This is a genomic window from Amycolatopsis albidoflavus (assembly GCF_039525725.1).
Classification (GTDB): Bacteria; Actinomycetota; Actinomycetes; order Mycobacteriales; family Pseudonocardiaceae; genus Amycolatopsis; species Amycolatopsis albidoflava.
In genome coordinates, this window is record NZ_BAAAHV010000012.1 from 255,153 (window position 1) to 341,265 (window position 86,113).

An 86,113-nucleotide genomic window follows, 5' to 3' on the forward strand; every position below is an offset into this window, starting at 1 on the left:
GCCCGCCCCACTCGACCGCGGCGTTCTCGCCGGGGAACCGGAGGACGTCTTGGCACCGCACGACGACCCGTACTTCGAGCCGCTCGACCCGCGTGTGCTCGCCGACCCGCACCCGTATTACCGCAGGCTGCGCGAGGCGCATCCGGTGTACTGGCACGGAATGCTGGGCTCCTGGGTCGTCACCGAACACGCCGCCGGACGCCAGGTGCTCGCCGACACCGCCCGCTACGCCGCGGACTTCCGCCGGGCCGGGATCGACGTTCCCGCCGCGTCGGTGAACCTGCAGCAGCTCGACCCGCCGGAGCACACCGGGATCCGCCGCCTGCTGGTCTGCGCGCTGCACCAGGTGCCGCAACGCGCGATGGCCGACCACCTGCGCACGACCATGACTTCCCGGCTGCTCGCGCTGGGAGAAGCCTGCCCGGCCGACCTGGTGTGGGGCTTCGCCCGCCCGGTCGCGCTCGACGCGATCAGCCGCTATCTCGGCGTGCAACCGCCGGACGGCGAGGAGTTCGAGCGTTACTCCAACGCCATCGTGCGCAGCATGGATTCCGGTCTCGACCCGTCCCGCGCGGAGGCCGGGGACCAGGCTCGGGCGCGGCTGAGCGAACTCGTCGCCGGTTGGCTGGCCGACGACAATCAGATCGGTTTCGTCGCCGCCGCCCGCCGCGCGCGGTACGTCCGCCCCGGCATCTCCGCGGACCTGCTGGCGAACTCGCTCCGCGCGGTTCTCCACGCGGGTTACGAATCGTCCAGCCGCCTGCTCGGCGCGGCTTTGCTGCGTCTGGCGCGCCGGCCGGGCCTGCTGGATCAGCTGTCCGCTTTGGACGGCGCGGACGATCTCGCCGACGAACTGGTCCGCCTCGACGGTTCCGTGCAAGCCGACGGCCGGATCTGCGTCGCCGACGGCGAACTGGGCGGCCAGCGCATCCGGCGCGGCGACGTCGTGATCGTGCTGCTGGCCGCCGCGAACCGCGATCCCGCGGTATTTCCTTGCCCGGACGAGGTGAATCCGCGGCCCCGGCGCGGCCTGCACCTCGGATTCGGCCGCGGCGCGCATTCCTGCCTCGGCGCCGCGCTGGTCAACCTGCAGCTGCGCACGCTCTTCGACTGCTTGCGGGACAACGGAATCACGCTCACGCTGGCCGGCTGTCCGGCCTGGGAGGACACCGCGACCCTGCGCGGGCTGACTTCGCTGCCGGTCCAGGTGTCGGTTCGGCGGAAAACCTCGCTGCACTGGCGGTAGGTTGCCGGAACGGGGCCGGTTTTCGAGCGAGGCGACGGCGCTGGACGTGCGGCTTTTCGACGTCGACCGCAGGCGCCGGGAGGCCGAGGGCAGCTCACCGCCAGGAGGGGAAGGGCGGGGCGTCGGCCAGCGGTGAGGCCGCTGTACGCAGCGAACTGCTGAACGCGGACAGCAGGTCGAGGATCATCTCCCCGAGACGGTCGCGGGCGATGAACTCGACTTCGGGGCGCGGGGTCCAGGAAGTCCTCGACGTGCAGGCGATCCGCACGTCTTCGCCTTCGCTGGACAGGCGGAAATGCAGCGTTCGCTCGATGCCCTGGCCGTAGAAGTCGATCTCGCAGTCGGGCGCGGGCTCGACGACCTCGGGCGGCCGCGTTGCGGGTTGGAGGCAGAAGGAGAAGGTCCGCTGCCCGCTCTCGGTCACCCCGTGTCCCCCTTGTCTCCGGCGTCATGGTCGGCGTCCGACCAGGGTAGCCAGGCGCTGACGTCTAACTATATGAATAATCTAAGTTATCCATATAGTCGAGCACTCTCGCATGTCGTCACAGGTTTTAGTTTCGTTTTCGATACCTAGTGTTTTAATATCGATACGCAAACTGTAGGGTGAGTCTCACCTGCGGAAAGGGGCATCGATGCAGACGGGTGGGTCGCCGATCCGGCGTGGGAGCCGGGAGGAGCGGCGGGAGGCGACCGTGCGTGCGTTGGCCGCCGGGGACGAGGCGGGGTGTGCCTACTGCGGTCGGCCGCTGCCGCCTATCCCCCGTCAGGGCGGGCGGCCGACGCCGTACTGCCCGGCCGATCCTGAGCGGTACGGAAAGTGGGGCGCGAAGGTCGTCACGTGCGCGATGCTCGACGAGCAGCGCGAGATCTGGGTGACCGTCTACGGCCCCGACCAGCCGATGACCCTCCTCGACACCCAGTCGCTCGACGAGCAGCTCGGCTCGGCGTTGTCAGCGTTGGACCCGCTGCACGCGGAGCTGTCCGCGCTGCGAACGCACGTCACCGACCAGACCGCAGCGGCGCTCAAAGCGCGCGAAGAGGCTGAGGCTGCCCGTGACGAGGCGGTGGAGCAGGCCAGGGTGGCGAACGCGGAGCGAGCACACGCGGTGGCCGCCGCGGAGGAGGCGCGCGAGGCTGAGGCGGAGGCCAAAAAGCAGTCCGAAGTGGACCGTGCCGAGCGCGACAGTGCGCTCTCGAATGCTTCTGCGGCAAGGAAAGCGCAGGAAGCGGCGTTGGCCGTTCGCGATGAGGCGGAGAACAACCGGCAGCGCGCGCTCGAACAGGCGGCAGCGGCGCATGACCGGGTCACTGGCCTGCAGCGCGAGATCTCGGCCTTGCGCGCGACGGCGGTCGAGGATCTCGAACAGGCCCGTCGCGACGCAGCGGAGGCACAGCAGGAACTGCGGACGTCGTTGGCCGCTGAGCACGAAAGCCGGTTGCGCGAACAGGAACTGCGGATGCGCGAGCACACGGCGGAGGCGGACGAGCGGGTGCGCGGGGTCCAGCTCGCGGCGGATCAGCGGGTCGCCGAGTCAGCGGCGCAGTTGAGCCAGGCGACCAAGGGGTACGCCGAAACGCTGGCGCCGCTGCACGCTGAGCTCGGGGAACTGCGCGCTCGCGTCAGTGCGCAGCAGGCTGAGCTGGACGAGCTGAAACGCCTGCGGGAAGCAGAGAAGGCCGAGGAGGAGGCGGCTGCGGACTGACGCAGCGGCCCGCCCGGCTGGGTTGTGGTTCAATGACCTCAGTCGCCGGATCTTCCCGGCGGACTGTTCTTGCCCGCGGTGCTTTTCCTGGCCCGCCTCGGCGCACTTCATCGATCCCGGCCTCGTCAGGCCGTCCCCAGCCATGCCCACGAAACGGAGCACAACCATGCCCACCGAACGCCTCACCAACGGCACCGAACGAGCACTTCTCGAGAACACGCTCGACCGCAACCGCGAAGCCCTCGTCGACACCCTTCGCGGACTGTCCGAAACCGACGCCCGACGACGGCTCGTCGCGTCGCTGTCCACGCCGATCTCCGTGGTCAAGCACGCCGCCGCGGCGGAACGGATTTGGTTCCAGCGGTTCTGGGCCGGGCTCGAGGAGTCCGAATGCGACGGCTACTCGAAGCGCGACGTCGGCACGTTCACCGTCACCGACGACGAGACCGTGGCCGACGTGATCGCCGAATACGAGCGCGCCAGCCAGCGGTCGCGGGAGATCGCCGCGCGCTTCGAACTGGACGACACCAAGGAATTCCCCGGCGAGGGAACCATCAGCATGCGCTGGACGCTGCTCGGGATGATCCAGGAATTCGCCCGGCACGCGGGACACGGCGACATCCTGCGCGAGCAGATCGACCAGCCCCTGCCCTGACTCCCCCGGCCCTGGCGGTGCCGTGCGGAGACCCGGCGGCACCGGCAGGAGTGCGTCGGCTCTGGATCGAGCGCTCAAGAAACTTCCTGGCGACTGACTGCTGCCGGGCGCTGCACAGGGAGCGGCCTTCTCGCTGCGGCCGCCAGCATCCCGGCAGCGACGGCCGCGGAGCCGACCCCGAACAGCGGCGCGTGCGACAACGGCAGCACGGCCACTGCCAGCGAACCGAGCCCGAACCCGCACGCCTGCACGGTGAACGACAGCGAGAACCCTGCTGACCTGCGGTTCTTCGGGAGCAACCGCTGGAGGTTGACCGAGGTCGCGGCCACCAGCGGCCCGGTGCACCCGCCGATCAGCGTCAGCGAGCCCACCAGGCCAGCCCAGCCGAGGTCCGCCGCGAGAGCGAGCCCGCCGGCGACCAGACCGGCGAGGAACAGCCGCGGGTCGCCCGTTTTTCCCCGCCACGCACAGAGCAGGCTGCCCGCGATGCTTGCCCCGCTCAGCACGACGATCACGACTGGCGCGGCCGCATCGGGCGCACCCAGACGATGGACCAGCGGCAACGACGCGACCTCGATGGTGGACAGGAGCAGCCCGACGGTGAACGCGCAGCACAGCCACGGCAGGTAGATGATCGGCGATGGCGGCGGGCCGTCATCGCCGGCACCGGCCCCTTGGTGCGCACTCACGCGGCGCGGGACCAGGACCGCGGCAAGCAGGCACACGGCGGTCATGGCGGCCAGCGGCAGCAGCGGTCCGGCCAAAGCGAGCAGAGCAACCAACCCCGGCCCGCCGACCAGAACGCATTCGAGGATGACCGCGTCGACCGAGACGGCCCTTGGCAGCTGCTCGTCGTCGACCACGTCGGCCAACAGCGTCCGAAAGCCGCCGGACGACGCACCCGCCGCGGCGCCAGGCAACACGACGAGCGCGAGCAGCGCGGCGTTCGGCACGTGCACCGCTGCGGCAGCGGTGAGCAGGGCGAATCCGGCTGCGGCGAGCAGAAGCAAGGCGGACAGGCCACGGGAGACGCCGACGCGGTCAAGCCACCTCGAGAGCGGCACCGCGCCGGCCATCTCGGCGACGACATAGACCGACATCAGGACGCTGCCGAGCCGATACGACCCCGTGGTGGCCGTGGTCAGCAGAGTGAACGCGAGCGGCGCCATGGTCGCGGGGAGCCGGGCGAACTGGACGCCCGCCGACCAGCGCCAATACGCCCGATGAGGGAACAACGACATGCGAGTACGCTCGCCCGGCCCGGCAGTGCGGAATAGTGATTCGGGTGGAACCGAATGTTGCGGGCTTGCCGTGATCGAACTGGCCATGACCGCCGCTGGTAGCCAACGCGTCCGGTTCGCGATCTCCCCGCTGGAGGAAGCGCTAGGCGCGGTGCAGACACTGCTGGGGGTCCGCGGTCATCCGGTGCACCTGCCGTGGGTGTCCGGCGCGCCCGCTCTCGACGATCTCGGTGTCCCCGAGCTGGCAGCGGTGCTGAGCGCGCGGCACTACATCACGGAGTTCTTGAGCCCGCCGCCCGGCGGCCCGGAAACGACCGCGGCAGCACAGCTGGACGCCGTTCGCGCCACGCCGCCCGGGCAGGTCGCGCTGGAGCTGGCGATGGTCGATGCCGACCTGAGCGGCCTGCCCGACGACCCGGCGACCACACGGGATCTGCTTGCCGACCAGCTCGAGACCGTCTGGAACGCACTGCTCGCGCCGACCTGGCCCACGCTGCGCGAGCTGCTCACCGCTGACCTCGCACACCGGACGCGCCTGCTCGGCGAGGGCGGGCTCGCCAAGGCGCTGGCCGAACTGCACCCGCAGGTGCGGCTGGCGGGCACGTCCATCCTCGTCGACGTCCAAGCCCGGGAACGGCTGGACATCGACACACGCGGCCTGCTGCTCGTCCCCGCCGTGTTCGCGTGGCCGAACGTCGGGGTGGTGACCGTGCCGCCGTGGCAGCCGACGCTGCTGTATCCCGCCCGCGGCGTCGCATCGCTGTGGGCTTCGCGCACGGAACCGCCGGAACCGCTGGTCGGCCTGATCGGCCGCACCCGCGCGCTTCTGCTCGCCTGCTTGGACCAGCCCTCGGCAACCGTCTGCCTCGCCCAGCAGCTGCGCCTCGCGCCCGCGACAGTGTCCGCGCACCTGACCACACTGCGCGCAGCCGGGCTGCTGGCCAGCGACCGCAGCCGGCATCGCGTGCTCTACCGGCGCACCTCCCTGGGCGACGCGTTGCTCCAGGCCAGCCCACTCCGGTGAAGGCTCTGCTCGCGGTCACCCCAGCCAGGTAGCGAAGTCCAACAGGCCGGGATGTTCCTTGCGCAGCGCGGGAATGTCCGCCTGCCAACCGCCGTTGTTGGCGAAGTCGTAGCCCGCCACGGCATCAGGATCGCGGCCGGTCAGTGCCTCGCGCGGGATCGGCCGGTAGGTGACCGGCTCCCCCGTCGCCCGCGCCATGGCGTCGGCGATCTGCGGCATCGTCAGCTCGTCGCCGGCCAGCTCGATCGTCCGCCCGGCGTACTCGGCCGGGCGGGTGAAGGCCAGTGCGGCGAACGCGCCGATGTCGGCTGCCGCGATGAGCTGCACCGGCGATTCCGGCAGGAAGACGTCCGTCAGCACGCCGTCGCGGACGCCCAGCTGCGGGTGGATCTGGTTCTCCATGAACCGGACCGGACGCAGCGCGGTCACCGGAAGGCCCAGGTCGCGGGCGTAACGCTCCAAAGTGGACTTGGTCTGCCAGCGCGTGATGCCGTGCGGGGCATCGGCCGAGCCGACCGAGGCGTACACGAAAGTCCGGACACCGGCTGCCGCGGCGGCGTCTGCGACGTTGCGGCCGTAGCGGAGTTCGTCGTCGATGGTGAAATCGGGCGGCGTGCCGGGATAGCCAAGGGTCGGCTGGACGCTGAAAACGCCGTCGGAACCTTTGACGGCGATGTCGAGCGAAGCGCGGTCGCCCAGGTCGCCGCGGACGAGTTCGGCGCCGGCGGCGTCGAGTGCTTGGGCGGCGGGAGTGTCCGGGTCGCGGACCAGCGCGCGGACTCGTTGTCCGGCGGCCAGCAGTGCGCGGGCGGTCGCGCCGCCCTGGGTGCCGGTGGCTCCGGTGACGAGAACGGTGGTCATTTTTCCTCCTGCTGCCTGGATTCCCCTTAATCGGGGATACTCCCCGCTTTTCTTCGGCTACGATACGGGGACACTCCCCGATTAGGCAACCAGGAGGCGGCGATGCGGGCCGACGCCCAGCGCAACTACGACCGGCTCGTGGCGGCCGCGCGGAATGTCTTCGCCGAGCAGGGGGCGGACGCGCCGCTGGACGACATCGCGCAGCACGCGGGTGTCGGGAACGCCACGCTCTACCGCCACTTCCCCACCCGGCAGGCGTTGCTGGAGGCCGTTTTCCGCGACCACATCGACGCTCTGTGCCGGCATGCGGACGAGCTGAGGTCGGCAGCGTCGCCGGGCGCCGCGTTGAAGGGATGGCTGGGCGAGGTCATCGCGTACGGGAGCGCGAAGCGCGGGCTTGCGGCGTCGCTGCTGGCGGCGTTGGGCGAGGAAAGCTCAGAGTGTCGCGCGGCGATTTTCGAGGCGGCGCAAGGGCTTCTGACCCGGGCGCAGGATGCCGGCGAAGTCCGGGCAGGCGTCTCGGTCGGGCAGGTCTTCAAGCTGGTCAACGCCGTCGCGCTGGTTACCGAGACGGAGCCGGACGCGGCCGCGCAGGCGGTCAGCTTGCTCGACCTGATCTTTCACGGCCTCGCCACGCCCTAGCCGCTACAGCCATCCGCTGGTCTCGGCGACCCGGACCGCCTCCGCGCGGGTGCGGGCTTGGGTCTTCCCGATCGCCGAAGACAGGTGGTTGCGCACAGTCCCCGCCGACAGGCCCAGCGCCGTCGCCATGTCCGCGACGGTCCCGCCCTCCGCCGCTGCGCGCAGGACGTCCGCCTCGCGGTCGGTGAGCGGGCTCGCGCCGCTGGCCAGCGATTCGGCGGCGAGCGCCGGGTCCACGAACCGCAGACCGGCGTGCACCCGACGGATCGCGTTGATCAGCTGTTCCGGGCGCGAATCCTTCACCACGAACCCGGCCGCGCCCGCGGACATCGCGCGCGACAGGTACCCAGGACGGCTGAAGGTCGTGCAGATCAGCACGCGGCACTCCGGCAGCGCGCGGCGCAGGTCGGCGGTCACGGCGAGCCCGTCGCGGCCGGGCATCTGGACGTCGACGAGCGCGATGTCGGGCGCGGTCCGCTGCGCGGCGGGCAGGACTTCGAGGCCGGAGCCGACCTCGGCGACCACCTCGAGGTCGGATTCCATCCGCAGCAGGGAAGCCAGCGCGCCGCGCACGAGCGCCTGGTCGTCGGCCAGCAGGACCCGGATCACGCCGCACCCGCCGGTCCGCGGGCCAGCACCCGGAATCCGCCGTGCGGGCCGCGGCCGTGTTCGAGCGTGCCGGACACCGCGGCCATCCGCTCGGCGAGGCCGGTGAGGCCGTGCCCGGGGACGACGTCGGCCGGGACAGTGCCGTCGTCGGCGACTTCCAGCCAGTCGCGGCCGACGCGGACGGTGCAGCGCTGGGCGTCGGAATGGCGGAGCACGTTGGTCACGGCTTCCCTTACCACGTAACCGAAAACGCCCTGCAGATCAGCCGTCGCGGCATCGGTCTCGGCGGGCAGGTCGGCATGGACTCCGGCGGCGCGCAGCGCCATCCGGGCGCCGGCGACTTCGGTCGCGAGCGACACGGTGCGGTAGTCGGACACGGTGGCGCGGACGTCGGAAAGGGCTTCCCGGCACAGTTCGTCCAGGTCCCGGATCTCGGCGAGCGCCGCTGCGGTGTTGTCCGTCGTTTCCAGGATCCGCCGGGTCAGGCCGAGTTTCAGCGTCATCGTGGAAAGGCTGTGGCCGAGGACGTCGTGCAGGTCCCGGGCGACGCGCTGCCGTTCCTGGTCGACGGCCATCCGCCGGATCTGCTCGCGGGCGAGCCTGAGGTGGCCGATGGTGAACGTCAGCGCGTAGACGACGCCGAGGATCGCGGTGACGGCGACGAGCGTGAGCACCTGACCCCAGGCGACGCGGCCGTCCCGCACGAGCATCCACGCGATCTGGGCGGCGGCCGTCCCGAAGCCGAGCGGCAGGGAGAACCGCAGCGGCAACAGCATGAGCCCGGCGGCGATGGCGTAGGTGAGGCTGGTCAGGTACGCCGGGGAGCCGAGGATCAGCGCGGGGGTGATGCCGAGCGCGAACAACGCGGCCACCATCGCGATCCGCTGCCGCCGCAACGCGAGCGGGCCGAACCACAGCACCAGCAGGTACGCGACGGCGTAACAACCGAGGAATCCGAAGACGAGCCCGGTGCGCACCGGGCCGTATCGCCCGTCCGCGAGCGCGATGACCCAGGTGACCAGGAATGCCATCATGACGCCGTTGACGACCACAGACCGGACGCGGCCGCGGTGCGGAGGGGCTGCTCCGCTCCGCGCGTCCGTCCAGAAGCTCCAGTCCGGCCACTGGCGGGCCGAGAAGCGGTCCGGATCAGGTTCGCGCACGTCGATCATGGTACGACTGCTTCGCCGATGATCACCCATGACAAACGGCACGGGATCTTCCGGCGGGGCGATGGTGGGGTGGTTCCATGTTGCGCATAGCGAAATCCGGCCTGGCGAAGTACCAGATCACCAGCGACGGCCGCCCGCTCACCGTCGTCGAGGGCCGGTCCGGAGGGCAGTTCCAGCTCGACGGAGCCAGCTACCGGATCCGTCGTCGCCTCGGCACGTACCAGTTGCTGGCCGCCGACGGGTCGGTGCTCGCGAGCACCCGCCGGCCGGGCGCGCGAAGCTGGAGCGTCGAGAGCGGCAACGAGGTGCTTCGGTTCCGGCGGACCGGCCGCCGCGACCACGCTCGGGTCGATGAGGCCGGCAGCGTCTCCGTCAGCGCCGCTGACCTGCCGGGCGTCGAACCGAAGCTTCAGGTGTTCGTGCTCGCGGCCCTGGCGATGCGCACGCGCCGCCGACGCGTCGTGGTCGTCGCCGGGAGTTGAGCGGCGACTACGCTGGACAGGTTCGCCCGCCTTCGCTGGAGAGACCTTGTCCGACCGCCGTACCCTGACCGCCGACTGCGCGAGCTGTTTCGCGCTCTGCTGCGTCGCGCTCACCTTCACCAAATCAGCTGATTTCGCCATCGACAAGCGCGCCGGCGACCCGTGCCCGAACCTGCAGCACGACTTCCGCTGCGGCATCCACGATCAGTTGCGTCCCAAGGGTTTCGCGGGCTGTACCGCGTACGACTGTTTCGGCGCGGGACAGCAGGTGTCACAGGTGACCTTCGCCGGCCGCAGCTGGCGCGAGGCTCCGGAAACCCGCGGGCTGATGTTCGCCGCACTGCCGGTGATGCGGCACCTGCACGAGCTGCTCTGGTATCTCGCCGAGGCCCGCTCGCTGACCGCGACCCGCGAGATCCACGCGGAGCTGGACGCCGCGATCGCCGAGATCGAGCAGGCGACGGCCGGCGACGCGGACGCGGTGCTGGCGATCGACGTCGACTCGCGCCGGGCCCAGGTGAACCCGCTGCTGGTCCGCACCAGCGAACTGGTCCGCGCCGGAGCCGGGCGCAAGAAGGACCGCCGCGGCGCCGACCTGATCGGCGCGAAACTGGCCGGAGCGGACTTGCGCAGCACGAACTTGCGCGGCGCGTACCTGATCGCGGCCAACCTCCGGGGCGCGGACCTGCGCCGCGCCGACCTGATCGGCGCGGATCTGCGCGACGCCGACATCCGCGGCGCCGACTTCACCGACAGCCTTTTCCTTACCCAGTCCCAGGTCAACGCCGCCCGCGGCGACACCGCGACCAAACTGCCCGCACGGCTGACGCGCCCCGACCACTGGTAGTCAGCGCGGCCGGGTGGACCCGACGACCACTCCGCCGAGCCGGGCGATCCAGCTGCCGCACACACAACGCACGTACTCGGTCCGGCTGGCCGCCGACGCGGGAACGACAGCGGAGGCGGGCAGCTCGGCCAGGGGCCAGCCGCAACGGGGGCAACGGTTTTCTTCCATGCCACCATGGTGCGGTAATGGTTCAGTGCAGTTCAACCCTTACGGATTCCGGCGCGGCGGAGCGGGACGTCGAGGGGACTTGCCGGGGAGTTCACGACCTTGCCAGCCTTGCCGCGACCGTCGTGAAGCGGGCCTGAGTCGCGCGCCGTGGTGCCGACCGACGTCGGCGGGCACTATGAGTGCGGGGACGGTCCACGCGACATCCCCGTGTCGGGTCGCCGGGAGCGGCTTGCCGGTCGGAATCGTCGATCCGGAGAAAACGAGTTTAGCGGATGAATGACCCCGAAGCTTTTTCCTGGCGTTAACAAATAGCAAGCAGGTTGGGCGCGACGGGCGACAGTACGCGACCACACGGCGCAACGATTTGATAAGGTCAGATAATCTTTCTGTGCATGTACATCGGATGCCGCAGGCCGATATCATTCGCGAGTGTCGCATTTCCTGTTCGATTCGGGGAATGCGTTCAGGCGGCGGGGTTTATCGCGTCCCGGGGGCGCGCATGCGCAGTCGATCGCCGGCATCGGCCGTCTCCGCGACGGCTGGAACTGTCCTCGTCGCAAGACCACGCACACCACAGAGAAGGGAATGTCATGAAACGCTCACTGTGGGCCAGAATCGGTGCGATCGTGGCTGCCGGAGCCGCCGTCCTGGGGATGACTCCGGCAGCCGCCGCCAGCACGGCCACGTCAGCGCTGTCGCCGCGCACTGTCGGCCCGACTCGGCTCCGGAACGATTCCAGCGGGATGTGCCTCGCGATCTGGCACACCAGCGAGGAAGGCGCCCTGGTGTTCCAGTCCCCTTGCCATGCGGAGTTCAGCGACCAGTACTGGACCTACCAGAACGACCTGACGCTCGTGAACAAGTTCAGCGGCAAGTGCCTCGCGATCCGGCACGCCGTTGACGAGGACCCCAGAACGTTCCAAGCCTCCTGTCATCCGGAGTCAGCCGACCAACGCTGGTTCGCGCCGGGAGACGGGACGCTTCGCAACCAGCTCAGCGGCAAGTGCCTCGCACTCCGGCACCCTGACGAGGACGGCGATGCCGCGGTGCAGGCCTCCTGCCGTCCGCGAGCCGCCGAACAGCGATGGGCGGTCATCGGCTAGCTGACCGGTGTCCGGGTCGCGAAGAAATCAGGTGTGCCGGAACGCGGCGCACCCGCCGGTTGTCCCGGCATGCCTGCCCGGCGAAATGGATACTGGCGAACGAGCGAGCGAAATCGCCCCTATTCCGGAGACAGCGGATTTTTCCGGAGTGGAATTGACAGTGGCTGAAGTCGGCAATGCGGCGACCCAGGCGAACGGCGATGACGCCGCCTAACCTGTTCGCTGGGAACAGCAGCCGGACATTGATCACGAGAAATCACTCCAGTGATGCGCCCGAAACGCGACCAGAGCGGAATTTCGGCGGAGCAGCCGGCGCCGTCGTCGCCCCGGCACCGGCTGCGGCACCGGACCGCCGCCCGACCACGAGTCATTGCCGCGGATCAGCCGCGCCCTCACTGCGGCGGTGCATCGCGCGATAGCGACCAGGAGCATGACCCACGACCCGCTTGAAAGCGCGTGCGAACGCGAATTCCGAGTCGTACCCGACCTTCCGGGCGATCTGCCGCAGGGGTGCTTGGCCCTCGCGCAGCAGGCGGGCGGCCACGGTCATCCGCCAGATGCCGAGGTACTCCATGGGGGTGTGGCCGGTCGTCGACGTGAATCGGCGGCTGAACCGGGCACGCGGGAAACCGACGGCCTGCGCGAGCGCCTCCACGGTCCAGGGTTTGCCGGGGTCGTCGTGCAAGAGCGCGAGTGCGGGGCCGACCGCGGGGTCGTGGAGTGCGTGGGCCCATCCGACCAACTGGTCGGGCTGGCCGAGAAACCAGGACCTCAGGGTGTAGGTGAACAGCAGGTCGAGCAGCGAGGCCACCACGGCGGGCGTGCCGCGGCCGGCCTGGTCGACCTCGGTGGTGAGCAGGTGGACGGCGGCGGCGAGGCAGCTGCCGCGCATCTGGCTCGCCGTCACGTGCACGACGTCGGGCAACGAGGCGATGAACGGGTGCTGCGGCGCCGGTTCGAGCAGGTACGCGCCGCAGACCAGGACGGTCTCGGGGCCGTCGCCCTCGATGACGAGGTCGGTGGCCGACAGCTCCTCCAGGTCGGCGCCGAACAGCTCTCGCACGGTGGGAGCCGGCCGACCTGGGGTGTCGGCGGCAATGTGCCCGGCGCCGGACGGGAGCAACGCGACGTCCCCTTGGGCGAGATGCAGCGCCTGGCCGCCGTCGGGGACGAGCACGCAGGAACCGGCGATCACGACGTAGATGGTGGCGATCGATCGCGACTCGAACGCGATGCCCCAGGGCGCACGCAGCAGCGCCCTGCCGTAGACGACGCCGCCGCGCCGGAGGGCGGCGACGATGTCGCCCACGACCTCGGCCACATGGTCGCGCTCACGGCCGACCGCCTTCACCGTCATACCCGATTCGCTCCGGCACGGTGCCAATCGGATATGAATCTGGCGAGAACTGTCATGGCGTGCGTCGATGACCCATTCATACGGTGATGTGGTTGCCGATTCGACCTTACCTTGCGAGGAGCGCGTGCCAACCACAGTTCTTGTTCTCGGCGCGACCGGCCGCACCGGGCGCCGGGTGGTGTCCTTGCTGGCCGAACGGGGACACGCGATCCGGGCGGCGAGCCGGACGCCGGGGAGACCGGAGGGTTCGGTGACGCCGGTCCGCTTCGACTGGAGCGACCCGGCGACCTACCAACCCGCCCTGGAAGGCGTGGACGCGATCTACCAGTGGTTCCCGATCCGCCCCGACACCACGGCAGAGGTCGCGGCGCTGCTGGACGACGCCAAGAGCGCCGGGGTTCGCCGCGTGGTTCACCTGTCGAACATGACGGCGCATCTGTCCGGAGAATGCTTCCCGACGCACGGGGTCGAGCGCTTCCTCGAGACCGGGCCGGTGCCCGCGACGATCCTGCGTCCCAACGTCTTCGCCGAGAACTTCTCCGAACACCCCGCGATCCTGCAGGGCATCCGCACCGGCGTCGTCTCGGTTCCCGCGGGCGAGGGCCGGGTGGCGCCGATCTCCGTCGAGGACATCGCCGCCGTCGCCGCGGCCGCGCTGACCCAGGGCGGACATCAGCACCAGACCTACTCCCTGACCGGACCCCATTCGCTGTCCTTTTCGGACATGGCCGCGATCGTGGCCGAGGCCGCGGGAAAACCGGTGCGGTACCAGGCGATGGACCCGGCCGAGTTCCGCGAAGCCCTGCTCGGCGGAGGCACTCCCGGTCAGGTCGCCGACTTCTACGCCGCCATGTACGAAGGCATCCGCAACGACTGGGCCGCCGACGTGACCGACGACGTCCAGCGGATCACCGGCCGACCGCCGGTCTCCTTCGCCGACTATGCCCGCGCCGCGGCAGCCCTGTGGCGCTGACCAGCCGTTCTCTAGCCCGCCCGCTATTCCACAGTGGACACTCCGAAGCGGACAACGAGCCCGCCGGCAGCGTCAGAGACGTCCGAACGCGGGCGGGCGTTTCTGGATGAACGCGTCGATGCCCTCCCTCGCGTCCGGCGTGTCGAACAACCTGCCCAGCGCTGATTGGTCTTCGGCGAGCGCCGTCTCCAGATCCTGCTCCGCCCCCTCGTCGATGCGTTGTTTCGCCGCGCGGGCGGCCTCGGCAGGCAGGAGCGCAAGCGTCGTGGCCAGCTCCAGCGCCGCGGCGGGCAGGTGGTCTGCGGCGACGACCTTCGCGACGACCCCGCGCGCGAGCGCCTCGTCCGGGTAGACGGTGCGTCCGGTCAGCACCAGTTCCTTCGTCCACCTCGGGCCGACCTGGCGGGCCAGCCGTTGCGGACCGCCTCCGCCGGGGATGAGGCCGAGTTTGATTTCCGGCAGGCCGAAGCGGGCGGTCTCCGCGCACAGGATGACGTCGCAGCAGAGGGCGATCTCGAAGCCGCCGCCGAAGGCGTAGCCGTTGACTGCCGCGACGGTCGGTTGCGGCAGCGCGCTCAGTGCGTCGAACACCACCCGCGAGCGACGTTGGTATGCCTCGAATTCGGCACGCGAGGAAGTGCCGTACTCGCCGATGTCCGCGCCCGCCACGAAGCCCTTGCCCGTGCCGGTCAGGATGACGGCGCGCACGGCTGGGGCGTCGCGCAGGGCCGCGATCTCGTTCCCCAGAGCCGCGATCAGCGAGCCGGAGAAGGCGCCGAGCTTGTCCTCGCGCTCGATCCGCAGGATCCGGACCGCGCCCTCGTCGCGCACGATCAGGTTGGGGTGGACGTCAGTCATGGGCGGCACTCCTCGCAGCCGGGGTCGTGAAGTGGGCGACCTCTTCGTCGGTCAGCACCTCGCGCAGCACCTCCGCGGTGTGCTCGCCGGCCCGTGGCGGGGCCGAGCGGAGCTGCCACGGCGTCTCGCTGAGGGTGACCGGACATCCGATCAGCGAGATCGGGGATCCGTCCGGACCTTCGGTCGTGATCAGGAGGTCCGAATCCTGTTCCCGCAACTCGGCGACGGCCTCCGCGGTCGTCCGCACGCGCGCCGCCCAGAGTCCTGCGGCGCCCAGAGTTTGGACCCAATACGCGGCGGGTTCCTGGCGCACGAGCGACTCCAGGCGACGTTTGACCTCGTCCCGGTCCGCCCAGGCGTCGAGGTCGGCGAGCGACGGGTCGCCCACTACGTCCGCGACGACGTCCAGCGGGGCCATCGCCAGCGCGATCCAGCCGTCCTGTGCCGCGTAGACGCCGAACGGCGCCGACAGCCACGCCTGGCCGATGCCTTCCGCGGACCGCTCGTAGCCGCCGCTCTGGTTGAGGAATGCCGAGATTTCCTGGCACTGCATGGCGATGGCGGTCGAGTAGAGGTCCACCTCGACGCGCTGCCCGATCCCGTGCCGCTCCCGCGCGACGAGCGCCGCGAGGATCCCGTTCGCGAGGGTGAGCGCGGTGGCGTGGTCGACGATCGCCGTCCCCGCGGGCGTCGGCGGGTCGCCGCGCCGGCCGGTGGCCGCTGCCAGTCCCGACATCGCCTGGATGAGGAGGTCCTGCCCGGGACGGCGTTCGCGGGCGAACGGCGTGTCCTGCCCCCATCCCGACCCGGAGCAGTAGACGACGTCGGGCCGCACCGCGCGGATGTCGTCGTAGCCCAGTCCCAGTTTGTCCATGACCCCGGGGCGGAAGTTCTCCACCACGACATCGCACGTCGCCGCGAGGCGCAGCAGCGCGTCCCGCGCGGCGGGGTCCTTCAGATCCAGTGCGAGCGACCGTTTGTTGCGGTTCATCGCGAGATACGCGGCCGATTCCCCGGCGACCAGGCCGCCCATCATCTCCAGCGAGCGTTCCCACTCCCCCTCGGGACGCTCCACCTTGATGACGTCCGCGCCGAGGTCGGCGAGCATCTGCGTCCCGTACGGGCCGAGCATCATCTGCGTGAAGTCGAGGATGCGGATCCCTTCGAGCGCCTGGGTCATGCGTCTGTCTCCTTCGTCGGCGGCTCGGACGCGACGGAGTCCCGCAGGGCCCGCCGGTCGACTTTGCCGTAGTGGTTGCGCGGCAAGCTGTTCCGCATATGGATGTGCCGCGGCTTCTTGTACGAGGCGATGGCGCCCGCGCACGCCTCGCGCAGGGTCGTTGCCAGGGTTTCCGGGTCCCGCAGCGCGTCGTCGGCGACGACCACGAACGCGTGCACCGCCTCGCCCCACTCGGGGTCTGGTACGCCTGCCACGGCGACTTCGGCCACCCCGGGGACCCGCTCGATGACCTGTTCCACTTCGCGCGGCTGGATGTTGTACCCGCCGGAGGCGATGACGTCGGAGCTGCGCCCGATCACGTGCAGATAGCCGTCGTCGTCGACCCGGGCCAGGTCGCCGGTGGAGAACCATCCGTCGGACAGCACCTTCGCGTCGAGGTCGGGCCGGCGCCAGTAGCCCGGCATGACGACAGAGCCCCGCACCGCGAGGACCCCGTCGTCCACACGATGCTCGACGCCGCCGAGGAACCTGCCCGCCGATGTAAGGCGGCTCGAGTCCGGCCCAGCGGCGGATTCGTCGTGATCAGCCGGTGTCAGCACGGAAAGCGGTGCGAGGGCTTCGGCGAGCCCGTAGAACTGGGTGAGCACGCCCGGGAACCGGCGGGACGCGCGGATCAGTACGTCGGTGCTCACGGCGGAGCCGCCGTACGGGAGGCAGCGGAGGTGCCGTCCGCTCGCGGGCCGTGCGGCCGCCGCTTCGACGAGGCGCGCCAGCAGGACCGGCACCAGCGGCACGATCGTTCCGTCGTATCGGTCGACCAGGTCGAGGACGGCTCCGGCGTCGAATCGCCGTTCGATCACTGTCCGAGCGCCTTGGATGAAGCAGTCGAGGGCGACCGACCCAGCGAAATGGGCCGCCGGGGCTGCGAGGACCACCGTGTCTGCCTCCGTCACGGGAGGCAGACACGCGAGCGAGTGCCGGGTTCGCGCCACCCAGGCGCCTTGCGTGACTACTGCGGCCTTCGGTGCGCCGGTGGTGCCCGAGCTGTACATCAGCATTGCGACGTCGTCATCTTGCGGGCGTGCCGGTGTTGTCGTCTGCTCGTCGCCAACGGAGGGCGGACGGTCTGCATCCAGGCCCACGACGACGGTGCGGGCACCCGCGTCGTGCAGCGCGGCCCGCAGCAGGTCGGCCTGCCCAGGGTCGGCGCACACGACGGCCGCCTGTGCGTCGAGGCAGATCGCTGCGACCTCCCGGACGTGGAGCCGCGCGGAGACGGCGACCCGGACCAGGCCGAATCCGAGCAGCGCCTGATCGAGCAGCCGGGTCGTCACGCCGTTCTCGAGATGGACGACGACGCGATCTCCGTTGGCAGCGCCATGTTCGAGGAGCAGGGCGTAGAGGCCTCGCGCGAGCCTGGCCGTTTCGGCGAATGTCAGCCAGCGTCCGTCGTGAAGCAGGGCGGGCGCCGCGCCGTGTGCCTCATAGGTGTGGTCGAGGATCTCCGGCAGAGTGTCAGCCGACATGCGCACCGGCCCGCAAGTTGTTGAGACGCACCACAATCCGCGCGTCATCGGTGCCTCCGCGGATCATGTCGTGCAGCGCGGATGCCCCCACGCGCTGGTACCGCGGGTAAGCCGGAACGCGCGGGCGGAGGAACGACTGCTGCATGGTCGAAAGCGTGCTGCTGAAGAATCCTCCGGCGAGCGGGTCGTGCCAGGCACGAGCTGCGGCGGGCTGGCCGCCCGCAGCCAGGTAAATCCCAGCCTGTACCTCCGGGGACGTGGCGAAAACAACGAAATCCGCCGCTTCCTGCGGCCGGGCCGATCGTGCTGACACGGCGAGGCCCACCCCGCCGGTGAGCGACCCCGTTGCCGTCCTCCCGGCCGCGACCGGCGCGTCCGAGAACACGACGCGCCGGTCGAGTGCGTAAGTGCTGTAGCCGAAAACCAGCGGCGTGTACAGCGCGGGCCCGGCCCCTGCGAGTTCGTCGAGCACCTGGATCGGGTTCGCCTCGAACGACCTCTCGGGCACCAGCGCCAGCACCTCGCGCAGCAATGCCAATGCCGCCAACGCGGTGTCAGCGTCCAGCCCGTCGTCACCCCACCAGCCGGGCAGGTCGCGCGGACGGACGGCTTCGCACATCGACAGCAGAGTGCCCCACAGATGCGTGGGATTCGCGGCGAGCAGAGTGCGAGCGGGTCCGAGCGCGGCCAGGTGCTCGACGACGTCCTGCCACGTGCGCGGGAGTTCAGTCCCGGCCCTGGCCGCGCTCACCATGCAAGCCGCGTCGACCGGCAGGGCCATGAGCCGGTTTTCCCAGACATAGCTGCGCAGGCTCGGCCCGACGTAGGCCGCCGCCCGCTCCTCGATGATCTCCGACGGCAACGGTGCGAGAGCGCCAGCGCGCACGGCGTTTCCCACGTGCGGATGGTCGATCGCCAGGATGTCGAACTCGTCCGCCAGTTCGTCGAGCGGGACGTCCTCGAACTCCTCGAGGGTCCGCGCGGTCCACTCGACCGAGATGCCCGTGCGGGCTTCGTATTCCGCGGACGTGCGGACGATGGGGTCGATGGCGCGGGGGTGATCCCACGTGAGCCCCCGTAGGCGCGTCATGGCCTGGTTTCTCCTGTCAGTCGTGATGGACGGGGCTGGCCGGGCGCGCTGCCCGCGGCTCCGGATCGCGCGCCCGGCCGCGCTGGTGGATGCCGACGGCGACCAGGCCGGCGATCGCCACGACCTGCAGCACGACCAGGTAGTACGCGGGCGCGAGGAGCGACCCGGTGGACGACACGAGCGCCACCACGATGTAGGGCGCGACGCCGCCGAACGCCGCGTTCGCCACCGCGTAGACGATGCTGAGGAACGAGGTCCGCACGCTGCCCGGGGCGAGTTCCGCCAAGAGCGCGGGCGTCGGGCCGGCCACCAGACCGAGCGACGCGGCGAACAGCAGCACCGCGGCGCCGATCGCGACGGTCGATCCCGCGATGAGCAACTGATAGCCGGGGACCGCCACGACGGCGAGCAAGAGCGCACCTGCCAGCATGACCTTCCAGCGCGCGAACTTGTCGGACAGCCACCCGCCGAGCACGACGAACGCCGCGTACGCGCTGAGGCCGACCAGCGACGCGGTCAGGCCCTGGCTGATCGGCCGCTTCAGGACGCCCTCGAAGAACGTCGGCAGGAACTGGAGCGTGACGTAGCCGCCCGCCGTCCACGACACGATCGCCGCCGTGCCCGCGATGATCATGCGCCAGCTCGAGCGGAAGACCTCCTTGATCGGAGCCTCCTCCAGCGTGCCGGTCGCCTGAAGCTCGGTGAAGGCGGGCGACTCGTCGATCCGCCGCCGGATGTACCACCCCGCGAGGCCGAGCGGCAGCGAAAGCAAGAACGGGATCCGCCACCCGAAGCCGTGCAGGAACTCTTCGCTCATCACTGAGGTGAGCGCGGTGCCCAGACCTGCGGAAACCGCCAGTGCGGCCACGATGCTCGCGGGCTGCGCCGAACCCATCAACCCCCGGCGCCGCCGGTCGGCGGACTCGAACAGCAGGGACGCCGCTCCCCCGAATTCGCCGCCCGCGGAGAACCCCTGCACGAGCCGGAGAACGGTGAGCGCGATCGGCGCCAGCGCCCCGACCTGGTCGTAGGTGGGCAGGACGCCGATCAACGCGGTGGCGACCGCCATCATCAGGATGACGACCGACAGGACCCAGCGCCTGCCGTGCCGGTCGCCGAGGTGCCCGAACACCAGCGCCCCCACCGGCCGCAGGACGAACGCGGCGGCGAAGATCGCCAAGGTCGCGAGCAAGCCCACGAACCCTTCGCTCTGCGGGAAGAAGACCTTCGCCAGAACGGCGGAGAAATACCCGTAGATGGCGAAGTCGTACCACTCGACGAAGTTTCCGGCGACGGCGGCCGCGACGATCCGCGGCCTGCTGCTGGGTGAGGTCGGCATGAGGCGTCTTCCTTGACGTGTGGGGAACGGTCCGGCGAGCGCACCGGGAGCACGAACAAGGCGACGGTAACACGTGTTACCACCGTGTCAAAGAGACCGTGGCAAAGAGGCAGCTTCGGGCCCTCGTGGCGAATGGCGGGGCTTCGCGGCCGCCGTCAGCGAGCGGGAGAACCGCCTCTTGAACTGGACGTGCGCGGCGGTGCCGTGGAGTCGCGAGCGACGATCCTCGGCTCCGGCTCGGTCACCTTGACCTGCTTGTCCACGGTCTGGCCGTCGAGCAGCTGCATCGCCGTCTCGACCGCGACCGCGCCCATCTCGCGCAACCCCATCCGGACGACGGTCAGCGCCGGCTCGAGGTAGGCGGCGTAAGGCATGTCGTGGAATCCGACGATCGACAGCTCCCCCGGCACCTCGATGCCGAGTTCCCGTGCCGCGATCAGCGCGCCCACCGCGGCCTGCACGCTGTGCACGACGATGCTCGACGGCAGCGGCCCGCCTTCCGCGAGCCGGAGCAGCGCACGGCGTCCGGACTCGGGCTCGTGGCCGCCGTCCCCGACCCAGCGGTCGTCCGGTTCGAGGCCCAGCTCCCGCAGCCCGGCGACATGCCCGTCGACCCGGTCCGCGCCGCGCTGGGTCGACCCGTCCAGGTGCAGCAGGCCGATCTCCCGGTGTCCCAGGTCTGCCAGGTGCCGCACCGCGAGCATTCCGGCGGTGTGTTCGTCCGCGCTCACGCTTTGGTAATCGGCGGAACGCTCGTTGACCAGAACCGTCGGGATGCGCGCCGCGGCGGCACGAGCGATCGCGGCGTCGGAATCGTCGCCAGCGGGCAGCAGCAGGAGGGCGTCGATCGCATCGCTCGCGACAAACCGTCGGAAGGTCGCCGCGTCGCGGTGCAGCTCGGCGGCGTCGGCCAGCATGAGCACCGAACGGTGCCGGTTGATGGCCTCCTGCGCGCCCTTGATGACCTCGCTGTACACCGGGTTGCTCACGTCGTGCACCGCCAGCCCGATCGCACCGGCGCGAGACTCGCGAAGCGCCTTCGCCGCGTGATGCGGGATGTAATCCAGCTCCGCGGCGGCTGCCAGCACGCGCTCGCGGGTCTCGGACCGGACCCGCAACGCCTTGTCGCCGTTGAGGATGCGCGAAACCACAGCGTGGGTCACACCCGCGAGGCGTGCTACATCCTTGATTGTCGGCACTCGTAGATCGTAACCGCCGCGTCGCGCAGGCGAGACCGTCAGCCGATGAGCCGCATCAGGGTGCCGACGCCGTCCTGACGGATCGACGCACCCGGTAAAGCGATACCGCGACCAGGACGAGCACCGCGGCTTCCGTCAGGACGCTCAGCAAAGCCTCCGGCGCGGGCTGGAAACCCCGTTCGGAAAAGCCGAACAGCCCGGTCGTCCGCGAAAGCACGAAGCCCGCCAAAGCACCCGCAGCCAGCGCGGCCGCCGCCAGCCGCAGCAGGAAGGGGCCGCCCACTGCCACCAGCACGGCGACAGCGAACGCCGCGGAAGCCTGAACGAGGAACGACGGCCCGATCACCGGGATCACGCGATAGCCGCCGACGTACAGCTGCGCGTGGAGATACCCGCTTGCCGCGAGGCACACTGCTGTCGCGAGGCGGAGGACGGTGTTCATGCCAGCTTCACGTCCTTCACCGCCAGGCCTGGCCCGCCCGGGCGATAGGACACTTCGCGGATGCCAAGCGCGTCCTTCAGCTTGCCCGCGGGCAGGGTCACCGGAGTCGGCGCCGGCCGCGTTCCCGGCTGGGGCAACGGATACGCGGTCGTCGTCGCGCTGTGGAAGGTGATGTTGCCTTCGGTCTTCGTGAACAGCTGGTGCACGTGCCCGTTGAGGCAGGTCACCGACGAGAACCGCCGCAGGTACGAGAGCGCCTGGGTCGCGTCGTCGGTCCCCCAGCCCCACGTCGGGTACATCGCGAACAGCGGGATGTGGCTGAACACCACGATCGGCGTGTCCGAGCCGAGCTTCGCGACGTCCTTGCGCACGAATTCCAGCTGGTCCGGGCCCAGGTGGCCGAGTTTCTCCAGGCTCAACGTGTTGACCAGGGCGATGAAGTGGACGCCCTTGACGTCGAAGCTGTACCAGCCGTCGCCCGCCGTGCCCGCGCCGAAGGCCTTGCGGTACTTCTGGCCGGCGTCGTCGATCGAGTCGTGCTCGCCGGGCACCGTGGACACGTGCCCGGTGTCGAGAGTGCTCATCATCTGCTTGACCTGGTCGAACTGGGCAGCCGTCGAAAGATGCGTCAGGTCGCCGGTGTGCATGACGAAGTCCGGGCGGTAGCCGAGCGCGTTGATCTGCGCGATAGCTGCCGAAAACGACGACTCGACGGCCGTGTTGGCGGACCCGGTGAAGCCGAGATGGCTGTCGCTGACCTGGATGAACCGCAACGCGTTCGGGTCGTCGACCGCGGCGGCGTCGCCCGGCGCGGCGATCCGGCTGATCACCTCGCCGCCGCTGACCGTCAGGACCACGGCCGCGCCGAACCACGCCGTGTGCCGCAGGAGCTGGCGCCGGGTCATCCCTTCCGGGCTGTGATCGTCTTCGGTCACGGGGTCACCGTCACGGTCGCGGTCATGAACGGGTGGATGGTGCACAGGTACTCGAACGTGCCCGGCGTGCTGAATGTGTACTGATAGGACTGTCCAGTTTGGAGAGTCGCCGACCGCAGCGGTCCGCCGGATCCCGTGCTGGTGACCGTGTGCGCGTCCTGGTCCTGGTTGGTCCAGGTGACGGTGGTGCCCTTCTTCACCGTCGTCGCTGCGGGAGCGAACGCGAAGTCCTTGATGGCCACGGCATTCGCCGTGGAGCTGGCGGCCGCGCTCGGTGACGGCGGCGGCGTCATCCCGGGCATCCCCGGCATCGATGTCATCGATGTCATCGATGTCATCGATGTGATCGGCGCGGCCGGAGGCGGCGCGGCGGGAGGCGAAGCGGAGCAGGCCGCCAACGCCAGCACGCCCGCGGTGATGAGCAGGAAGTGTTTCACCCCAACGGATTTCCTCATACCAGGAATACGCGCGGGGGTTACGCACCCTCCCCCGGCACCAGCACTTCGACGACGCCATTGGACTCGCGCACCACCAGGTGCGGCAGCGGCGGCGGGGTCACCGGCAGCTGGTGTGTGAGGACCGCGCCGTCGACGGCGAACGACGTCCGGTGGCACGGGCAGTTCAGCCGCCGGGCCGGCGCGTCCAGGTTCAACCGGCAGCCGAGGTGCGTGCACGTCGCCGAAACCGCGCGCACCTGCCCGCCGGAGCGTTGCACGAACCCGGCGACGGCCCCGAAGTCGAACGCCACCACGCCGCCTTCGGGCAGGTCCTGCGCCGCGACAACAGCTCGCCACTGGCCGTTCTCGGGCCGCAGAGTCTTCTCTTCCGGAGGCGCGGCGGCCGGCTCGGCCCCGGACGTCACCAAGTACTCGACGCCCGCGCCCGCCGCAGCCGCCACCGCGGCGGCCGAGGACACCTGGATGAACCGACGCCGGTTGCCGCCCCGCACGGGCTCGGGTTCGCGCAGCTCCTGGGCTAGCCGTCGGTGCAGCGCGGCGACGAACTCCTCGCCCGCAGCCGCACCGCCGGGCCGGGCGGCGCGCAGCAGCACCGCGGTCCGCAGCTCGGCCTCGTCGCCGGGGCCGGCCTCGAACGGGCGCGGCCGGCGCCGGCGCAGGAGGTCCTTGACGAACCGGCGGACGCCTCGAGTGCTCACGTCTCCATCCTTTCCGCCAGCTGGGCCGCCTGGCGCAACGCGCGGTGCTGCAGCACCTTCGCGTTGCCGACGGTGGTGCCCAGCTCGGCCGCAGCCTCCTTCAACGAGCAGGCCTGCAAGAACCGCAGGCGCAGGATCCGGCCGTAACGCTCGGGCAGCTGCGCGAGGATCGCCTCGGCGCGGGCGAGCACGCCCGGGTCCACGGTGTCCGCTTCGAACGCCGCGATGTCGCGCTCCTCGTCCAGGGCCGTGATCTCCCGGCCGAGCGTGCGCCGCCAATGCCCGGCCAGCACCGTCCGCGCGGTGGCTAGCAGATACGCCCGGACCTCGCCCACGCTCGCCGAGACCCGCAGCGGCCGCAACGCCGTCAGGAAGACCTCCGTGGTGAGGTCCTCCGCGTCGGGCCGGTTGCCGACCTTCGAGAACATCAGCCGGAACACGCGGTCGACGTTGTCGCGGTAGACCGCCTCCCAGTCCGGGTAGACGTCCGCGCCGACCGCGTGCAGCCGCGCGCGGGGCGCCGCGCCCGCCTCGTCCTGTTCGGCGCGTCTGCGCCGGAATCGCTGTGCCACCGGCACCGCCCGCCTTCTCCCCGCCGGTTTCTTCCCACCACCAGAGGGATACGAACCGGGGTTACGCGTAACCGGAGACCGTATCTGTGAGCGGAGTTTCCGACTACCCGGGGAGCGAAATGACCACATCGATGTCACGTCGGCAACTGCTCGTCACCGGAGGGGCGGCCGCCGCCGTGCTCGCCACCGCCAGCCTGCCGAGGCCCGCCGCCGCGGCGACGCCGATCCGCTCGGGCGGCGCGGACATCGTCCTCGCCTGGAACCGTGAGCTGCTGGCGATCGTGCGCACGCCCGGCCTCCAGCCTGCGACCGTACACCCGACGCGCAGCTTCGCGCTGCTGCACGCGGCGATGCACGACGCCGTCGTCGCGACCGCCGGCGACGGGCATTCGTACCTGTTCACGCTCGAGGTCCGGGGCCACGCGGCACCGGAAGCGGCTGCGGCGCAGGCCGCGCACGATGTCCTGGCCGCGCTCTACCCCACCCGGTCCGCGGAACTCGCGACCCTGCTGACCGGGCAGCTGACCGGCATCCCGCCGGCCGAGCGCGACCGCGGCGTGCGAGCCGGACGGCTGGTGGCCCGGTTGCTGCTCGGCCTGCGCGCGGACGACGGCTCCGCGGCGATCCCGCCGGTGCTGACGCCGGGAACGGCCCCCGGGCAGTACCGGCCGACGCCGCCCGCGTTCACGCCCGCGGTGTTCACCCATTGGCCCGACGTGACGCCATTCGTGCTCGACCGGGCCGGGCAATTCCGGCCCGGCCCGTACCCCGCGCTCGACAGCGCCCGGTACGCGAGAGCGCTGAACGAGGTCGCCGCGACGGGCCGGGACACGAGCGCTACCCGCACCGCGGACCAGACCGTGCAGGCGCGGTTCTGGGCGGCGCCGATCTGGAACTACTGGAACGAGATCGCGCAATCGGTCGTCGGCGGTTCGCACAGCAGCCTGCCCGTCGCGGCCAGGGTGTTCGCACAGCTGAACCTGACCTTCGCCGACGCCGTGATCGCGTTCTACGAAGCGAAGTACCACTACCGGATCTGGCGGCCGATCACCGCGGTCCGCCTCGCCGCCGACGACGGAAACCCGGCGACGGACGGGATCCCGGACTGGTCGAGCCTCGCCACCACCCCGGCGGATCCGGCGTACCCCGGCGCGCACAGCGTCGTCTCGCAGGCGGGCGCGCAGGTCCTGCGCGAGGAGTACGGGCCGCGATGGACACTGGAAGTCACGTCCGAGGCGCTGCCGGGCGTGGTCCGGCGGTTCAGCACGTTCCAGGACGTGGCCGACGAAGCGGGGTTGAGCCGCATTGCCGCTGGCGTGCACACCCGGCTCGACCACGACGCCGGCCGCCAGCTCGGCCGCGACGTCGCCGCGTTCGTTCTGTGCGCCTGACCTTCGCGTCATCCGCTCGATCGCGCGACTCGTTGCCGCCGTCGGATTGGGGAACTCGTCTCCCGCTCGGCTCAGCCGGGCGGGAGACGACATCGGCGACCGCCGCAGCGCGCGAGTCCACCATGTCGGCCTTCTCTTCATTCCGTCCGACAGTCAGCTGGCCCGCCGGCGCCGCTGGAGCACCCGCCTGCCGGGCAGGACGAGCAGCACCAGGCTGTAGTACTGCAGCGCGGGCACGGCGAGGGCGAGGGCCAAAGCCAGGACCAGCGCCAGGACGTTGAGGTAGCTCTCCTGGTAGAGCTCCCGGAGCGTCTCCGGCTCCCGATCGTCCTCCTCCATTAGCGCTGGGTCGGCTTTCAGGATCTTCAGCATCGCGAACCGGCACACCATGCTCGCCAGGAGCGTCGCGTAGTAGAACACCGCCACGAACCGGTCTCGGCCGAAGGCGCCGATCATCTCCGTCGGGAGCGGAAGAACGACGACGGACAGCAACCACCCCATGTTCCACATCGTGAAGGGGCGGGTGACCCTCGCGACCGAGGAGAACGTCCGGTGATGCTCCCGCCAGATGTTCGCGATGACCGCGAAACTCAGCAGAAAGCTCCAGATCTGGTCGAAGTGACCGGTGATCACCTCGCTGGCGTGCCCGCGGGCGGAGGCGACCTCCGGGACGAGGTCGACCAGCGGCAGGATCAGCAAGGTGATCGAGATCGCGGTCACCGCGTCGGTGAACAGCACCAGCCGCTCCCCGGAGGCGCCGCCCTTGCTCTTGCCCGGCGCGGAAACCGGCTGGCCGGGCCCTCCCGCGCCGGTTTCGTCGCTGGCACTCATGCGCGTCGCACCTTCCTCAGTCAGGCCCGCAGAACGGACTCTCACCGCTGGCTATACAAGGACCGCTGCCGGGATCACGGCCGCGACACGCCTGCCTGAGCGACACCGGCGCGGCAACTGCCCGGAAGTCCGTTCCGGAGTGGACGAACGGAACCACGGTTCCTTCGCGCACCTTGCATTCCGCAGCGTCGTCGCCGGTTCTGGTTGCCCGGAGCCGGAAAGGCTGTTCGGATTTCCTTCGCCGGAACTGCTCGCCGGTGACGCGTGCCTTCGAGCCGGTCAGCCCGACGTCCGCGAAGCCGCTGGCGGTGACGATTCGTCGTCGCGGTTGAGGCGGTGCCCGCGTTTGCCCGCTGCCCGTCGCGGGTCAGCCCAACGACAGCAGAAAGACGACCATGATCGCCAAGTCGATCCCCCACGGATCGTTGGTCAGGTCACTGGTGCGCAGATCGTCGGGGCCTGGACGAAGCCCCGCCGCGAGGGGCGGTCGCCGTTCACCAGGACAACCGTGCCCTGCGTCCGAACTCCGTGGGCAGCAAGGTTGTCGGCACGTTGGTGCTGCATGGTCGCACCGGCACCGCACGCGATCAACAGCGCGACCCCGGCCATGACCAGGAGTCCGCCCAGCCACCGCCGGCGAACGGTCCCCGACTCTTCCCGGCCAACGCTTTTCATGCCGACCCGCCCCCATGACGCCGACCCGCGCCGACGTCGGCTTCGCGCCTTCAGCCAAGCGTAGAGCTGCTCCGCACCCCGGTGGAAGACCTCCGACCGCGAGCCACCAGGCCATGACGGGAACAGGTCGCCGCCGAATGCCCCAGCGGCGGAGAATATTGCGACGCGGTAGGTCCGCGATTGATCGAGTGGGTTGGTTTCGCGCCCTGGTGTCGGCGATCGCCCACGACTCCGACAGCACAAAACCCCAGGTCACCGACACCGGTGACCTGGGGTTCGAAAGTGGGCCGCCAGGGACTCGAACCCTGAACCCGCCGGGTAAAAGCCGGCTGCTCTGCGCGATTGAGCTAACGGCCCGCGGCGAGGCGGGAAGGAGAGCTGCCCGTCGAGGGTTCGAACCTCGGTTTCCGCGTCCAGAGCGCGGCGTCCTGCCAGTTGGACGAACGGGCACGGGCTCCCGGTCCAGGATTCGAACCTGGGCCCGCGGATCCAAAATCCGCGATGCTGCCGGTTACACCAACCGGGAACGCGCCATGGCCAGTCGGATGCCCGCGGATCGAACGCGGTGTCTCCTGGTCCCGAACCAGGCGGGGTCGCCGATGCCCCTCGCATCCGGGAATGTGAGCAGGCGCCGGCGCCCCCTCGGCGCCGGGCCCGTACCCCTGCCAGGACTCGAACCTGGCGCCTCCGCATTCGTAGTGCGGCGCTCTTTCCCGCTGAGCTACAGGGGTGTGCGTCCGGCACGGAGCCGGACCGCGAGCGGCCGGAGGGCATCGAACCCTCTTCTTCGGTTTGGAAGACCGACGTGTCCCCCGAGTTCACCACGACCGCAGGACGCGCCCTGACCAGGGCGCAGTGGTGAAGGAGGGAGTCGAACCCTCATTGCCCGCAACGGGCGCCCGGGTTACAGCCGGGTGGGGCCGCCACCGCCCCGTCTTCACCGTGCGGGTCCGGCGGCGCGCGGCTGCCGGACCCGGCGCTCGTCCTGGCCGCGGGTGAGGCGACGGGGACGAGTCTCGGAAATGTCTTTTTTCGCTGTGCAGTTGTCAAAGGACCGCGCGCCGGTCAAAAATGGGCAGCAGGAAATGTCGTCGCGAAAATAAGAGCCGCAACCAATGGCATTCGGAGGACCCGATAAGAGAAGCCGCCCGGATCGGTTTCCCGACGGGCGGCTCCCGGTGCGCAGCGACTGCTGCGTCAGGTCAGGGAGCGGATACCGCCGAGCGAGCCGCCTTTTCGGCCGGTGCGGCGCTGATGAACGGAACGCTGGACAGCGCGGACCGCGGCCGGATATTGGCCTCGCGTCTCCCGCTGTCGCTTGTTCGTCATGACCGCTCCTTCATCCGCTGTGGTGCATTCATCTTCACCTACGCCGAAGCGGTGCGTCAATCTTATTTTCCGGAGAGGTATTTCCCTGGGCGGCGGATCGTGTTGTAATGGGCGAGTGCACTTCAACCCTTACGGCGGCGCGGGCGCGCAAGTAGCCGCCGACCTGGCCACCCTTGCCCAGCGCGACGACGTCACGGCCGCCGAGGTGCGGGCCGCGGGGCAGGCGCGCGACATGGTGCTGCCGCGCATCACCTCCGACGAAGCCGAGCGGATCCTCGCGTGGGGGCGGCGGCTGCACGAGGTGTTCGTCGCGGAGACGACGGCCGAGCGCATCGATCTCCTGAACGAGCTGCTCGCCGTCGCCGCGTGCCGGCCGAATATCGCCAGTCACGACGGGAAAGCGCCGCATCTGCACTACTCCAGCGAAGGCGCGGGCGTGGTCGAGCGGTTCTACGCTTACACCGCTGGCGGGCTCGCGCATCTCGTGTGCGAGGAGCCGCATCGCCTCGGCGTCTGCGCTCGCGAAGGGTGCGGCATCGCCTTCGTGGACACCTCGCGCAACGGACGCCGGCGGTTCTGCTCCACTCGCTGCGGCACGAGGGTCAACGTCGCCGACCATCGCGCGCGGCAGCTCGTGGGCTGAGCAGCAGGTCAGTCAGCCGCCTCGAACGCCCGCAGTTCCGGGTATTTCGGGGCGATCGTGTCGCCGGAGGACTCGCCGCGGAGACGGCGGCCGATCCACGGCAGCGCGTGTTCCCGGCCCCAGCGAAGGTTCGCCGCGCGCTGTTCCCGCGTCGACAGGCGAGGCCGCGGACCGAGCGCGGCGTGCGTGAGGCTGTGCTGGACGCCGAGCGCGTCGAGGACGGCGATGGCGATTTCGGTGTGCCCGGCCGCGTTGAGGTGCAGGCGATCCGGGGACCACATGCGCCGGTCGCGCAGCTGGCGCATCGACCACATGTCCACCAGCAGCGTCTCGTGCCGGGCCGCGATGCCGCGCACGTGCTCGTTGTAGATCGCGACCCGCCCGCGGATCTGCCGGAACAGCGCGTCTTCCACGCCGTCGACGCCGGTGAACAGCAGCACCTGCGCGCCGGCCGCGCGGAACCGGGCCACCGCGCGCTCGTACGAATCGGCGAGGCTGTCGACGTCCACCCGCGGCCGCATCAGGTCGTTTCCGCCCGCGTAGACGGTGACGAGCTCCGGTTTCATCGCCAGCGCCGGTTCGACCTGCTCGTTCAGCACCTGCGGCAGGAGCTTCCCGCGCACCGCCAGATTGGCGTACCGGAACCCGGGCTCGCCGGCGGCCAGCACCTCGGCGACCCGGTCGGCCCATCCGCGCACCCCGTTGCGCGCGGACGGATCGTCGTCCCCGACGCCTTCGGTGAACGAATCGCCAATACAGACTAAGCGGTTGGTCATTGGCTCAGTTTAGGCCCGGCTCCCCCGCCCCCTGCGATGGCGCCCGCGGACACGAGGGTAGCTCCCGCGAGCCCGCCCCAGAGCGCGCCGGGGCCGAGCGGAGCGAGCGCGGTGAGCACAGCAGGCGAAATCGCCAGCCCGACGCCAGTCGACAGTTCGAAGCGGGCCACCGCCCGGCCGAGCAAGCGCGCGGGCGCCTGGGCCATGACGAACGCCGTGGCGCTGCCCGCGTAGATGATCTCGCCGATGGTGCAGACCACCGAAACGGCGGCGATCGCGGGCGCCGCCCAGCCGGATCCGAGCGAGGTCGCCGCGAGAAAGCCGAGATACGACAAGGCGAGCACGACTCCGCCGCCCGCCAGCGCGGTCCGCCGGGAAACCCTCGACAGCAGGACGGTGACCGGCACTTGCAGGGCGACCACGAGCACGGTGTTGGCCACGAAGATCGCCGCCGACCACGCCGGGGACGCATGCAGATAAGCGGTCAGCACCAAGGGCAACGCGATTTCGGGCACGTTGAGGCAAAACGCGTAGACGACGTTCGCGGCAAGCAGCGCGCCCATCCGCGGCGCGCTTTCGGCCACAGGTTCCGCCACGGCGGCCGGGGCTCGCAAGTGGACTGACCACGCCAAGGCAGCGGCGATCAGATACGCGATCCCGGTCCCGATCGCCATGGCGCGCAAGGCATTCGCGCCACCGGCCAGGCACGCCGTCGCCAGCAGTGCGCCGATGCCGAGCGCGGCATTGCGGAGGGAACGACCGGCGGCGAGAGCGGCATCGCGTTGCCTGCCTTCAGCGAGCGTCGCGACGAGTGCGGCGTAAGCAGCTGGCCACGCCTGATTCCCTGCCGACAGCAGAATCGCCGCGCCGACGAACGTCCACATCTCCCCCGCCGGCGCGGCAAGCAGCACCACAACACCGATCGCACGCACCAGCATCGAAGCGGCCACCACGGTGGTGCGCGCACCGCGTTCGAGCCAGCGCCCCACGAACGGCAGGCAGCCGAGCCCGGCCACGACGCCAGCCGTCATGGCGGCACCGGTCGCGGGCGCGGACAGGCCGAGCACGGTTACGCCGTAGATCAGGAGGAACGGGCGCAACAGGCCGGCGCCGAGGGCGTCGACGGCCATGGCGGCCGCGTAGCGCGGGCCGCCGGAGACGCGGATCAGCGCGCTCGGCCGGATCTTGGTGGTCATGGCGCTCGACCCTGCTGCGCGGACCTCGGCCGGAGCACGCCGATTCGCAGTTTCCGTCAACCGGCGAAGGCCCGGCCGGGCCGATCGGCGATGCTGGTGCGGTGCCGTTGAGGATCGACATCGCCGGACCGCCGGCCGGGCAGGTGCGGTTCGCCGCGTGGGCGGGCGAAGTCTGGGCCGGGATGCGGCCCGAACTGGCCGAACGCGTGCGGGAAGCCGATTCCCTGTGGCGGTCTTCGCAGGCGGACTTCCTGCTGCCCGGACGTCCGCGCCCGGCCCTTGCCGAGGAATTGGCCGACGTCGACGCGATCGACCACGAAACGTACGCCACCGCGGCGCTCGTCTCGGCCTGCGGCAGCACCCGGATCGCGACCCGATCCCCGCTCGCCGACCCGGACACGCGCGAGCGTGCTCTCGACCTCGCCCAGGCACGCGGCCCCCGGCAGGAAGCCTTCGCCGAAAGCCTCCTGACCGACCCCGCGGCCACAAGGGCCCGCGTCCGCGACACCCTTGAGCAATGCGCCGAAGCCTTCTTCGACAGCGCGTGGGCCGGCCTCGAACCGCAGCTCGCCGCGGACCTGCGACACAAGCAAGACCTGGTGCGACACAAGGGACTCCGCGCCGCGCTCGACGCGGTTTCCAGCGCGGTCACGCTGTCCGAGGACGGCTCCCGCATCGTCGTGGACAAGCTGCAGGACAAGGCGACCTCCGCCCAAGACGGCGTCACGTTCATCCCCAGCGTCTTCGGCAGCCCGCACCTCGTCGTCGTGCACGCCGCCGGTTGGCAGCCGGTCGTGCAGTACCCGGTCGCCGACGCCGCCGCGCCCGTGCCGCTGGAAACGGTCGAACTGCGGCTTGACGCGCTGGCCCATCCGGTGCGGCTGCGCCTGGTCCGCACGCTGGCGCGGAGCCCGCACACCACCAGCGAACTCGCGCACACCTGGGATCTGTCCGCGCCGGAGGTGTCCCGGCATCTCGCGGTCCTGCGCCGGGCGGGTCTGCTCACCACCAAGCGCCAAGGCCGGTACGTGCGCTACTCGCTCGATCTGCCGCAGCTGTCCTCGCTGGGCACCGATCTGCTGGCCGCCGTGCTTCGCTGACTCAGGTGCGGAGGCCGTCGAACAGGATCGCGATAGTGCGGTCTCGCAGCTCCCGATCGGCCCCGACGTGCTCGGCCGCCTTCGCGGTGCCGATGATCACCGGGATCAGCTCGGTGGTGGTGACGTCGCGTCGCACCGCGCCGCTGTCCTGGGCGCGCCGCAGCAGCACGCCGAGGGATTCGCGCAGCCGCTCCCCGATCACCGAACCCGTGCTGGGCACGCACACGCCGGCCGAGGTGAGCGCTTCGAAGTAGGCGTTTTTGGCGCTGGACATCTCGATCCAGCTGGTGAGGAAGGTGAAGAACGCGGCACCGGCGTCCTCGGCGTTCTGCGCGACGACGGCGTCCGCCTCGTCGACGAACCGGTGCAGCCGCGCGTAGAGCACGGCCTCCAGCAGCGCTTCTTTCGTGGGGAAGTGCCGGAACACCGTGCCGATGCCGACGCCGGCCTCGCGCGCGACCTCCTCGGTCGGCGCGCCGGTGCCCTTCGCCGCGAACACGGTCTCGGCGGCTTCGAGCACCTTCGCGCGGTTTCGCCGCGCGTCGGCGCGCAGCGGTTTGTCCTCCGTCACGGCTGTGATGGTAGTCGCGCGTCCTGCCCGCGCGGCGCCCGATCCAGGTGGGTTCGGCGTGCCGGAGGGTCGGAAACAACCCGTCCGGAGCAGACGTCAGGAATCGTCAAACCTCTGCCGGTCGTTCACACTGTAGTGTGACGACCGTCACGAGAGGTGCACGACCATGACTCTAGGCGACAACGAGGTCACCCAGTCAGTCCAAGCTTCCTCCGGCGACCGCCGGGTGCAGGTACGCCGGGCGGCCCTGGCCGGTTCGATCGGCACCACCATCGAGTGGTACGACTTCTTCCTTTACAACACCGCCGCCGCGTTGGTCTTTCCCCATCTGTTCTTCCCCGCGTCCTCCTCGTACGCCGGGGTCATGCAGTCGTTCGCCACCTACGCGGTCGGGTTCGCGGCCCGCCCGATCGGCGCGGCGATCTTCGGCCATTGGGGCGACCGGCTCGGCCGCAAGGCGACACTCATCGTGACGCTCCTGCTGATGGGCCTGTCCTCGGCAGTGGTCGGCCTGCTGCCCGGCGCGGCGACCATCGGCATCGCGGCCCCGCTGATCCTGGTCCTGCTGCGTCTCGTGCAAGGCATCGCGATCGGCGGCGAGTGGAGCGGATCGGTGCTGCTGGCGATGGAATGGGGCGACCAGCGCCGGCGCGGGCTGCTGGCGAGTTTCGCGCAGGTCGGCGTTCCGGTCGGACTCGTACTGGGCACCGGCGGGATGACCCTGCTGTCCGCGACGCTGTCTCCGGACGCTTTTTCCTCGTGGGGCTGGCGAATCCCGTTCCTGCTGAGCCTGGTCCTGGTGGCGATCGGCCTGGTCATCCGGCTGCGGATCCTGGAAACCCCGATGTTCGCCGCCGCGGTCGCCGCGAAGCGCACCTCGAAAGCCCCGGTGAAGGACGTGGTCCGCCGTCACTGGCGGGAAATCCTGCTGTCGGCCGGTTTGCGGTTCAGCGAGCAGATGCCGTTCTACCTGTTCACCAGCTACGTCCTGCTCTATGTGGTGCAACGACCGGAATTCAGCAAAACCTTCGTGCTCAACGCGGTCCTGGTCGGAGCGGCGGCGGAGCTGCTGCTGATCCCGCTGTTTTCCCAGCTGTCCGACCGGATCGGCCGCAAACAGGTCTACCTCACCGGTGCCGTATTGACCGGCGTCATCGCGTTCCCGTACTTCACCGTGCTGACCCACAGCGGCCACGCGATGATCTTCCTGGCCATCATCGTGTCGCTGGTGGCGCACTCGATGCAGTACGGGCCGCAGGCGGCGCTCATCGGCGAGAGCTTCCCGACGCATCTGCGCTATGGCGGCGCGGGACTGGGATATCAACTGGCGTCGGTGTTCGCGGGCGGCCCCGCGCCTCTGCTGGCGGTTTGGCTCCTGCACACCACCGGCACGCCGTACTCGATCTCGATCTACATCGTCGCTTCCGTTGTGGTGACTGTGTTGTGCGTGATCGCGCTGCCCGATCGTTCGAAGGCCGACATCGACGACGTCGCCGTCTACGCCCGCTGAGCGCACGAAAAAGGGGCTGCCACCCGGAAATCCGGAGTGGCAGCCCCTTCGCACGACGTGGTCAGCGCTGCGGCGGCGGCCCGCCCTGAGGTCCGCCGAACGGTCCCTGCTGCGGGAACGGCCCGCTGCCCGGTCCGGGTCCGTGCGGTCCGCCGAACTGCTGCGGCGGCGGTCCCTGGTACGGGCCGCCCTGCGGGCCCGCCGGGGGCTGCGGCTGCGGCAACGACTGCTGCTGCTGAGCCGGCGGCGGCGTGCTGGGCTGCTGCGGCCGCTCCGGCGGCGCGGGCGGCTCCTCTTCCTGGACCGGCGCGGGAGCCTCGGGCTTCGCCGCCGGAGCCCCGCCGATCGCCCGGCGCTCGGTCGACGCGCCCAGCGGCCCGTCGACCTCCTTGCGCGCCACCGCTTCCGCGGCCGCCACGGCTTCGGCGACCTTCGGGTCGCTGCTCGTGTCGAACCAGCCGGCGACCTCGTCGTCGTCGAGGTCCGGGCGGGCCGGGGTGTCGTCCTTCGGCGGCTCGTACCGGAACACGCCGTCGTCGCCGGGAGCGCCGAGCGCGCGGGCGAAGCCTTCGAGGGCCTTGCCGTAGTCGCTCGGGATCATCCAGACCTTGTTCGCGTCGCCCTGCGCCATCTGCGGCAGCGTCTGCAGGTACTGGTAGGCGAGGACCTCCGGCGTCGGGCGGCCTGCCTTGATCGCCGCGAACACCTTCTCGATCGCCTTCGCCTGGCCCTGCGCCTGCAGGTAGCGAGCGGCTCGTTCACCTTGTGCGCGCAGGATCCGCGACTGCCGTTCCGCTTCCGCGGCGAGGATCGCGGCCTGCTTCTGGCCTTCCGCGGCGAGGATCTGGCTCTGCTTCTGGCCTTCGGCGGTCTTGATCGACGATTCCCGCTGGCCTTCGGCGGTGAGGATCATCGCGCGCTTCTCCCGGTCCGCGCGCATCTGCTTCTCCATCGAGTCCTGGATGGAGGCGGGCGGCTCGATCGCCTTCAGCTCGACGCGGGCGACGCGGATGCCCCAGCGGCCGGTGGCCTCGTCGAGCACGCCGCGCAGCTGGGTGTTGATCGAGTCGCGGGAGGTCAGGGTCTCTTCCAGGCTCATGCCGCCGACCACGTTGCGGAGCGTGGTGGTGGTGAGCTGCTCGACGCCGATGATGTAGTTCGAGATCTCGTAGACCGCGGCGCGCGAGTCGGTGACCTGGAAGTACACGACGGTGTCGATGTTCACCGTCAGGTTGTCCTCGGTGATCACCGGCTGCGGCGGGAACGAGACGACCTGCTCGCGCAGGTCGATCCGCGCGCGCACCTTGTCCAGGAACGGGACGAGGAAGGTCAGGCCGGGCGAAGCGACCGTGCGGAACCGGCCGAGCCGCTCGATCACCGCCGACTGGGCCTGTGGCACCACCATGATCGCCTTGACCACTGTGATGATGACGAACAGGGCCAGCAGCGCGACCACGACGATCGCTATTGTCGACAAGAGCGTTTCCCCTTACCTAGTACCGTTTTTCCTCGGACGGCGCCTCACGCGACGATGTCCACCACGGCCGTGGCGCCGGAGATCTCGACGACCGTGACGCTGGTGCCCGGCGCGATCGGCGGCTGCGATTCGTGCACGGCGCGCGCCGACCACACCTCGCCGCCGATTTTCACCTGGCCGGCATCGTAGTCCACAGTGGACACTACGACGGCGCGGGCTCCGACCAGCGCGTCGATGCCGGTGGGGATGCCCGACCCGGAGAGAAAGCGGCGCTTGAGCGCCGGGCGGACCAGCGCGAGCAGCCCGACCGAACTGACCGCGAACACGGCGACGTCGATGTAGATGTTGCCGGTCAGCGCTTCCGAGCCGGCTCCGAGCAGCGCGCCGATGCCGAGCATGATCAGCACGAAGTCCCCGGAGATCACCTCCGCGATCATCAGGACGATGCCGATGATCAGCCAGATCAGAGCCGCTGCCATGCCCTCATGCTCTCAGATCGGGTCGTTTCGCACCGGGCAAACTACTCGACGTGACCGACGCGTGACCTTGGATTTTTCCGGCAAACCGGGCATTACGGAGCGTCGTCGCCCGGTTCGGTCACGAAGTCGATGAGCCGTTCCACCGCGCCGATCAGCGGCGTTTCGAGATCGCGGAAGCTGCGCACCCCGGCGAGCACGCGCTGCCATCCCTCGTACGGTTCGCCCCAGCCGAGCGCGTCGCAGATGCCGGCCTTCCATTCGATGCCGCGCGGGATCTCCGGCCAGGCGCGGATGCCGACCGACGCCGGTTTCACCGCCTGCCAGACGTCGATGTACGGGTGCCCGGTGACGAGCACCTGCTCATCGCGGATCTGCCCGACCAGCCGGGATTCCTTGCTGCCCGCGACGAGGTGGTCGACGAGCACGCCGAGCCTGCGGCCGGGACCGGTGCCGAATTCGGCGATCCGGTCGGCCAGGACGTCGACGCCGTCGAGCGGTTCCACGACGACGCCCTCGACGCGCAGGTCGTGTCCCCAGACGCGTTCGACCAGTTCGGCGTCGTGCTTGCCCTCGACCCAGATCCGGGAGTCGCGCGCGACCCGCGCCTGCAGGCCCTGCACGCGGACCGACCCCGACGCCGACACCTGGCGCGCGGGGGCGGCGGTCTTCTTGACCGGCACGAGCGTGACCGGCTTGCCTTCCAGCAGGAACCCGGCGGGCGCGAGCGGGAACACCCGGTGGCGGCCCTTGGCGTCTTCGAGGACGACGTTGCCGTACTCGATCTTCACCACCGCACCGCAGTAGCCGCTCGCCGGGTCCTCGACCACGAGGCCTGGCTCGGCGGGGACCTCCGGGATCTTCCGCTTGCGGGGGCCGGACAGCACGTCGTGATAGCGCACGGTCGGGCACGTTATCGGCGCGGCGGGGGCACGTCCCGCCGCCACGCCGGAAGGAGCCGGTCCTCCGGCTTGACGTGGAGCGCGCTCCAGCTCCTAGCGTCGGCGGCGTCCGTCAGTTTTCGCAGTACCGCCCGGTCGGCCGGGCAGGAGGAGTATCCGCGCATGATCACCCGAACCACGCTCGGCTCGCCCGGTCTCGCTGTCAGCGCGATGGGCCTGGGGTGCATGGGGATGAGCGAGAGCTACGGCGCCGCCGACTGGGACGGGGGCCTGGCCACGATCGGCCGGGCTTTGGAGCTGGGCGTCACGTTCCTGGACACCGCCGACGCCTACGGCACCGGGCACAACGAGGTGCTGGTGGGCCGGGCCGTCCACGGGCGCCGGGACCAGGTGCAGCTGGCCACGAAGTTCGGCCTCGACCGCAGCGGCGGCGACGCGGCACGCCGCATCCGAGGAGCCTGCGACTACGTGCTGCGCTCCTGCGACGCCTCGCTGCTGCGGCTGGGCGTCGACGTGATCGATCTGTACTACGCCCACCGCCCGCCGCAGGACGTGGAGATCGAGGAGACCGTCGGGGCGATGGCCGAACTGGTCAAGGCGGGCAAGGTCCGCTACCTGGGCCTGTCCGAAGTCGACGGCGGGCTGCTGCGCCGGGCGCACGCGGTGCACCCGATCGCGGCGGTGCAGAGCGAGTACTCGCTGTGGACCCGCGACGTCGAGGCGGTCACCCCGGTGATGGCCGAGCTGGGAGTCGGGCTGGTGCCGTACTCGCCGCTGGGGCGGGGATTCCTGACCGGTGCCCTGGACCGGTCCGTGTTGGGTGAGAAGGACTTCCGGCGCACCAACCCCCGCTTCACCGGGGAGGCGGGCGAGGCCAACGAGAAGATCGCGCAGAGCGTGCGCGAGGTGGCCGACCGGCTGGGCGCCACTCCGGCGCAGGTGGCGCTGGCGTGGGTGTACGCCCAGGCAGAGCGGCTCGGGGTGACGGTGGCGGCCATCCCGGGCACCCGCAGCCCGGCCCGGCTGGAGCAGAACGCCGCCGCGCTGGAGCTCACCCTGGACGCCGAGGCGCTGGCCGCGCTGGACCCGCTGAACGACCAGGTGACGGGCGAGCGCTACCTTCCCGCGCACACCGCCGAGATCGCTCGGCGTTAGCGGGCTCGACCTGAGGCGAGGCTGCGGATGAAGTACGTGAGGGGAACCCTGGGGGAATCTGAGTACGTGAGGGTTCCCCTCACGTACGTTCGCCTTGCCTGGCAAGTCTCGTAGGCCTCTCACGGACACCTAGCCTCGGCCGCTGTGCGGCCTTGAGTTCCTGGCATTGGACCGGGGTCAGCGCACAAGCCGCAGTACGGCGTCCGTGAACGGCGTCGGCCCGCCGCGGCGGAGCGGGCCCATCGCCACCAGCGGGGCGAGCGCGACGCACCACGCACGCACCCGGTCTCCGTCGAGGTGCGGGAGTTCGGCGATCCCGTCCTCGACTGCGGCGCCGTCGGCCATCGGCAGCACGGCCCAGTCGACGGCGTCGAAGGCCGGGTCGCCGACGCACGGCCTGGGGTCGATCGCGACCGCGCCCCGCTCCGGTCCGGCGTCCAGGACGTTGCCCGGGTGCAGGTCGCCGTGCACGAGCGCGATCGGGCCGCTGGCCGCCAGTTTCTCGGCGCGGGCCAGTCCGGTGCGCAGCGATTCCAGCGGAAGGTGCGGTTCGGCCGGGGATCCGGCGAGGCGTTGCTCGGCGAGGCCGAACATGAACCGGACGCGTTCGAGCTGGGTCGGGAACGGCCCGGCGGCCGGGACGCCGTGGATGTCGGCGAGCAGTTCGCCGATCTGGTCCCACGGGACGTCCGCGCCGCGTTCGGTGAACGTGTCGCCCGGTTCGAGTCCTTCGAGCAGCACCGCGCCGTGGTCGAGGTCGGCGTCGAGGATCTGCACGACCCGCGACAGACCGGTCCACGACCCGAGTGCGGTGGCCTCCGCGGTCGCGATCGCGCGGTCCGGGCAGAGTTTGAGCACCTTCAGCGTGCCCTCGCCGTCGCGGCAGAGCAGCGTGCGGCCGGTGTTGCCGGGCCGGGCTTCGGACACGGTGAGGCCCCACTGGCGGCAAAGCCGGTCGACCAGCGTGGGCAGCGCGTCGCACCACGCTTGCGCGGCCGGGCCGAAGCGGTTGACGAGGCGACCGCGGGCAGCGGTGTCCATCAGAGCGTTGTCTCTCAGTTCCGCCATCAGAACAGCGGCCAGGGGATCGCGCGCCAGTCGTCGCCGGGCTCGGGGAACACCGCCTCGGCGAGCAGGTAGTCGGTGCGCTGCGAAAGCGCCCGGATCTCGAAGGCGGTCAGGTGCTCGCCGAGTTCCGCGCCGAGGCGGCCGTCGAGGTCCGCGCGGAGCTTCCGCAGCTTCTCGACCGCGTCCTCGGGCAGTTCCTCGCCGATCCAGCCCCACAGCACGGTGCGCAGCTTCGGGTCGGTGTGCAGGCAGATGCCGTGATCCACGCCGTAGACGTGGCCGTCGGTCGCGGCGAGCAGGTGGCCGCCCTTGCGGTCGGTGTTGTTGACGACGATGTCGAGGACCGCGAGTTCGCGCAGGTCCGGGTGGTCGGCGTGGACGAGCACCGCCGGTTCGCCGAGCCGGTCGTGCGCGTGCAGCACGGTGCGCCAGCCTTCGGGGACTTCCTCCGGCGCGCAGACCTCGACGACTTCGGTGTCCTCCTCGGTCTCGACCCACAGCTGCACCATGCCGGGCCCGAACGGGCCGTCGCGCAGCACGGTGGGCGGGATCGCGCCGAGGCCGCAGGCGTCGGAGATCATCGCGGTGGCGACCTCGCGGCCGGCGAGGGTGCCGTCCGGGAAGTCCCACAGCGGGCGCTCCCCCGACACCGGCTTGTACACGACACGGCCGGTGACGCCGTCGAGTTCGATCGCGCAGAACAGCGTGACGTTGGAGGCGTCGACCAGCCTGCCCTCGACGTCGATGCGGCCGCGGGAGACGAAATCGCGGGCGGCGGGGTCGGCCGGCCCTGGCGCGGTGCTCGCCACGGGCGCCCTCAGTCCTCGGTCACGTCGACGTCGCGCCGGTACCCGTTCTGCCGCGGGCAGATGTGCCCGGCCGGGTCGAGCGGTTCGCCGCACAGCGGGCACGGCTTGCGGCCGGCGTTGACGACGCGGTCGGCGCGTTCGGCGAAGGCGCGGGCGGCGACCGGGGTGAGGAACACGCGGACCGCGTCCGGGCCCTCCTCGGTGTCGTCGAGCACGACCGTCTCGTCGATTTCGCCCTCGGTGATCGCGAGCAGCTCCACGACGACCGCGCCGGAGTCGGCGTCCCAGCCGAGCCCCATCGTGCCGACCCGGAACTCCTCCTCGACGGGCACCGCGAGCGGGTCCACGTCGACCTCGTCGTCGGGGGCCTCGGCGGGCACGTCGGCCCCGAACCGGCTGGCGACCTCCTCCAGGAGCGACCCGAGCCGCTCCGCGAGGACGACCACCTGCTGTTTTTCGATCGTGACGCTGATCGTCCGCACGTCCTCCGTCGCCTGGAGGTAGAAGGTGCGGTCGCCGGGCTCGCCGACCGTGCCGGCCACGAACCGGTCGGGCTTGCGGAAGACGTGGATTACGCGTGACATAGCGTCTTCGACCCTAGGCCACGCACGCATGATCGGCATCCGCCGCCCCGGGTTGAGGGGAGTTCGCGCGGGATTCCTGCGCGGTGCGTGCGGATCCGGACACGCAGCGGATCCTCGTTAGGCTTTCCGGGTGCCTCGCATCTCTCCTCATGGAACCTGGACCTCTCCCGTCACCGCGGCCGACGCCGCGGCCGCCGGCGGCGGCGCGCAATGGCTCGCCGCGGTCGACGGCGCGCTCTGGTGGGCGGAGGCGCGGCCTGCCGAAGGCGGTCGCGTCGCGCTCGTGCGCGCGCTTCCCGGCGGCGGCGTCGAGGACGTGCTGCCCGCGCCGTGGAACGTCCGCAACCGGGTGCACGAATACGGCGGGCGGCCGTGGCTCGCGGTCGACGGCGTCGTGGTGTTCACGCACTGGGCCGATCAGCGGGTGTACGCGCTGAAGGACGGCGAAGTCGCCCCGCTCACCCCAGAACCGGCCACGCCGCAGGGCGTCCGGTACGGCGATCTCCGGCCCGGCCGCGAGGGCGAGGTGTGGGCGGTCCGCGAGCGCAGCACGGGGCCGCGGCGCACTGACATCTCCCGCGAGCTGGTCGCGATCCCGCTGAACGGCTCCGCCGAACGAGTGCTCGTCGAAGGGCACCGGTTCTTCACCGCGCCGCAGCTGTCGCCGGACGGCGCGCACGCCGCGTGGATCGCGTGGGACCACCCGGCGATGCCGTGGGACGGGACCGAGCTGTTCGTCGCGCCGGTGGCGGCCGACGGTTCCTTCGGGGACGCGCGCGTGCTGGCGGGCGGGCCGGACGTCGCGGTGTGCCAGGTCGCGTGGGAGACCGCGGATCAGCTGCTCGTGCTCGCCGACCCGGACGGCTGGTGGAACCTGCACCGCGTCGGGCTCGACGGCGCGACCGTCAATCTCGCGCCGGTGGAGCGCGAGCTGGGCGGGCCGATGTGGAAGCTCGGCACCAGCTGGTTCGCTCCGCTGGGCGGCGGGAAGCACGCGGTCCTCGACTCCGGCAAGCCGGCGATCCTCGACGAGAGCGACGGTTCGGTCACGCGCGTCGACACCGAGCTGACCGTGTGGTCGTCGATCGGGCTGGTCGCGACGCCGGACGGGATCGCCGGGATCGCGGGCGGGCCGCGGCACGAGAGCGCGGTCGTGGTGCTGGACCCGGCCACCGGGAAGTGGCGCGCGCTCACGCCGCAGCCGGCCTCGCTGCCGCCCGCGGAGTACCTGCCGGTGCCGCAGGAGCGGGTGTTCACCGGACCGGACGGCGCGGACATCCCGGCCTACGTGTTCCCGCCGACCAACCCGGACTTCGTCGCGCCGGAAGGCGAACTGCCGCCGTACGTGGTCCACGTGCACGGCGGGCCGACTGGGCACAGCGACGAATCGCTGGACCTGGACTTCGCGTACTTCACCAGCCGCGGCATCGGCGTCGTCGCGGTGAACTACGGCGGCTCCACCGGCTACGGACGCGCGTTCCGCGAGCGGCTGCGAGAGCAGTGGGGCGTGGTGGACGTGCGCGACTGCGCGGCGGTCGCCGAAGCGCTGGTCGCGGAAGGGATCGCCGACCGGGCCCGGCTGGGCGTCCGCGGCGGCAGCGCGGGCGGGTTCACCTCGGCGGCGTCGATCACGATGACCCGCACCTACGCGGCGGCGACGGTGAAGTTCCCGATCCTCGACTTCGCCGGCTGGACCGGCGAGGGCGGCGAGACGCACGACTTCGAGTCGCAGTACCTGGTCAGCATGGTCGGCCCGTATCCGGAAACCGCCGCGCGGTACCGGGAGCGCTCGCCGATGACGCACGTGGGTTCGCTGGCCGGGCCGGTGCTGTTCCTGCAGGGCCTGGAGGACGAGATCTGCCCGCCGGACCAGGCGGACCGGTTCGTTTCCGAAATCGACGGAACCGGGATCCCGCACGCGTACCTGCGGTTCGAGGGCGAACAGCACGGTTTCCGGAAGGCGGAGACGATCGTCGCCGCGCTGGAGGCGGAACTTTCCTTCTACGGCCAGGTGTTCGGCTTCGAGACGCCGGACGTGCCGCGGCTGGAGCTGTCCCGATGAGGCCCGCCAGACTCTCCGCCGGGGACACCGTCGCGCTCGTCGCGCCGTCCGGACCGGTGCCGCAGGATCTGCTGGACGCCGCGCTGCCGATGCTGCGCGAGTGGGGCGTGAAGGTGCGGATCGGGGCCGGCGTGCGGGCTTCCGGCCAGTCCTACCTGTCCGCGCCGGACCAGGCGCGGGCGGCGGAGTTCACCGAGGCGTGGCTGGATCCGGAGGTCCGGTGCGTGCTCGCGGCGCGCGGCGGCTACGGGACGCAGCGGATGATCGATCTGGTGGATTGGGCGGCGTTGCGGGCTGCCGGGCCGAAGGTGCTGGCCGGGTCGAGCGATGTGACCGCGCTGCACCGGGCCGTGCACACCCATCTGGACCTTGCGACGCTGCTCTCGCCGATGCCGGCCAGCGTCCTCTTCGACGAAGACGCGTCGGAGCACCTGCGGCGGACGTTGTTCGAACCGGATCACGCGCGGGTGCTGCGGGCGCGGGAGCCGGATGTGGTCGTGCCCGGCCGCGCGCTGGGCGTGCTGGTGGGCGGGAATCTGTCGCTGCTGGCGTCCGGGGTCGGGACGGCTGAGCAGGGGTCCGCGCGCGGCGGGATCGTGCTGCTGGAGGACGTGACCGAGAGCCCGTACCGGATCGACCGGATGGTGACGCAGCTGCTGCGTTCCGGCTGGCTCGACGGCGTGCGCGGGATCGTGCTGGGTTCGTGGGCCGCGTGCGGCGACCCGGCGGAGGTCCGGGAACTGCTGGCGGAACGGTTGTCGCCGCTCGGGGTTCCGGTGCTGAGCGGGTTCGGCTTCGGGCACGTGGCGGGGTCGCCGACGCTGCCGCTCGGGGTTTCGGCCTCGCTCGACACGGAACTGGGCACCGTCACCCTCGACTCCCCCGCGCTGGACTGAGCATGCGACTGTCCACTGTGGAAACCCGGGCGCGCTTCGCGGCGGCGCGGGTGGCCCGTCTCGCCACAGTGGACAGTCGCGGGGTCCCGCATCTGGTGCCGGTGACGTTCGCGGTGCGCGACGACACGGTCGTGTTCGCGGTCGACCACAAGCCGAAGACCACGACCTCGTTGCGGCGGCTGGCGAACATCGCGGAGAACCCGGCGGTGTCGTTCCTGGTCGACGAGTACGACGAGGACTGGTCGCGGTTGTGGTGGGCCCGCGCGGACGGGGCGGCGCGGGTGGTCGCTGACGCTTCGCGGGCTTCGTATGCCGGTTGGTTGACGGAGAAGTATCCGCAGTACGCGGAGAGGCCGCCGGAGCACGCGGTGGTCGTGACAGAGGTGCGAACCTGGCGGGGTTGGGCGGGTTCGTAACGAACGGTCCGGGCTTGGCGATCTTTCTCCCGAACTGGGGAGGATCATGCGTATCGCGCTTGTGCTGACCGGCCTTGTCCTGCTGGTCGCGGGCTGTTCGGCCGAGGGTCCGGCGGCTGCTCCGAAGCCGAGTCCGGCACCGCCGTCGAGTTCCGCGCCGCCGCTGGCCGCGGGTGACCTCACGAGGTATCTGCCGAGCGGGGACGAGCTGACGAAGGCCGGTCTCACCGTGGGACGGGATCGGCTGCCGTACGTCGTCGGCCCGAACACGCCGCTGCGCATCGTGCGGGCGTGCGGCGCCGACCAGCCTTGGGACGCCGCCGTGCGGGACGGCGCGCAGGCGTACTCCACAAAGGACACGCTTTGGATCCGGCAACGGCTCGCCGAGTACGAGGGCTACACCGGATCGCAGGTCGTCTCGGGCCTGGACAAGGCGCTCGGCTGCGGGAAGACGGTGTCGGGAGACCACGATCTCGCAGTCGTGAGCCGGTTCTCCTCGCACGGCAAAGGGCTCCCCGAGGACGCCGAGCTGACGGTGAAGTCCCGGTTCTCGGTCCCCGGCACCGGTGATCCCCAGCTCGGGTTCTGCGGGCAGTTCGCGGAGGCCCGGATGGCCGGCTGTGTCCTGGTCCTCGCGCACGGCAATCGCGTTCTTGCGGTCGCGGCCACCGACTACCAAATGAGCATGGCCGCGCAGCAGGCCGAACTGAAGCGGCTGGTTCCCGCCTTCGCCGCGGCGTTCGACCAGGACTGAGGTAACGCTGGGCACGAGCCCGGCGATCTTCCCTGCGTGCGGAGGGGGATCTTGGGGGCCGTGGCCGGGCTCGCGCTGATCGCGAGTTGCGCGGGCGAGACTTCGACGCCTTCCTCCGCGTCCAAGGATCTCAGCAAGTATTTGCCGACTGAGAAGCAGTTGAGCGACGTGGGAGCCGAGCAGCGACAGGCTCCTGCCGCCGGTTCCGGGCGGCCGGGATGTCCAGTTGCGCCTTGGTGTTCGCCCGCGGCGACCGGGTGCTCGCGATCCGGACCGACAGCACGAACATAGACGCGACGGCGCAGCAGGCCGAGCTGACGCGACTGGCTCCCACCTTCGCCGCGGCGTTCGACGAGGACTGACGATGGCGAAACGGCGCTACGTGGCCCGGGGCGTGCCCGGCGGGTACCAGATCTGGGACAACCGCGCCCGCCGCTGGTGGGGCGATCGTTACCAGCTCTGCCCGGACGACCTGGTCGCCGCGCTCAACCGCGGCGCGGACCACGCGACCCTCACCGCGCTGATCAACCGGTACCGCGCGGCGAAGCGCTGACCCGGCTTCAGGGCAGCGCTTCGATCCGTTCGAGGTGTTCCTCGCCCCATTCCCCGAGCGGGGCGATCGCGGTGTTGAGGGTGCGGCCGAAATCGGTGAGCGAGTACTCCACTTTCGGCGGGACCTGGTGATAGACCTCGCGGTGCACGAGCCCGCTGGCTTCCAGTTCCCGGAGCTGGTGGATCAGGATGCGCTCGCTGATGCCGGGCACCGCGCGCCGCAGCTCGCCGAACCGGACCGGGCCGTCGCTCAGGGCGAACAGGATCAGGCCTTTCCATTTGCCGCCCATGACGGCGATCGCCGCGTCGAGTCCGCAGGTGTACTTCTTCACCGAAGGCTCCCTTCCTTTTTCACTGACAATAATGTCAGTACCGAACAAAATTGTAGGTACTTGATCTTCGGTGCGTGCGGCTTCAGGATGAAACGGACGCCGGAACCGGGCCTCAGGGTCCGATGTGGACGGTGCGATTCATCGGAAACCATTGCTGGAGCTGAAAAATATGACTGGGGATATTCGCACGCCGGTGACCGTCGTGGGACTGGGGTCGATGGGGCGGGCGCTGGCCGGGGCGTTCCTCGCGGCCGGGCATCCGACGACGGTGTGGAACCGGACGCCGGACAAGGCCGCGCCGCTGGTGGCCGGCGGGGCGGTCCGGGCCGCCGATCCGGCCTCGGCGGTCGCCGCGAGCCCGCTGGTCGTCACGTGTCTGACGACGTTCGGCGACACTCGCGAGGCGTTGGGGCCGGTCTCCTTCGACGGGCGTGCGCTCGTGACCTTGAACAGCGGGATCCCGGCCGATGCCCGCATGACGGCCGAGTGGGCGGCCGGTCGCGGTGCGCAGTTTCTCGCCGGAGCGGTCAAGAACGTGCCGTCCGCGGTCGGAGCGCGGGACACGCTTCTCTACTACGCCGGGGACAAAGCCGTTTTCGACGAGCACGAGACCACGCTGAAGGTGCTCGGCGGCGACACCGTCCACCTCGGCGGCGAGCCGGATCTGGCCGCGCTGTACGAGATGGCGGTCGGCGGGACCCTGTTGCCCGCGCTCGCCGGGTTCTTCCAAGGCGCGGCCGCGGTCCAGTCGCGCGGGCTGGAGGCGAGCACGCTGGTGCGGTTCACCGTGAAATGGTTCGAGATGATCAACTCGATCCTGCCGGTCTTCGCCGACGAGATCGACCGCGGCGACTACACCGAGGCAGCGTCCTCGGTGAACCTCTTCCACGAGATGGCCGCCGACGACGACGCGTTCGGCGCGGAGACGGGCGTCGAGACGTCCTGGCGCGGCCCGCTCAACGATCTGGTGCAGCGGGCGGTCGAGGCAGGGCACGGGGACCACAGCATCTCGGCGCTGGTGGAGGTGCTTCGCAAACCGGCGGCGTAGCCGCGGGGCGCCGGAACACCCGAGCGGCGCCGGACATATGGTGCGGGCCGAGGGTGACGAACGGAGCGCACATGAGCAGGGTCCAGCGGGTTTCGTTTCACGGCAAGGGAGTTCGCCTCGCCGGGGACCGCTGGGAGCCCGACGGCGCGCGGCGCGGCACGGTGCTGTTCCTGCACGGCGGCGGGCAGACCCGGCATTCCTGGGGCCGCGCCGCGGAACGGGTCGCGCGCGACGGCTGGTCGACGGTCACCCTCGATGCGCGCGGGCACGGGGACAGCGAGTGGGCGCCAGACGGCTACACCCTGGACGCGTTCGTCGAGGACCTTTACTCCGTCCTGGAAGCACTCGGCGAGGTTCCGGTGCTGGTGGGCGCGTCGCTCGGCGGGATGACCGCGCTCACGGCCGCCGGCGAACGGCCGGGGTGCGCCGCGGGGCTCGTGCTGGTCGACGTCACGCCGCGGATTTCGGTGGCCGGCCGGGAACGGATCGCCGAGTTCATGGCGGGCGCGCCGAACGGGTTCGCGTCGCTGGAGGAGGTCGCGGACGCGATCCACGCCTACAACCCGCACCGCCGCCGTCCGCGCAATCTCGACGGGCTGCGCAAGAATGTCCGCCTGCGCGCGGACGGCCGCTGGCACTGGCATTGGGATCCGCGGATCCTGGACTTCGGCGACGAGCCGAGCCGCGACATCGGCGAGGACCGGCTCGCGGACGCGGCGCGGGCGCTCGAGGTCCCGGTGATGCTGGTGCGCGGGAGCGAGTCCGACGTCGTGACCGACGAGAGCGTCGAGAATTTCCGGCGGCTGGCGCCCGGCGCGCGGTTCGAGGAGGTCAAGGCCGGGCACATGGTCGCCGGGGACGACAACGACGTCTTCACCGCGCATCTCGTGGACTTCCTCGACCGCGACGTCTCCCGGTGAGTCAGCGCGTCTGCGCGAGGTCCCCGAAGTAGCCGGTCCGCCACAGGATCCGGGTCCGGACTTCGGTGATGCGCCAGCCGTTCCCGGTCTGCCGCAGGTCCGCGGTGACGACGCCGCCCGCGGTGAACGCCCGGTCTTCCATGCGCACGGTGACCGGGCGGTCCTTCCACAGGTGGATCGCGACGAGATTCGCGCGCACGACGGCCGTGGCGCCGTGGATCTCGACGTCGTGGCCGGTCAGCAGGTGCTGGCTCGACTCGAAGCGGGCGAAGCTGCGGGCGTGGCTGTCGGCGATGTCCTCCGGGCCGGCGGTCTCCGCGCCGTTGGGGCGCACGATCTTCCCGTCCGGCGCGAAGATCCGCTGAAAACGCGGTGCGTCGAACTGCCGCTCGTCGACCGCGCGGTAGTAGCTGTTGAAGGTGCGGACGATCCGGGCTGTCGCGAGCAAGGCGTCGAGTTCGTGCTGATCCGTTTCCTGCACCGGCTTCTCCCCTCGGGGTCCCGCTGTCTCGGTTCATCGTCCCGCGTCCGGGCGCCGTGGCATCATGCTGTGACGGCGGTCGCACCCTCGGTGGGGCCGCCGCGCATCGGGGGGAGGCGTTGTGGGGTGTGCAATCGCGGTGGTGGTCGTCGTGATGCTGATCGCCGCGGCCGTCAGCAGCAACCTCGACCATGCGGTGGCCAACGGATTCAACGCCCTGGTCTGGATCGCGCTGATCGGCGGCGGTCTCCGGCTCGCGTCGAAAGCGTACGAGAAGAACAAGGCGAAGATCGCGGCGAACACGCAGGCCGTGAGGGACAAGACCAGCTCTGAGCGGTCTTCGCAGGCCTCCGAATGGCAGCGGAAGACAAGGGAAGCCAAGCTGCCCGCACCGCGCCACCCGGGTCCGGTGCAACTGACCTTGAGCGGCTCGGCTCGCGACGCCGTGTCTGACGCCGACCGGGCCAGGCGCACGATCCGCGAGGTGCTCGCCGCGCTCACCGTCGGCGTCGCCGACGAGGCCCGGGCGCACGCGGAGGTCTTGCGCCCGCAGGTCGAGCGGCCGTGCGAACCGGGACGTTTCCTTCAAGAGGAGGAAGACTACGGCCGGTACAACGTCTGGTGGGGTTTCGAGCGCGACGGCACTCGCCCTGCCCGGGAAACGGTCGGCCGGATCAAGGATCTGTTCGTGTGGGCTTCCGCGCGCCGGATCCTGTTCTCCGGCATCCATCCCGAAGCGGAGCGCCTGCTGGCCCCGATCACCGATCCGCTCGCCAAACGGTTCCGCGAAGCCCTGAGCACCCGCTACGGGCGAGCGGACGACGGTGCCGGGATCGCGGTGCTCCCGCCCGGCGAATGGGAAGCCTTTCTCGGCGACCTGCACAGCGCGCTCGTCGCGGTCGCCGACGGGCTGGCCGCGCTCCCCCTTCCCAAGCTGTTGCCGCTCATGCACCGGCCGAAGGAAGCCCGGTTCAAGGAGCACGTGTCGGGCGAGGCGATGGAGCAGGATCTCCGGGACTTCATCGAAGACACTGCGAAGCTGAAGGAGGCGGCGCTCACCGGGCCGTGGCCGCTCCGGTTCGGTTCCGCGTGGCAGTTGGACGGCGGGGTGCTCGACGGGTTCGTGACCGAGGAGATCCGCCGTCGGCTGGCCAAGGGAACCGAGGGTTTCGAGTTCGTGGCCCGGTGGAGCACGGACCGGCTCGACGCCGCAAGCTTCGCCCGCGCCTATCTGGCTTACGTGACCATCGCGCTCGACTATCTGACGGAGGTGCTCGGCAACATGGCCGACTACAAACGGGATTCCGCGCCGCAGTCCGGCCACCGCATCGAAATCGGCGGCGACGTGACGCACAGCAACTTCATCCTCAACAGCACGGTCCGCGACATCACGACGGTGCTGGCTCCGGTCGCCGGCCGCGACGACCGGCTCGCCGAGGCGATCGAGGCGCTTTCCGCCGCGGTCCGCGAGGATCCCGATCTGCCGGACGAGGAGCGCGAGGAGCTTCTGTACCACGTCAAGGACATCGCGGAAGCCGCCGCCGAACCCGGCGAGAAGCAGAAGCGCGGCCGGGCGAAACTGGCGTTGAGCGCGGTGACCGAGGCCGCCAAGACCGGTGCGCAGCTCGCGCAGACCGTGACTGCTTGGCACGACGTGATGAGCAAGATGTTCTGAGCGCGAAGAAACCCGTTGAGACGGGCCGGCCGCGGGTGAAAGGTGTACCCGTGAATACCGAACTGAGGCGCGCGTGCGTGACTTCGCTGGTCTCGTTGGCGAGCAGTCCGGCTTACCAGGACAGGGCGGACGCCGGACGCAGCCTGGCGAACTTCGCCGACGCCCCTGAGGCTCAACAGGCACTGGTGAATCTCGTGCTGGACAGCAAAGACACGGGCGTCATCGACGCGACCGCGCGAGCCTTGCTTCAGCGGCTCGACGCCACGTGCATCCGGTTGGTGGCAACAGCACTCGCGACGGCTGATCCAGAGCAGGCGGAATGGATCGACCGAGCGGTCAGCGAGGTCTTGGGGATCACCTCCGGCGACCGGGACGCCGCGGTCGGGATGTGCGAGCCGCTCACGCACAGCGCGAACGAGGAAGTCCGGCGCGGAGCGCTGCACCTGCTCGACGAGCTTAAGAGCATCAATCCGATCCTTCGCACAGTAAGCCGATGGTGACGATCCTCTGATCGGTTCCCCTGCGGTGACCGGGCCTTGACCGCCTTCGGCAAGACTCTTACCTTTGACCTGCCAGACATCGGATGTACGACGCCGCCGGCCGATGTGCCCCTTTCGTTCCTGTTCGGAAAGGACACTCCGTGATGCCGGATTCCTCTGCTTTTCCGCGCCGTACGGCGCTGCGCACGATGGCCGGGGCGGCGCTCGCCGTGCCGGTTCTGGCTGGCCCGCTGGCCCGGTTCGCTACGGCCGCGAGCCCGTTGTGGCATCCCGATCCCGTGAAGGACGGGCTGAAGGCTTTCGAGGGCGTAGAGGCGGATCGCGGCGGTGCGCACCCCGACCGGAAATACGTGGTGGTCGAAGGAAATCACTACCGCTTCACCATCTGGCGAGACGACCGCGACACCACGGGCGGCGGGGATCGGCAGCGGACCGAGACGAAGGGCATGGTGCAGAACGGTTCCGCGCTGAAGATGCGCAACGGCGAGACCTGGACGCTGTCCTACGAGATGTTCATCCCGGCCAGTCTGCACGGGACAAGCCGGTTCACGCACATTTTCCAGACGAAGACCCCGGCGACGAACGAAGGTCCGTGGGTGACGCTCGACCTGGTCCGGGACGGCGGTGTGGAGATGATTTCCGCGCGGGCGTACGCGAATCCGGGTTCGCCGTCGATCGCGGCGGCGAAGCTGGCTCCGTTGCGGGACAAGTGGATCACGATCGAGTGGACGCTGACTCCGGGCGACGCGGGCGCGGCGGCCTGCGTGATCCGCAGCGGCGCCGGTGCGGGGGCGCCGATCGCCGCGCAGGGCAGCAAGACCGGGGTGAAGCTGCCGGATCAAGGCGACTACGTGCGGCCGAAGTGGGGCATTTACCGCTCGGTGGAGAGCGACCCTGCGGATATTCTCGACACCTACCTGCTGTTCCGGAATTACCGCGCGAACCGCAAGTAGCCGGGGGGGTGGTCCCGACGAGAGGCCGAGACCACCCTTTCACAGCGGTTTGGCGGGAGCGTCCGGAAGGAATTCCTCGTCCTTGGGCTTCTTCCGCCACGCGGCGACGAGCCCGAGCGGGTCGGGGCGCAGCAGGGACGCGGCGGCGTACAGGCTGACCACGACGACGATCGCGATGAACCACCAGTCGTAGAGCGCCTGCTCCCCCGTCGGGTAGTACACGAGGGTCACGAACACCGAGATCGCCACGATCGCGGACAGGTTCCGCCGTTCCCACGGGAACGCCGAGATCAGCACGAAGCCCCAGGTGAGGTACCACGGCAGGGTCGGCGGCATGAGGATCGCGACGGCCAGCAGGGTGATCGCGGCGCGGTAGACGGCTTCCTTGCCGCCGCCGCGGGCGAGCCACCACTGGCGGATGCCGAACACGACGAGGCCGACCATCGCGATGGCGCGCGCGACGGTGACGAACGGCGACGGCTGGACGGTGGCGAAGATGTGGACGAGGTTGTAGACGGCCTCGCCGATGCCGCTCGGGAAGTTCAGCCAGTTGGTGATCAGCTGCGGGGCCTTGAGCCCGGACCACCAGCCGAGGTTGAGCGAGCCGAGCGACACCCAGGTGCCGACGACGAACACCGGCAGGAACAGCCCGACCGCCGCGGCGCCGGCCTTGAAGAAGTTCTTCGTCTTCGACGGGCCCCGCATGTCCGCGGCCCACATCCAGACCATGAACGGCAGCGCGACGGCGGCGGTCGGCTTGATCAGCATGCCGATCGTCACGAGCACGACCGCGATGACGTGTTTGCGCTCGAGCGCGGCGAGCATCCCGATGGTGAGGAAGCCGAGCATCATCAGGTCGTTGTGCGGGCCGCCGAAGAGGTGGATGACCATCATCGGGCTGGCGACCGCGACCCACAGCGCGACGGGGAGCTTCCCGCCGAGGTGCTTGACGAGCCGGGGCAGCGCCCACAGCGTCATGCCGAGCCCGACGAGCAGGACGAGCCGGGTGAGGATGACGCCGGCGATCATGTGGTCCTGGGTGATCGCGACGATGCCCTTGGAGATGAGCAGGAACAGCGGCCCGTACGGGGCGGGCGTGGTCTGCCACAGCGGGTGCACGTTCTGCACGACGTTCGGCAGCACGGGCAGCTCGGCGGGGCCGTTGGCGTACGGGTCGAGCCCGTAGAGCAGCTGCGCGCCCTGGCCGAGGTAGGAGAAGACGTCGCGGGTGAACAGCGGCGGCGACACGATCAGCGGCGCCATCCAGCACAGCGCGGCGATCAGGATCGGCTTGCTGCCGATGCGCCCGGCGAGCGCGTAGCGGCCGAGCCGGACCCACGCCCACACGACGAGGCCGAAGCCGCTGTAGAGCAGCGCGTTGGCGAGCGCCCGGCCGTGGCCGTAGCGGATCCACGAGAGCGGGCCGTGGCCGATGACGGGGTCTCGGATGAGGATGCCGCCCGCGCCGAGCGCGGCGAGCATGAGGAGGGCGCTTCCGACCGTGCCCATGGCGATGGTGCGGTAGGGGAAGCGCGAAGGCGTCAGGAACTGCCGGTCGAGACTTCCGGCGTTCGGCTGCGCGTCGTCGATAGTAGTGGCCATTTCGATCCAGAAGATTACCGGGTGCAGTCGGCCCGCCCCGCACTGGCTCCGGGCGCGCCCGGGTTCGGCGCGCGCCCGGAGCGGACTGCGGTCAGGCCTCGGCCGCGGTCCGCTGCGCGGTGCCCCCGGGGAGCGCCGCGAGCAGCGACTTCGTGTACTCGTGCTGCGGGTCGAGCAGGACCTGTTCGACGGTACCGGTCTCGACGAGTTCGCCGCGGTACATCACCGCGACCCGGTCGGCGATGTTCCAGGCCAGTCCCAGGTCGTGGGTGATGACGAGCGCGGACAGGCCGAGCTGGCGGCGCAGCCGGAGCAGCAGTGCGAGGATCTCGCCGCGCACCGACGCGTCGAGCGAGGCCACCGGTTCGTCGGCGAGCAGCAGCGACGGTTCGAGCGCGAGGGCTCCCGCGATGACGACGCGCTGGCGCTGGCCGCCGGACAGCTCGTGCGGGAGCCGGTCGAGGAATTTCTCCGGCGGGCGCAGTTCGGCGGATTCGAGCGCTTTGAGCACGACGTCGCGTTCGTTCGCCAGGCCGTGGATACGCGGGCCTTCGGCGACCGCCTCGTACACCGTGTGGGCCGGGTTCAGCGCGCTCGTCGGGTCCTGGAGCACGAGCTGGACTTCCCGCCGGTACGCGCGCAGCCCGGCCCCGCCCGCGGGCACCGGCTTGCCCGCGTAGCGGACCGCGCCGGAGTCGGGTTTCTGCAGGCCGAGCAGGGTGCGGGCGAGGGTGGTCTTGCCGGAGCCGGACTGGCCGACCAGCGCGACGATCTCGTCCCGGCGGACCTCCAGGTTCACTCCGTTGACCGCGTGGATCCGCTTGCCCTTGCGGTCACGGAACGTGACGTGCAGGTCCTCGGCGGCGAGCAGCGGCGCCTCGTCCGCACCCGCGCGCTCCTCCGGCTCCGGAGGCAGCGGGGTCGCGGTGGCCGGGGCGTAGCGCGACACCGGGTCGCCGACCGTCGGGAAGGCGGCGGCGAGGGCGCGGCTGTGTTCGTGCTGCGGCGAGGACATCAGCTCGGCGCTGGGGCGTTCCTCGACGAGTTCGCCGTCGTACATCACCGCGATGCGTTCGCAGGTGGCGGCGAGCACGGACAGGTCGTGGCTGATCATGATCAGCCCGATGCCGCGTTCGGCGACCAGTTTCGACAGCACGGACAGGACCTGGGCCTGGACGATGACGTCGAGCGCGGTGGTCGGTTCGTCGGCGATCACCAGCCGCGGTTCGCAGGCCAGCGCCATCGCGATCATCACGCGCTGTTTCTGGCCGCCGGAGAGCTCGTGCGGGTACGCGCCCGCCCGCGAGCGCGGCAGGTCGACCTGTTCGAGCAGTTCGGTGACCCGGGCCTGCACCTGTGCTTCGGTCTGCGCCTTGCCGTCGGGGGCGTGCAGGCGGATCGGTTCGGCGATCTGCTCGCCGATGCGGCGGACCGGGTTGAGCGCGTGCATCGCGCCCTGGAACACCACGGACGCCTCGGCCCAGCGGACCGCGCGCAGCCGTCCCCAGCGCATCTCGCTGACGTCCTCGCCGTCGAGCAGGATTTCGCCGGTGATCTTCGCGCTGCGCGGCAGGAGCCGGAGCACGCTCATCGCCACGGTGGACTTGCCGGAGCCGGACTCCCCCGCGACGCCGAGCGTGCCGCCCGCGTCGAGGCGCAGGTCGACGCCGCGGACCGCGGGGACGTCGCCGCCGCCGGTGCGGTAGGTGACGCCGAGGTTTTTGAGTTCGAGCAGCGCGGTCACGAGTGCCGTCCTTTGAGCCGCGGGTTCAGCACGGTTTCCAGCCCGCGGCCGACGAGGGTGAACATCAGCACGACGAGCACGATCGCGATGCCCGGCGGGAGCAGGTTCCACCAGGCGCCGCGGGTGACCGCGCCGTTGTTGAGGGCGGTTTCGAGCATCGCGCCCCAGGAGATCGAAGTGGGGTCGCCGACGCCGAGGAACGACAGGGTGGCGTCGGCGATCACCGCGTTGCCGACCACGAGCGTGGTGTTGGCGAGCACGAGCGGGGCGACGCCGGGCAGCACGTGTTTGGTGACGACGTGCAGGTGTCCGCCGCCGAGCGCGCGGGCGCGTTCGATGTACGGGCGGCTTTCGATGGTGAGCGTCTGGGCGCGGACCAGCCGGGCGGTGCTCGGCCACGCGGTGACGCCGATGGCGAGCACGATGGTCCAGATCCCTTGCGGCAGCACGGCAGCCAGCGCGATGGCCAGCACGAGCGACGGCAGCACGAGGAAGAAGTCGGTGAACCGCAACAGGATCGCCGACACCCAGCCGCCGAAGTGCGCGGCGGTGATGCCGATCAGGGTGCCGATGAACACGCTCAGCGCGGTCGCGCAGAACCCGACCAGCAGCGAGATCCTGGTGCCCCACACGGTCATCAGCAGCACCGAGCGGCCGTCGATGTCGGTGCCGAGCCAGAACTGGCTGTCCGGCGGGCTGAGCGGTTTCCCGGTGACGCGGGTGACGTCGAGGCCGCTCTGGTCGCTGATCAGCGGCAGCAGCAGCGCGAGCAGGACGGTGAGCACGAGCAGGAAAAGCCCGGCGAGCGCGGCTTTCTGGGTGGCGAACTCGTGCCAGGTGCGGGCGATTCCGGCGCGGCGGCGGCGCCACGCGATCGCGCGGGCGCTCTCGGCGGTGGTTGCGGCGGTCATGCGGTACGCACCCTCGGGTCGAGCACGCGGTAGAGCAGCTCCGCGAACAGGTTCATCAGGACGACGGCGCTGGCGAGGACGATGAAAACCCCTTGCAGCACCGGCAGGTCCGGGCCGTGCAGCGCGTCGTAGGTGAGCTGGCCGAGGCCGGGCCAGCTGAACACCGCCTCGACGGTGACCGCGCCGGCGACCACCGTGCCGAACTGCATGAACACCAGCGTCACGGTGGGCAGCAGGGCGTTGGGAACCGCGTGCCGTCGCCGGACGAGGTCGTCGCGCAGGCCTTTCGCGCGGGCGGTGGTGAGGTAGTCGGCGTTCATCTCCCCCAGCAGCGACGAGCGCATCACCAGCATGTACTGCGCGTAGAACACCGCGAGCAGCGTCAGGCACGGCAGGATCAGGTGGTGCAGCACGTCGAGGCTTTGGGCGAAGAACCCGGGCCCGGCGTCGGGCGAGTGCATGCCGCGGCTGGGGAACAGCCCGTTGGTGGCCACGAGCAGCAGCAGGCCGAGCCAGAACTGCGGGACCGACCAGAAGGTCAGCGCGATGCCGGTCTGCGCGCGGTCGAAGAAGCTGTCGCGCTTCCACGCCGCGCGGATGCCGAGCCACAGCCCGAGCGCGACGGCCAGGACGGTCGCGCTGCCGACGAGCAGCACGGTCGGCCAGAGCCGTTCGCCGATCATGTCCAGCACCGGGCGGCGCTCGATGTAGGACTCGCCGAAGTCGCCTTGGAACAGGCCGACGAAGTAGTTCCCGAACTGGGCCAGGACGGGCTTGTCGATGCCGAGCCGCTCGCGCAGTTCGGCGATCTGGCCGGGGTCGGTCGGGCGGTCGCGGGCCATGAACGCGACCGGGTCGCCGGGCAGCAGCCGGAAGAGGAAGAACCCGAGGACGATCACCAGGAAGACGCTGGCGACCGCCTCGGCGATCTTCGTGAGGACGAACCGGAGAGTCCCGGTCCCGCCGCGGCGCTCGTCGGGGTCGGCGAGCACCGCGGCCTGGTCGGGCGCGATCGCTTGGCTCACCCGCGGTTCCCCCTCCGCTGGACGGTCCGGCTGTCCGTGAGGGGAACCCTGAGGGACTCAGAGTCTCGCAGGGTTCCCCTCACGGACTCGAGCGAGCGGTCGCGAGGGCATAGGGCTGGCATTTCGGGGGGCGCTGTGTCCTTTGTGGACGGTCGGCGCGGCGAAGCCGGAAAGCTTGGGTCTCCGGCGTCGGACTCGCGCGCTGGAGCAGTCGGCTGGCAGAGCATCGGGTTCACTCCCGGTCGTCGGCGGACTTGCCGCGGCGGGACAGCGCGATGCCGCCGCCCACGAGCACGACGAGCACGACCCCGGCGACGACGATCCACACGGTCGTGCCGGAGCCGCTGTCCGACGAAGCGGCCGAAGCGTCGGCCGGGACCGCGCCGTAGACGCCCCAGTAGCCGGTCTGCTCGAGGATCGATCCCTCGGGCTGCGGCTGCTTGCCGAACGAGGAGAACTTGTCGGAGCGGTAGGCCTCGAGCGCGTTGTCGTAGTCGTAGACGACGTTCACGGCCTGGCTGTAGAGCCGCGCCTGGGCCTGCTTCACGTAGCCCGCGCGCACGCCCGGGTCGGTTTCGGCGAGCTGCTTGGCGTAGAGCGCGTCGTACTGCGGGTCGCAGAAGAACGTGTCGGTGGTGCCGCCCTTGCCCTGGGCGTTCGGCCGCGCGGCGCAGGTGTGCAGGGCCAGCGAGTAGTCCGGGTCCGGGTTGTTCGCGTAGCCGGAGATCGCCAGGTCGTAGTTGCCCGCGTTGGTGCGGTCGTTCAGCTCGTCGTCCGAGACCAGTTCCTGCTTCACCGAGATGCCGATGTCGTGCAGCCAGCCGGTGACGTACTGGGCGAGGCGCTGGTCGGGCGCGCGGTTCGCGTGGCCGGTGAGGCGCAGTTCGAGGCGCGCGCCGCCGGGCGCGGTGCGGATGCCGTCGCGGCCCTTCGGGTAGCCGGCCGCGTCGAGCGCGGCGTTGGCGGCGGCGAGGTCGAACTTGCGTGCCTCCCCCGGAGCCGGATCCCAGTGGTAGGCCGAATAGATCGGCGGGATCACGCCGCCGCCGGGCTGGGCGTAGCCGCCGGCGACCTTGTCCACGATCGTGGGGATGTCGATCGACTGCGCGATCGCCTGGCGCACCCGGATGTCCTTGAGCACCGGGTTTCCGTTGCCGATCGGCTTGTTCTCCGAGTTCTGGACGCCGAAGTTCAGGTTGATCTCGTTGTAGCGGCGGCCGGGAGCCTTGTTCAGCGCGATGTTCGGCTGGTCCTTCAACGCGTCGAACTGGGTCGGGGTCAGCCGGTTGATCACGTCGACCTCGCCCTGCTTGAGGGCGTTGACCGCGGCCTCGACGTCCTTGAACACCAGCAGCTGCAGCTCGTCGACCTTGGGCGCGCCGCGCCAGTAGTCCTTGTTGGCCTTGAACTTGACGTACTCGTTCTGTTTGTACTCGGTGATCTGGTAAGGCCCGTCGTCGACGCCGACGACCGGGATGGTGTCGGTCTTCGGGTCGCTGTAGTCCTTGATCTGCGACCACACGTGCTCGGGCACGATCGGGACGTCGAGCAGGGCCATCGACGACTGCACGGTCTTGGTCTTGATGACCAGCGTGGCGTCGTCCGGCGCGGTCACCGACTGGAAGCTGGCGACGTAGTTGCCGTTCGCGGTGCGCGCGGTGGCGTCGGTGAGCATCCGGTTGAAGGTGAACGCGGCGTCCTTCGCGGTGACCGGCTGCCCGTCGGACCACTTCGCGCCCTTGCGGATCTTGAACGTCCAGGTCAGCTTGTCCGGCGACGTCGTCCACGATTCGGCGAGCGCGGGCGCGGCCTCGGCCTTGTCCTGCGACGGGATCGTCAGGAACTCGTAGATGAACCGGCCGACCTGCGTCGACGCGGCGAGCCCGGCGGTGAACGGGTTCAAGTGGTCGATACCAGTGGTCAACGCGACCCGCAGCACCTTCGGCTGCGCCTGCTGCTGCGCGGCCGCAGTGCCCGCCAACGGCAGAATCGCCAGCGTTCCTGCCATCACGACACCGAAAACGCGGCGCAACCCGTGCCGCCTGTGCTTATTTCGCACTTGAGAACCACCCCATCGTCAATCCCCGACCCCAGAGACGAAAAGTAACCACATACGGCGGGAAGCGCGCAATATGTGACGGTGCCGCTGCGTGTCCGATCGTTATGGTCGCGGCGCGGATCACTAGAGTGCCCGGCATGCGGATCCTGATCTCGGCCGACATGGAAGGCGCCACGGGGGTCACCTGGACCGACGACGTCGTGCCCGGGAGCCCGCAGTGGCAGCGGTTCCGGGGCATGTTCACCGGCGACGTCAACGCGGTGCTGGCCGGCCTGTACGCGGCGGGCGCGACCGACGTGCTCGTCAACGAGGCGCACTCGTCGCAGCGCAACCTGCTCCTGGAAGACCTCGACGAACGCGCGCGGATGCTGACCGGGCGGCACAAGCCGCTGTCGATGATGCAAGGCATCGATTCCGGTGTGGACGGTGTGGTGTTCCTCGGCTACCACGCCGGCGCCGGGTTCGACGGCGTCCTGTCGCACACCTATCTGGAGAACCAGATCACCGGCGTGTGGCTGGACGACGTGCCCGCGAGCGAGGGCAGGCTGAACGCGGCGATGGCGGCCGAGTACGGCGTGCCGGTGCTGCTGGTCAGCGGCGACGACCAGACCTGCGAGGACGCGCGCGACTACGCGCCGGACGCGGAACTGGTGCAGGTCAAGGAATGCGTGAGCCGGTACGCGGCGATCTGCCTGCCGCCGGCGCGCACGGCGAAGCTGCTGGAAACCGGCGCGCGGGAGTCGATGGCGCTGGCCGGGCGGGCCGAGCGCACGCCGGGGCGGCACCGGATCGAGGTCGAGTTCGACGCGAGCCATCTGGCGCAGGCGACCGCGGTGATCCCGACCGTGGAGCAGACCGGGACGCGCCGCGTCGCGTTCGAGGCGCCGAGCATGACCGAGGCGATGAAGGCGTTCAAGGTGGTCACGGCCATCGCGGCAGGGGCGGTGCAGGGCATTTATGGCTGAGGTCGACGTTGTTTCGCTGTGCGCGGACCTGATCCGGTTCGACACCACCAACTGGGGCGACGGCGAGGCCGCGGGCGAACGCCTGGCCGCCGAGTACGTCGCCGAATTCCTGGGCCAGCACGGGGTTTCGGCGCGGATTCTGGAGTCCGAACCGCAGCGGTCGAATGTCATCGCGCGGATCCCGGGCACCGATCCGACACTGCCCGCGCTGCTCGTGCAGGGGCATCTGGACGTGGTGCCCGCGGCCGCGGCCGATTGGTCTGTACCGCCGTTCTCCGGCGAGGTCCGCGACGGGTTCCTGTGGGGCCGGGGCGCGGTCGACATGAAGGATTTCTGCGCGATGGTGCTGGCCGCCGTCGCGTCCGGGCTGCGGCCGCGGCGGGATCTCGTGCTGGCGTTCGTCGCCGACGAGGAGGACCGCGGCGACTACGGCGCGCACTGGCTGGTCAAGGAGCACGCGGACCTGTTCGAGGGCTGCGCGGCGGCGATCAGCGAGTCCGGCGGGTACAGCTATCACGTGCCCGCCGCGGACGGCCGGAAAGTGCGGCTGTACCCGGTCGGCACCGCGGAGCGCGGGACCGCGCACCTGCGGCTCACCGCGACCGGGCGGGCCGGGCACGGGTCGCGGCCGAATTCGGAGAACGCGGTCGTGCGACTGGTCGGGGCGCTGCAGCGGATCGCGGACCACCGCTGGCCGGTGCAGCTGACGCCGACGGTGCGCGCGTTCCTGGAACGGACCGGCGCCGCGTTGGGCGTGCCGGTGGATCTTTCGTCCGGCGAGGCGGTCGACGAAACGGTGGCGCGGCTGGGGACGGCCGGGTCGCTGGTGGTGCCGACGGTGCGCAACAGCACCACGCCGACGATGCTCGACGCCGGGTACAAGGTGAACGTGATCCCGTCGAAGGCGAGCGCGCAGGTCGACGTCCGGGTGCTGCCGGGCACCGAGGACGAGCTGTTCGCGGTGCTGGATTCGTTGCTGGGCGAGGGTGTCACGCGGGAATTCGTGGCGCATCAGCCGCCGGTGCAGGCTCCGGTGGATTCGCCGTGGTTCGACGCGATGGCGGCGGCGCTGCGGGCGGAGGATCCGGAGGCGGTCGTGGTGCCGTACTGCATGGGCGGCGGAACGGACGCGAAAGCGTTCACCCAGCTGGGGATGGCGTGTTACGGCTTCGCTCCCCTGGCTTTGCCGGAAGGGTTCCCGTACCGGGCGATGGCGCACGGCGTGGACGAGCGGGTGCCGGTGGACGGGCTGCGGTTCGGGACGCGGGTGCTGACGCGGTTCCTGGAGTCCTGCTGAGGTTCAGGGAGTGACGCGCTGGACGGTCGCCAGCCAGGCTGGAAGACCGTCCGGCGCGAACCTGGCGACAATCTTGCTGTCTCGCAGGGTTTCGAGCTGCCAACCGGTTTCTCGTTGGAACGGCGCTTCCAGTTCGGCTCGCGTGACCGGGTGCGGACCGGCGTCCCCGTCCGTGTCGCGGAAGCACAGGACGTGCAGCCTCGCGCCCGGTTCGGTGACGGACGCGAGGCTGGCGGCGTAGGTCCGGCGTTCCTGAGCGTCGAAGGTGTGGAACAGCCCGCAGTCGAGGACTGTGTCGAAGGTCCGGTTCAGCGTGGACAGCCGGAACGCGTCGCCGACCGCGAACTCGGCGGAGAGACCTCGGACGCGGGCCTTCTCTTTCGCTTGCGCCACCGCGGTTTCCGCGACGTCGATGCCCACAATGGACAGTCCGGCCGCGGCGAGGTGCAGCGCGTTCTCGCCGGTTCCGCATCCGGCGTCGAGGACCGTGCCGCGGAACGCGCCCTCGGCGGCGAGCTCGGCGATCGCCGGTTGCGGGCGTTCGAGGTCCCACGGGGCCGGACCGTCCTGATAGGACTCGTCCCACGGACGGCCTGCCTGGCGTTCGTGGCTTGTCGCGGGACGGTCCTCGGGCATCAGCGGGTGAACTCCGCCCACCAGCGGTCCTCGCGGACGCGTTCCAGCGAGGCGAGGGTGACGCCGTCGCGGCCGAAGGATTCGACCTCGGCTTTGCTGAGCGGCCACGGCGGCCCGTCCCAGGTGTCGAGGTCGATGCTTTCCTCGGCGACCGCGCCGACGACGAGCGTCCCGCCGGGCGCCACGAAGCCGGAGACCGAGGCGATGGCCGGGTCGTGGACGTCCTTGGGCATCGACTGGACGGTCATGATCTCCACGACCAGGTCGAACGCGTAGTGGAATTCCGCGGGCGGGGTGAGCAGGTCCGCGGTGCGGTAGGAGACGACGGTGTCCGGGAACCGGTTGAGCACCGCTTTGATCGCGCTGGGCGAGACGTCGAAGGCGGAGGTCTCGTAGCCGGAGGCGGCGAGGAGTTCGGCGTCGTCGGCCATCCCGCAGCCGACGACGAGGGCGCGGCGGCCGGCGCCGGGCCGCCCCTCGATCCAGGCGGCGAGGTCCGGCGAGGGCCTGCCGCGGTACCACGGCAGGACGGCCTCTCCGGCTTCCGCGGCCGCGTACAGGGGCTCGAACCACCCGGTGGGGTCACCGTTGGCGAGTGCGAGTCCGGCCCGGCGGCGGGCTTCCTCGTCGGGATCGATGGCGTCGTCTGGCATGGACTCTGTTATACCCGCCGGGCCCGGGCGCCGGTGCGCTCGACTGGCCGTGCGGGCGCCACCCGGTTGCCGCAGCGGCGGCGCCCGGCGGTTGTCCGTTTCCGGTCAGGTTTGCGGGGCGGCCTTGACATCGATGTCACCCGCGAGTTGAGCTTCCGGGGCCCCGAGTCCCGATCCCTGATCCCCCCTGACGAACTGGGAGCAATGATGCCCCGAAGCGCCAGACCGTTCCACGTCGTGCTCGCCGTGGCTGTGGCGGCGGCGGGCCTGGTCGTCCTTCCCGCCGCGGCCGGTGCCGCGCCGGGCGAGGCCGCCCCGCCGGACTTCGTTTCTTCGTTCGAGCCGACCGACCCGCAACCGACGCAGGACGCCGTCGACACCGATTCCGCCGGGAAGCCGCGGGCTTCGGGCGTCGACGGCGCGAACGGGACCGCGATCCCCGGCGACATCCGGGGCAAGGTCACCGACATCAGCGCGACCAGCGAGAACACCGGCGGCGGCGAGGTCGCCGCGAACCTGATCGACGGCAGCACCGGCACGAAGTGGCTGTCGTGGGATCCGACCGCGTCGGTGACGTTCACGTTGTCGGAGCCGACGAAGATCACGCACTACGCGGTGTCCTCGGCCAACGACGCGCCCGGCCGCGACCCGCAGGACTGGACGCTGCGGGGCTCGAACGACGGGCAGCAGTGGACCGATCTGGACAAGCAGTCGGGCCAGTCGTTCGACAAGCGGTTCCAGCAGAACGACTACAAGCTGTCCGCGCCGAGCGACGCGTACCGGTACTACCGGATGGACGTCACGCGCAATCACGGCGACGACATCATGCAGTTCTCGGAGCTGCTGCTGGCCAACGACGATCCGGCCCCGCCGCCGCTGCCGAACATGCGCAGCGTGGTGGACTCGGGCCCGAATTCGGGCTACACCAACAAGAACCGGGTCGGGTTCACCGGCAAGAAGGCGTTCCGGTATTCCGGCAGCCAGCCCAAGGCCGGGCACGGGTACTCCTACAACAAGGTCTACGACGTCGACATCCCGGTGACCGGGACGACCGAGCTGTCCTACAAGGTGCAGCCGCAGTTCGTCGAGGGCGATCTGAAGTACCCGAGCACGAACGTCGCGGTCGACCTCGACTTCACCGACGGCACGCATCTGCGCGATCTCGGCGCGACCGACCAGTACGGGTTCCCGCTGACGCCGGAGGGCCAGGGCGCGAGCAAGGTCCTGTACGCGAACCAGTGGAACCTGGTGCGTTCGGCGATCGGGCGGGTCGCCGCGGGCAAGACGATCGACCGGATCGCGATCGGCTACGACAACGCGAACGGCCCGGCGCAGTTCGCGGGCTGGCTGGACGATCTGAAGATCTCCGCGACGCCGACGCCGCCGGCCAGCACCCGGCCCAGCGACAACGTGCTCACCACGCGCGGCACGATGGCGAACGGCACGTTCTCCCGGGGCAACAACTTCCCGGCGACCGCGGTGCCGCACGGGTTCAACTTCTGGACGCCGGTGACGGACGCGGGTTCGGCGAGCTGGCTGTACAACTACCACTCGCAGAACAACGCGGACAATCTTCCCGCATTGCAGGCGTTCAGCGTGAGCCACGAGCCGAGCCCGTGGATGGGCGACCGGCAGAGCTTCCAGGTGATGCCGTCGGCGGCGAGCGGGGTGCCGGACGCGAACCGCGACAAGCGGGCGCTGCCGTTCACGCACGACGACGAGGTGGCGCGGGCGCACTACTACGGCGTCACGTTCCAGAACGGGATCAAGACCGAGATCGCGCCGGCGGATCACGCGGCGATGATGCGGTTCTCCTTCCCGGGCAACGATTCCAGCCTGATCTTCGACAACGTCAACAACTCCGGCGGGCTCACGCTCGACCCGGCGCACGGCACGCTCAGCGGGTACTCCGACGCGAAGAGCGGGCTGTCCGCGGGCGCCGGGCGGATGTTCGTGTACGCGACGTTCGACAAGCCCGTCACCACCGGCGGCAAGCTGACCGGGCAGAACCGGGACAACGTGACCGGGTATCTGCGGTTCGCCGCGGGTGCGGACAAGACGGTGACGATGCGGATCGCGACGTCGCTGATCAGCGTGGACCAGGCCAAGAAGAACCTGGAGCAGGAGATCGCGCCGAACGCCGGGTTCGACGCGGTGCGGGACGCTGCGCAGCAGGCGTGGGACAAGCAGCTCGGCGTGATCGAGGTGCAGGGCGCGTCGAAGGACCAGATGGAGACGCTGTACTCCAACCTGTACCGGTTGTTCTTGTACCCGAACGAGGGTTTCGAGAACGTCGGCACGAAGAAAGCGCCGAAGTACCAGTACGCGAGCCCGGTTTCGCCGAAGACCGGCACGGACACCGCGACGCAGACCGGGTCGAAGATCGTCGACGGCCAGACCTATGTGAACAACGGTTTCTGGGACACCTACCGCACGACGTGGCCGGCGTATTCGCTGCTCACGCCGGACATGGCGGGCAAGATGGTGGACGGTTTCGTGCAGCAGTACCGCGACGGCGGCTGGATCGCGCGCTGGTCCTCCCCCGGTTACGCGGACCTGATGACCGGCACGAGCTCGGACGTCGCGTTCGCTGACGCGTACCAGAAGGGCGTGACGAACTTCGACGTCAAGTCGGCCTACGACGCGGCGCTGAAGAACGCGACGGTGACGCCGCCGAACTCGGCGGTCGGCCGCAAGGGGCTGGACCAGTCGGAGTTCCTGGGCTACACGCCGAACTCGACCGGCGAGGGTTTCTCGTGGGCGATCGAGGGCTACGTCAACGACTTCGGCATCGCTAACCTGTCGAAGAAGCTGTACGACACGGCCGCGGCGAACGACCCGCGCAAGGCGGAGTACCTGGAGAACTACCAGTACTTCACGAGCCGGGCGCAGCAGTACGTGAACCTGTTCGACCCGAGCACCGGGTTCTTCCAGGGCAAGGACGCGAGCGGGAAGTTCACCAAGGACAAGGCCTCCTACGACCCGCGGGTGTGGGGCGGGGACTACACCGAGACCGACGGCTGGAACATGGCCTTCACCGTGCCGCAGGACGGGCAGGGCCTGGCGAATCTCTACGGCGGCAAGGACAAGCTGGGCGCCAAGCTCGACCAGTTCTTCGCCGACCAGGAGACCGCGAACTACCCGGGCAGCTACGGCGGCGTGATCCACGAGATGCGGGAGGCGCGGGACGTGCGGATGGGCCAGTACGGCCACTCCAACCAGCCCTCGCACCACATCCTCTACATGTACGACTACGCGGGCCAGCCGGCGAAGACGCAGGCGAAGGTGCGCGAAGCGGTGTCGCGGCTGTACACCGGCAGCGAGTTGGGCCAGGGCTACGCGGGCGACGAGGACAACGGCGAGATGTCCGCGTGGTACGTGTTCAGCTCGCTGGGCTTCTACCCGCTGCAGATGGGCAGCCCGGATTACGCGATCGGGTCGCCGCTGTTCACCAAGGCGACCGTGCACCTGCCCGGCGGGGACCTGGTGATCAACGCGCCGAAGAACTCGGCGAAGAACGTCTACGTCCAGGGCCTGAAGGTCAACGGGAAGAACTGGACGTCGACGTCGCTGCCGCACGACGTGCTCGCCCACGGCGCCACGCTCGACTTCGACATGGGCCCGAACCCGTCGACGTGGGGCACTGGTGCGGGCGACGCGCCGAAGTCGATCACCACGGGCGACGCGGTGCCGACGCCGCTGCACGACGAGACCGGTCCGGGACTGGGCACGCTGTCCACTTCGGACGGTTCGGACGCGTCGGCGTTGGTGGACAACACTTCGCGCACGCAGGCGAAGGTTACGGGTGCGGTGCAGTACCAGCTGAAGTCGACGGACGAGGCGGTCACGCACTACACGCTCACCTCCGGCACTGGTGCGGGTGATGCGAAGAGTTGGACGCTGAAGGGTTCGTACGACGGGAAGAACTGGACGGTCGCCGATCAGCAGACCGACCAGTCCTTCCAGTGGCGGCAGCAGACCCGGGCGTTCGCGGTGAAGAACCCGGCGCACTACGCCTACTACCGGCTCGAGGTCACCGCGACCACCGGCGGTCCGGCGACGCTGGCGGAGTTCGAACTGCTGGGCCGCCCGGACGCCTCGTGCGGCAAAACGCTGACCGGCGTGCAGAACGGCCCGCTGACCGTGTCGAGCGGTGTGGTGTGCCTGAACGGCGCCACGGTGTCCGGCCCGGTGAACGTGGCGCGCGGCGCTTCGCTGATCGTGCGCGGCGGCCAGATCACCGGTCCGGTGTCAGCGGCCGGTGCGGCGCAGGTGGTGCTGAACCGGACGAAGGTGGCGGGTCCGGTGTCGATCACCGGCTCCACCGGGCCGGTGTCGATCGAGCTGACGGACATCTCGGGCCCGGTCAACCTGACGGGGAACCAGGGGCCGTTGATCGCGAGCAGCACGGTGGGCGGGCCGCTGGCGTGCACGGGCAACTCCCCTGCCCCGACCGATCATCAGCTCGCCAATACTGTTCGCGGGCCTTCCGCGGGGCAGTGCGCGCAGTTCTGATCGGTTCCCGGTAGACAGCCGCAGGCCAGGGGCTCGGATTCGTTCCGGGTTCCTGGCCTGCGGCGTATCGGCGGGGCGGCTAGTTGTCCGGGCAGTCGGCTTCGGTCCAGGTCGCGGTCAAGTCGCGGCTGACGACCGTGAGGGCTCCGCCGATGAAGCCGATCTCGTGGCTGCAGCCGTGTACGCAGGGCAGGATTTCGTCCAGCGTGACCGGGCCGAAGCCGGTCCAGTCGGCCGGGTCGGGCGTGAGGGTGCTGAGCCCGACGTAGCGGATGCTCAGGTCTTCTTCGTGTTTCCAGCAGTTGTGCCGGAAGCCGAGCTGCAGCCAATCCTCGCCGTCCGCGGTTCCGTGCTGCAGCGTGTCGAGCACGAGGTCCTTGACGCACCGCGGGCCGTGGAAGTCGTAGTGGTCCGGGTCGGCGGCGAATGCTCGCGCGCCGGGAGGACGCTCGGCCGAGAGTGTGGGCAGCAGGCCGAGATACGCGCGAGGATCGAGGTAGTTGCCCGTCCCGGTCGCTTCCACTCTGACGTGTTTCATCGCCGCGCCAGTTTATTGGCTGGCTCCCGCGCCCGGGCCCATGGGAGCGTCGGCCCATGAAGATCAACTACTCCTGGCGCGCCACCCTCACCGACGCCCAACTGGTCACCCTCACCGAAGCCCACGGCGGCCACGCCGAATCCGGCTGGTGGGACCGCGCGAAGCACCACAGTCTCGGCTGGGTCAGCGCGCACGACGGCACCGAACTGGTCGGCTTCGCGAACCTGGCCTGGGACGGCGCGGACCACGCGTTCCTGCTCGACCCGAAGGTCCACGCGGACTGGCAGCACCGCGGCATCGGCACCGAACTCGTCCGCCGGGCGCGCGACGCCGCGACGGACGCGGGTTGCGAGTGGCTGCACGTGGACTTCGAGCCGCATCTCCGCCCGTTCTACTTCGGAGCCTGCGGGTTCACGTCCACCGACGCGGGGTTGATCCGGCTCACCGCGAGCTGATCCGGCACCGCCGGTGCGGGAGCGATTACCGTGGGGGCCGTGACCACGGCTGCGTTCTTCTCCTCGTTCGAAGCGGGCGATCCGCAGCCGCTCGCGGGGGCGCGGGTGGACAGCGGGCCGCGGCGGTCGCCGACCGCGAAGACCGGTGTCGGGTTCACCGGGGCGAAAGCCTTGCGCTACCAGGCCGGGCCGCCCGTGACGCTGTTCGAGGTGGACGTTCCGGTCACTGACCACAGTGCACTGTCGTATGTGGTCTTCCCCGCCTCCGACGGTCCGGTCCCGAGCTATCGCAGCACGCACGTGGCGCTCGACGTCGAGTTCGACGACGGCAGCCGCGCCGGGTTCTCCCCCGAGCCGAAGAAACTCTGCGTCGACCAGTGGAACCTGGTGCGCCGTCCGCTGAAAGCGTTCGCGGGACGAAGGGTGCGGCGGATCCTGCTGACGGCAGGCTCCGACGCGACGGGCTGGCTGGACGACGTCCGGATCGCCGAGCATCCGCCGCAGCACAACGACCCGGTCGACTGGGTCCGCACCACTCGCGGCACGCATTCCGGCAGCGAGTTCTCGCGCGGCAACACCTTCCCGGCCACCGCGGTCCCGCACGGGTTCAACTTCTGGACCCCGGTCACCGACGCCCGGGCGCTGAACTGGTTCTACTCCTACCACCGGCACAACGACGCGCGGAACGAGCCGCGGCTGCAGGCGTTCGGGCTCAGTCATCAGCCGAGTCCGTGGATGGGCGACCGGCACACTTTCCACCTGATGCCCGGCGCCGGACCGGTCGAGCTGGACCGCGTGCGGCGTTCGCTGGCGTTCGGCCACGACGACGAGACCGACCGGCCGCACCATTACCGGGTGCGGTTTCGCACGGGCATCACCGCCGAAGTCGCACCGTCCGAGCACGCGGCGATGTTCCGGTTCGCCTTCCCCGACGGCCGCGGCTGGGTGCTGTTCGACAACGCCCGCAACCGCGGCGGTCTCCGGATCGACGCCGAACGCGGGGTCGTCACCGGGCACACGTGGGTGCGGAGCGGGCTGTCGACCGGCGCGCGGCGGATGTTCGTGTACGCCGAGGCTGATCAACGCCCGGTCGGAGGCGGGCGGATCCGGCGGCCGTTCTGGCGGACGGTGACCGGGAGCCTGGAGTTCGCCGCGCCGGAGGTGACGCTGCGGATCGCGACGTCGCTGATCAGTCTCGCGCAGGCGAAACGGAACCTGACGCTGGAAATCCCGGCGGGCACGACGTTCGACGAGGTGCGAGACAACGCCCGGGAACGCTGGCAGGAGGTGCTCGGGCGGGTCGAACTGGAAGGCGCGTCCGAGGACGAGCTGACCACCTTCTACTCCTGCCTCTACCGCATGTTCCTGTACCCGAACGTCGCGCACGAGAACACCCCGCGCGGCATCCGGCACGCGAGCCCGGTCGTGCGGAGTCTCCGGCCGAGCACGCGGCGGCGCACCGGCGCGAAGGTCGTCGACGGCGAGCTGTACGTCAACAACGGCTTCTGGGACACCTACCGCACCGTCTGGCCCGCGTACGCGCTGCTCGCGCCGCGCCAGTGCGGCCGGATGATCGACGGCTTCGTGCAGCAGTACCGCGAAGGCGGCTGGATCTCCCGGTGGTCCTCCCCCGGCTACGCCGACCTGATGACCGGCACCAGCTCCGACGTCGCGTTCGCCGACGCGTACCTGAAAGGCGTCACGAACTTCGACGTCGAAGCCGCCTACGACGCAGCGCTCAAGAACGCCACCGTCACCCCGCCGCGCGCGGGCGTCGGCCGCAAGGGACTCGACCGCTCCGCGTTCCTCGGCTACACCCCGGCCTCGACGCGCGGCGGCCTGTCCTGGGCGCTCGAAGGCTGCCTCAACGACTTCGGCCTGGCCAATCTGTCCGACGCGCTCGCCCGGGAAAGCGGCGGCGCGCGAGCCCGCCGGTTCGCCGACAACGCCGTCTACTTCCGTCAGCGCGCCCAGCACTACGCCAACCACTTCGACGCGCGGATCGGCTTCTTCCAGGGCCGCGCTCTCGACGGCGGCTGGCGGCACTCGGCTGAAGGATTTGACCCCACGGTGTGGGGCCCGGATTACGTGGAGACCAACGGCTGGAACACCGCGTTCTCCGTGCCGCACGACGGCCCCGGCCTCGCCGCGCTCCACGGCGGCGGCAAAGCTCTCGAGGCGAAACTCGACGAGTTCTTCCGGACTCCGGAGACCGGACAGGGCGGCCGGATCCACGAAATGACCGAGGCTCGCGACGTGCGGATGGGCCAATACGGGCATTCCAACCAGCCCTCGCACCACATCCCGTTCGTCTACGCCTTCGCCGGAGCGCAGGCGAAACTGCAGCGCACCGTCCGCGAGGTGTTGCGCCGGCTCTACCTCGGCAGCGAACTCGGCCAGGGCTATCCCGGGGACGAGGACAACGGCGAAATGTCGGCCTGGTATGTCTTCACCGCCCTCGGTCTCTACCCGTTGACCGTCGGCAGCCCGCGGTACGCGGTGTGCGCGCCGCTGTTCCGCTCCGCCACCGTGCACCTCGAGAACGGAAAGGACCTGGTGATCCGAGCACCCCGCGCCGCGAGCGCCGACAGCGAAGCCGACACGCCGTACGTGCACGGTCTGACTGTCGACGGCGAACCGCACCCTTCGGCCACCCTCGCGCACGCGGTCCTCGCGCGCGGCGCGGTGCTGGAGTTCGACGTCCGCGCCGAGCCCGGTGATTGGGGCGCAGAACCGGTCGCCCCGGTCGCCCCCGCGCCGCTCAGCGACCTGACCGGCACCGGGCTCGCCGCTTTGACCGACAACACCAGCCGCACCCAGGCCGTCTTCCGCACGCCCAGGCCCACCATCTCCTTCACCACCGAAGGCGAACCGCGCGAAGTCGTCCTCTACACGCTCACCTCCGGCGCCAGCGCGGGCGATCCGCGGGACTGGGTGCTCGAAGGCTCCGACGACGGACACCAGTGGCGGACCCTGGACGAACGCTCCGGCGAAGTGTTCCGCTGGCGGCGCCAGACCCGGCCGTTCGCGCTCTCCGATCCTGCCGCGTGCCGGCACTACCGGCTGCGGGTCCGCGCCTCGACCCGGCGGCGCGTCGCCCTCGCCCAGTGGGAGCTGCTGGCCCGATGATCACCGACGTACGCAACGCCTTCCTCGACCGGCTGGCGGCCGCCGACCCCGGTCTCGTCCGGCTGCGGCTCGCCGCGTCGGCGGTGCTCGGCATCGTGATCGCGGTCCTCGCGATGCAGCCGCTGCATTTCCCGCTCACCACCACGCTCGTCGCGGCCATCGCGGCGATGATGAGCGCCTTCACCGTCAACGACGCGACCAGCGGCGGCCAGGCCGTCACGCTGCTGCTGGCGCTCGTGGTCGGGGCCGCGTCGATCACCGCCGCCTGTTTCGGCTCCGCCTACGCGCCGCTCGACAGCGTCGTGTTCGTGCTGCTGATCTTCGTAGCGGTGTACGTGCAGCGGTTCGGCGCGCGCGGCATCGCGCTCGGGTCGATGGCGTTCTTCCTGTTCTTCTTCCCGATGTTCCTGCAGGCGCACCTCGCACAGGTGCCGCACCTCCTGATCGCGCTGGCGATCGGTGTCGCCGCGAACGCTGTCGTGCGGTTCCTTCTCTTGCGCCGCAACGCCGAAAGCGAGCTGATCCGCTACCGGCAGGCGTTCCGCGCACGGCTCGGCGCCGCGGTGCGCGCGACCGAGGCATACATCTCCTCCGGCGGTTCGGATCGCAGCAACCGGCAGATCCGCACCTCGGTGGAACGGCTGCACGAGGTGGTCCTGCTGATCGAGGACCACGCGCCCGACGTGGTCGACGACCGCCGCGCCGACCAGCTGCGCCGCCGGGTCATCGAGGTGGAGCTGGCCGTGCAGTGGCTGGTCATCACTGTGCGGCGGACGTGCTCGCAGCCGTTGCCCGAGGGCGTCGCGGACGATCTCGTGGCGCGGCTGTCCCGGTTCCGGTCGCTGATGGAACGCGATCCGCGCGATCTGCCGCTGATCAGCCAGACCGGCGAGTACAGCCGGATGCTCGTGGAAGGCAGCCGGATCGACGAACGCGCGCACCCCGGCGACGGAGTCCGCCGTGCGATCGCCGAACTGGCCGTGGCGGACGACCGGGCGCAGCGCATCGCCAGCCTCCAGGAAGGAGTGGACTTCCCCGTCGAAGAGGACGAGGAAGACGAACCGACCAAGGCGTTCGCCTACGACAACCAGACGCGCGGCGCGATCCAGGCCGTGCTGGGCGGCGGGCTCGCCGTCCTGGCCGGGCAGCTGATCTCGCCGCAACGCTGGTATTGGGCGGTGCTGACGGTGTTCGTCGTTTTCATCGGCACGTCCAGCGCCGGCGCGCGGTTCGTGAAAGGCATGCGCCGCACCGGCGGGACGCTGCTGGGGATCGTCGGCGGCGTCGCGCTCGCGCTGCTGGTCAGCGGCAACACGCCGGCGATCCTCGCGCTGCTGCTGGTCTGCGTCTTCGGCATGGTCTACACCGCGCGGGTTTCGCAGTTCCTGATGGCGTTCTTCGTGACGAGCATGCTCGGCTTGCTCTACAGCCTGCTCGGCACGTTCAGCATCGAAGTGCTGTGGATCCGCGTCGCCGAAACCGCGGTCGGCGCGGCGTGCGGGCTGCTCGCCGCCGTGGTGGTGCTGCCGGTCCGCACCCGCGCGGTGATGCTCGACGACATCGCCATCGCGCTGGACGAACTGCACGAGTTCGTCGAATCCGCGGCGACGCTGCTGTCCGGCCGGGAGAACGTGAACATCATCGAGATGTCCCGCGACCTGGACAAGGCGGTCGAGCAGGTGCGGCTGACGATCGAACCGCTCACCCACCCGATCAACCTGCGCAGCGCCCGCCGCGACTACGGCTGGCACGTCCTGACCACGTTGGAGGGCATCGCCTTCCGCGCCCGGCACGTGGCCGCCCGCGCGCAGCCCGGCCAGCTCGCCGGCCCGGTCTCGGAACGATTGGACCAGTTCGCCGGCCGGATCATCGCGAACGTCGACCTCGTGCACGAAGCGGTCAGCAACCCGGGAAGCACGCGGCTGCGCAAGCTCGTCCGCGACGACGGCACCCCGGTCGCCGACCGGATCGACGAGGCCGAAACCCGCGCGGTGCTGTCCAGCATGAGCCACCTCGACGAGGGACTCATCGCGCTCGGCCGCGTGCTGGGCGTCGGCGCGCAGGACCCGCCGCGCCACAGCTGACCTACGCGGAGGCGGCGTCGAGGATCCGCAGCTCGTCGTCGTTCAGCTCCACGTCCTGCATCGCGACCAGCGCCGGAACCTGCTCGACCGTGCGCGCGGACGCGATCGGCGCGGCCACCGTCGGCTGCTGCGCGAGCCAGGCCAGCGCGACCGTCGGCATCTCCGCGCCGCGCGCCTTCGCGACCTCCTCCAGCGCCGCCAGCACCTTCACGCCGTGCTCGGTGTCCGCGTAGCCGCCCGCGAGACCGGGCATGTTGCGGATGTTGTCCACCTGCTGGCCGGGCCGGTACTTGCCGGTCAGGAACCCCGACGCCAGACCGAAATACGGGACGCAGGCCAGCCCGTGCCGCTCCACGATCCCCCGCCGCTCGCTCTCGTACTCCCGCGCGACGAGGTTGTACTTCGGCTGCAGCGCGACATACTTCGCCAGCCCCTCGCGGTCGGAGAACTCCAGCGACGCGGCGAGCCGTTCCGGGCTGATGTTCGACGTCGCGATCGCGCGGACCTTGCCTTCCTTCACCAGCTCGTCGAGCGCGGCGACGATGTCCCCGACCGGAACGGACTCGTCGTCGAAATGCGTGTAGTACAGGTCGATCCGGTCGGTCCCCAGCCGCCGCAGCGATTCCTCGGCCGCGGCCTTGATGTTCGCCGGAGCGAGCCCCTTGAACTGCGGGCTGTCCCCGACCTTCGTCGCGACCACCACGTCGTCCCGGTTGCCGCGCGCGGCGAGCCACCTGGCGATGATCGTCTCGGACTGCCCGGGCTCGTTGCCCGGGAACTGATAGATGTACGAATCGGCGGTGTCGAGGAAGTTCCCGCCCGCCTCGGCGTAGGCGTCCAGCACCGCGAACGACGCCGTTTCGTCGGCGGTCCAGCCGAACACGTTCCCGCCGAGGCACAGCGGGGAGACGGCGAGGTCGGATGAGCCCAGAGTGCGAAGTGCGACCATGATCGCATTCAAGCACTCCCCGCCCCGGGAATGCCCGCGACGGCGGGAAACTCTGCCCGCCCGTACCGGGCCCGGCCGCGCAGCTGGCAAGATCTTCCTTCTCGGACAGCTTTCTGGGGAGGCAGCTGATGAGAAGACCGGCCGTCGACGATCCGCTCTGGATCGGGCAGTACCGGGTGCTCGCGGAGGTGACTCGGGACGAGACGACCCGGGTGCTGCTCGGCAGCGGGCCGGACGACCGGCTGGTCTCGCTCACGCTGGCGAACCGGCAATCCGCCGAAGCCGCGGCGTTGAGCGCGGTGCTCGAGGCCGATCCGGACGCGGCCCTGCCTTGGTGGGCGCAAGAGTTCGTGCCCGGCCCCTCGCTGCGGGACGTGGGCGACACGCTGCCCGAACCGGCGGTGCTCCGGCTGGCCGCCGGAATCGCGGCCGACTTGACCCAGCTCCACAGCGCCGGACTCGCGCACGGACAACTGACACCGTCGCACGTCCGGCTCACCAGCAGCGGAGCAAGGCTCATCGCCCGCGCAACCGGCGACGACCCGGCCGACGACCTGTTCGCGCTCGGCACGCTTCTCGCCGCGCAGTCCGCGCTTCCCGAGGCGCTCCGCCCGTGTCTCGCGGAAAACCCGGCCGACCGGCCCACCGCCGCCGAACTCCTCGAAGCAATCGGGCCGTCGGCCGAGCCGTGGCCGCCCGCTGTCGAGAAGCTCATCGCCGAGCGCACCGCCGAACTGGCCCAGTTCCTCGACGGCCAGCCGATGCCACCGGACGACTCAGTGATCTACCAGGTCTCGGAAACCCCGACGCCTCCGCGACGTCCGGTGCCGCGCCGGGGAATCCTGATCGGCGCGCTCGCCCTGGTGATCGCCGGGCTGGCCGTCTGGCTCGCCTGGCCGGGAACTCCCGCACCTCCTCCCGCACCCCAGCCGCCGCTCGTCGAATCCGGCTTCCTCACCGCACACGGACATCCGCAGTTCCTCAAGTTCAGCCACGACAGCCGGCTGCTGGCCACGGCGAACACCGACTTCACCCTCGACGTCCTCGACGTCGCGACCCGCAAACCGGTCGGCCCGCGCCTCGGCCCCTTCCCCAACGCGGGCGTGGCCGGTCTGGCATTCCGCCCCGACGGCAGCGCCCTCGTCGCCTCGCGGGTCAAAGAGAAGCAGTTCACGGCGCAAACCTGGGACCCGCGAACCGGCCGGGAAATCGGCGAACCCCTCGTGCTCGACAACATCGACCGCGACGGCGCCTGGCCCGCGCTCAGCTCCGACGGCGGCGTCGCGGCGGTGCCGATGGACTCCCCGCGCAGGCTCGACCTGTGGCGGGTCGCCGACCGCACCCGCATCGGCAGCATCGAAACACCGGCCGCCTTCCGGAGCTCGGAGTTCAGTCCCGACGGCCGCACCCTCGCCGTCTACCAGTGGGACGGCCACTCCGCCCACACGAGTCAGCTCAGCCTGTGGGACACGGCTTCGCTCCGGATGAAGGGAAACCCGATCGTCTTCGCCGAAACCGAGCAGATCTGCTGCTTCGCCTTCCGGCCCGACGGCCGGACGCTGATCACCACCTCCGGCGGCACGACCGGCTCAGCGCCGAAGGTGCGGCAGTGGGACACCGCCACGCACCAGGAGATCCGCCCGGTCTTTTCCCTGTCCCAGGATCCCGGAAACGGAGAGATGAAAGAGGCCTTCCTCATCATGGCTGTCCCCGGACTGGACGACCAACACCTCGTCGCGATCGCGACGGGCACCGTCACGATCCGAGACCTCGACGGCAAGCAGGACGGAGCCGGTCTCCCCGGAATCCTCAACGTCGCGGTCAGCCCGGACGGCAAAACCCTCGCCACCACGTCCGGTTCGACAGCGGACACGACCGTCCACTTGTGGCGAAAACCCTGACCCCGTCCCGATCCGGAACCGCTGCCACAGCGAGCGAACACCGCGGGGCGGCCGCCGCCGGTCCGTGAAGGTGCCGCCCACGGACCGCACCTCCGCGCCCGCCCATCGCAGGGCTCTCCAACGAGGCGAACTGCGCCCAACGACGCGAGATTGCGGTGCTCCGTCACACCTCTCCCGGCGCACCACGCATTGCCACCCCCAGATCAGCGGGCAAAAGCAGGCGGCTCACCCATCGGACTGAGGTGCATCCCCGCGATCCGCCACCCGCCTTCGCCGCGGACAAGCACATGCGTCGCCCGGAACGTGCCGTCGACGCGGTTCCCCTGATGAGTCGCTTCCTGATCGTGCACGCCGATCGCGATCGCCGTGTCCCCGTGCACGCGCACCTCGACATCACGCCAATCCAGCCGCAACGTCGCCAGCGCGCCGGACTGGTAGCGGCCCAGCCACTGCTCCCGGTCCAGCACGAATCCGAGCGGCCCGACGAGCCGGAATTCGTCGGCGACCATGCCGCCCAGCGTGTCCGTGTCGCCCGCGACCTCGGCGGCGGCCCAGCGTTTGCCCAGTTCAGCGATCTCCGCGGTGTCCATGATGCCCTCCAGCGCCCGTTGATGAGACACCACAAACGTTAGACATCTAATCGTTCGTCGTCAAACGGTTAGAGTTCGACGAACCTGCGGTACCGTCTCCCCGTGCCCCGACCCGCCACGCCCCCGCTCGGTGTCCTCCTCGCCCGCACCGCCAAGACCGCGGGCCAGGCGTTCGACCGCGCACTGGCCGAGGTCGGCGGATCGCAACCGGTCTGGCAGATCCTCATCGCGCTCAAAACCCGCCGGCACGCCAGCCAGCGCGAACTCGCCGACGCCGTCGGCATCCAGGGCGCGACCCTCACCCACCACCTCAACGGCATGGAGACCGCCGGCCTGCTCACCCGCACCCGCGACCCGGAAAACCGGCGCGTGCACCAGGTCGAGCTGACCGAATACGGCGAACGGACCTTCCACCGCCTCGCCGACGCCGCGATCGCGCACGACAAGCGGATGCGCCACGGGTTCACCGACGACGAGATCGCGACACTGGCCGCATTGCTGGGCAGGCTCACGGAAAACGTGACGCAGACGGACCCGTGAGCGTCCGAGGAAGCGCTCACGGGCCCGAGTCCGCACAGCTACCGAGTTGACGGGCACTGCTTCCAGGCGAAGTGGTAAACTGTCTGGACGCTGCCGTCCGTCGAGTCCATCGTCAGGAAGCTCGTCGTCTTTGCCGGGTCCGAAGAGCCAGCGTACGCCCGCAATTCCGTGTTGATGTTCAGGTTGCGTTCCTGGCCGCACGGTTCATAGATAATCGCGTCGATGTCAGTCTGATCCGAGAACTGCCAGTCATTGTCGTAGAATCCGTCCAGCCGATGCGTCTCGTACGCGGTCGGCGAATTTCCCTGGAAATAGTAGTTCGCGCGTTCCACGCCGTACGCACCCTTTTCGAGGTGCCCGAATCCGCGGTAGTCCGCCGAAGCGATTCCGTACGTGAAGCCCTGCGGCACGTGCACGCGCAGGCCGATCTGGCAGTTCTTGCGGAAGTCCGTCGGCTGCGCGCCGACGCCCACCTGGGCGGTGTATTGGCTGTAGGTGACGGTGAAAGCCGTGTTGTCCGCCGAAACCGATACCGCGGCCGTGTCCGGCGGGCAGCCGGTCCCGTTCACGGTCGCGACGTCGATGATAATTTTGTCCGGCGGAGGATTCTGCGGCCAGGAATGCGGGGTAATAGTCGAAGAGAGCGCCAAAAGCGCAGCGGCCATTGTGGTAAGCATGGGTTCCTTCCCATTACTTCCGGGGGTGGGGGGTTTCGACAGGGTAGCGCGAGAACTACTCACCGAGTCCCACTGAATGGAGCAACGTAACTGCTTAGCTGCGCACAGCAACGTGTTAACAAACCGTTGACAAAAGCTATTATGGACAATTGACGAATCAACAAAAAAGATAGAAAAATACACGACGCAGAACCACCGGACCCGGCTGGTCCGGACAACCCGGCGAAAATACGCCCGAAAACCGGGGCAATTGGGACAGTTCAAGCCTCGCCCCGCACTGCGCGCCGGCCCTGGCTTCCGGCGCGATTCGGCGGCTCGCGCCCGCACCACAGCCCACCACGTGCCCCGCTACCGAACTCCGCGGCATCGGGTCCGCGCCGCCCGCAACGAGATCGTGATCTTAAGTTACGCCCTTCGGCGCGCGACTTAAGGCGGATGACAGACAGCTCGCACCGGCCCGCGAACGTGACCTTGACTACCGTGACTGGACGCACCCGGACGGCGCCCGCCAGTAGGGCTAGCATCCTCGGTACTAGCCAAAGTCGTCTCAAGCTGGAGAAGCGCAATGACCCAAGCCCCTGTCAACGTCACCGTCACCGGTGCGGCCGGCCAGATCGGCTACGCGCTGCTGTTCCGCATCGCGTCCGGTCAGCTGCTCGGCGCCGACACCCCGGTGAAGCTGCGGCTCCTGGAGATCCCCCAGGCGGTCAAGGCGGCTGAGGGCACCGCGATGGAACTGGACGACGGCGCGTTCCCGCTGCTGGCCGGCATCGACATCTTCGACGACCCGAAGCAGGCCTTCTCCGGCACGAACATCGGCCTTCTGGTCGGGGCCCGCCCCCGCAGCAAGGGCATGGAGCGCGGCGACCTGCTCGAGGCCAACGGCGGCATCTTCAAGCCCCAGGGCGAGGCGATCAACGCCGGCGCGGCCGACGACATCCGCGTGCTGGTGGTCGGCAACCCGGCCAACACCAACGCCCTGATCGCCCAGTCGCACGCCCCCGACGTGCCCGCCGAGCGCTTCACCGCGATGACCCGCCTCGACCACAACCGCGCGCTGGCCCAGCTGGCCAAGAAGCTGAACGTGGCCGTGACCGACCTGAAGAAGGTCACGATCTGGGGCAACCACTCGGCCACGCAGTACCCGTCGGTGCAGCACGCCGAGGTCAACGGCAAGAACGTCGCCGAGACCATCAACGACCAGGCGTGGCTCGCCGACACCTTCATCCCGACCGTCGCCAAGCGCGGCGCCGCGATCATCGAGGCCCGCGGCCTCTCCTCCGCCGCGTCCGCCGCGTCGGCCGCGATCGACCACGTCTACACCTGGGTCAACGGCACCGCCGAGGGCGACTGGACCTCGGCCGGCGTCGTCTCCGACGGCTCCTACGGCGTCCCGGAAGGCCTCATCTCCTCCTTCCCGGTCACCGCGAAGGACGGCAAGTACGAGATCGTGCAGGGCCTGGAGATCGACGAGTTCTCCCGCCCGCGCATCGACGCCTCCGTGGCCGAACTGGCCGAGGAGCGCGACGCGGTCCGCAAGCTGGGCCTGATCTGAGGTTCGTTTTCCGCGATGGCCGCCCCGGTTTCGGGGCGGCCATCGTTCGTTCTTGACGTCTTTGCGAGGTCTGGAGTAGCGGGTTCGCTGAGGTGTCTCGCGACGGTTCTGTCTTTACAGACCGCCCGCCGTATAGGTCGTTATACAGTTGAGAGTAGTTCGTGCAGACGGCGGGCGACGCCGAAGTCGGGCACCGTCCGCGTGCCGTCGCGAAGATCCGCCGCCAGCTGTTCGTAGACCCGGCCCACGTTCGCCGCCTGGATCGGCGATTCGCCGGCCTCGCTCACCGGAACCACCGTCCACTCCGGACTCTCCGGGCGCGACAAGCGCAGCTCCAGCCTGCCGATCTGCAGCTGCGCCGCCCACGGATCGGCCTCCGGCGCGGAAGTCAGCGCGAGATCCCCTTCGGCGCCCAGGATCTCGATCCGCGTCCGGGGTGTCGCCGCCTCCCCGTCGTGCAGATGAACGGACACCACTGCCCCGCCGTCGAGTTCGGCGTGCGCGAGGAAATGGTCCGGCGCCGTAACCTCGATCGGCTCCCCCGTCTCGGCGACGCGATGCGAGCCGTTGCGGATCGCGGTCCTGGCGGTCAGCTCCCGGATCGGCCCGAGCAGGTGCTGCACCAGATCCAGCGTGTGCCCGCCGAGGACTTCGACCAGCCCCGCCCCGGCCCGACGGTCGTAGGTGTAAGCCGTCCAGCCAGGGACGTCACGCGTGTTTCCCTTGCTGCGCGAGCTGTACACGGCCGCGGACTGCACCGCGCCGATCTCGGCGATCATCTCCCGGGCTCGGCGGATGGCCGGCGAGAACCGCGCCTGCAGACCCACCGCCGTGTGCACCCCGGCCCGCTCCCCCGCGGCAGCCAGCGCGGCGGCTTCCTCCGCGGTCGCCGTCAACGGCCACTCGCAGTAGACGTGTTTGCCCGCCTCCAGCGCGGCCGTCACCAGCTCCACATGCGCGGGCACTTTCACCGTGACGACAACCAGGTCAACGTCCGGATGCTCGGCAAGACTTCGGGCATCGGTGAAGGCGTGCCGCGCACCGAAGCGGGTGCGAGCTTCTTCCGCGCTGCTGGTGCGAGTCGTCGCGACCGCGGCGAGAGAGAAGTCAGGCGACGCGGCGATCGCGGGAATGTGCGCCCGCCCGGCCCACCCTCGGTCCGGGTTCGCGCCGAGGATTCCGACGCCGATCGGCTTGGTCAAGTCCCCACCTCCAGTAAGCGGGTCACAGTGTTCCGGTTCTGCCAAGCTACCAGAAGCGGAACAGTGTGACCCGCTTGGTTTAGACTGCGGGAATGCCGGACTCCGCCGTCGCAGCACTGCTCGCCCAAGGCCGACCGCGCGCGGACGCCCAACGCAACGTCGAGCGGCTGGTCGCGGCCACCCGCGAGGCACTGGACGAACTCGGGCTCGCGGTCACGACGCGCGACATCGCGCAGCGCGCGGGCGTCGGCCTCGGCACGCTGTATCGGCGCGTGCCGTCGCTGGACGCCCTTCTGGCGGCGATCCTCACCGACACCATCGACGAGATGACCGAACGCGCCGCACACGCCCTCGACTCCCCCGACGCGTGGCAGGGATTCGCCGAGTTCGCGGAGAGCTACGTCCAGCTACGCGCGTCCAGCTGCGGACTGCACGACGCGCTGTCCGGCCGCGGCGAACGGCTTGACCTGGAGCCACGCATCACCCGGCTGCGGCGGGCGATGCGGCAACTCGTTCAGCGCGCCCAAAAAGCAGGCGTGCTCCGCTCCGACCTCGACTGGCGGGACGTCCCGTTCGCCCTCGCCACCGCGATCCCGCCCGGCCACACGATCGGGCTTGTCCCGGGCGACGACCAGTGGCGGCGGAATCTCCGCATCATCCTCGACGGCCTGCGCCCGGCACGATCGCTTGCTCCAGAAGCCCCTGCAGCACCCGCTGTTCCTTCGGATTGAGCCCGGCCAGCGGCGAATCCCGGGTCAGCAGTTCGAGCAGCCGCTCCCGCAACGCCGCGCCGTCCGCGGTCAGGACGAGATGCTTGGCGCGCCGGTCGGTCGGGTGCGCGCGACGCTCGATCAGGCCTTGTTTCTCCAGCTTGTCGACGACGAAGGTGGCGTTCGACGGCTCGCAGCTCATCCGCTCGGCGAGTTCGCGCATGGTCATCGGGCCGGTCAGCTCACGCAGCGCGGTCGCCTGCGCGGCGGTCAGCCCCAGCGTCACCGCGCGCTCGCGGACGTGGTCGGCGATCTGCTGCGCCAGCCCGTTCACCAGGCCGCACAGCTCCCGTTCGGCGATCGCCTGAGGTTCCGTCATGGCGCCATCCTAGCAACTCCATCAAGTCAGAATATTTAAAGCTTGAATGTTTCTAGCTTGATGCTTATGGTCGGGGAAGACCGAGGGAAGGGAACGAAACCGTGCTCGACGACCGACTGCGCCGGCCCGCGCTGCTCCAGACCGTGCACCTGGGCGAGACGAAGGTGTCCTTCGTGCCGGACGGGGCTGCGCAAGGGAATCCGCGGCTGTGGCTGCCCGCCAGCACTGCCGAGACCTGGGCCGAACGTCCGGAGTACTTGGACGACGACGGCTACCTCGTCGCCAGCATCGGCGGACTCCTCGTGGAACGCGACGGCCGGGCGTTGCTGATCGACGCCGGATTCGGGCCGCAGTCGGTGCCCGCCGAGCCGGGCGCACCGAATGGCGTCCTGTACGGAGGCGCATTGCTCGACAATCTGGCTGCGCTCGGGCGAAAGCCGGAAGACATCGAGGCAGTGGCGTTGACGCACTTGCACTCGGACCACATCGGCTGGGCATCGCAGCCCGCAGCGTTCACCCAGGCCGCATTTCTGGTGCCGGAGCCGGAATGGGCGCAGCGCGAGGCGTCCGCAGAGATCGATGCGCTGGCTCCGCGGGTCCGCACGGTCCAAGACGGCGAGGAGGTGTTTCCCGGCGTACAGGTTCGCTTCGCGGCCGGGCACACTCCAGGACACGCCGAGTACGTCATCGCGGCCGGCGGGCAGCGGCTGATCGCGTTCGGCGACGCGGTCCATTCCCCGGTGCAGATCGAAAATCCCGACTGGTCCTGCGTGTACGACCACGATCCGGTCGAGGCCGCCAGCCACCGCCGGAAGCTCGTCGCCGAACTCGCCGAGCCCGGCACGATCGGCTTCGGGAACCACTTCGCCGACGTCGTCTTCGGGCACGTCCGCGACGGCCGCTGGCATCCGCTCGACCGCTAGGCTCGGCGGGATGGCCCGGCTGATCCACCTCAACGGCCCGTCCGGCATCGGGAAGTCCACCGTCGCGCGGTGCTACGCCGATCTCCACCCCGGTGTGCTCGCCCTGGAGGCCGACCAGGTGGTGACGATGATCGGCGGCTGGCGGACCGCGTTCTGGGGCACGCTCCCCGCCGCGCGACGGCTCGCGCTCGCCATGGCGGAAACGCATCTGCGGGCCGGATACGACGTGGTCATGCCGCAGCTGGTCACGCGCGTCGAGCAGGCCGAGCGGTTCGAGGAGGCAGCCCGCGCGGCCGGCGGCGAGTACGTCGAGATCATGCTCACCGCGCCTCGGCCGCAGGCGAAGGCCCGGTTCGCCGCGCGCGGCGACCACGCCGCCGCCGACGCGATGGCCGAATTGGGCGGACCGGTGCTGCTCGACCGGATCCACGACCACGTCGCGGAGTACCTCCCGCTCCGTCCACAGTGCACAGTGCTGGACACCGAACACCTCGACCCGGACGAAACGTGCACGCGGGTCGCGGCAATTGTTGCCCGCCGAGCAGCGGCGGAGGCACCGAGTGCACGGAACGGGGACCAAACGGGAAACCCGCCGCCCAGCCCGGCCTGAGCGCGGTATATGTCGAGGAGTGCCAGGACACAGAGCCGACGCGGTCCGGCCGCCGTTCACCGGGCGGACCGCGTGCACCCTCGCCGAGGCCAGGGTGCACCCGCGGGCTGGATTCGAGTCCACGGCTGTTCCGGAAATCGCGGCTGATTCCAGCGCTATCCCGCTTCGCCGCAGCGGACAGCCCACCGGAATCGCACCGCTCTTCCGCTTCGACGGCCCGGCATTCCTAGACCCGTTTCCCGCGCACGTCCCTCCGGAAGAGACTCCCATGCCCGAACCCTCCGCCCGCACGGACTTCCCCGCGCCACCCTGGCTGCTCAGCGCGACCGACAGCGTCGCCCTGCGCGCCCTCGCCGCGGGCCTTCTCGACAGCACGGCGTCCGACCTCGACCTCGCCTACAGCCTCGCGACCCGCGCTCCGCTGGCGCACCGCGTCCTGGTCCTGGCTGGGGATCGAGCGGCCCTGGAAGCAGTCGCGAGCGGCGAAACGGCCGGGAAACCGGTGTCCGGACATCCCCGGCTGACCTTCGTCTCCTGCGGCAGCAAACTCGCGCCCGGCAGGGAAACCGAGTTCACACAACGGTTTCCGCTGTTCGCCGAGACCTTCGACGCGATGTTCGGCGACTACCACGACCGTCTCTTCGCTTTCCAGGCCGCGCTGTGCCGTCTGCTGGAATCCTGGGGTCTCTGCCCCGAGGCGGTCGCCCGGGTGACCAAGCAGCCCTGGGACGACACCAGCCTTGTCCTGGACCTCACGCCGGCCTCCGTTCAAGACCTCCTCGCCGAGGTCGGGCGGCTGTACATCGCGGGCATCCCGGTTGCCTGGAACGCGGTCTTCTCCGGCAGCGGTGCCCGGCAGGTCGACCTGCCCGGCGAAACCATCCTTTACCGCGCTGAGTGGGTCCCGGTCCCGGCCAAGCCCGGCGCAGCCGAAATCCTCGAAATCCCGGCCAGCACCGACCTCCACTCCCTCACCGCCCACACCCTGCGCGCACTGCAAAACCGCGAAGACCGGCTCGTCGTCACCACCGCTGGATCCGGCCCGGTGAACGCCGCGGTCTGGGGCTTGGTCATCGCGGCAGCCGCCGAATACCCAGGCGAGATCACCGCCGTCGACCTCGACGCACCGACGCCCGTCGCCGAGATCCTCGACCTCGTCGGCGGCAACACCGAACCCCAGCTCGCCCTCCGCGACGGAGTCCCGCACGCCTTCCGGATCCGCCCGGCCACAGTCCGAACCGCCCGGCCCGTCGCTCCGTCCGGCACCGTCCTCATCACCGGCGGCACCGGAAGAATCGGTGCGCTGCTGGCCGAGCACCTCGTCGCCGAGCACGGCGTCCGGCACCTCGTGCTGGCGAGCCGCAGCGGCCCCGCCGCGCCCAACGCCGAGCATCTCCAGGACCTCGACGCGGACGTCCGCATCGCAGCCATCGACGTCGCCGCCCCGGGCCAGGTCGAAAGCCTCATCGCTTCCTGCAACCCGCCGCTGACCGCCGTGATCCACTGCGCCGCCGTCTTCGATGACGCTGTCCTCCCGGAGCAGACCCCTGAACGCCTCGACCCGGTGCTGCGCGCGAAAGCCGACTCCGCCTGGATTCTCCACGAAGCCACCAAACACCTGCCGTTGTCGGCGTTCGTGCTTTTCTCCTCCGTCGCTGGAGCCCTCGGCGAAGCCGGACAAGCGAACTACGCCGCCGCCAGCCGGTTCCTCGACGCCCTCGCCGTACACCGGCGCGCGAAAGGCCTGCCAGCCGTGTCGATCGCGTGGGGCCGTTGGGATCCCGCCGTCTTCGACGCCGCCCTCGGCAGCGAAGAACCGGTCGTTATCGGCCCCGGCCCCGTTCCGGCCGCGCCGCGCGCCGCAGAGACTTGCCCGCCGGAAGGAACCTTCCCGAGACTGCTGACGAATACCCCGGCCGGAAGATGACATCCGTCATCGGGTCCGTTCCCGGTGCGCCGCAATACTCGATCCCATGAACAAGATCCGGACCGCTGCCGCGGCCGCCGCCCTCGTCGCGGGATTCTCCGTGCTCGCCCCTGCCGCCGCCGACGCCACGACCTCGCCCCTGACCTTCGGCATCTACCCCGGCGGATACGCGGGAGGCGGTTCGACCACCGGCAAACCCGACGATCCGGCGAAGATCCGGAAAGCGCTGGCGCAGCTGCAATCCGGACGCCAGCCGTTCCTGCTCCGCGACTACCGCGGCTGCGGCAGCGCCTTCCCCGACGACGAAACGCAGTACCTCGCCCCGGGCCGCCGGCTGGACGTGGTGCTCAGCTACTCCGGCGAAAGCATGCCGGAATGGCAGACCTGCGTGGAGAACACGGTGCACCGCTACGGCCCGGTCGCCGACACGATCTCGGTGACCCTCGAACAGAACGTGCTGCCCCAGCCGAACGGCGACACCGCCCTGGTGCAGGGTGTGATCGCCGGCAAGAAGACGGCCGACCGCGACGGGTTCGACCGGCTGCAGATCGGCTTCGACGAGGTCGCCTTCACCAAGCCGTTCACCCAGTTCTGGCAGCACCTCGCGCAACTCGGCGGCGCCGAGTTCAGCCGCTCGGTCGGTTTCGTCGGCATCGACCTCTACCCGGACGCCGGGCTGCCCGGCATCCCGCCGCAGTCCGACCTCGCCGGATTCGTCCACCAGACCCTGCACAACGTCCGCACCCAGGAGATGCCGATCGCCGGCCTCGGCCGCGACGTGCCGATCCGCGTGTCGGAGAACGGCTGGGCGACGCACACCGCCGAGCGCACGCCCGCGGACCAGGCCCGCGCGCTCACCACCGAAATCCTGGCGGTCAACCAGGACCGCGTCACGGAAAACGTGGCCAGCTACGAGATGTTCGACCTGCGCGACGACGTCACCGGCTCCCCCAGCCCGTTCGACAACTTCGGCCTGATGACCGACGACTACGCCCCGAAGCCGATGTACTGGCTGTACCGCGGCCTGGTCTCGGCCCTCGGCCGTCATTGAGTTCTTGTGCTGTGAACCAGAGCC

83 protein-coding genes and 5 tRNA genes are annotated in these 86,113 nt (G+C 70.2%); 39 read left to right on the forward strand and 49 right to left on the reverse strand.

The genetic code is table 11. The features are described from left to right. On the forward strand, positions 1-1,246 hold a 1,246-nt coding region (locus tag ABD156_RS19625; protein WP_344275225.1), incomplete at its 5' end, for a cytochrome P450. A 94-nt stretch (positions 1,247-1,340) separates the two neighbouring features. On the opposite strand, the gene ABD156_RS19630 is transcribed toward ABD156_RS19625, so the two are convergent. Next, positions 1,341-1,670: a hypothetical protein gene (locus ABD156_RS19630; protein WP_344275228.1), complete on the reverse strand. Its 330-nt coding sequence runs from the start codon at positions 1,668-1,670 to the stop codon at positions 1,341-1,343. A gap of 208 nt (positions 1,671-1,878) precedes the next feature. Here ABD156_RS19630 and ABD156_RS19635 point away from each other — a divergent pair, with 208 nt between their 5' ends. After that, entirely contained in the window at positions 1,879-2,949 is a 1,071-nt protein-coding gene (locus tag ABD156_RS19635; protein ID WP_344275231.1) for a hypothetical protein, read from the forward strand. A 166-nt stretch (positions 2,950-3,115) separates the two neighbouring features. Then, positions 3,116-3,604, forward strand: coding sequence for a DinB family protein (locus ABD156_RS19640; protein ID WP_344275234.1), 489 nt, complete (start codon positions 3,116-3,118; stop codon positions 3,602-3,604). Positions 3,605-3,678: 74 nt separating this feature from the next. On the opposite strand, the gene ABD156_RS19645 is transcribed toward ABD156_RS19640, so the two are convergent. After that, positions 3,679-4,845, reverse strand: coding sequence for an MFS transporter (locus ABD156_RS19645; RefSeq protein WP_344275237.1), 1,167 nt, complete (start codon positions 4,843-4,845; stop codon positions 3,679-3,681). A 70-nt stretch (positions 4,846-4,915) separates the two neighbouring features. Between ABD156_RS19645 and ABD156_RS19650 the strand changes: the two genes are divergently transcribed. Next, the gene (locus tag ABD156_RS19650; protein ID WP_344275240.1) at positions 4,916-5,869 is read left to right on the forward strand and encodes an ArsR/SmtB family transcription factor; all 954 of its coding nucleotides are present in this window, start codon (positions 4,916-4,918) and stop codon (positions 5,867-5,869) included. A 15-nt stretch (positions 5,870-5,884) separates the two neighbouring features. Here the strand turns inward: ABD156_RS19650 and ABD156_RS19655 are convergent, their stop codons facing one another. Further along, positions 5,885-6,730 (reverse strand): NmrA/HSCARG family protein, encoded by an 846-nt coding sequence (locus ABD156_RS19655; RefSeq protein WP_344275243.1) that lies wholly within the window; start codon positions 6,728-6,730, stop codon positions 5,885-5,887. A gap of 102 nt (positions 6,731-6,832) precedes the next feature. On the opposite strand from ABD156_RS19655, the gene ABD156_RS19660 reads away from it, so the two are divergent. Next, entirely contained in the window at positions 6,833-7,372 is a 540-nt protein-coding gene (locus tag ABD156_RS19660) for a TetR/AcrR family transcriptional regulator (RefSeq protein ID WP_344275246.1), read from the forward strand. Between the two features lie 3 nt (positions 7,373-7,375). On the opposite strand, the gene ABD156_RS19665 is transcribed toward ABD156_RS19660, so the two are convergent. Together ABD156_RS19665 and ABD156_RS19670 are read right to left on the reverse strand one after the other, a co-directional pair. Continuing rightward, the gene (locus ABD156_RS19665) at positions 7,376-7,981 is read right to left on the reverse strand and encodes a response regulator transcription factor (RefSeq protein WP_344275249.1); all 606 of its coding nucleotides are present in this window, start codon (positions 7,979-7,981) and stop codon (positions 7,376-7,378) included. Then, positions 7,978-9,153: a sensor histidine kinase gene (locus ABD156_RS19670; protein WP_344275252.1), complete on the reverse strand. Its 1,176-nt coding sequence runs from the start codon at positions 9,151-9,153 to the stop codon at positions 7,978-7,980. The genes ABD156_RS19665 and ABD156_RS19670 overlap by 4 nt, the downstream gene beginning before the upstream one ends. A gap of 77 nt (positions 9,154-9,230) precedes the next feature. Here ABD156_RS19670 and ABD156_RS19675 point away from each other — a divergent pair, with 77 nt between their 5' ends. Both ABD156_RS19675 and ABD156_RS19680 read left to right on the forward strand, forming a co-directional pair. Further along, positions 9,231-9,635 (forward strand): hypothetical protein, encoded by a 405-nt coding sequence (locus ABD156_RS19675; protein WP_344275254.1) that lies wholly within the window; start codon positions 9,231-9,233, stop codon positions 9,633-9,635. A 46-nt stretch (positions 9,636-9,681) separates the two neighbouring features. Beyond that, entirely contained in the window at positions 9,682-10,482 is an 801-nt protein-coding gene (locus tag ABD156_RS19680) for a pentapeptide repeat-containing protein (protein ID WP_344275257.1), read from the forward strand. Here the strand turns inward: ABD156_RS19680 and ABD156_RS19685 are convergent, their stop codons facing one another. Continuing rightward, a complete protein-coding gene (locus tag ABD156_RS19685) occupies positions 10,483-10,650 on the reverse strand; it encodes a hypothetical protein (RefSeq protein WP_167493521.1) in 168 nt (55 codons plus the stop codon). A gap of 590 nt (positions 10,651-11,240) precedes the next feature. Between ABD156_RS19685 and ABD156_RS19690 the strand changes: the two genes are divergently transcribed. Then, the gene (locus tag ABD156_RS19690; protein WP_344275263.1) at positions 11,241-11,753 is read left to right on the forward strand and encodes an RICIN domain-containing protein; all 513 of its coding nucleotides are present in this window, start codon (positions 11,241-11,243) and stop codon (positions 11,751-11,753) included. Positions 11,754-12,120: 367 nt separating this feature from the next. Here the strand turns inward: ABD156_RS19690 and ABD156_RS19695 are convergent, their stop codons facing one another. Further along, a complete protein-coding gene (locus tag ABD156_RS19695) occupies positions 12,121-13,110 on the reverse strand; it encodes an AraC family transcriptional regulator (protein ID WP_344275266.1) in 990 nt (329 codons plus the stop codon). A 124-nt stretch (positions 13,111-13,234) separates the two neighbouring features. On the opposite strand from ABD156_RS19695, the gene ABD156_RS19700 reads away from it, so the two are divergent. After that, complete coding sequence (locus ABD156_RS19700; protein ID WP_344275269.1) at positions 13,235-14,083, forward strand: NmrA family NAD(P)-binding protein; 849 nt, start codon at positions 13,235-13,237, stop codon at positions 14,081-14,083. A 72-nt stretch (positions 14,084-14,155) separates the two neighbouring features. Here ABD156_RS19700 and ABD156_RS19705 read toward each other — a convergent pair whose 3' ends face one another. From ABD156_RS19705 to ABD156_RS19755, 11 genes are all read right to left on the reverse strand, one after another. Then, positions 14,156-14,941, reverse strand: a complete 786-nt coding sequence (locus ABD156_RS19705; RefSeq protein ID WP_344275272.1) for an enoyl-CoA hydratase/isomerase family protein — start codon at positions 14,939-14,941, stop codon at positions 14,156-14,158. Next, a complete protein-coding gene (locus ABD156_RS19710) occupies positions 14,934-16,121 on the reverse strand; it encodes a CaiB/BaiF CoA transferase family protein (protein WP_344275274.1) in 1,188 nt (395 codons plus the stop codon). Before ABD156_RS19710 ends, ABD156_RS19705 begins: the two co-directional genes overlap by 8 nt. Continuing rightward, positions 16,118-17,647, reverse strand: coding sequence for a class I adenylate-forming enzyme family protein (locus ABD156_RS19715; RefSeq protein ID WP_344275277.1), 1,530 nt, complete (start codon positions 17,645-17,647; stop codon positions 16,118-16,120). Before ABD156_RS19715 ends, ABD156_RS19710 begins: the two co-directional genes overlap by 4 nt. After that, positions 17,637-18,737, reverse strand: a complete 1,101-nt coding sequence (locus ABD156_RS19720; RefSeq protein ID WP_344275280.1) for an extracellular solute-binding protein — start codon at positions 18,735-18,737, stop codon at positions 17,637-17,639. The genes ABD156_RS19715 and ABD156_RS19720 overlap by 11 nt, the downstream gene beginning before the upstream one ends. Positions 18,738-18,753: 16 nt before the next feature. Continuing rightward, positions 18,754-20,076: an MFS transporter gene (locus ABD156_RS19725; RefSeq protein WP_344275283.1), complete on the reverse strand. Its 1,323-nt coding sequence runs from the start codon at positions 20,074-20,076 to the stop codon at positions 18,754-18,756. Positions 20,077-20,231: 155 nt separating this feature from the next. Continuing rightward, a complete protein-coding gene (locus tag ABD156_RS19730) occupies positions 20,232-21,275 on the reverse strand; it encodes a LacI family DNA-binding transcriptional regulator (protein WP_344275286.1) in 1,044 nt (347 codons plus the stop codon). Between the two features lie 55 nt (positions 21,276-21,330). Beyond that, a complete protein-coding gene (locus ABD156_RS19735; protein WP_344275289.1) occupies positions 21,331-21,717 on the reverse strand; it encodes a hypothetical protein in 387 nt (128 codons plus the stop codon). Continuing rightward, entirely contained in the window at positions 21,714-22,652 is a 939-nt protein-coding gene (locus ABD156_RS19740; RefSeq protein ID WP_344275292.1) for a metallophosphoesterase family protein, read from the reverse strand. The genes ABD156_RS19735 and ABD156_RS19740 overlap by 4 nt, the downstream gene beginning before the upstream one ends. Beyond that, positions 22,649-23,089, reverse strand: coding sequence for a cupredoxin domain-containing protein (locus tag ABD156_RS19745; RefSeq protein ID WP_344275295.1), 441 nt, complete (start codon positions 23,087-23,089; stop codon positions 22,649-22,651). Before ABD156_RS19745 ends, ABD156_RS19740 begins: the two co-directional genes overlap by 4 nt. A 38-nt stretch (positions 23,090-23,127) precedes the next feature. Further along, positions 23,128-23,808, reverse strand: a complete 681-nt coding sequence (locus ABD156_RS19750; protein WP_344275298.1) for a QcrA and Rieske domain-containing protein — start codon at positions 23,806-23,808, stop codon at positions 23,128-23,130. Beyond that, the gene (locus ABD156_RS19755) at positions 23,805-24,386 is read right to left on the reverse strand and encodes an RNA polymerase sigma factor (RefSeq protein ID WP_344275301.1); all 582 of its coding nucleotides are present in this window, start codon (positions 24,384-24,386) and stop codon (positions 23,805-23,807) included. Before ABD156_RS19755 ends, ABD156_RS19750 begins: the two co-directional genes overlap by 4 nt. Positions 24,387-24,499: 113 nt before the next feature. Between ABD156_RS19755 and ABD156_RS19760 the strand changes: the two genes are divergently transcribed. Continuing rightward, positions 24,500-25,771: a vanadium-dependent haloperoxidase gene (locus ABD156_RS19760; RefSeq protein ID WP_344275304.1), complete on the forward strand. Its 1,272-nt coding sequence runs from the start codon at positions 24,500-24,502 to the stop codon at positions 25,769-25,771. 153 nt (positions 25,772-25,924) lie between these two features. Here ABD156_RS19760 and ABD156_RS19765 read toward each other — a convergent pair whose 3' ends face one another. The 7 genes from ABD156_RS19765 to ABD156_RS19795 all read right to left on the reverse strand — a co-directional run bounded on the left by ABD156_RS19765 (position 25,925) and on the right by ABD156_RS19795 (position 28,606). Beyond that, positions 25,925-26,602 carry a TMEM175 family protein gene (locus tag ABD156_RS19765; RefSeq protein WP_344275307.1) on the reverse strand — a complete coding sequence of 226 codons (678 nt, stop codon included), beginning with the start codon at positions 26,600-26,602 and terminating at the stop codon, positions 25,925-25,927. A 958-nt stretch (positions 26,603-27,560) separates the two neighbouring features. Continuing rightward, positions 27,561-27,634, reverse strand: a tRNA-Lys gene (locus tag ABD156_RS19770). A gap of 21 nt (positions 27,635-27,655) precedes the next feature. Then, positions 27,656-27,727, reverse strand: a tRNA-Gln gene (locus ABD156_RS19775). A gap of 4 nt (positions 27,728-27,731) precedes the next feature. Continuing rightward, positions 27,732-27,803: transfer RNA gene (locus tag ABD156_RS19780), tRNA-Gln, on the reverse strand. A gap of 131 nt (positions 27,804-27,934) precedes the next feature. Next, positions 27,935-28,008 (reverse strand) — tRNA-Arg (locus tag ABD156_RS19785). A 27-nt stretch (positions 28,009-28,035) separates the two neighbouring features. Beyond that, positions 28,036-28,108: transfer RNA gene (locus ABD156_RS19790), tRNA-Gly, on the reverse strand. Between the two features lie 366 nt (positions 28,109-28,474). After that, positions 28,475-28,606 (reverse strand): hypothetical protein, encoded by a 132-nt coding sequence (locus tag ABD156_RS19795; protein ID WP_344275310.1) that lies wholly within the window; start codon positions 28,604-28,606, stop codon positions 28,475-28,477. Positions 28,607-28,721: 115 nt separating this feature from the next. Between ABD156_RS19795 and ABD156_RS19800 the strand changes: the two genes are divergently transcribed. Further along, positions 28,722-29,249 (forward strand): CGNR zinc finger domain-containing protein, encoded by a 528-nt coding sequence (locus ABD156_RS19800; protein ID WP_344275312.1) that lies wholly within the window; start codon positions 28,722-28,724, stop codon positions 29,247-29,249. A gap of 8 nt (positions 29,250-29,257) precedes the next feature. Here the strand turns inward: ABD156_RS19800 and ABD156_RS19805 are convergent, their stop codons facing one another. Beyond that, a complete protein-coding gene (locus tag ABD156_RS19805) occupies positions 29,258-30,025 on the reverse strand; it encodes an SGNH/GDSL hydrolase family protein (protein WP_344275315.1) in 768 nt (255 codons plus the stop codon). Then, the gene (locus tag ABD156_RS19810; protein WP_344275318.1) at positions 30,022-31,221 is read right to left on the reverse strand and encodes an MFS transporter; all 1,200 of its coding nucleotides are present in this window, start codon (positions 31,219-31,221) and stop codon (positions 30,022-30,024) included. Before ABD156_RS19810 ends, ABD156_RS19805 begins: the two co-directional genes overlap by 4 nt. 101 nt (positions 31,222-31,322) lie before the next feature. On the opposite strand from ABD156_RS19810, the gene ABD156_RS19815 reads away from it, so the two are divergent. Beyond that, complete coding sequence (locus ABD156_RS19815) at positions 31,323-32,321, forward strand: DUF5937 family protein (RefSeq protein ID WP_344275321.1); 999 nt, start codon at positions 31,323-31,325, stop codon at positions 32,319-32,321. 1 nt (position 32,322) lies between these two features. On the opposite strand, the gene ABD156_RS19820 is transcribed toward ABD156_RS19815, so the two are convergent. Then, positions 32,323-32,892, reverse strand: coding sequence for a TetR/AcrR family transcriptional regulator (locus ABD156_RS19820; protein WP_344275325.1), 570 nt, complete (start codon positions 32,890-32,892; stop codon positions 32,323-32,325). A gap of 166 nt (positions 32,893-33,058) precedes the next feature. Here ABD156_RS19820 and ABD156_RS19825 point away from each other — a divergent pair, with 166 nt between their 5' ends. Continuing rightward, a complete protein-coding gene (locus ABD156_RS19825; RefSeq protein WP_344275328.1) occupies positions 33,059-34,402 on the forward strand; it encodes an MFS transporter in 1,344 nt (447 codons plus the stop codon). Positions 34,403-34,463: 61 nt separating this feature from the next. Here the strand turns inward: ABD156_RS19825 and ABD156_RS19830 are convergent, their stop codons facing one another. From ABD156_RS19830 to ABD156_RS19840, 3 genes are all read right to left on the reverse strand, one after another. Further along, positions 34,464-35,807: an SPFH domain-containing protein gene (locus ABD156_RS19830; protein ID WP_377927588.1), complete on the reverse strand. Its 1,344-nt coding sequence runs from the start codon at positions 35,805-35,807 to the stop codon at positions 34,464-34,466. Between the two features lie 116 nt (positions 35,808-35,923). Further along, positions 35,924-36,358 carry an NfeD family protein gene (locus ABD156_RS19835; RefSeq protein ID WP_344275331.1) on the reverse strand — a complete coding sequence of 145 codons (435 nt, stop codon included), beginning with the start codon at positions 36,356-36,358 and terminating at the stop codon, positions 35,924-35,926. 92 nt (positions 36,359-36,450) lie between these two features. After that, positions 36,451-37,257: a DUF3097 domain-containing protein gene (locus ABD156_RS19840; protein WP_344275335.1), complete on the reverse strand. Its 807-nt coding sequence runs from the start codon at positions 37,255-37,257 to the stop codon at positions 36,451-36,453. Positions 37,258-37,419: 162 nt separating this feature from the next. On the opposite strand from ABD156_RS19840, the gene ABD156_RS19845 reads away from it, so the two are divergent. Continuing rightward, positions 37,420-38,412: an aldo/keto reductase gene (locus tag ABD156_RS19845; protein ID WP_344275338.1), complete on the forward strand. Its 993-nt coding sequence runs from the start codon at positions 37,420-37,422 to the stop codon at positions 38,410-38,412. A 177-nt stretch (positions 38,413-38,589) separates the two neighbouring features. Here ABD156_RS19845 and ABD156_RS19850 read toward each other — a convergent pair whose 3' ends face one another. From ABD156_RS19850 to ABD156_RS19860, 3 genes are read right to left on the reverse strand one after another with little or no spacing between them, the layout of a single operon-like run. Continuing rightward, a complete protein-coding gene (locus ABD156_RS19850; protein WP_344275341.1) occupies positions 38,590-39,480 on the reverse strand; it encodes a phosphotransferase in 891 nt (296 codons plus the stop codon). Continuing rightward, positions 39,480-40,289, reverse strand: a complete 810-nt coding sequence (locus tag ABD156_RS19855; protein ID WP_344275344.1) for an SCO1664 family protein — start codon at positions 40,287-40,289, stop codon at positions 39,480-39,482. Before ABD156_RS19855 ends, ABD156_RS19850 begins: the two co-directional genes overlap by 1 nt. A gap of 8 nt (positions 40,290-40,297) precedes the next feature. Then, complete coding sequence (locus ABD156_RS19860) at positions 40,298-40,873, reverse strand: DUF3090 domain-containing protein (protein WP_344275347.1); 576 nt, start codon at positions 40,871-40,873, stop codon at positions 40,298-40,300. A 130-nt stretch (positions 40,874-41,003) separates the two neighbouring features. Here ABD156_RS19860 and ABD156_RS19865 point away from each other — a divergent pair, with 130 nt between their 5' ends. From ABD156_RS19865 to ABD156_RS19890, 6 genes are all read left to right on the forward strand, one after another. Further along, positions 41,004-42,935 carry a S9 family peptidase gene (locus tag ABD156_RS19865; RefSeq protein WP_344275350.1) on the forward strand — a complete coding sequence of 644 codons (1,932 nt, stop codon included), beginning with the start codon at positions 41,004-41,006 and terminating at the stop codon, positions 42,933-42,935. Then, positions 42,932-43,831, forward strand: a complete 900-nt coding sequence (locus ABD156_RS19870; protein WP_344275353.1) for a S66 peptidase family protein — start codon at positions 42,932-42,934, stop codon at positions 43,829-43,831. Before ABD156_RS19865 ends, ABD156_RS19870 begins: the two co-directional genes overlap by 4 nt. A gap of 2 nt (positions 43,832-43,833) precedes the next feature. After that, positions 43,834-44,247 carry a TIGR03668 family PPOX class F420-dependent oxidoreductase gene (locus ABD156_RS19875; protein ID WP_344275355.1) on the forward strand — a complete coding sequence of 138 codons (414 nt, stop codon included), beginning with the start codon at positions 43,834-43,836 and terminating at the stop codon, positions 44,245-44,247. Between the two features lie 46 nt (positions 44,248-44,293). After that, positions 44,294-45,001: a hypothetical protein gene (locus tag ABD156_RS19880; protein WP_344275357.1), complete on the forward strand. Its 708-nt coding sequence runs from the start codon at positions 44,294-44,296 to the stop codon at positions 44,999-45,001. Between the two features lie 218 nt (positions 45,002-45,219). After that, positions 45,220-45,363 carry a hypothetical protein gene (locus ABD156_RS19885; protein ID WP_344275360.1) on the forward strand — a complete coding sequence of 48 codons (144 nt, stop codon included), beginning with the start codon at positions 45,220-45,222 and terminating at the stop codon, positions 45,361-45,363. A 2-nt stretch (positions 45,364-45,365) separates the two neighbouring features. After that, the gene (locus tag ABD156_RS19890) at positions 45,366-45,554 is read left to right on the forward strand and encodes a hypothetical protein (RefSeq protein WP_344275363.1); all 189 of its coding nucleotides are present in this window, start codon (positions 45,366-45,368) and stop codon (positions 45,552-45,554) included. Positions 45,555-45,561: 7 nt separating this feature from the next. On the opposite strand, the gene ABD156_RS19895 is transcribed toward ABD156_RS19890, so the two are convergent. Further along, positions 45,562-45,843 (reverse strand): winged helix-turn-helix transcriptional regulator, encoded by a 282-nt coding sequence (locus ABD156_RS19895; protein WP_344277612.1) that lies wholly within the window; start codon positions 45,841-45,843, stop codon positions 45,562-45,564. Positions 45,844-46,054: 211 nt separating this feature from the next. On the opposite strand from ABD156_RS19895, the gene ABD156_RS19900 reads away from it, so the two are divergent. Both ABD156_RS19900 and ABD156_RS19905 read left to right on the forward strand, forming a co-directional pair. Then, positions 46,055-46,933, forward strand: a complete 879-nt coding sequence (locus ABD156_RS19900; RefSeq protein WP_344275366.1) for an NAD(P)-dependent oxidoreductase — start codon at positions 46,055-46,057, stop codon at positions 46,931-46,933. A 71-nt stretch (positions 46,934-47,004) separates the two neighbouring features. Continuing rightward, on the forward strand, positions 47,005-47,853 hold the full coding sequence (locus tag ABD156_RS19905; RefSeq protein WP_344275369.1) for an alpha/beta fold hydrolase: 849 nt from the start codon (positions 47,005-47,007) through the stop codon (positions 47,851-47,853). A gap of 1 nt (position 47,854) precedes the next feature. Here the strand turns inward: ABD156_RS19905 and ABD156_RS19910 are convergent, their stop codons facing one another. After that, positions 47,855-48,334: a nuclear transport factor 2 family protein gene (locus tag ABD156_RS19910; RefSeq protein ID WP_344275372.1), complete on the reverse strand. Its 480-nt coding sequence runs from the start codon at positions 48,332-48,334 to the stop codon at positions 47,855-47,857. 121 nt (positions 48,335-48,455) lie between these two features. Between ABD156_RS19910 and ABD156_RS19915 the strand changes: the two genes are divergently transcribed. From ABD156_RS19915 to ABD156_RS19925, 3 genes are all read left to right on the forward strand, one after another. Next, positions 48,456-50,009: a hypothetical protein gene (locus ABD156_RS19915; protein WP_344275376.1), complete on the forward strand. Its 1,554-nt coding sequence runs from the start codon at positions 48,456-48,458 to the stop codon at positions 50,007-50,009. A gap of 50 nt (positions 50,010-50,059) precedes the next feature. Beyond that, on the forward strand, positions 50,060-50,509 hold the full coding sequence (locus ABD156_RS19920) for a hypothetical protein (RefSeq protein ID WP_344275379.1): 450 nt from the start codon (positions 50,060-50,062) through the stop codon (positions 50,507-50,509). A 143-nt stretch (positions 50,510-50,652) separates the two neighbouring features. Then, entirely contained in the window at positions 50,653-51,462 is an 810-nt protein-coding gene (locus ABD156_RS19925; RefSeq protein WP_344275381.1) for a hypothetical protein, read from the forward strand. 39 nt (positions 51,463-51,501) lie between these two features. Here the strand turns inward: ABD156_RS19925 and mptB are convergent, their stop codons facing one another. The 5 genes from mptB to ABD156_RS19950 all read right to left on the reverse strand — a co-directional run bounded on the left by mptB (position 51,502) and on the right by ABD156_RS19950 (position 58,752). Further along, positions 51,502-53,064 (reverse strand): polyprenol phosphomannose-dependent alpha 1,6 mannosyltransferase MptB, encoded by a 1,563-nt coding sequence (mptB, locus tag ABD156_RS19930; RefSeq protein ID WP_344275384.1) that lies wholly within the window; start codon positions 53,062-53,064, stop codon positions 51,502-51,504. 91 nt (positions 53,065-53,155) lie between these two features. After that, positions 53,156-54,808, reverse strand: a complete 1,653-nt coding sequence (gene nikE / locus ABD156_RS19935) for a nickel ABC transporter ATP-binding protein NikE (protein WP_344275386.1) — start codon at positions 54,806-54,808, stop codon at positions 53,156-53,158. After that, positions 54,805-55,719 carry an ABC transporter permease gene (locus ABD156_RS19940; RefSeq protein ID WP_344275389.1) on the reverse strand — a complete coding sequence of 305 codons (915 nt, stop codon included), beginning with the start codon at positions 55,717-55,719 and terminating at the stop codon, positions 54,805-54,807. Before ABD156_RS19940 ends, nikE begins: the two co-directional genes overlap by 4 nt. Continuing rightward, the gene (locus tag ABD156_RS19945) at positions 55,716-56,744 is read right to left on the reverse strand and encodes an ABC transporter permease (protein ID WP_344275392.1); all 1,029 of its coding nucleotides are present in this window, start codon (positions 56,742-56,744) and stop codon (positions 55,716-55,718) included. Before ABD156_RS19945 ends, ABD156_RS19940 begins: the two co-directional genes overlap by 4 nt. A 232-nt stretch (positions 56,745-56,976) precedes the next feature. Beyond that, on the reverse strand, positions 56,977-58,752 hold the full coding sequence (locus ABD156_RS19950) for an ABC transporter substrate-binding protein (protein ID WP_344275394.1): 1,776 nt from the start codon (positions 58,750-58,752) through the stop codon (positions 56,977-56,979). A 188-nt stretch (positions 58,753-58,940) separates the two neighbouring features. Here ABD156_RS19950 and ABD156_RS19955 point away from each other — a divergent pair, with 188 nt between their 5' ends. After that, positions 58,941-59,768, forward strand: coding sequence for a M55 family metallopeptidase (locus ABD156_RS19955; RefSeq protein ID WP_344275397.1), 828 nt, complete (start codon positions 58,941-58,943; stop codon positions 59,766-59,768). Next, the gene (locus tag ABD156_RS19960) at positions 59,761-61,065 is read left to right on the forward strand and encodes a M20/M25/M40 family metallo-hydrolase (protein WP_344275400.1); all 1,305 of its coding nucleotides are present in this window, start codon (positions 59,761-59,763) and stop codon (positions 61,063-61,065) included. Before ABD156_RS19955 ends, ABD156_RS19960 begins: the two co-directional genes overlap by 8 nt. A gap of 3 nt (positions 61,066-61,068) precedes the next feature. On the opposite strand, the gene ABD156_RS19965 is transcribed toward ABD156_RS19960, so the two are convergent. Together ABD156_RS19965 and ABD156_RS19970 are read right to left on the reverse strand one after the other, a co-directional pair. Next, a complete protein-coding gene (locus ABD156_RS19965) occupies positions 61,069-61,722 on the reverse strand; it encodes a class I SAM-dependent methyltransferase (protein WP_344275403.1) in 654 nt (217 codons plus the stop codon). Further along, positions 61,701-62,354, reverse strand: a complete 654-nt coding sequence (locus ABD156_RS19970; RefSeq protein WP_344275406.1) for a class I SAM-dependent methyltransferase — start codon at positions 62,352-62,354, stop codon at positions 61,701-61,703. The genes ABD156_RS19965 and ABD156_RS19970 overlap by 22 nt, the downstream gene beginning before the upstream one ends. Positions 62,355-62,561: 207 nt before the next feature. Between ABD156_RS19970 and ABD156_RS19975 the strand changes: the two genes are divergently transcribed. After that, the gene (locus ABD156_RS19975) at positions 62,562-66,869 is read left to right on the forward strand and encodes a GH92 family glycosyl hydrolase (RefSeq protein ID WP_344275409.1); all 4,308 of its coding nucleotides are present in this window, start codon (positions 62,562-62,564) and stop codon (positions 66,867-66,869) included. Positions 66,870-66,948: 79 nt separating this feature from the next. Here ABD156_RS19975 and ABD156_RS19980 read toward each other — a convergent pair whose 3' ends face one another. Beyond that, a complete protein-coding gene (locus ABD156_RS19980; protein WP_344275412.1) occupies positions 66,949-67,407 on the reverse strand; it encodes a hypothetical protein in 459 nt (152 codons plus the stop codon). A 56-nt stretch (positions 67,408-67,463) separates the two neighbouring features. Between ABD156_RS19980 and ABD156_RS19985 the strand changes: the two genes are divergently transcribed. From ABD156_RS19985 to ABD156_RS19995, 3 genes are read left to right on the forward strand one after another with little or no spacing between them, the layout of a single operon-like run. After that, positions 67,464-67,862, forward strand: coding sequence for a GNAT family N-acetyltransferase (locus ABD156_RS19985; protein WP_344275415.1), 399 nt, complete (start codon positions 67,464-67,466; stop codon positions 67,860-67,862). Between the two features lie 39 nt (positions 67,863-67,901). Further along, a complete protein-coding gene (locus tag ABD156_RS19990) occupies positions 67,902-70,991 on the forward strand; it encodes a GH92 family glycosyl hydrolase (protein WP_344275418.1) in 3,090 nt (1,029 codons plus the stop codon). Further along, on the forward strand, positions 70,988-73,075 hold the full coding sequence (locus ABD156_RS19995) for an FUSC family protein (protein WP_344275421.1): 2,088 nt from the start codon (positions 70,988-70,990) through the stop codon (positions 73,073-73,075). Before ABD156_RS19990 ends, ABD156_RS19995 begins: the two co-directional genes overlap by 4 nt. A gap of 1 nt (position 73,076) precedes the next feature. Here ABD156_RS19995 and ABD156_RS20000 read toward each other — a convergent pair whose 3' ends face one another. Beyond that, a complete protein-coding gene (locus tag ABD156_RS20000; RefSeq protein ID WP_344275424.1) occupies positions 73,077-74,024 on the reverse strand; it encodes an aldo/keto reductase in 948 nt (315 codons plus the stop codon). A gap of 128 nt (positions 74,025-74,152) precedes the next feature. On the opposite strand from ABD156_RS20000, the gene ABD156_RS20005 reads away from it, so the two are divergent. Beyond that, positions 74,153-75,925 (forward strand): protein kinase family protein, encoded by a 1,773-nt coding sequence (locus tag ABD156_RS20005; protein WP_344275426.1) that lies wholly within the window; start codon positions 74,153-74,155, stop codon positions 75,923-75,925. A 203-nt stretch (positions 75,926-76,128) separates the two neighbouring features. Here ABD156_RS20005 and ABD156_RS20010 read toward each other — a convergent pair whose 3' ends face one another. Continuing rightward, a complete protein-coding gene (locus ABD156_RS20010; RefSeq protein WP_344277615.1) occupies positions 76,129-76,515 on the reverse strand; it encodes a nuclear transport factor 2 family protein in 387 nt (128 codons plus the stop codon). Positions 76,516-76,617: 102 nt separating this feature from the next. On the opposite strand from ABD156_RS20010, the gene ABD156_RS20015 reads away from it, so the two are divergent. Then, positions 76,618-77,055 carry a MarR family winged helix-turn-helix transcriptional regulator gene (locus ABD156_RS20015; protein WP_344275429.1) on the forward strand — a complete coding sequence of 146 codons (438 nt, stop codon included), beginning with the start codon at positions 76,618-76,620 and terminating at the stop codon, positions 77,053-77,055. A gap of 38 nt (positions 77,056-77,093) precedes the next feature. Here ABD156_RS20015 and ABD156_RS20020 read toward each other — a convergent pair whose 3' ends face one another. Further along, complete coding sequence (locus tag ABD156_RS20020) at positions 77,094-77,732, reverse strand: DUF4360 domain-containing protein (protein WP_344275432.1); 639 nt, start codon at positions 77,730-77,732, stop codon at positions 77,094-77,096. A gap of 565 nt (positions 77,733-78,297) precedes the next feature. Between ABD156_RS20020 and ABD156_RS20025 the strand changes: the two genes are divergently transcribed. Continuing rightward, the gene (locus ABD156_RS20025; RefSeq protein ID WP_344275434.1) at positions 78,298-79,287 is read left to right on the forward strand and encodes a malate dehydrogenase; all 990 of its coding nucleotides are present in this window, start codon (positions 78,298-78,300) and stop codon (positions 79,285-79,287) included. A 140-nt stretch (positions 79,288-79,427) separates the two neighbouring features. Here the strand turns inward: ABD156_RS20025 and ABD156_RS20030 are convergent, their stop codons facing one another. Then, a complete protein-coding gene (locus ABD156_RS20030) occupies positions 79,428-80,489 on the reverse strand; it encodes a Gfo/Idh/MocA family protein (protein ID WP_344275436.1) in 1,062 nt (353 codons plus the stop codon). 92 nt (positions 80,490-80,581) lie between these two features. Between ABD156_RS20030 and ABD156_RS20035 the strand changes: the two genes are divergently transcribed. Continuing rightward, positions 80,582-81,220, forward strand: a complete 639-nt coding sequence (locus ABD156_RS20035) for a TetR/AcrR family transcriptional regulator (protein ID WP_344275439.1) — start codon at positions 80,582-80,584, stop codon at positions 81,218-81,220. Here ABD156_RS20035 and ABD156_RS20040 read toward each other — a convergent pair. Further along, positions 81,144-81,578, reverse strand: a complete 435-nt coding sequence (locus tag ABD156_RS20040; protein WP_344275442.1) for a MarR family winged helix-turn-helix transcriptional regulator — start codon at positions 81,576-81,578, stop codon at positions 81,144-81,146. The genes ABD156_RS20035 and ABD156_RS20040 overlap by 77 nt on opposite strands. 101 nt (positions 81,579-81,679) lie before the next feature. On the opposite strand from ABD156_RS20040, the gene ABD156_RS20045 reads away from it, so the two are divergent. The 4 genes from ABD156_RS20045 to ABD156_RS20060 all read left to right on the forward strand — a co-directional run bounded on the left by ABD156_RS20045 (position 81,680) and on the right by ABD156_RS20060 (position 86,089). Further along, entirely contained in the window at positions 81,680-82,501 is an 822-nt protein-coding gene (locus ABD156_RS20045) for an MBL fold metallo-hydrolase (protein WP_344275445.1), read from the forward strand. A 10-nt stretch (positions 82,502-82,511) separates the two neighbouring features. Further along, entirely contained in the window at positions 82,512-83,111 is a 600-nt protein-coding gene (locus ABD156_RS20050) for a P-loop nucleotide/nucleoside kinase family protein (protein WP_344275448.1), read from the forward strand. 268 nt (positions 83,112-83,379) lie between these two features. After that, a complete protein-coding gene (locus ABD156_RS20055) occupies positions 83,380-85,038 on the forward strand; it encodes a beta-ketoacyl reductase (RefSeq protein ID WP_344275451.1) in 1,659 nt (552 codons plus the stop codon). 46 nt (positions 85,039-85,084) lie between these two features. Then, positions 85,085-86,089, forward strand: a complete 1,005-nt coding sequence (locus tag ABD156_RS20060; protein ID WP_344275454.1) for a hypothetical protein — start codon at positions 85,085-85,087, stop codon at positions 86,087-86,089. The last annotated feature ends 24 nt before the right edge of the window (positions 86,090-86,113 follow it).

Coding starts and splice junctions, on each gene's coding strand:
- ABD156_RS19635 (WP_344275231.1), top strand. CDS start 1,879: ATGCAGACGGGTGGGTCGCCGATCCGGCGTGGGAGCCGGGAGGAGCGG.
- ABD156_RS19640 (WP_344275234.1), top strand. CDS start 3,116: ATGCCCACCGAACGCCTCACCAACGGCACCGAACGAGCACTTCTCGAG.
- ABD156_RS19645 (WP_344275237.1), bottom strand. CDS start 4,845: ATGTCGTTGTTCCCTCATCGGGCGTATTGGCGCTGGTCGGCGGGCGTC.
- ABD156_RS19655 (WP_344275243.1), bottom strand. CDS start 6,730: ATGACCACCGTTCTCGTCACCGGAGCCACCGGCACCCAGGGCGGCGCG.
- ABD156_RS19660 (WP_344275246.1), top strand. CDS start 6,833: ATGCGGGCCGACGCCCAGCGCAACTACGACCGGCTCGTGGCGGCCGCG.
- ABD156_RS19670 (WP_344275252.1), bottom strand. CDS start 9,153: ATGATCGACGTGCGCGAACCTGATCCGGACCGCTTCTCGGCCCGCCAG.
- ABD156_RS19675 (WP_344275254.1), top strand. CDS start 9,231: ATGTTGCGCATAGCGAAATCCGGCCTGGCGAAGTACCAGATCACCAGC.
- ABD156_RS19685 (WP_167493521.1), bottom strand. CDS start 10,650: ATGGAAGAAAACCGTTGCCCCCGTTGCGGCTGGCCCCTGGCCGAGCTG.
- ABD156_RS19690 (WP_344275263.1), top strand. CDS start 11,241: ATGAAACGCTCACTGTGGGCCAGAATCGGTGCGATCGTGGCTGCCGGA.
- ABD156_RS19695 (WP_344275266.1), bottom strand. CDS start 13,110: ATGACGGTGAAGGCGGTCGGCCGTGAGCGCGACCATGTGGCCGAGGTC.
- ABD156_RS19705 (WP_344275272.1), bottom strand. CDS start 14,941: ATGACTGACGTCCACCCCAACCTGATCGTGCGCGACGAGGGCGCGGTC.
- ABD156_RS19710 (WP_344275274.1), bottom strand. CDS start 16,121: ATGACCCAGGCGCTCGAAGGGATCCGCATCCTCGACTTCACGCAGATG.
- ABD156_RS19715 (WP_344275277.1), bottom strand. CDS start 17,647: ATGTCGGCTGACACTCTGCCGGAGATCCTCGACCACACCTATGAGGCA.
- ABD156_RS19720 (WP_344275280.1), bottom strand. CDS start 18,737: ATGACGCGCCTACGGGGGCTCACGTGGGATCACCCCCGCGCCATCGAC.
- ABD156_RS19725 (WP_344275283.1), bottom strand. CDS start 20,076: ATGCCGACCTCACCCAGCAGCAGGCCGCGGATCGTCGCGGCCGCCGTC.
- ABD156_RS19735 (WP_344275289.1), bottom strand. CDS start 21,717: ATGAACACCGTCCTCCGCCTCGCGACAGCAGTGTGCCTCGCGGCAAGC.
- ABD156_RS19760 (WP_344275304.1), top strand. CDS start 24,500: ATGACCACATCGATGTCACGTCGGCAACTGCTCGTCACCGGAGGGGCG.
- ABD156_RS19765 (WP_344275307.1), bottom strand. CDS start 26,602: ATGAGTGCCAGCGACGAAACCGGCGCGGGAGGGCCCGGCCAGCCGGTT.
- ABD156_RS19795 (WP_344275310.1), bottom strand. CDS start 28,606: ATGACGAACAAGCGACAGCGGGAGACGCGAGGCCAATATCCGGCCGCG.
- ABD156_RS19805 (WP_344275315.1), bottom strand. CDS start 30,025: ATGACCAACCGCTTAGTCTGTATTGGCGATTCGTTCACCGAAGGCGTC.
- ABD156_RS19810 (WP_344275318.1), bottom strand. CDS start 31,221: ATGACCACCAAGATCCGGCCGAGCGCGCTGATCCGCGTCTCCGGCGGC.
- ABD156_RS19825 (WP_344275328.1), top strand. CDS start 33,059: ATGACTCTAGGCGACAACGAGGTCACCCAGTCAGTCCAAGCTTCCTCC.
- ABD156_RS19830 (WP_377927588.1), bottom strand. CDS start 35,807: ATGGTGGTGCCACAGGCCCAGTCGGCGGTGATCGAGCGGCTCGGCCGG.
- ABD156_RS19835 (WP_344275331.1), bottom strand. CDS start 36,358: ATGGCAGCGGCTCTGATCTGGCTGATCATCGGCATCGTCCTGATGATC.
- ABD156_RS19845 (WP_344275338.1), top strand. CDS start 37,420: ATGATCACCCGAACCACGCTCGGCTCGCCCGGTCTCGCTGTCAGCGCG.
- ABD156_RS19850 (WP_344275341.1), bottom strand. CDS start 39,480: ATGGCGGAACTGAGAGACAACGCTCTGATGGACACCGCTGCCCGCGGT.
- ABD156_RS19860 (WP_344275347.1), bottom strand. CDS start 40,873: ATGTCACGCGTAATCCACGTCTTCCGCAAGCCCGACCGGTTCGTGGCC.
- ABD156_RS19870 (WP_344275353.1), top strand. CDS start 42,932: ATGAGGCCCGCCAGACTCTCCGCCGGGGACACCGTCGCGCTCGTCGCG.
- ABD156_RS19875 (WP_344275355.1), top strand. CDS start 43,834: ATGCGACTGTCCACTGTGGAAACCCGGGCGCGCTTCGCGGCGGCGCGG.
- ABD156_RS19880 (WP_344275357.1), top strand. CDS start 44,294: ATGCGTATCGCGCTTGTGCTGACCGGCCTTGTCCTGCTGGTCGCGGGC.
- ABD156_RS19885 (WP_344275360.1), top strand. CDS start 45,220: ATGTCCAGTTGCGCCTTGGTGTTCGCCCGCGGCGACCGGGTGCTCGCG.
- ABD156_RS19890 (WP_344275363.1), top strand. CDS start 45,366: ATGGCGAAACGGCGCTACGTGGCCCGGGGCGTGCCCGGCGGGTACCAG.
- ABD156_RS19895 (WP_344277612.1), bottom strand. CDS start 45,843: ATGGGCGGCAAATGGAAAGGCCTGATCCTGTTCGCCCTGAGCGACGGC.
- ABD156_RS19900 (WP_344275366.1), top strand. CDS start 46,055: ATGACTGGGGATATTCGCACGCCGGTGACCGTCGTGGGACTGGGGTCG.
- ABD156_RS19905 (WP_344275369.1), top strand. CDS start 47,005: ATGAGCAGGGTCCAGCGGGTTTCGTTTCACGGCAAGGGAGTTCGCCTC.
- ABD156_RS19925 (WP_344275381.1), top strand. CDS start 50,653: ATGCCGGATTCCTCTGCTTTTCCGCGCCGTACGGCGCTGCGCACGATG.
- mptB (WP_344275384.1), bottom strand. CDS start 53,064: ATGGCCACTACTATCGACGACGCGCAGCCGAACGCCGGAAGTCTCGAC.
- ABD156_RS19940 (WP_344275389.1), bottom strand. CDS start 55,719: ATGACCGCCGCAACCACCGCCGAGAGCGCCCGCGCGATCGCGTGGCGC.
- ABD156_RS19950 (WP_344275394.1), bottom strand. CDS start 58,752: ATGGCAGGAACGCTGGCGATTCTGCCGTTGGCGGGCACTGCGGCCGCG.
- ABD156_RS19955 (WP_344275397.1), top strand. CDS start 58,941: ATGCGGATCCTGATCTCGGCCGACATGGAAGGCGCCACGGGGGTCACC.
- ABD156_RS19960 (WP_344275400.1), top strand. CDS start 59,761: ATGGCTGAGGTCGACGTTGTTTCGCTGTGCGCGGACCTGATCCGGTTC.
- ABD156_RS19970 (WP_344275406.1), bottom strand. CDS start 62,354: ATGCCAGACGACGCCATCGATCCCGACGAGGAAGCCCGCCGCCGGGCC.
- ABD156_RS19975 (WP_344275409.1), top strand. CDS start 62,562: ATGCCCCGAAGCGCCAGACCGTTCCACGTCGTGCTCGCCGTGGCTGTG.
- ABD156_RS19980 (WP_344275412.1), bottom strand. CDS start 67,407: ATGAAACACGTCAGAGTGGAAGCGACCGGGACGGGCAACTACCTCGAT.
- ABD156_RS19985 (WP_344275415.1), top strand. CDS start 67,464: ATGAAGATCAACTACTCCTGGCGCGCCACCCTCACCGACGCCCAACTG.
- ABD156_RS19995 (WP_344275421.1), top strand. CDS start 70,988: ATGATCACCGACGTACGCAACGCCTTCCTCGACCGGCTGGCGGCCGCC.
- ABD156_RS20000 (WP_344275424.1), bottom strand. CDS start 74,024: ATGGTCGCACTTCGCACTCTGGGCTCATCCGACCTCGCCGTCTCCCCG.
- ABD156_RS20005 (WP_344275426.1), top strand. CDS start 74,153: ATGAGAAGACCGGCCGTCGACGATCCGCTCTGGATCGGGCAGTACCGG.
- ABD156_RS20010 (WP_344277615.1), bottom strand. CDS start 76,515: ATGGACACCGCGGAGATCGCTGAACTGGGCAAACGCTGGGCCGCCGCC.
- ABD156_RS20020 (WP_344275432.1), bottom strand. CDS start 77,732: ATGCTTACCACAATGGCCGCTGCGCTTTTGGCGCTCTCTTCGACTATT.
- ABD156_RS20025 (WP_344275434.1), top strand. CDS start 78,298: ATGACCCAAGCCCCTGTCAACGTCACCGTCACCGGTGCGGCCGGCCAG.
- ABD156_RS20035 (WP_344275439.1), top strand. CDS start 80,582: ATGCCGGACTCCGCCGTCGCAGCACTGCTCGCCCAAGGCCGACCGCGC.
- ABD156_RS20040 (WP_344275442.1), bottom strand. CDS start 81,578: ATGACGGAACCTCAGGCGATCGCCGAACGGGAGCTGTGCGGCCTGGTG.
- ABD156_RS20050 (WP_344275448.1), top strand. CDS start 82,512: ATGGCCCGGCTGATCCACCTCAACGGCCCGTCCGGCATCGGGAAGTCC.
- ABD156_RS20055 (WP_344275451.1), top strand. CDS start 83,380: ATGCCCGAACCCTCCGCCCGCACGGACTTCCCCGCGCCACCCTGGCTG.
- ABD156_RS20060 (WP_344275454.1), top strand. CDS start 85,085: ATGAACAAGATCCGGACCGCTGCCGCGGCCGCCGCCCTCGTCGCGGGA.